87 protein-coding genes and 2 tRNA genes (1 of these 89 only partly in view) are annotated in these 103,195 nt (G+C 44.1%); 63 read left to right on the top strand and 26 right to left on the bottom strand.

From position 1 onward, the window contains the following. The first annotated feature begins 738 nt into the window (after nt 1-738). Nucleotides 739-2,007, top strand: coding sequence for an MFS transporter (locus BHC51_RS09905; protein WP_100115384.1), 1,269 nt, complete (start codon nt 739-741; stop codon nt 2,005-2,007). A gap of 22 nt (nt 2,008-2,029) precedes the next feature. Then, a complete protein-coding gene (locus tag BHC51_RS09900; RefSeq protein ID WP_100153908.1) occupies nt 2,030-2,854 on the top strand; it encodes an amidohydrolase family protein in 825 nt (274 codons plus the stop codon). 676 nt (nt 2,855-3,530) lie between these two features. Here BHC51_RS09900 and BHC51_RS12820 read toward each other — a convergent pair. The 3 genes from BHC51_RS12820 to BHC51_RS09885 form a co-directional block, all read right to left on the bottom strand. Next, complete coding sequence (locus BHC51_RS12820) at nt 3,531-3,677, bottom strand: hypothetical protein (protein ID WP_180296482.1); 147 nt, start codon at nt 3,675-3,677, stop codon at nt 3,531-3,533. Nucleotides 3,678-3,766: 89 nt separating this feature from the next. Beyond that, nucleotides 3,767-4,126 carry a hypothetical protein gene (locus BHC51_RS12485; protein WP_143558829.1) on the bottom strand — a complete coding sequence of 120 codons (360 nt, stop codon included), beginning with the start codon at nt 4,124-4,126 and terminating at the stop codon, nt 3,767-3,769. A gap of 185 nt (nt 4,127-4,311) precedes the next feature. Beyond that, nucleotides 4,312-5,187 (bottom strand): KAP family P-loop NTPase fold protein, encoded by an 876-nt coding sequence (locus BHC51_RS09885; RefSeq protein ID WP_100153905.1) that lies wholly within the window; start codon nt 5,185-5,187, stop codon nt 4,312-4,314. Between the two features lie 111 nt (nt 5,188-5,298). Between BHC51_RS09885 and BHC51_RS12815 the strand changes: the two genes are divergently transcribed. The 14 genes from BHC51_RS12815 (at nt 5,299) to BHC51_RS09825 (ending at nt 25,716) form a co-directional block, all read left to right on the top strand. Beyond that, the gene (locus BHC51_RS12815) at nt 5,299-5,457 is read left to right on the top strand and encodes a hypothetical protein (protein WP_180296481.1); all 159 of its coding nucleotides are present in this window, start codon (nt 5,299-5,301) and stop codon (nt 5,455-5,457) included. 187 nt (nt 5,458-5,644) lie between these two features. Further along, nucleotides 5,645-7,672, top strand: coding sequence for an excinuclease ABC subunit UvrB (uvrB, locus tag BHC51_RS09880; protein WP_100124054.1), 2,028 nt, complete (start codon nt 5,645-5,647; stop codon nt 7,670-7,672). A gap of 83 nt (nt 7,673-7,755) precedes the next feature. After that, entirely contained in the window at nt 7,756-8,211 is a 456-nt protein-coding gene (locus tag BHC51_RS09875) for a hypothetical protein (protein WP_100098968.1), read from the top strand. A 389-nt stretch (nt 8,212-8,600) separates the two neighbouring features. Continuing rightward, the gene (gene mqo, locus BHC51_RS09870) at nt 8,601-10,109 is read left to right on the top strand and encodes a malate dehydrogenase (quinone) (RefSeq protein ID WP_100153904.1); all 1,509 of its coding nucleotides are present in this window, start codon (nt 8,601-8,603) and stop codon (nt 10,107-10,109) included. 1,318 nt (nt 10,110-11,427) lie between these two features. Next, complete coding sequence (locus BHC51_RS09865; RefSeq protein WP_100153903.1) at nt 11,428-12,207, top strand: DUF3304 domain-containing protein; 780 nt, start codon at nt 11,428-11,430, stop codon at nt 12,205-12,207. A gap of 550 nt (nt 12,208-12,757) precedes the next feature. Further along, nucleotides 12,758-13,537 carry a DUF3304 domain-containing protein gene (locus tag BHC51_RS09860; protein ID WP_100153902.1) on the top strand — a complete coding sequence of 260 codons (780 nt, stop codon included), beginning with the start codon at nt 12,758-12,760 and terminating at the stop codon, nt 13,535-13,537. A 445-nt stretch (nt 13,538-13,982) separates the two neighbouring features. Then, on the top strand, nt 13,983-14,756 hold the full coding sequence (locus BHC51_RS09855; protein ID WP_100153901.1) for a DUF3304 domain-containing protein: 774 nt from the start codon (nt 13,983-13,985) through the stop codon (nt 14,754-14,756). A gap of 550 nt (nt 14,757-15,306) precedes the next feature. Continuing rightward, nucleotides 15,307-16,086: a DUF3304 domain-containing protein gene (locus tag BHC51_RS09850; protein ID WP_100153900.1), complete on the top strand. Its 780-nt coding sequence runs from the start codon at nt 15,307-15,309 to the stop codon at nt 16,084-16,086. A 776-nt stretch (nt 16,087-16,862) separates the two neighbouring features. Further along, a complete protein-coding gene (locus BHC51_RS09845; protein ID WP_100153899.1) occupies nt 16,863-17,636 on the top strand; it encodes a DUF3304 domain-containing protein in 774 nt (257 codons plus the stop codon). A 633-nt stretch (nt 17,637-18,269) separates the two neighbouring features. Further along, complete coding sequence (locus tag BHC51_RS09840) at nt 18,270-19,049, top strand: DUF3304 domain-containing protein (protein ID WP_100153898.1); 780 nt, start codon at nt 18,270-18,272, stop codon at nt 19,047-19,049. A gap of 682 nt (nt 19,050-19,731) precedes the next feature. Next, nucleotides 19,732-20,010: a hypothetical protein gene (locus BHC51_RS09835; protein ID WP_100153897.1), complete on the top strand. Its 279-nt coding sequence runs from the start codon at nt 19,732-19,734 to the stop codon at nt 20,008-20,010. 438 nt (nt 20,011-20,448) lie between these two features. After that, nucleotides 20,449-21,225 carry a DUF3304 domain-containing protein gene (locus tag BHC51_RS09830; RefSeq protein ID WP_100153896.1) on the top strand — a complete coding sequence of 259 codons (777 nt, stop codon included), beginning with the start codon at nt 20,449-20,451 and terminating at the stop codon, nt 21,223-21,225. Between the two features lie 110 nt (nt 21,226-21,335). After that, nucleotides 21,336-21,488: a hypothetical protein gene (locus tag BHC51_RS12810; RefSeq protein ID WP_180296480.1), complete on the top strand. Its 153-nt coding sequence runs from the start codon at nt 21,336-21,338 to the stop codon at nt 21,486-21,488. Between the two features lie 73 nt (nt 21,489-21,561). Continuing rightward, a complete protein-coding gene (locus BHC51_RS09825) occupies nt 21,562-25,716 on the top strand; it encodes a T6SS phospholipase effector Tle1-like catalytic domain-containing protein (protein ID WP_100153895.1) in 4,155 nt (1,384 codons plus the stop codon). Nucleotides 25,717-25,740: 24 nt separating this feature from the next. Here the strand turns inward: BHC51_RS09825 and BHC51_RS12805 are convergent, their stop codons facing one another. Further along, on the bottom strand, nt 25,741-25,887 hold the full coding sequence (locus BHC51_RS12805; protein ID WP_180296479.1) for a hypothetical protein: 147 nt from the start codon (nt 25,885-25,887) through the stop codon (nt 25,741-25,743). A gap of 748 nt (nt 25,888-26,635) precedes the next feature. On the opposite strand from BHC51_RS12805, the gene BHC51_RS09810 reads away from it, so the two are divergent. Together BHC51_RS09810 and BHC51_RS09805 are read left to right on the top strand one after the other, a co-directional pair. Further along, on the top strand, nt 26,636-27,409 hold the full coding sequence (locus BHC51_RS09810; protein ID WP_100153892.1) for a DUF3304 domain-containing protein: 774 nt from the start codon (nt 26,636-26,638) through the stop codon (nt 27,407-27,409). Nucleotides 27,410-28,185: 776 nt separating this feature from the next. Further along, the gene (locus BHC51_RS09805; protein ID WP_100153891.1) at nt 28,186-28,965 is read left to right on the top strand and encodes a DUF3304 domain-containing protein; all 780 of its coding nucleotides are present in this window, start codon (nt 28,186-28,188) and stop codon (nt 28,963-28,965) included. A gap of 728 nt (nt 28,966-29,693) precedes the next feature. Here BHC51_RS09805 and BHC51_RS09800 read toward each other — a convergent pair. Together BHC51_RS09800 and BHC51_RS09795 are read right to left on the bottom strand one after the other, a co-directional pair. Then, a complete protein-coding gene (locus BHC51_RS09800) occupies nt 29,694-29,906 on the bottom strand; it encodes a BrnA antitoxin family protein (protein ID WP_100123382.1) in 213 nt (70 codons plus the stop codon). Between the two features lie 793 nt (nt 29,907-30,699). Then, nucleotides 30,700-31,074, bottom strand: a complete 375-nt coding sequence (locus tag BHC51_RS09795; protein ID WP_100153890.1) for a hypothetical protein — start codon at nt 31,072-31,074, stop codon at nt 30,700-30,702. Nucleotides 31,075-31,965: 891 nt separating this feature from the next. Between BHC51_RS09795 and BHC51_RS09790 the strand changes: the two genes are divergently transcribed. The 6 genes from BHC51_RS09790 to BHC51_RS09765 all read left to right on the top strand — a co-directional run bounded on the left by BHC51_RS09790 (nt 31,966) and on the right by BHC51_RS09765 (nt 40,769). Next, complete coding sequence (locus BHC51_RS09790) at nt 31,966-33,129, top strand: type I restriction endonuclease (RefSeq protein ID WP_100123380.1); 1,164 nt, start codon at nt 31,966-31,968, stop codon at nt 33,127-33,129. A 182-nt stretch (nt 33,130-33,311) separates the two neighbouring features. Beyond that, a complete protein-coding gene (locus BHC51_RS09785; RefSeq protein WP_100153889.1) occupies nt 33,312-35,003 on the top strand; it encodes a glutamine--tRNA ligase/YqeY domain fusion protein in 1,692 nt (563 codons plus the stop codon). Nucleotides 35,004-35,128: 125 nt separating this feature from the next. Continuing rightward, nucleotides 35,129-37,285 carry a YccS family putative transporter gene (gene yccS, locus BHC51_RS09780; protein WP_100153888.1) on the top strand — a complete coding sequence of 719 codons (2,157 nt, stop codon included), beginning with the start codon at nt 35,129-35,131 and terminating at the stop codon, nt 37,283-37,285. A 176-nt stretch (nt 37,286-37,461) separates the two neighbouring features. After that, nucleotides 37,462-39,027: a glycine betaine/L-proline transporter ProP gene (gene proP, locus BHC51_RS09775; protein ID WP_100136042.1), complete on the top strand. Its 1,566-nt coding sequence runs from the start codon at nt 37,462-37,464 to the stop codon at nt 39,025-39,027. A gap of 108 nt (nt 39,028-39,135) precedes the next feature. Further along, nucleotides 39,136-40,041 (top strand): hypothetical protein, encoded by a 906-nt coding sequence (locus BHC51_RS09770; RefSeq protein ID WP_100153887.1) that lies wholly within the window; start codon nt 39,136-39,138, stop codon nt 40,039-40,041. A gap of 401 nt (nt 40,042-40,442) precedes the next feature. After that, nucleotides 40,443-40,769 carry a GIY-YIG nuclease family protein gene (locus BHC51_RS09765; protein ID WP_100153886.1) on the top strand — a complete coding sequence of 109 codons (327 nt, stop codon included), beginning with the start codon at nt 40,443-40,445 and terminating at the stop codon, nt 40,767-40,769. 35 nt (nt 40,770-40,804) lie between these two features. On the opposite strand, the gene BHC51_RS09760 is transcribed toward BHC51_RS09765, so the two are convergent. Further along, on the bottom strand, nt 40,805-41,800 hold the full coding sequence (locus BHC51_RS09760; RefSeq protein ID WP_100153885.1) for a L,D-transpeptidase: 996 nt from the start codon (nt 41,798-41,800) through the stop codon (nt 40,805-40,807). A gap of 118 nt (nt 41,801-41,918) precedes the next feature. On the opposite strand from BHC51_RS09760, the gene rlmD reads away from it, so the two are divergent. From rlmD to BHC51_RS09745, 3 genes are all read left to right on the top strand, one after another. Continuing rightward, nucleotides 41,919-43,238 carry a 23S rRNA (uracil(1939)-C(5))-methyltransferase RlmD gene (gene rlmD, locus BHC51_RS09755; protein ID WP_257384802.1) on the top strand — a complete coding sequence of 440 codons (1,320 nt, stop codon included), beginning with the start codon at nt 41,919-41,921 and terminating at the stop codon, nt 43,236-43,238. A 179-nt stretch (nt 43,239-43,417) separates the two neighbouring features. Further along, nucleotides 43,418-43,993 (top strand): YceI family protein, encoded by a 576-nt coding sequence (locus BHC51_RS09750; protein WP_100098980.1) that lies wholly within the window; start codon nt 43,418-43,420, stop codon nt 43,991-43,993. 236 nt (nt 43,994-44,229) lie between these two features. Beyond that, nucleotides 44,230-44,664, top strand: a complete 435-nt coding sequence (locus tag BHC51_RS09745) for a GNAT family N-acetyltransferase (protein WP_180296478.1) — start codon at nt 44,230-44,232, stop codon at nt 44,662-44,664. 129 nt (nt 44,665-44,793) lie between these two features. Here BHC51_RS09745 and BHC51_RS09740 read toward each other — a convergent pair whose 3' ends face one another. From BHC51_RS09740 to BHC51_RS09720, 5 genes are read right to left on the bottom strand one after another with little or no spacing between them, the layout of a single operon-like run. Then, on the bottom strand, nt 44,794-45,555 hold the full coding sequence (locus BHC51_RS09740) for a peptidylprolyl isomerase (RefSeq protein WP_100098982.1): 762 nt from the start codon (nt 45,553-45,555) through the stop codon (nt 44,794-44,796). 50 nt (nt 45,556-45,605) lie between these two features. After that, a complete protein-coding gene (locus BHC51_RS09735; protein WP_100098983.1) occupies nt 45,606-46,475 on the bottom strand; it encodes a SurA N-terminal domain-containing protein in 870 nt (289 codons plus the stop codon). 38 nt (nt 46,476-46,513) lie between these two features. Next, nucleotides 46,514-46,789, bottom strand: coding sequence for a BolA family protein (locus tag BHC51_RS09730; protein WP_100123376.1), 276 nt, complete (start codon nt 46,787-46,789; stop codon nt 46,514-46,516). Further along, a complete protein-coding gene (locus tag BHC51_RS09725) occupies nt 46,782-47,075 on the bottom strand; it encodes a YciI family protein (protein ID WP_100098985.1) in 294 nt (97 codons plus the stop codon). Before BHC51_RS09725 ends, BHC51_RS09730 begins: the two co-directional genes overlap by 8 nt. Then, nucleotides 47,075-47,623, bottom strand: coding sequence for a septation protein A (locus BHC51_RS09720; protein ID WP_100123375.1), 549 nt, complete (start codon nt 47,621-47,623; stop codon nt 47,075-47,077). Before BHC51_RS09720 ends, BHC51_RS09725 begins: the two co-directional genes overlap by 1 nt. 377 nt (nt 47,624-48,000) lie before the next feature. Here BHC51_RS09720 and BHC51_RS09715 point away from each other — a divergent pair, with 377 nt between their 5' ends. From BHC51_RS09715 to accD, 12 genes are all read left to right on the top strand, one after another. Then, nucleotides 48,001-50,364 carry a FimV/HubP family polar landmark protein gene (locus tag BHC51_RS09715; RefSeq protein ID WP_143558827.1) on the top strand — a complete coding sequence of 788 codons (2,364 nt, stop codon included), beginning with the start codon at nt 48,001-48,003 and terminating at the stop codon, nt 50,362-50,364. Between the two features lie 689 nt (nt 50,365-51,053). Beyond that, nucleotides 51,054-52,253 carry a hypothetical protein gene (locus tag BHC51_RS09705; protein ID WP_143558826.1) on the top strand — a complete coding sequence of 400 codons (1,200 nt, stop codon included), beginning with the start codon at nt 51,054-51,056 and terminating at the stop codon, nt 52,251-52,253. Nucleotides 52,254-53,025: 772 nt separating this feature from the next. Further along, entirely contained in the window at nt 53,026-53,877 is an 852-nt protein-coding gene (gene truA / locus BHC51_RS09700) for a tRNA pseudouridine(38-40) synthase TruA (RefSeq protein WP_100153883.1), read from the top strand. Nucleotides 53,878-53,916: 39 nt separating this feature from the next. Beyond that, nucleotides 53,917-54,549 carry a phosphoribosylanthranilate isomerase gene (locus tag BHC51_RS09695; protein ID WP_100098990.1) on the top strand — a complete coding sequence of 211 codons (633 nt, stop codon included), beginning with the start codon at nt 53,917-53,919 and terminating at the stop codon, nt 54,547-54,549. Between the two features lie 307 nt (nt 54,550-54,856). Further along, nucleotides 54,857-55,465: a hypothetical protein gene (locus BHC51_RS09690; protein ID WP_100098991.1), complete on the top strand. Its 609-nt coding sequence runs from the start codon at nt 54,857-54,859 to the stop codon at nt 55,463-55,465. Between the two features lie 788 nt (nt 55,466-56,253). After that, complete coding sequence (locus BHC51_RS09685; protein WP_100153882.1) at nt 56,254-57,465, top strand: hypothetical protein; 1,212 nt, start codon at nt 56,254-56,256, stop codon at nt 57,463-57,465. A gap of 290 nt (nt 57,466-57,755) precedes the next feature. Next, on the top strand, nt 57,756-58,958 hold the full coding sequence (gene trpB / locus BHC51_RS09680; RefSeq protein ID WP_100102719.1) for a tryptophan synthase subunit beta: 1,203 nt from the start codon (nt 57,756-57,758) through the stop codon (nt 58,956-58,958). A gap of 55 nt (nt 58,959-59,013) precedes the next feature. After that, complete coding sequence (locus BHC51_RS09675; protein WP_100153881.1) at nt 59,014-60,192, top strand: MFS transporter; 1,179 nt, start codon at nt 59,014-59,016, stop codon at nt 60,190-60,192. A gap of 88 nt (nt 60,193-60,280) precedes the next feature. Then, on the top strand, nt 60,281-60,556 hold the full coding sequence (locus BHC51_RS09670) for an ACT domain-containing protein (protein WP_100098996.1): 276 nt from the start codon (nt 60,281-60,283) through the stop codon (nt 60,554-60,556). Between the two features lie 9 nt (nt 60,557-60,565). Further along, nucleotides 60,566-61,927 carry a PFL family protein gene (locus tag BHC51_RS09665; RefSeq protein WP_100098997.1) on the top strand — a complete coding sequence of 454 codons (1,362 nt, stop codon included), beginning with the start codon at nt 60,566-60,568 and terminating at the stop codon, nt 61,925-61,927. A 161-nt stretch (nt 61,928-62,088) separates the two neighbouring features. Then, nucleotides 62,089-62,874 (top strand): tryptophan synthase subunit alpha, encoded by a 786-nt coding sequence (trpA, locus tag BHC51_RS09660; RefSeq protein ID WP_100098998.1) that lies wholly within the window; start codon nt 62,089-62,091, stop codon nt 62,872-62,874. A gap of 69 nt (nt 62,875-62,943) precedes the next feature. Next, a complete protein-coding gene (accD, locus tag BHC51_RS09655) occupies nt 62,944-63,816 on the top strand; it encodes an acetyl-CoA carboxylase, carboxyltransferase subunit beta (protein WP_100153922.1) in 873 nt (290 codons plus the stop codon). 213 nt (nt 63,817-64,029) lie between these two features. Here the strand turns inward: accD and BHC51_RS09650 are convergent, their stop codons facing one another. Continuing rightward, nucleotides 64,030-64,377 (bottom strand): DUF488 domain-containing protein, encoded by a 348-nt coding sequence (locus tag BHC51_RS09650; protein WP_100153880.1) that lies wholly within the window; start codon nt 64,375-64,377, stop codon nt 64,030-64,032. A gap of 216 nt (nt 64,378-64,593) precedes the next feature. Further along, entirely contained in the window at nt 64,594-65,448 is an 855-nt protein-coding gene (locus tag BHC51_RS09645; protein ID WP_100123365.1) for a DsbC family protein, read from the bottom strand. 336 nt (nt 65,449-65,784) lie between these two features. Between BHC51_RS09645 and BHC51_RS09640 the strand changes: the two genes are divergently transcribed. Continuing rightward, entirely contained in the window at nt 65,785-66,585 is an 801-nt protein-coding gene (locus BHC51_RS09640; RefSeq protein ID WP_100123364.1) for a 3'-5' exonuclease, read from the top strand. 58 nt (nt 66,586-66,643) lie between these two features. Continuing rightward, nucleotides 66,644-67,507, top strand: coding sequence for a prephenate dehydrogenase (locus BHC51_RS09635; RefSeq protein WP_100099483.1), 864 nt, complete (start codon nt 66,644-66,646; stop codon nt 67,505-67,507). A gap of 1,461 nt (nt 67,508-68,968) precedes the next feature. Here BHC51_RS09635 and BHC51_RS09630 read toward each other — a convergent pair. Continuing rightward, nucleotides 68,969-69,433, bottom strand: a complete 465-nt coding sequence (locus BHC51_RS09630) for an Lrp/AsnC ligand binding domain-containing protein (RefSeq protein WP_100090793.1) — start codon at nt 69,431-69,433, stop codon at nt 68,969-68,971. Between the two features lie 177 nt (nt 69,434-69,610). Between BHC51_RS09630 and BHC51_RS09625 the strand changes: the two genes are divergently transcribed. From BHC51_RS09625 to metG, 10 genes are all read left to right on the top strand, one after another. After that, nucleotides 69,611-70,867, top strand: a complete 1,257-nt coding sequence (locus tag BHC51_RS09625) for a D-amino acid dehydrogenase (protein WP_100099484.1) — start codon at nt 69,611-69,613, stop codon at nt 70,865-70,867. A 178-nt stretch (nt 70,868-71,045) separates the two neighbouring features. Beyond that, a complete protein-coding gene (locus tag BHC51_RS09620; protein ID WP_100135554.1) occupies nt 71,046-71,954 on the top strand; it encodes a hypothetical protein in 909 nt (302 codons plus the stop codon). A gap of 32 nt (nt 71,955-71,986) precedes the next feature. Beyond that, nucleotides 71,987-73,045, top strand: coding sequence for an alanine racemase (alr, locus tag BHC51_RS09615; RefSeq protein ID WP_100153879.1), 1,059 nt, complete (start codon nt 71,987-71,989; stop codon nt 73,043-73,045). Nucleotides 73,046-73,168: 123 nt separating this feature from the next. Then, entirely contained in the window at nt 73,169-74,323 is a 1,155-nt protein-coding gene (dapE, locus tag BHC51_RS09610) for a succinyl-diaminopimelate desuccinylase (RefSeq protein WP_180296484.1), read from the top strand. 10 nt (nt 74,324-74,333) lie between these two features. Continuing rightward, on the top strand, nt 74,334-75,332 hold the full coding sequence (argF, locus tag BHC51_RS09605; protein ID WP_100153878.1) for an ornithine carbamoyltransferase: 999 nt from the start codon (nt 74,334-74,336) through the stop codon (nt 75,330-75,332). A 35-nt stretch (nt 75,333-75,367) separates the two neighbouring features. Beyond that, a complete protein-coding gene (locus BHC51_RS09600; RefSeq protein WP_180296477.1) occupies nt 75,368-76,591 on the top strand; it encodes a multidrug effflux MFS transporter in 1,224 nt (407 codons plus the stop codon). Nucleotides 76,592-76,661: 70 nt separating this feature from the next. Then, on the top strand, nt 76,662-77,738 hold the full coding sequence (pheA, locus tag BHC51_RS09595) for a prephenate dehydratase (protein WP_100153877.1): 1,077 nt from the start codon (nt 76,662-76,664) through the stop codon (nt 77,736-77,738). Between the two features lie 62 nt (nt 77,739-77,800). Next, nucleotides 77,801-78,406 (top strand): LOG family protein, encoded by a 606-nt coding sequence (locus BHC51_RS09590; RefSeq protein WP_100123354.1) that lies wholly within the window; start codon nt 77,801-77,803, stop codon nt 78,404-78,406. Continuing rightward, nucleotides 78,358-78,963, top strand: a complete 606-nt coding sequence (locus BHC51_RS09585; protein WP_143558825.1) for a ubiquinone biosynthesis accessory factor UbiJ — start codon at nt 78,358-78,360, stop codon at nt 78,961-78,963. Before BHC51_RS09590 ends, BHC51_RS09585 begins: the two co-directional genes overlap by 49 nt. Nucleotides 78,964-79,065: 102 nt before the next feature. Continuing rightward, entirely contained in the window at nt 79,066-81,123 is a 2,058-nt protein-coding gene (metG, locus tag BHC51_RS09580) for a methionine--tRNA ligase (RefSeq protein ID WP_100123352.1), read from the top strand. Nucleotides 81,124-81,265: 142 nt separating this feature from the next. Here the strand turns inward: metG and BHC51_RS09575 are convergent, their stop codons facing one another. The 4 genes from BHC51_RS09575 to BHC51_RS09560 all read right to left on the bottom strand — a co-directional run bounded on the left by BHC51_RS09575 (nt 81,266) and on the right by BHC51_RS09560 (nt 84,357). Then, nucleotides 81,266-82,552, bottom strand: a complete 1,287-nt coding sequence (locus BHC51_RS09575; RefSeq protein ID WP_100123351.1) for a dicarboxylate/amino acid:cation symporter — start codon at nt 82,550-82,552, stop codon at nt 81,266-81,268. 344 nt (nt 82,553-82,896) lie between these two features. Next, a tRNA-Pro gene (locus BHC51_RS09570) sits at nt 82,897-82,973 on the bottom strand. Nucleotides 82,974-83,056: 83 nt separating this feature from the next. Continuing rightward, nucleotides 83,057-83,770 (bottom strand): SAM-dependent methyltransferase, encoded by a 714-nt coding sequence (locus tag BHC51_RS09565; protein WP_100153875.1) that lies wholly within the window; start codon nt 83,768-83,770, stop codon nt 83,057-83,059. Then, a complete protein-coding gene (locus BHC51_RS09560) occupies nt 83,767-84,357 on the bottom strand; it encodes a Maf family protein (protein ID WP_100099495.1) in 591 nt (196 codons plus the stop codon). Before BHC51_RS09560 ends, BHC51_RS09565 begins: the two co-directional genes overlap by 4 nt. Before the next feature lie 51 nt (nt 84,358-84,408). On the opposite strand from BHC51_RS09560, the gene BHC51_RS09555 reads away from it, so the two are divergent. From BHC51_RS09555 to fabG, 8 genes are all read left to right on the top strand, one after another. After that, a complete protein-coding gene (locus BHC51_RS09555) occupies nt 84,409-84,912 on the top strand; it encodes a YceD family protein (protein WP_100099496.1) in 504 nt (167 codons plus the stop codon). A gap of 32 nt (nt 84,913-84,944) precedes the next feature. Then, the gene (rpmF, locus tag BHC51_RS09550; RefSeq protein WP_100099497.1) at nt 84,945-85,124 is read left to right on the top strand and encodes a 50S ribosomal protein L32; all 180 of its coding nucleotides are present in this window, start codon (nt 84,945-84,947) and stop codon (nt 85,122-85,124) included. A 167-nt stretch (nt 85,125-85,291) separates the two neighbouring features. Continuing rightward, nucleotides 85,292-85,819: a phosphoribosyltransferase gene (locus BHC51_RS09545; RefSeq protein ID WP_100153874.1), complete on the top strand. Its 528-nt coding sequence runs from the start codon at nt 85,292-85,294 to the stop codon at nt 85,817-85,819. Nucleotides 85,820-85,828: 9 nt separating this feature from the next. Next, a complete protein-coding gene (plsX, locus tag BHC51_RS09540) occupies nt 85,829-86,848 on the top strand; it encodes a phosphate acyltransferase PlsX (protein WP_100099667.1) in 1,020 nt (339 codons plus the stop codon). Between the two features lie 77 nt (nt 86,849-86,925). Next, entirely contained in the window at nt 86,926-87,888 is a 963-nt protein-coding gene (locus BHC51_RS09535; RefSeq protein ID WP_100123350.1) for a beta-ketoacyl-ACP synthase III, read from the top strand. A gap of 24 nt (nt 87,889-87,912) precedes the next feature. After that, nucleotides 87,913-88,776 carry a hypothetical protein gene (locus BHC51_RS09530; protein ID WP_100123349.1) on the top strand — a complete coding sequence of 288 codons (864 nt, stop codon included), beginning with the start codon at nt 87,913-87,915 and terminating at the stop codon, nt 88,774-88,776. Between the two features lie 38 nt (nt 88,777-88,814). Then, nucleotides 88,815-89,759 carry an ACP S-malonyltransferase gene (fabD, locus tag BHC51_RS09525; protein WP_100099501.1) on the top strand — a complete coding sequence of 315 codons (945 nt, stop codon included), beginning with the start codon at nt 88,815-88,817 and terminating at the stop codon, nt 89,757-89,759. 8 nt (nt 89,760-89,767) lie between these two features. Continuing rightward, complete coding sequence (gene fabG, locus BHC51_RS09520) at nt 89,768-90,514, top strand: 3-oxoacyl-ACP reductase FabG (protein ID WP_100099502.1); 747 nt, start codon at nt 89,768-89,770, stop codon at nt 90,512-90,514. A 70-nt stretch (nt 90,515-90,584) separates the two neighbouring features. On the opposite strand, the gene BHC51_RS09515 is transcribed toward fabG, so the two are convergent. Beyond that, the gene (locus tag BHC51_RS09515; RefSeq protein WP_100099503.1) at nt 90,585-91,535 is read right to left on the bottom strand and encodes a CysB family HTH-type transcriptional regulator; all 951 of its coding nucleotides are present in this window, start codon (nt 91,533-91,535) and stop codon (nt 90,585-90,587) included. A 466-nt stretch (nt 91,536-92,001) separates the two neighbouring features. On the opposite strand from BHC51_RS09515, the gene BHC51_RS09505 reads away from it, so the two are divergent. Then, the gene (locus BHC51_RS09505) at nt 92,002-92,736 is read left to right on the top strand and encodes an OmpA family protein (RefSeq protein ID WP_100099504.1); all 735 of its coding nucleotides are present in this window, start codon (nt 92,002-92,004) and stop codon (nt 92,734-92,736) included. Nucleotides 92,737-93,172: 436 nt separating this feature from the next. Further along, entirely contained in the window at nt 93,173-93,955 is a 783-nt protein-coding gene (locus BHC51_RS09500) for a hypothetical protein (RefSeq protein ID WP_143558824.1), read from the top strand. 199 nt (nt 93,956-94,154) lie between these two features. On the opposite strand, the gene BHC51_RS09495 is transcribed toward BHC51_RS09500, so the two are convergent. Further along, nucleotides 94,155-94,832, bottom strand: coding sequence for a phytanoyl-CoA dioxygenase family protein (locus BHC51_RS09495; RefSeq protein WP_180296475.1), 678 nt, complete (start codon nt 94,830-94,832; stop codon nt 94,155-94,157). A gap of 150 nt (nt 94,833-94,982) precedes the next feature. On the opposite strand from BHC51_RS09495, the gene BHC51_RS09490 reads away from it, so the two are divergent. Beyond that, entirely contained in the window at nt 94,983-95,795 is an 813-nt protein-coding gene (locus tag BHC51_RS09490; protein WP_100153873.1) for a hypothetical protein, read from the top strand. Nucleotides 95,796-96,227: 432 nt separating this feature from the next. Here the strand turns inward: BHC51_RS09490 and argG are convergent, their stop codons facing one another. The 3 genes from argG to ychF form a co-directional block, all read right to left on the bottom strand. After that, a complete protein-coding gene (gene argG, locus BHC51_RS09485; protein ID WP_100099508.1) occupies nt 96,228-97,580 on the bottom strand; it encodes an argininosuccinate synthase in 1,353 nt (450 codons plus the stop codon). A gap of 42 nt (nt 97,581-97,622) precedes the next feature. Continuing rightward, a complete protein-coding gene (tyrS, locus tag BHC51_RS09480; RefSeq protein ID WP_100153872.1) occupies nt 97,623-98,888 on the bottom strand; it encodes a tyrosine--tRNA ligase in 1,266 nt (421 codons plus the stop codon). A gap of 519 nt (nt 98,889-99,407) precedes the next feature. Then, nucleotides 99,408-100,499, bottom strand: a complete 1,092-nt coding sequence (gene ychF / locus BHC51_RS09475; RefSeq protein ID WP_100090817.1) for a redox-regulated ATPase YchF — start codon at nt 100,497-100,499, stop codon at nt 99,408-99,410. Nucleotides 100,500-100,760: 261 nt separating this feature from the next. Between ychF and BHC51_RS09470 the strand changes: the two genes are divergently transcribed. Further along, nucleotides 100,761-100,837 (top strand) — tRNA-Met (locus BHC51_RS09470). 366 nt (nt 100,838-101,203) lie between these two features. On the opposite strand, the gene cysE is transcribed toward BHC51_RS09470, so the two are convergent. Further along, complete coding sequence (gene cysE / locus BHC51_RS09465; RefSeq protein WP_100123344.1) at nt 101,204-101,998, bottom strand: serine O-acetyltransferase; 795 nt, start codon at nt 101,996-101,998, stop codon at nt 101,204-101,206. A 30-nt stretch (nt 101,999-102,028) separates the two neighbouring features. Next, a protein-coding gene (gene rng, locus BHC51_RS09460) for a ribonuclease G (protein WP_100099512.1) crosses the window boundary here: on the bottom strand, nt 102,029-103,195 show its 3' portion. The gene runs 330 nt beyond the window's last position; the window shows 1,167 of its 1,497 coding nt (coding positions 331-1,497); its start codon lies off the right edge, out of view; its stop codon occupies nt 102,029-102,031.

Below are 103,195 nucleotides of genomic sequence, written 5' to 3'. Positions count from 1 at the left end.
ATTAAACTTTAATAATAAAAATTAGTCATATTAAGCATATATATAGTAAAATATATAATGCAAAAATTAAATTTATAGGTTTACTTGGATTAATTACATGCAGAAAGGAAAGTGCCCATCTAAAAGGCATATAAATAATAGCCCAATACCGCATTTTATAGCGTCATAGCTTATGCATCTACTTATGTCTGTAGAATTATTAATACTATCTTAATAAATAATACAACCAAAATTGTAGCTTCGTATCAAACATATTTACAACAATGACTAATAAAAAATGTCACAAGCTAGATTATTTAATTCTAAATTAATAACAGTTATAGGCATTTTTAATACACTAGCTAGCCATTATAAAAATTCTAAAGTAAAAGTTGGCACAGAATTCGCTATTCTTATTAGAATTAAATTAAATTTTTTTAATATCAATCGCATTACGCGATAAAGGATGGCCTACAATCATATATTCGCTGTACCTAATTGTTGGTTACTAGCAGTACCATATTTCGTTAAGCCTGTTTTAATTAGTAAATACCATCTTATAGGTAATTAACAATTTATTTTAAACAATAAACGATCAAAGTTTGACCTGTTTGCTTTAGTTCAAATAAACAAATCTTTTTATTGGCTGCAAATGTAGTTAATAGTAAATTAAAGACATAAAGTTATAAAAGACTTTATTGATCTGAAAATTAATTAAAACTATATATTCTCAAAAATAGATAAAGAAAGAGAACCTCTATGTTTACGTGGTATCGGGCAGTATCAAGAAATGAGAAAAAAACTTTTTGGGCATGTTTTAGTGGCTGGGCACTGGATGCCTTGGAAAATCAAATGTTCGGTTTGGTTATACCATCGCTGCTAGCCTATTTTGCCATCAGCAAAGGGCAGGCCGGATTACTTAGTAGTGCCACACTGGTTACCTCCGCCTTAGGAGGCTGGTTTGCCGGAGCACTTTCAGACCGGTATGGGCGCGTAAGAACATTGCAAATTATGATTATATGGTTTGCATTTTTTACATTTCTGGCAGCATTTGTAACCGATTACCACTGGCTGCTGGTATTAAAAGCCTTGCAAGGATTTGGCATTGGTGGAGAATGGGCTGCCGGAGCAGTACTCATGGCAGAAACCATTTCCACCCAGTATCGCGGAAAAGTAATGGCCATAGTGCAGAGTGCTTGGGCAGTAGGATGGGGGCTGGCAGTAATCCTGTTTTCTGTGACTTTCAGTCTGGCTCCGGAAAATATAGCTTGGCGCATAATGTTTGCCGTAGGCTTACTACCATCATTACTGATTTTTTATATACGCCGGCATGTTCAGGAACCAGAAAAACAAAACGAAGAAATACCGAAAACCGAAGATAAGCAACCCATAATCAGCGCACTGTTCGGTATTTTCTCCCCTTCACTGATTCGCACTACATTACTCGGTGGCTTACTGGGACTTGGGGCACATGGCGGCTATCACGCTATTATGTCATGGCTGCCCACCTACCTGAAAGAAGAACGCAACCTTTCAGTGCTCAATTCAAGTGTTTATCTCGCAGTGATTATTTTTGCCTTCTGGTGTGGCTGTATGGCCAGCTCAGTTCTGCTCGATAAAATTGGCAGACGCTTTAATGTTGCCTTATTTGCCATTTGCTGCGTTATCACCGTACGCATTTACCTCTTTGCCCCCTTAAACAACACCCAGATGCTTTTTCTAGGCTTTCCGCTGGGCTTTTTTGCCGCCGGCATACCTTCCAGCCTTGGTGCATTATTTAACGAACTTTATCCACAGCAGTATCGTGGTGCCGGCGTGGGCTTCTGTTATAACTTTGGTCGTATTTTATCCTCAATATTTCCATTTTTAGTAGGGCACATGAGTGCATCAATGTCTCTGGGATCAGCCATTGGTATCGATGCCAGCTGGGCTTACTCAATAGTGGTAATTAGCGTTTTGCTGCTACCAGAAACCAAAGGACGCGATTTAAAACAGATTAATCAGGCTGGACAGATATTTGATAAATAAAAGACTAGGGAAGAGAAATCAAATGAATCAAACGGCAATCGGTAGAATTGACAGCCATGCACATGTGTTCACTTTAGCTTTGCCAATGGTGGCTGGCCGGCGCTATACACCAGCACAAAGTGCGCCACTGGCAAATTATCTGGCTCATCTAGACGGCCTTGGCTGTACTCATGGAGTACTGATTCAGCCGAGCTTTCTGGGTTGTGATAATAGCTTTATGCTAAAGGCCATCGCACAAACCGTACCTCGTCTCAGAGGTGTAGCCTGTGTAGCCACCACAATCACCCTGCCCGAACTCGAAGCCATGGATAGAGCAGGCATCGTGGGCATACGCTTGAATATTATAGACGGCACACAACCTGACCTGCAATCGACCGCGTGGCAAAATCTGTTCGAAAAAATCAAAGCCCTCAACTGGCATGTAGAACTGCACTGCCACAGTAACAAACTTAACCCCGTGATTGCTACACTGCTCAAACACGAAATCCGCGTGGTAGTCGATCACTTTGGTCGGCCATCAGATAGTATACCTACCCGTGATTACGGTTTTCAGCAGCTACTAGAGTGGGGGCGTAGCGGATTAATTTGGTGCAAACTTTCCGCTGTATACCGGATGAATGCCACCACAGCAGAAGACCATAAATTTTTTGCCGCTGCCATACCCTTATTACTCGAAAATCTGGGCAGCCACCGCCTAATGTGGGGCAGCGACTGGCCACATACCCAGTATGAACAACAAATCAACCCAGTATATCTGGCTACCCAACTGAATATACTGCTACAGGATAAACAACTGGCACAAGCCTTATTATGGGATACACCAGCCAAACTGTTCAGATTTATCTAAAATATTGCCTAGCAGAAGTACAGATAACATTGCCTGACAGTGATTACAAAACGTATCGCCATTAATAATCTGCACCATAGGGTAAGCTGAATAGCTAAAGCCGGCAGCCAGCTTGCCGGCACTGCAAAGCGTATCCTGAAAAACTATCGTGCATAAGCAAATACCAGTATCCGGGTAAATAAGCAGACTGCTAATAGCTATAAATTAATAGCCAAAAATTTAGCGTTCAGAATCCCACACCTTGGCGCACAGAATATCGCAGCCGTGATAAAGCAAGTTAGCAACAATATAGCCAAGTAAAGTAAAAAAGAGTGATATCAACAAACCAGCCTGTAAATTTGCAGCTTCAAATACCGCAAACCTGCCTGTACAAAGCATCGCAATAAAGCCTTGTCATTCACTATCAATAATCAGCTCCGCTTCCTTAAACGGCACAGCTAAAGCTTATCTGAATAATGCCCACCAGCAAAAATACCAGCCGCTTAAAAGAAACGCACTCAAACAGGGGGACTGCCATTAACCCAGGAGCCAGCAGTTTAAATTCAATAACGAAACAGCTATTAACAACAGCCTCAAAAGCAGCAAAACCGGCTGCCCGACAGTGCCAATGATGACAATCCGCCTGATTATTCCAGGCATACATCAGAACAGACCCACAAACCGCCTTGCCGGCAGTTTATTGACTGAGATGAACAACGCAGTCAGTTGCAAGTAGTAACCAAATTTCCGATTCTGGGGGTATAAGTGCTACAACCACAAAAAGTAAGGAGTTTTGTGGTGCAGCATGAGTCAAAGCCATCAGCAAATTTTCTGCCGGATTCATGTATCACCAGCCTTTTCCAGCCTGCATACACTCAACTGGCCTATAAAACTATCACGTATCATTTAGATAAATGATATCAGTCAGATAGTTCAGTTAAGCCTGAATGAAGACGAAATTTCAATAGCATTTTTTATTAGTAATAAGTCTCGTATAGTGATTTCAAATCCTTTAACCATATCAAAACTGTCTATTAATTTTTGTTTTTTAACATCATTGAAATTGTATTTCCTAACATAATCGTCAACTGTCTCTTCATAAGAGAATTTTGAAGCTGGTCTGATAACATTTAAAAGCATACATTCTAAAAATTCTAAATAATAAGTATCGTTATCAGTATCATCAGGATAATGTGAATTAATATTTTCTAATACATTAGAAATAAAACTGCTTTTATTATCTCTATTCAGACTTTTATATAAATCTGGAAATTTTAATTTTAGTATATTCAATAAAAATAAAAACGTAACACAGTTATTTTTTAGAATATAAAAGTGAGTTCTGACGGCAATATTAAGAATATTGCAAAAAGCTTCTTGCTCTCTTAGTGTTAAATTATATAAACTAATAATATCTTTTAAAATTCTTATAAGAGGGTAATTGGAAAAAATGTTTCTATTTAAATATTTATCAAGTCCTAATTGTATAGATAAACTAACAATGTAATCAGATTCAACTGGGCTAGGTAGCAGATAATCAAAATCAATAAACCGGCCAGATACCCGTTAACATCCAGTCCCTGCCCATACACAGCCCTGATAGAATGGCCTAGCTGGGTTTTATCCGTAGCCAGTACAAAGACAATATTATCCACATTAAACAGATGTTTGGCTTTTTCCAGTACCTCAATAGCAAAATTAGGGCGGCAGCGATCCAGCTCATCAATAAAAATCACCAGTGGTTTCTTGTCATCATTACCGCAATAGCATTCAGCCAACCGGCTTAATGCCTGTTTGAACTCAAACAGTACCTGTTTAGATTTCTCATATTTTTCAATTTGATCTTTAGCCAAAGAAGCGCCCAGATTGGCAGTAAATTCAGCAATTTTATCTGCTTTAATGCGGCCACCTGAAATCAGGCTTCCAATGGCTGCAACAATCGGTAGCCACTCCTTGAGTGATGCATCCTTAGCCAGATACCCAATTTTATTTTTAAGGGTACTAAAAAGACCTTTGGCTTTTGATTTATTTTCACCAGATAGATTGTCAATCGCTAAACCAATTTCCCCAATCAACGCAATCAGCGCATCATCCGTGTAATCACTTTCCCATGCATTAAAATAAATAGTCGGGATATCCAGATTCTTCAGATATTGCTGCCACATCCTAATAAATGTGGTTTTACCCTGTCCCCAGCCAGCATCAATGCACAGCACAATCGATTGTTCATAGCTGGTAATAAATTGAGTCAGAATTTCAACATTGGCTTTTCTATTTAGCACATCGTTTTTAAACGGATCGGCGGCATCAATTGCCACTGGCTGACATTTCTTCAGTTTGTTGGGTTTACTCATAATCTGCTTATTCCCTCTATACTAAAAACTGTCCGGTAATCTCCGGTCATCCTGTTTCATCTAATTATTGTGCCATTATAATAGCTTATCCATTTAAAATGGCGGTTATACATGGCTGATTACAGAAAATTGGCAGAAAATATACCTATTAGCCAGATTTATAGCATCAACCCAAATACACAAACAGCAGCACCAGTACAAACCAAAAGCCAAAAAAATCAGCCACAGCGCATCATCACGGCACTTATTAACAAACTGATTTGTAATTAAATAAACAAGAAAAGTAAAGTATCGTCACCATCACCAATTTAGCCCCTGATTGCGCTATAAAGCAGACAGCCAGACTTGCTTTTATCCGCAATGGCCTTATGTGTAGCACAAACCGCCTACTGCGGTTTTAACTGTTTAAACCACAGTTATTTTTCTTGGGTTGAATTTATTTTCAGGTTACAAACGTATGAATGTCATTCAGTATCCCGGTAGCGTGTTTAAACTACATCAGCCATTTCCACCCGCCGGCGACCAGCCAGCGGCCATTCAGGGATTACTGGAAGGGCTGGAAGATGGACTGGCCAGCCAAACCCTGCTGGGCGTTACCGGCTCGGGCAAAACCTTTACCATGGCCAACGTCATCGCCCAGAGCGGCCGGCCGGCCATCATCATGGCGCATAACAAAACACTGGCCGCACAGCTATATGCCGAAATGCGCGAATTTTTCCCAGAAAACGCCGTAGAATATTTCGTATCCTACTACGACTACTACCAGCCAGAAGCCTACGTACCCAGCCGCGACCTGTTTATCGAAAAAGACTCAGCCATCAACGAACATATCGAACAGATGCGCCTGAGTGCCACCAAAAGCCTGATGCAGCGGCAGGACGTAGTTATCGTAGCCACCGTATCCGCAATTTACGGTATTGGCGATCCCAACGAATACCACCAGATGATCCTGCACCTCAAAGAAGGGCAGAAAATCGACCAGCGCGACATCATCGCCCGACTAGTAGCCATGCAATACGAACGCGGCGACATCGACTTTGCCCGTGGCTCCTTCCGCGTACGCGGCGATACAATTGACATCTTTCCCGCCGAAAGCTCCGAGCTGGCCTTACGAGTAAGCCTGTTTGACGACGAAGTCGACCGCATGCAGCTGTTTGACCCCATATCCGGCAGCCTGCAACAGCGCGTAGGGCGCTATACCGTATTCCCGTCCAGCCATTACGTTACCCCGCGTGATACCGTCTTACGCGCCTGTGAACACATCAAACAAGAGCTGGGTGAGCGCATCAGATGGTTTACCCACGAAGGGCGGCTGGTAGAAGCCCAGCGCATCGAACAACGCACCCGTTTCGATCTGGAAATGCTGTACGAAATGGGCTTTTGCAAAGGCATTGAAAACTATTCACGCCACTTTTCCGGCAAACCCGAGGGCGAACCACCACCCACCCTGATGGATTACCTGCCCAAAAACGCCCTAATGTTCATCGACGAAAGCCACGTTACCGTCAGCCAGATTGGCGGCATGTACAAAGGCGATGCCTCACGCAAACAAAACCTGGTAGATTATGGCTTCCGCCTGCCATCCGCTCGCGACAACCGCCCATTAAAATTCCATGAATTCGAGCGCGTAATGCCACAAACCATCTTCGTATCCGCCACTCCGGCCAAATACGAAGAAGAACATGCCGGCCAGATAGTCGAACAAGTAGTACGCCCCACCGGCCTTATCGACCCGGAAATCATCATCCGCCCCGTAGCCACACAAGTAGATGACCTACTGTCTGAAATCAACATCCGCCGCCAGAAAGGCGAGCGCGTACTAGTCACCACCCTGACCAAGCGCATGTCCGAACAGCTCACCGACTATTATGCCGAACTTGGCGTAAAAGTACGCTACCTGCACAGCGACATCGACACCGTAGAGCGCGTAGAAATCATACGCGACCTGCGTCTGGGGCTGTTTGACGTACTGGTAGGCATCAACTTACTGCGTGAAGGATTAGATATACCAGAAGTTTCACTCGTAGCCATACTCGATGCCGACAAAGAAGGCTTTCTGCGCAGCCATCGCAGCCTGATACAAACCATCGGCCGCGCCGCACGTAACGTAAACGGCAAAGCCATCCTGTATGCCGACAGAATCACCGACTCCATGAAAGCCGCCATCGACGAAACCGAGCGCCGCCGCGCCCGCCAGATAGCCTTCAATACCGAACACGGCATCGTACCGCAGCAAATCAAAAAACAAGTACGCGACCTCATCGATGGCGTTTATCACGACGAAAACAGCAGCAAAGGCCGTGGCCGAAGCAAACTCAAAGTAGGCGAAATTCACAACGAAGACGATGCCGTTAAAGAAATCGCCAAACTCGAAAAAGCCATGCAGGCTGCCGCGCGCGATTTACAATTTGAAGAAGCTGCCCAGATTCGCGACAAAATCCGCGCCATCAAAGAAAACCTGCTGTTTGGAGCCAGCGACACCTAAACCACCAGCGTAGCTACCCGCAAGCATCTGCCAGAGCATCTTGCCGGTAGCCAGAACAGACCAGCCAACCTAGGACACATACCATGCAGCACCAGCCAGCACACCAGCCATCCGCATTAGCCCGGGTGCTCACAGTTATCCTGCAAACCATCACCAGCATAATCATAGCCAGCGCATTCTACAGCATACTGTTTTACTGTAATGACAGCAGCAGCCTGCATTTCATCCATACCAGCATACACAGCAGCGCCGACATCAAATATACATTACTCATCGAAATGCTGATACTGGTATACACATCTTATGCAGCCTTTATCCCCTCATTACTGGCCGCCATATGTGCCAGCTGCATAATCAACAACCATCCCCGTTATCGCATCACCATCGGCGCAGCCATCGTCGCACTGCTATGCACACTTCTGCAACACTTCCTGTGCAGATGGCCGCTAGACTGGATACCACTGCTACTTATCACACTGGCTGCCGCCCTCAGCGCCCTGTATTTTTCTCGGCCGAAACCACCGGCACAGAAACACTAGTTGTCATATCACAACACCGGCTACTGACCATACAGCCCGCCTCACATCAACACCGCCAGACAAATTATTGTAACCACAGCAATAAATTAAATACTGGCAGAGCCGGTACAATCACCCGCAGTTATCATAAAATAGCATCGTCATGTGGTTGAAAAAACAATTACATTAATAATCAATTAGCTAAATACCATAAAAACATAACATCCCCGTGTAGCCCCCAAATTACTATTGCTGCCGGCAAACAAAAGTGCTTAAATTAAGGTCTGATTATTGTCAATGATTTAAGTCAAAAATACATAAATCACACCAACATTGAATGCTCCTTGTGCGAACTACCACATAAACATTTACTCAGCACAGCCTGAAGAGAAGAGAGAAGAGTTTGCCTTATGAAAAACACCAACAGCGATAGTTCAGCAGACGTAGTACTAATCGGCGCCGGCATAATGAGCGCAACACTGGGGACATTTCTCAAAGAATTACAGCCAGACTGGCAGATCAGCATCTATGAACGTCTTGCCGACGTTGCTACCGAAAGCTCCGATGCATGGAACAACGCCGGCACCGGCCACTCAGCCCTGTGCGAACTCAACTACACACCAGAATTAAAAGACGGCACCATCGAAGTATCCAAAGCCATCAAAATAATCGAACAATTCGAATTGTCCAAACAATTCTGGGCATCACTTGTCGATGCCGGCTTAATTGCCGATCCCGGCGAATTTATCCGCAGCGTACCCCACATGAGCCTGGTATGCGGAGAAGCAGACGTAGCCTTCTTGCGCAAACGTTTCGCAGCACTACAGCAATACCGCCTGTTTCAAGACATGCTCTATAGCGAAGACAAAGAGCAGATTAGCCAGTGGATACCCCTCATGATGCAGGGACGGAACAACCACGAACCCGTTGCCGTCACATGGTCAGACCTTGGCACCGATGTTAACTATGGCGCCTTAAGCCGCATCCTCATTAACAACCTCACCAGCCACGGCTGCCAGCTGCATCTGCAACATGAAATAATCGACCTCAGACAGCAGAACGGCCGCTGGCACCTCCACATCAGAGACCTTACAAACGGCACCCATCAGCAAGTATCAGCCCGCTTCGTCTTTATCGGTGCCGGAGGCGGCTCCCTGCACCTATTACAAAAAAGCCGTATCGAAGTCAGCAAAGGCTATGGCGGCTTTCCCGTATCCGGCCAGTGGCTGGTGTGTAAAAATCCCGACATCGTCAGCCAGCATAACGCCAAAGTTTATGGCAAAGCTTCAGTCGGCGCACCACCCATGAGCGTGCCCCATCTCGACAAACGAGTCATCAACGGCGAAGAAGCCTTACTCTTTGGTCCCTTTGCCGGTTTTACCACCAAATTTCTCAAACGCGGTTCCTTTCAAGACTTATTCAAAACCCTGAACCTTGCCAACATCCGCCCCATGCTCACCGTAGGCGTACACAACTTTGCCCTTGAACATTACCTCATTCAGCAGGTTAGATTAAGCTTTGCCGACCGCATGAAAGAATTGCGTACCTTCTATCCCGAGGCACGCGATCAGGACTGGCATCTGGCCGTTGCCGGCAATCGCGTACAAGTAATCAAAAAAGACCCACAAAAAGGCGGCGTACTGCAATTTGGTACCGAGCTCGTAAAATCCACCGATGGCACACTGGCAGCATTATTAGGCGCCTCCCCCGGAGCCTCCACCTCCGTATCCATCATGCTTGAGCTGCTCGAACACTGCTTTCCCGGCAAAGTTAGCAACGAATGGGCACCAACACTGCACAAATGGATACCCAGCTACGGCCAGAAGCTCGAACACAACCCCGCACTCGTACAACATATTCGCGACTGGACTGCCAAATCCCTTCGTTTACACACCCCGAAGCACACCAATAACCAATAAACACACACATCAATCAGCAACATTGCCACAAATTACCTACCAAATTCCTGCCGAATTTGGTTTTTTTATTTTCGCCACAAATATCACCAACACCAGCCATAAACAACACCAGCCCAGCAAACATAACCCCGTACTACCATATTCACCCAGCACAACATCTTAAAAAATAAACATAAATTTTAAAAATGTAAAAAAACTTGCCATAACTACAAAATCTCTTTATATTAACCCTGTTAAATAACATAGACTTACAAAGTTGTATTTATAACTATAATCCGTAGCACATAACGCCACTGTATCTTCACAGATACAGTGGCGTTATCCTTACAATACATCATTCCCAGCTTCTCTACACCATTTCAACACCATCACCACCACAAAAATCCAGCCCCCCCATAGCCAAACAGCAGCATACCAAAACCACATAAATAAAAAAATATTCCAGAATCATCAAAAACCAAAATAGAGCAACATAATATTAACTAAAGCAAAAAATCAGCATAATAATGCCCTAGCATTAACAGCATTCGTGTAAATATACCAAAATAAACAGCCTTCAAAACCAAAAATACAAAATCACCAATACCAGCAAATAGCAAAACCCACTAGCTACTACAGCCGTACCAGATTCATTACCTGTTTCTAGCGATAAATACGCAATATCCTGCCGCAAAGCAGCCAATTTCCGCAGTAAAATATCCACATCAACACAGCCACAGCATTACAGCTAGCTATTAGCTAAATTTTTGATATAAATCATAAAAACCCGAAACAGCACCGCAATCAGGCAATAAAAGCAAAGGCGAACAGAATTAACCTCAAAGTTAACCACACACTTCCAGCCCCAAATACGCAATATCCTGCCGTAAAGCGGCCGGTTTCCGCAGCAAAATACCTGTATCAATATAGCCAGCAATATAAAATATCCACATCAACACAGCCGCGGCATTACAGCTAGCTATCAGATAAATTTCTGATATAAATCATAAAAATCTGCAACAACCCTGCAATCAGGCAGCAAAGGCAAAGGCGAACATAGTTAACCTCAAAGTTAACCACACACTTCCAGCCCCAAATACGCAATATCCTGCTGCAAAGCAGCCGGTTTCCGCAGCAAAAAATCTGTATCAACATACTCAGCCATATAAAATATCCATATCAACACGGCCGCGGCAGCATAGCCAATAATTGGGTAAAATATTGATATATGTTATGAAAAACCATAACAAAGCGGCAAGCAGGTTGTAATACAAAAGTTAATCAGCCAAACCAGAAACTAACAATCACCCCATTACAAAAACATCATAGCGAGAATTAAATGACTGGGAAAAAAGCAGCTACCACAAGCACAGTTATCCGGCGGGCAATATTTATCCTGTCAGCCGCTGCCATCACCTCATGTAGCAGCTTTGAACCATTTGTAGGTGTAACCTCTGGCAAAAACAAATCCTATGCCGCGCCGGTAGAAGCAGTCGAATACAACTATGAAAATATGGCTGGTGGCAGTATTAATGGTGGCTGTATTCCCGGTACTAATGGCGTGGATGATTACGAAGTAGGTAAAAAACGCTATGGCGGTGGTTCCACCTGTGGCGCTGCCCATCTGCCAGCCAAATGGAAGCCGGGCATGACTGCGCGGATTTACTGGAAAGTCTATCCTTATCCTGGTTGGCATGCTAGGGTATTAAATGTTCCTGGGTTAGTTAGGGATAGAAATGAATTAGCTGCAATTGACCAGTATGATGAAAACTATTCAGCAGAAATTCCTTTACCACCGCCACCAGCATTTGCCGGTGATGATTTTGGCAAAGTAAGAAATATTACCGTCCATTTTCTGGCTTGTAATCAGATTTTTATTGATTATGGTACCAGACAAGAAAATGCACCCGAAATAGTGAAAAAGCAATTTGAACTATTTGCCAAAAGCCAGAAACTCTGCACCCCGCGCCCGTCTATAAAATCGATGGCAGATTACCGGCGTAATAAAGCTAAGCTGGATGCGATTAAAGCAGAGCGGCAAAATATCCCGCAGGTAATCCTGCCTGAATATATTCAGGAATTAGAGCGGCAAGGCAAATTGCCAGTACCAGGTAAATAAACCTAAGCTCATACCCAACACAGCCGCCTACATTTTCGCGGCGGCTGATTCGCCTGTATCAGCAGATATGCTCCCTATAATATAGCTCTGGCTATCAGACTTCAGTCCCAAATACGCAATATCCTGCCGTAAAGCAGCTAGTTTCCGCAGTAAAATATCTATATCAACACAGCCGCGGCATTACAGCTAGCTATTAGCTAAATTTTTGATATAAATCATAAAAATCTGCAACAGCACCGCAATCAGGCAGCAAAGGCAAAGGCGAACAGAGTTAACCTGAAAGTTAACCACTTATTCACAGCCCCAAATACGCAATATCCTGCCGTAAAGCGGTCGGTTTCCGCAGCAAAAAATCTGTATCAACATACTTAGCCATATAAAATACCCATATCAATACAGCCGCGGCAGTATAGCCAATAATTGGGTAAAATATTGATATATGTTATGAAAATCCATAACAAAGTGGCAAGCAGGTTATAAAATAAAAGTTAACCAGCCAAACCAGAAACTAATAATCACCCCATTACAAAAACACCATAGCGAGAATTAAATGACTGGGAAAAAAGCAGCTACCACAAGCACAATTATCCGGCGGGCAATATTTATCCTGTCAGCAGCAGCCATCACCTCATGCAGCAGCTTTGAACCATTTGTAGGTGTAACCTCTGGTAAAAACAAATCCTATGCCGCTCCGGTAGAAGCATTGAATTACACAATTGAGACTGTGCATGATGGCAGCATTAATGGCGGTTGTATCCCTAACACATCAGGGGTAGAAGATAATGAAATAGGTAGGCAACGTTTTGGTGGAGGTTCTACCTGTGGTGCCGCCCATCTGCCAGCCAAATGGAAGCTGGGTATGACTGCGCGAATTTATTGGACAGATCTGCCTTATCCAGATTGGCGACCAAAAGTATTAAATAAGCCCGGATTGGTTTTTGATGAGAATGAATATCAAACCATAATGCAGTATACTGAAAATCATTCAGCGGAAATTCCTTTACCACCGCCGCCAGTATCTATGGGCGATGATTTTGGCAAGGTAAGTAATATCACCGTCCATTTTCTGGCGTGTAATCAGATTTTTATTGATTATGGCACTATGGAAGATGAGTCTCGTGAGGTAGTAAAAAAACAGTTTGCTCTATTTGCTAAAAGCCAGAAACTCTGCACCCCGCGCCCGTCTATAAAATCGATGGCGGATTACCGGCGCAATAAAGCCAGGCTCGATGCGATTAAAGAGGAACGGCAAAATATTCCGCAGGTAATACTGCCTGAGTATATTCAGGAATTAGAGCAGCAAGGCAAATTGCCAGTGCCAGGCAAATAAACCTAAGCCCATGCCCGACACAGCCGCCAGCATTTCCTTGGCGGCTGATTCGACTGTATCAACACAGCCGCGGCATTACAGCTAGCTATTAAATAAATTTTTGATATAAATCATAAAAATCTGCAACAGCACTGCAATCAGGCAGCAAAGGCAAAGGCAAACAGAGTTAACCTAAAAGTTAACCACTTATTCACAGCCCTAAATACGCAATATCCTGCCGCCAAGCAGCCGGTATCCGCAGCAAAATATCTGTATCAACATGCTTAACCATATAATATATCCATATCAATACAGTCGCGGCAGTATAGCCAATAATTGGGTAAAATATTGATATATGTTATGAAAATCCATAACAAAGCGGCAAGCAGGTTGTAAGATAAAAGTTAACTGTCCAGATTCGAGACTAACAAGCACCTCATTACAAAAACACCATAGCGAGAATTAAATGACTGGGAAAAAAGCAGCTATCACCAGCACAATTATCCGGCGGGCAATACTGATACTGTCAGCAGCAGCCATCACCTCATGTAGCAGCTTTGAACCATTTGTAGGCGTAACCTCTGGTAAAAACAAATCCTATGCGGCGCCGGTAGAAGCCCTCGAATACAACTATGAAAATATCTCTGGTGGTTCGATTAATGGTGGCTGTATTCCCAATACACCCGGTGTAGATGATTACGAAGTAGGTAAAAAACGCTATGGTGGTGGCTCCACCTGTGGCGCTGCCCATCTGCCCGCCAGATGGAAGCCGGGCATGACTGTGCGTGTTTATTGGCGGGTTTTACCTTATCCGGGCTGGCATGCCAGAGTATTAAATTTACCGGGAGTTAATTTTGATGAGAATGAGCGAGCAATTATTCAGCAATATAGTGAGAATCATTCAGCAGAAATTCCTTTACCACCACCACCACCATCTGCCGGTGATGATTTTGGCAAAGTAGCAAATATCACTGTCCATTTTCTGGCGTGTAATCAGCTATATATTACTTATGGCACAGTAGAAGAGGGTAAAAATACCCCCATGCATTACAAGCTATTTGCCAAAAGCCAGAAACTCTGTACCCCGCGCCCGTCTATAAAATCGATGGCGGATTACCGGCGCAATAAAGCCAAGCTCGATGCGATTAAAGCAGAGCGGCAAAATATCCCGCAGGTAATCCTGCCTGAGTATATTCAGGAATTAGAGCAGCAAGGTAAATTGCCAGTGCCAGGCAAATAAACCTAAGCCCATGCCCGACACAGCCGCCTACATTTTCGCGGCGGCTGATTCGCCTGTATCAGCAGATATGCTCCCTATAATATAGCTCTGGCTATCAGACTTCAGTCCCAAATACGCAATATCCTGCCGTAAAGCAGCTAGTTTCCGCAGTAAAATATCTATATCAACACAGCCGCGGCATTACAGCTAGCTATTAGCTAAATTTTTGATATAAATCATAAAAATCTGCAACAGCACCGCAATCAGGCAGCAAAGACAAAGGCGAACAGAGTTAACCTGAAAGTTAACCACTTATTCACAGCCCTAAATACGCAATATCCTGCCGCAAAGCAGCCGGTTTCCGCAGTAAAATATCTGTATCAATATAGCCAGCAATATAAAATATCCATATCAATACAGCCGCGGCAGTATAGCTAATAATTGGGTAAAATATTGATATATGTTATGAAAATCCATAACAAAGCGGCAAGCAGGTTGTAAGGCAAAAGTTAACCAGCCAAACCCGAGACTAACAATCACCTTATTACAAAAACACCATAGCGAGAATTAAATGACTGGGAAAAAAGCAGCTACCACAAGCACAATTATCCGGCGGGCAATACTGCTACTGTCAGCCGCCGCCATCACCTCATGTAGCAGCTTTGAACCATTTGTAGGTGTAACTTCTGGTAAAAACAAATCCTATGCGGCACCGGTAGAAGCCCTTGAATACAACTATGAAAATATCTCTGGTGGCAGCATTAATGGTGGCTGTATTCCAAAAACACCGGGTGTGGATGATTATGAAGTGGGTAAAAAACGCTATGGCGGAGGCGGCTCCTGTGGCGCCGCCTATCTGCCAGCCAAATGGAAGCCGGGTATGACTGCGCGTGTTTATTGGAAAGTTTTTCCTTATCCGGGCTGGCGTGCACGAGGCTTAAACTTGCCGGGAGTTGTTATAGATCGTAAAGAATCGGTTATTATTGATCAATATGATGAAAACTATTCAGCAGAAATTCCTTTACCGCCGCCGCCAGCATTTGCCGGTGATGATTTTGGCAAAGTAAGAAATATTACCGTCCATTTTCTGGCGTGTAATCAGATTTTTATTGATTATGGTACCAGACAAGAAAATGCACCCGAAATAGTGAAAAAGCAATTTGAACTATTTGCCAAAAGCCAGAAACTCTGCACCCCGCGCCCCTCTATAAAATCCATGGCAGATTATCGGCGCAATAAGGCCAAGCTGGATGCAATTAAAGCAGAGCGGCAGAATATCCCGCAGGTGATATTACCTGAGTATATTCAGGAATTAGAGCGGCAAGGCAAATTGCCAGTGCCAGGCAAATAAGCCTAAGCCCATACCCAACACAGCCGCCTACATTTTCGCGGCGGCTGATTCGCCTGTATCAGCAGATATGCACCGATAATATAGCTCCGGCTATCAGACTTCAGCCCCAAATACGCAATATCCTGCCGTAAAGCGGTCGGTTTCCGCAGCAAAATACCTGTATCAACACAGCCGCGGCATTACAGCTAGCTATTAAATAAATTTTTGATATAAATCATAAAAATCTGCAACAGCACTGCAATCAGGCAGCAAAGGCAAAGGCGAACAGAATTAACCTCAAAGTTAACCACTTATTCACAGCCCTAAATACGCAATATCCTGCTGCAAAGCAGCCGGTTTCCGCAGCAAAATACCTGTATCAACATGCTTAACCATATAAAATACCCACTTCAACACAGCCGCGGCATTACAGCTAGCTATCAGATAAATTTTTGATATAAATCATAAAAACCTGCAACAACCCTGCAATCAGGCAGCAAAAGCAAAGGCGAACAGAGTTAACCTGAAAGTTAACCACTTATTCACAGCCCCAAATACGCAATATCCTGCTGCAAAGCAGCCGGTATCCGCAGCAAAATATCTGTATCAACATGCTTAACCATATAATATATCCATATCAACACGGCCGCGGCAGTATAGCCAATAATTGGGTAAAATATTGATATATGTTATGAAAATCCATAACAAAGCGGCAAGCAGGTTGTAAGACAAAAGTTAATCAGCCAAACCAGAAACTAACAATCATCCCATTACAAAAACACCATAGCGAGAATTAAATGACTGGGAAAAAAGCAGCTACCACAAGCACAATTATCCGGCGGGCAATATTTATCCTGTCAGCAGCAGCCATCACCTCATGTAGCAGCTTTGAACCATTTGTAGGTGTAATCTCTGGCAAAAACAAATCCTATGCCGCGCCGGTAGAAGCCCTCGAATACAATTATGAAAATATGTCAGGTGGCGGCATTAATGGTGGCTGTATTCCAAAAACACCCGGTGTGGATGATTATGAAGTAGGTAAAAAACGCTATGGTGGCGGTTCTACCTGTGGTGCCGCCCATCTGCCCGCCAGATGGAAGCCGGGCATGACTGCGCGAGTTTATTGGCGGGTTTTACCTTATCCGGGCTGGCATGCCAGAGGCTTAAATGTGCCCGGTATGGTTAGAGATCCTAATGAAGTGAATATTATCAGACAGTATCATGAAAACTATTCAGCGGAGATTCCTTTACCGCCACCACCGCCATCTGCCGGCGATGATTTTGGCAAAGTAAGAAATATCACTGTTCATTTTCTGGCGTGTAATCAGCTATATATTACTTATGGCACAGTAGAGGAGGGTAAAAATACTCCCATGCATTACAAGCTATTTGCCAAAAGCCAGAAACTCTGCACCCCGCGCCCGTCTATAAAATCGATGGCGGATTACCGGCGCAATAAAGCTAAGCTGGATGCGATTAAAGCAGAGCGGCAAAATATCCCGCAGGTAATACTGCCTGAATATATTCAGGAATTAGAGCAGCAAGGTAAATTGCCAGTACCAGGCAAATAAACCTAAGCTCACACCCAACACAGCCGCCTACATTTTCGCGGCGGCTGATTCGCCTGTATCAGCAGATATGCACTTTAGAATAGACTAAATTGCTGCTATACATTATTAAAACCTGCAACAGCACTGCAACCAAGCAGCAAAAGCAAAGGCAGATAGAGTTAACCTCAAAGTTAACCACACACTTCCAGCCCCAAATACGCAATATCCTGCCGTAAAGCGGCCGGTTTCCGCAGCAATATATCTGTATCAACACAGCCGCGGCATTACAGCTAGCTATTAGATAAATTTTTGATATAAATCATAAAAATCTGCAACAGCACTGCAATCAGGCAGTAAAAGCAAAGGCGAACAGAGTTAACTCCAAAGTTAACCACACACTTCCAGCCCTAAATACGCAATATCCTGCTGCAAAGCGACCGGTTTCCGCAGCAAAATATCTGTATCAATATAGCCAGCAATATAAAATATCCATATCAACACAGCCGCGGCAGTATAGCTAATAATTGAGTAAAATATTGATATATGTTATGAAAAACCATAACAAAGCGGCAAGCAGGTTGTAAGACAAAAGTTAACCAGCCAAACCCGAGACTAACAATCACCTCATTACAAAAACACCATAGCGAGAATTAAATGACTGGGAAAAAAGCAGCTACCACAAGCACAATTATCCGGCGGGCAATACTGATACTGTCAGCCGCCGCCATCACCTCATGTAGCAGCTTTGAACCATTTGTGGGTGTAACCTCTGGTAAAAACAAATCCTATGCGGCGCCGGTAGAAGCCCTCGAATACAACTATGAAAATATGTCGGGTGGCGGCATTAATGGCGGCTGTATTCCAAAAACACCGGGTGTGGATGATTATGAGGTAGGTAAAAAACGCTATGGTGGTGGCTCCACCTGTGGCGCTGCCTATCTGCCCGCCAAATGGAAGCTGGGTATGACTGCACGAGTTTATTGGCGGGTTTTACCTTATCCGGGCTGGCATGCCAGAGTATTAAATTTACCGGGAGTTAATTTTGATGAGAATGAGCGAGCAATTATTCAGCAATATAGTGAGAATCATTCAGCAGAAATCCCTTTACCGCCACCACCAGCATTTGCCGGTGATGATTTTGGCAAGGTAAGAAATATCACAGTTCATTTTCTGGCGTGTAATCAGATTTTTATTGATTATGGTACCAGACAAGAAAATGCACCCGAAATAGTGAAAAAGCAATTTGAACTATTTGCCAAAAGCCAGAAACTCTGCACCCCGCGCCCGTCTATAAAATCAATGGCGGATTACCGGCGCAATAAAGCCAAGCTCGATGCAATTAAGGCAGAACGGCAAAATATCCCGCAGGTAATACTGCCTGAATATATTCAGGAATTAGAGCGGCAAGGCAAATTGCCAGTGCCAGGCAAATAAGCCTAAGCCCATGCCCGACACAGCCGCCAGCATTTCCTTGGCGGCTGATTCGCCTGTATCAGCAGATATGCACTTTAGAATAGGCTAAATTGTTGCTATATATTATTAAAACCTGCAACAACCCTGCAATCAGGCAGCAAAAGCAAAGATAGATAGAGTTAACTCCAAAGTTAACCACTTACTTCCAGCCCCAAATACGCAATATCCTGCCGTAAAGCAGCTAGTTTCCGCAGTAAAATATCTATATCAACACAGCCGCGGTATTACAGCTAGCTATTAGCTAAATTTCTGATATAAATCATAAAAACCTGCAACAACCCTGCAATCAGGCAGCAAAAGCAAAGGCGAACAGAGTTAACTCCAAAGTTAACCACTTACTTCCAGCCCCAAATACGCAATATCCTGCCGCAAAGCAGCCAATTTCCGCAGTAAAATACCTGTATCAACACAGCCGCAGCATTACAGCTAGCTATTAGCTAAATTTCTGATATAAATCATAAAAATCTGCAACAGCACTGCAATCAGGCAGCAAAAGCAAAGGCGAACAGAGTTAACCTGAAAGTTAACCACACACTTGCAGCTCCAAATACGCAATATCCTGCTGTAAAGCAGCCGGCATCCGCAGCAAAATATCTGTATCAGCATACTTAGCCATATAAACTACCCATATCAACATAGCCGCTTGTTTTTAATATGGCGGCTAACACCACTATCTAATAGGCAATGGTTTGGCAAAGTAAGTAATATTGGCGTCCATTTTCTGGCATGTAATCAGATATTTATTGATTATGCTGCCAAGCAGGAAAAGGCGCCCGAAATAGTGAAAAAGCAATGTGAACTATTTGCCCCAAGCCAGAAACGCTGCACTCCGCGCCCGTCTGTAACACCCGTGGCAGAGTATCGGCGCTATAAAAACAAGCTGAATGCGATTAACAACAGTATGAAAATAAATATTGCCTGAATATATTCATGAATTGCAGCAGCAAGGTTAACTGCCGGCACTTTTTAAGTAAACTTTTATTTAATTTTATTATTTGCAGCCATAATCAGCTTATATATAGACAGCTTTACCATTAAAACCACAATAAATTTACGCTTGCGCGGCTGTTATCAGACAGGTTTAAGCAATAATATGCCATAAAATAATAATAACATATAACAAAATGCTAAAAATACCAAGCCAGCCATGGGTAGCATCAACATATCAGAAAATATTCTGCGCGCCAGCTTATAATTAAGTAAAATATTGATATATAATCAAAAATCAAGGAATAAGCTATAAGCTTAAGATATAAAAACGCAGCAGTGTTATTACTGGACATTAAAAAATTTAAGTTAACCAGTAAATAGCAATATAAAAATAATCTAATTATTAATATAAGTATAACAGGAGTAAGCCATGTCTGAAAAATTCCCAGCAAGCATATTTAAACTTGTAAAGTTAACTTTACTTTTACTGTTAGCAGTAGCCATTACTTCATGCAGCGGCGGCTTTGAACCATTTGTAGGTGTAACCTCTGGCAAAAACAAATCTTATGCGGCGCCGGTAGAAGCAGTCGAATACAACTATGAAAATATGTCGGGTGGCAGCATTAATGGCGGCTGTATTCCCGGTACTAATGGTGTGGATGATTATGAGGTAGGCAAAAAACGCTATGGCGGTGGCTCCACCTGTGGCGCCGCTCATCTGCCAGCCAAATGGAAGCCGGGCATGACTGCGCGTGTTTATTGGCGGGTTTTACCTTATCCGGGATGGCGGCCAAGAATGTTAAATCTACCAGGGGTTAATTTTGATGAGAAAGAATCCGCAGCTATAAAACAGTATGATGAAAATCATTCAGCAGAAATCCCTTTACCTCCACCACCGCCATCTGCCGGCGATGACTTTGGCAAAGTAGCAAATATCACTGTTCATTTTCTGGCGTGTAATCAGCTATATATTACTTATGGCACAGTAGAGGAGGGTAAAAATACCCCCATGCATTACAAGCTATTTGCCAAAAGCCAGAAACTCTGCACCCCGCGCCCGTCTATAAAATCGATGGCAGATTACCGGCGCAATAAAGCCAAGCTCGATGCGATTAAGGCAGAACGGCAAAATATTCCGCAGGTAATCCTGCCTGAGTATATTCAGGAATTAGAACGGCAAGGTAAATTGCCGGTATCCGCCAAGTAAACTGTTGTTGTATTGCTACCACGGCCGTGCCGCTATTAGTGCGGGCACGGCCGTAATATCTTCTTCAGTGCCTGTATTTTGATATATGTAAATAAAAACTTAAAATTTGTATGAATAATGTTAATATTATCGCTATAATCACTGTATATAAGGCATTGGAATATCAGCCATATCTGGCTGAAGCACCACTGGCAGAAGAGCGATTTCCGCAACTGGCTGTATTTAGAAAAACATTGCCCGATTTTGTTGCTCATACGCCGTAGATAGCCGCAATACCTGTTGCCGGCTGCCCGCAGCCCAGCTTTTTGTATCAATTAGTTGAAGAGGAAGCCCGCCATGGCTGAACATGACGATAATAAACCACAACCAGTATCGCCGGCTGCTGATGCCGCGCCGGCAGCCGCTACACGGCACCAGCACAATAATCCGCATAACCACACCATCAGCCTGGATGGCATTACTGCCGGCCATAAACCAGAGCAGAACGATTATGGTATTTACACTGATGCCGAAGTGGCCGATGCCGCCAATCGCGCTCCGGCACCCAGCCGCAAAAAGCCGGATTCAGCTAAAAAAAAGCCGTCACAGCAGCCCGGCACAACACCACCGCCAGCTATCCCCGATGCGCCCGATATGCCGCCAATCCCAACTTTGGAAAGCCGCATTCAGGAAATGGCCGCGCCATTTATGCCGGCCATTAAGCCGATAGAATTTCAGTGGCCGGGCATACTTAAGCCAGATGAATTTCCCACCGCTGCCGGTGGCCGCCTGCCGGCGTCCATCAACAGCATTCACCACAACCGCAAAGACAACCATTTTATCGACCGCACCAAGGCCAAGCCCTGCCAAAAAGTGCTGAAACTCAGCTTCTTTTTTGATGGCACCAATAACCACGAAAAGGCCGATAGCGTGGTTTCCGGCGCCACTCCGCCCACAGCTGAGCAGCTAGACCCGCTCAAAGATACCGCCGCCCAGCAGGCTAAGCTGATTCAGGCTTATACCTACCCGCGTACCACTAATGTGGCGCGTCTGTTTCATGCCTGTATGGGCGCCGGTGGACTGCCGGGCGATAATAATCGCGATGAGGAAATGATTAAAAATGGCTGGTTTAAGCATTATATTCAGGGCGTGGGCACCCGCTTTGAAGAAATCGGCGATGCCAATCCGGGGATGCTTGGCGAAGCGCTGGCCAGATTTGGCGAGGCGCGCATTAACTGGGGGTTAACCCGTATCTGCGCCAGCCTGGGTATCTGCAAAATATTTAATGAAAAAGAATTGCCGTTAGAAACGGCGCAGAAAATGGTAAAAAGCATGGATTGCCGTGCCGGGCGCAAAGCGCAGCTTGACGGCTTTCTTGATACCTTGCAGCGGCCAGATTCCACCCCCTTGCCGAAAGCGATTAAGCTGTATGTTGTGGGCTTTTCCCGTGGCGCCGCCGAAGCGCGCACCTTTATCAACTGGCTGCTCGATTATCTGCTCGACCGCGATGAAAATGCCGCTGCCCGCGCCCAGTTGGCGCAGTTGCTGGTGCAGCAGGCACAGGAGCGCATCGCGCAGCGGCAGGATAACCGCGCCGCGGCCGAAGCCGCTGCTGAAGCCGCCGCAGCCGCCAAGCAGGAGGATGCACCAGATAAGGATAAGGAACCAGCCGCGGCCGCGCCTGCCAGCCCGGTAAACAGTGCTGCCGATAAGGCCGCCATTCAGCGCGTGCAGGCGCAGGCCGCCGCCATGCGTTCCGCCGCACCCAAAGCATCTAAAGGTAAAGCAGCTACTGCGCCCGCTGGCGAGCAGCCCTATCAGGGCATTGAGCTTAAGCTGCTGGGTATTCCTATCTATATCGAAATGTGCGGCCTGTTTGATACTGTGGCTACCGTGGGCATGTCGCCGCTGGTAGCGATGGTTACCGGCCATTGTGCGTGGGCACACCGCACCATGTCCTTACAGCGCGCCGGCAGCGCCGGCTTTGTTAAAAACTGCTACCAATTTGTTTCCGCTCATGAGCAGCGCAAAAGCTTTTGTGTCGACAGCATCTGCGTTGATGGCGGCTATCCCAAAGGCAATTTTAAGGAATACGTTTATCCGGGGGTGCATTCTGATATTGGCGGTGGCTATCCGCCCGGCGAGCAGTTTAAAAGCAACTACGGTATGGGGCATGTGCTGGCACAGATTACCCTGCATGATATGTATGCGTATTGCTGGCAGCATGGTATGCCTTTGCAGATATCACCTGATCATCCGGCATTAAAAAAAGATATGCAAAAGCATCCGCGCTTTAAGCTGAAGAACTATGAAATTATGAATAGAGAGACAGCTGAGGAATTTGATACTAAGCCGGAAATGGTAAAGCTTTTCAATGCCTGGGTGAAAACACTGGAAACTACGAATATCAGCACCGCGCTGCAAAAACAGATTCATCATTTCACTGCCTACCGTATTCTGCGCTGGGTGCGCTCCGGTATCGGCGGCTATGCGCGCTTTCTGGGCTTGCAGCTTAATGCCGATGGCAGCCTTGGCGAAAAGGAAAATAAAGCCGCCAAAAAAGCCCGCACCAAACTGATCGGGCAGGGGCGCAAAGAGGCCAACGAAGCCGGCAAGAGCAATATACGCACTACCCCGGTGGTAGATAATGATGAAATGTGGCAGCAGGCCGGGCTCGACAATATACCTAAAGCCGAGCGCAGCAAGTTTCTTAACGGCATCATCAATAAAAATTACGTTGCCGGTAACGATGGCTGGGATTTAATCGAAGGCGCCAAAGAATTCAAAGCCGATTACCTGCATGAATTCCATCTGGAAAACATGCTCTCGGCGGGTTTTCTGGTATCCACCATGCTTGCCGGCAGCATGTATATGCTCAATAACGATGATGAAGCGGCTGAATACAAAGATATCCACGATAATGGCGATACCCTGTATTTCGGCACCGAGCCTTCCAAGCTTAAAACGCCGGAGCCAGACACCAGGCCGCTACCTATTCCCCCGCTGGCGAAAACCTTTGTGGCGCAGAAATATCCTGCCGGCGCGCAGGGCGAAGATGGCAAAGAGCGCCAATACCCGTGGGAATTTTCAGCGCAGGAAATCTATGATATGTTGTGCAATGCCGATAAAGGTTCGTTTGTCAGTGGCGCCATGCTTAATATGCTGCGCCAGCGCTATCAGCATGTACGCGGCTTAAACCTTGCGGGAAACGTAGCCAAAGATATCTGGAAACGGCTACAGCAGGCCGATATGCGCGACAGAGTGGTATTGCGGCAAAGGCTGAAAACCCATGCAGAAAAATATTCCGCCACCTATCCGCAGATGGTGGAGATTTTCGACAACCAGATACACGATTCGCGAGCCTGGTTTATGCATGATTCTGTGCTGAGCAGCCGCGAACCTTTCACCAGCTATTTTGCCCATCGCATTGTTTTCAGTGGCGGCTTTTCCAATAAGCCACTCTCGCCCGTGTTGCTGGCGGAGCGCATTGTTGGTATTGCCGGTATTGCCCGCAGCGCCTATCTGGGCGTGAAATACGGCAATCCCGCCTATATCCTGATAGGCCTGAACAATCCCGAGCTTTTTGTTACCGCCGCCGATAAAGCTGCATGGAGCCTGCTCACCAAAGACTATGAAGTATTAGCCATCGACCCCGATACCGGTAAAATCTTGCCCAGCAGCGACAATCTGAAAAAGCTGCGCCAGTTCAGCAAAGACATGCAAACCGCGCTCGAACAGATTAAGAGCGAATATGCCAGGCAGGAGCCATGGACAGACAAGGATTTTGTCAACCAAACGCTTGATCAGGTTATCCAGAACAGCGATGAAACCATCAAAAATCTGAATGAAATCCGTGAGCTGCTGATGGAGCAGCAACGAACACTCAGCCGGTTGAGTGAATCCGGCCCGGAGCTGGCGCAGCAGGCAGATCAGATAGGGGAAATGCTGGATAAGGTAAGCAGCAATCAGCAGCAGTTGCAAGCCGCAGTAGAGCAGGCCAAGGCCGGCACCATCGATAAACAGCAGCTACAGACAGCCTTGCGGCAGGGCATCACCGTGCGTACCGACCCGACAGCCAGCATGCCACAAGTTAGCCTAATGCAGCCGCCCGGCCTGGAAAACATCAGCAAAGACAGTCTGGCCGAGCATCTGCGCCAGCAGATTAGCCAGTATCAGCAAGATATCCGCAGCCGCAGCGAAGCCAGCTCCGCATTGCTGCAAAGCAGTGCGCAAGAGCCACAAACCCTGGCACAGACCTTTTACCACAACAGCAGCGGCGATATCTACGATCAGGCATTAGAACAAATAAACCAGCTTGCCCTGAACCGGCTGGGATTAGGCCATCTGGAAGTCAACCAGTATCTGCCGGAAAAAATTGCCAGCTACAGCCAGCCGCAAATCCGCGGCCTGCTGCAACAGTTGCAAACAGGCAACATCCCGACACAACTACAGTCAGTTTCGCCACAAAAGATTGAATTAATAAAAAAAGTATTGCAAAGCTGGCTGGTTTAGCAGTAAGCTGAATTCAGCGTTACATTAACGCCGACTTCGAATCAACGCCATTGCATCTAGCCGGTGCAGTGGCGTTTTATTTTCTGCGGCAAATAATGATATCTCACCGCCAGCACCCCCCGCACTGCCTGCATAGCCAAATAAGCGATAAACAACACCACAGCCAATCATTGGCTAAATTGCTGCTATACACCATAAAAACCCGCAACATCCCTGCAATCAGGCAGCAAAAGCAAAGGCGAACAGAGTTAACTCCAAAGTTAACCACACACTTACAGCCCCAAATACGCAATATCCTGCCGCCAAGCAGCCGGTTTCCGCAGCAAAATACCTGTATCAACACAGCCGCAGCATTACAGCTAGCTATTAGCTAAATTTTTGATATAAATCATAAAAACCAGCAACAGCACTGCAACCAAGCAGCAAAAGCAAAGGCGAACAGAGTTAACCTGAAAGTTAACCACGCACTTACAGCTCTAAATACGCAATATCCTGCCGCAAAGCGGCCGGTCTCCGCAGTAAAATATCTGTATCAACACAGCCGCGGCATTACAGCTAGCTATTAGCTAAATTTTTGATATAAATCATAAAAATCTGCAACAGCACTGCAATCAGGCAGCAAAAGCACAGGTGAACAGAGTTAACCTGAAAGTTAACCACTTACTTACAGCCCCAAATACGCAATATCCTGCTGCAAAGCGGTCGGTATACGCAGCAATATATCTGTATAAATATAGCCAGCAATATAATATATCCATATCAATACAGCCGCGGCAGTATAGCCAATAATTGGGTAAAATATTGATATATGTTATGAAAATCCATAACAGGGCGGCAAGCAGGTTATAAGACAAAAGTTAACCAGCCAAACCAGAAACTAACAATCACCTTATTACAAAAATACCATAGCGAGAATTAAATGACTGGGAAAAAAGCAGCTACCACAAGCACAGTTATCCGGCGGGCAATATTTATCCTGTCAGCCGCTGCCATCACCTCATGTAGCAGCTTTGAACCATTTGTAGGCGTAACTTCTGGTAAAAACAAATCCTATGCGGCGCCGGTGGAGGCATTAAACTATACTTTTGAAAATATTCATGGTGGTAGTATTAGTGGTGGCTGTATACCTAACACATCAGCTATTAACTTTGAAGATGTAGGTAAAAAACGCTATGGTGGCGGCTCCACCTGCGGTGCTGCCCATCTGCCAGCCAAATGGAAGCCGGGCATGACTGCGCGGATTTATTGGACAGATTTGCCTTATCCAGATTGGCGACCAAAAGTATTAAATAAGCCCGGATTGGTTTTTGATGAGAATGAATATCAAACCATAATGCAATATACTGAAAATCATTCAGCAGAAATCCCTTTACCGCCACCACCACCATCTGCCGGTGATGATTTTGGCAAGGTAAGTAATATTACCGTCCATTTTCTGGCCTGCAATCAGCTATATATTACTTATGGCACAGTAGAGGAGGGTAAAAATACCCCCATGCATTACAAGCTATTTGCCAAAAGCCAGAAACTCTGCACCCCGCGCCCGTCTATAAAATCTATGGCGGATTACCGGCGCAATAAAGCCAGGCTGGATGCAATTAAAGCAGAGCGGCAAAATATCCCGCAGGTGATTCTGCCTGAGTATATTCAGGAATTAGAGCGGCAAGGCAAATTGCCAGTGCCAGGCAAATAAACCTAAGCTCACACCCAACACAGCCGCCTACATTTTCGCGGCGGCTGATTCGCCTGTATCAGCAGATATGCACCGATAATATAGCTCCGGCTATCAGACTTCAGCCCCAAATACTCAATATCCTGCCGTAAAGCAGCTAGTTTCCGCAGTAAAATATCTATATCAACACAGCCACGGCATTACAGCTAGCTATTAGATAAATTTTTGATATAAATCATAAAAATCTGCAACAGCACTGCAACCAAGCAGCAAAAGCAAAGGCAGATAGAGTTAACCTGAAAGTTAACCACACACTTCCAGCCCCAAATACGCAATATCCTGCCGTAAAGCGGCCGGTTTCCGCAGCAAAATACCTGTATCAACGTGCTTAGCTATATAAAATATCTACATCAACACAGCCACAGCATTACAGCTGGCTATTAGATAAATTTTTGATATAAATCATAAAAATCTGCAACAGCACCGCAATCAGGCAGCAAAAGCAAAGGCAGATAGAGTTAACCTGAAAGTTAACCACTTACTTACAGCCCCAAATACGCAATATCCTGCTGCAAAGCAGCCGGTATACGCAGCAAAATATCTGTATCAATATAGCCAGCAATATAAAATACCCATATCAATACAGCCGCGGCAGCATAGCCAATAATTGGGTAAAATATTGATATATGTTATGAAAATCCATAACAAAGCGGCAAGCAGGTTGTAATACAAAAGTTAATCAGCCAAACCAGAAACTAATAATCACCCCATTACAAAAACACCATAGCGAGAATTAAATGACTGGGAAAAAAGCAGCTATCACCAGCACAGTTATCCGGCGGGCAATACTGATACTGTCAGCAGCAGCCATCACCTCATGCAGCAGCTTTGAACCATTTGTAGGCGTAACCTCTGGTAAAAACAAATCTTATGCCGCGCCGGTGGAGGCATTAAACTATACTTTTGAAAATATTCATGGTGGTAGTATTAGTGGTGGCTGTATACCTAACACATCAGCTATTAACTTTGAAGATGTAGGTAAAAAACGCTATGGCGGTGGTTCTACCTGTGGCGCCGCCCATCTGCCAGCCAGATGGAAGCCGGGTATGACTGCGCGGATTTATTGGACAGATTTGCCTTATCCAGATTGGCGACCAAAAGTATTAAATAAGCCCGGATTGGTTTTTGATGAGAATGAATATCAAACCATAATGCAATATACTGAAAATCATTCAGCGGAAATCCCTTTACCGCCACCACCGCCATCTGCCGGTGATGATTTTGGCAAAGTAAGAAATATCACTGTCCATTTTCTGGCTTGTAATCAGATTTTTATTGATTATGGTACCAGACAAGAAAATGCACCCGAAATAGTGAAAAAGCAATTCGAACTATTTGCTAAAAGCCAGAAACTCTGCACCCCGCGCCCGTCTATAAAATCGATGGCGGATTACCGGCGTAATAAAGCCAGGCTGGATGCAATTAAAGCAGAACGGCAAAATATCCCGCAGGTAATCCTGCCTGAGTATATTCAGGAATTAGAGCGGCAAGGTAAATTGCCGGTACCAGGCAAATAAGCCTAAGCCCATACCCAACACAGCCGCCTACATTTTCGCGGCGGCTGATTAGCCTGTATCAGCAGATATGCTCCCTATAATATAGCTCTGGCTATCAGACTTCAGTCCCAAATACGCAATATCCTGCCGTAAAGCAGCTAGTTTCCGCAGTAAAATATCTATATCAACACAGCCGCGGCATTACAGCTAGCTATTAGCTAAATTTTTGATATAAATCATAAAAATCTGCAACAACCCTGCAATCAGGCAGCAAAAGCAAAGGCGAACAGAGTTAACCTGAAAGTTAACCACTTATTCACAGCCACAAATACGCAATATCCTGCCGCCAAGCAGCCGGTATGCGCAGTAAAATATCTGTATCAACACAGCCGCAGATTACAGCTAGCTATTAGCTAAATTTTTGATATAAATCATAAAAAATATGCAACATCCCTGCAATCAGGCAGCAAAAGCAAAGGCGAACAGAGTTAACCTGAAAGTTAACCACACACTTGCAGCCCTAAATACGCAATATCCTGCCGCTAAGCAGCCGGTTTCCGCAGCAATATATCTGTATCAATATAGCCAGCAATATAATATATCCATATCAATACAGCCGCTGCTTATCTGTGTATTAGTGGTAGTGGCATTAAGGGCTTTGCAGTTTGATATATTCGGAATGTTTGCAATAGGCAGTATGATGCACTTTGACATAAGCTGCCCGAAGACAGCTTATGTTACTGAAAAAATTATTTGTTCCATTTTATATCAGGTTTGTATTGATTGGTAACACAATCCTTTAGGAATAAGTTAATCAGTGATTGATAGGGCAAACCTGTTTCTTCGGCCAGTTCTCTAAAATAGTTGAGAATTTCTTGGTCTATACGAATGGTAATTATTTTTTTCAATTGGCTGGCATGAGGATTTGGCTTAGCGTTTTTAAAATCGTCGTCTTTTTTCATGGATATTCCTCATTCTATTTGTGCTTGTGTTTAGTAGCTGCCTGTGCAGAAATAAGAATAAGTACTATCACCGCGTTCACGATGAATAATTACAAAAAATATGTAAGTTTTCGCTTATTCCTAATAATGCAAAGCGGTCTTCACTTGCGGTGTCCTCAGGGGCAAATGTTTAAACGATGCTTATCTGAAAACTCGCTGATGGCTTGTTTACGAAAACGCTTTTTTGATACTTTGATTTTATGTGCTGCAATTGTGGATTTTCTGCGTAAACGTTGGAGCTGGTGTATAAGCTGAAAAGAGCTGGTAGTGGTTTTTTCATTTGCGTTCCTGTTTTAAATCTATTTCCCAAACTGCGCGCTATTAATGGAGTACGGTAATTTGTTAACTTCTGTTTTGTTTTTGGTTATAAAAAGTTAAATAAATCAAAACGGTGAGTGATAACTGTCTGTCCATTTGCAAGCGTCAACTGATTATATAGCTTATTTTATTTTGTAGTTGTAAGTTGATTAAAGCTAACATTTTTTTTCTGTTCTGGTTGCTTTGTTGTCAGGGCTGGCTTTTACTTTGACAGGGGGCATTAGGGCATATTGCCGGCTGTTTGTTGCTTTTGAATATTGGATCGGAAGAGGTATTTCTGTGATGATGGTTTTGCCTTTAGGTGTTGCTGGTTTGTGATAAGTTAGTGGATTTACTGCAACAGTAAATCCGGCGATGTGCGCGATTAAAATAAGGGCAATTGATGTAATTGAAGCGCTAAGCAGATACGGTAAAATTTTGGGTGCGAGTTGATTGGTTATTTGATTGTGTATTTTTCAATCTGGTCTGGTTGATCTCCCCAGCCTGCCCAAATATTTTTAACAGTGATTTTATTTTTCTTTATTGATTTAAATTGCATGACGATAACTTGAGGAGCATTTTCTGCGGTTTTGTTTCTCTCTACCAGCATGACGGTATTGTTACTGAGCCATTTAACGCGTAAAGGCAGGTCAGGTAAGCACTTGGCGCCCTGTTCTGTGTATGTGAACGCATAGAATCCATTGCTTGAAAAAGCCACTCCGGCGCAATTTTCGCCCTTATGGATTAATTTTTTACCAGATATGATTGTTTTATAATCTTTAGCTATTGCTAAAGAGGGTAGAAGTAAAAGAATTATTAGTAGTTTTTTCATGTTACTGATGTCTCGGGCTGGTTAAACATGTAGTTTTGTGTTTTTTATTGCTGCTACGGTATGGCTATTTGCTGTGCCTGACGATGTTTTAACGTCAGGAGTTTGTAATATTAACATGTTTGTTATTGTGAGTATGGGGGATACAGGCAGGCTGGCTGAATCTTTGCTGATTGTTAGTTTATCTGTTGTATAACTCGCTTTTTATTCATTTTTTGCGGAATTCACTGTGGTGTGTTTTCTTGCTGATGATGTTTAATATGTTCGCAAGCTAAATCATTTTCGGAACAGACTCGGTAATAAGCCTGATTTTCAGTTCTTCTGGCTGAAATTTTGTTTTTGCTTTTTGCCGGTATGTATGGGTTTTATGGTGTTTGAGCTGTATTCTGTAATGGAGGTTATATGCTGCCTTCTGCCGGTTTCTGGCGCTCATTGAGTTAAGATGCTGTATGGATATGTTGCCTGTATAACTCTCTTAACCTTTGGCAGTTATACCATAATCTTTTTACTAAATTTTCTTTAGCTGTCGGCTATTTCCCGGTTATATGCACGTTGCCGGTGGTGCTGTTACACACAGCTTTGCCTGTTCTGACGGAGGCGCTGATTCAAGCGGCCTTGTCATATTATTCTGCCCGTCACTATTCTTATCGCTATGTGTTGCTCTGTTTTGTGGCTGGTAACTTTTGTTTATAAAGGTATTGTTTTTATAAGGCTGTATTGGTGTGGGTTAAAGCTGGCTTTCAGGCTGAATCCGTACGAAAGTTTTATGGCATTAATAATGTAGCTTTTTTGATAAAAAGCATGCGAATCAGGTATAAAATTTTGTTTATAAGTATTTTTTATTGATAATATAAATTGTTTAATGGTTATTTAATGTAATTTCGGAGAAACGTAATGAATGCAATATTCAAGGAACGCTTGCTGGCACATGCTGAACATGTAAAGAAAGTAGGTAATGTTTGTACAACAGAAGAAACTACTAAACAAGCGTTGATATTGCCATTACTAGATATTCTGGGATTTTCTGCCTTTGACCCGAATAAGGTACGGGCTGAATATCAGGCTGATTTTCCCGGGGTAAAATCGGGAGAGCGAGTAGATTATGCTTTGTTTTCTCAAGGCACACCGGTAATGTTTATTGAGGCTAAACCTTTTCAGGAAAAGCTTGTAAACCATTGTCCTCAGTTGTCGCGTTATTTTAATGCTGTACAGGAAGTATCGATTTGTGCAATTACAAATGGGCAGGAATGGCGATTTTTTACTGATTTAACTAATAAGAATGTAATGGATGCAGAGCCTTTTCTGACTATTGATGTTACACAGGTTTCTGAAAGTGACATGATGCAGTTGTATAAGTTCCGTCATGACCAGTTTAGGCCAGAAGAACTACGTAATCTTGCTGAAGAAAGTATTTATCTAATGGCTTTCACAGATGCGATTACGGAAAGTCTGAAAGAGGTAGATACAGATTTTGTGCGTTATGTTGCAGGGCGAGCAAATATTCAGAAGCAGTTTAATCAGCGTTTTTTGGAAAGTATTCAGCATATAGTGCGACAGGCGGTACAAAATACAGTTAGTTCAATGGTGGTATCTGGCTTGTCGGCACCGAAAATTATAGAGGAAGTGGTAGCTAATGGGGCGAATAAGGTCGATCCAATGGCACCAATCGTTGACCCTGATAATAATAAGATTGTAACTACTTATGCAGAGCGCCGGTTATTTGATATTGTAAAATCTATTTTGCCAGAGGATGCTGATGTGGTGGCTAAGGATACAGAGACGTATTTCAGTATTCTGTTTGCTGGTAAGGTAAATCGCTGGATTTTACGCTATTTTGATAATAAACAGCGGCCATCAATAGTGTTTCCAAAAGCATTAACTTCAGAAGATGTAAAAAATATTGAAAAATGTGGATTAGAAGTTTCAGGTGAGCAGATTATTATTGATGTGCCTGAGAATATATTACGTCTTGCTGCGCTTGTATTGGACTCATACCAGTTTTGTTCGAATGATGAGAATTTTAAGCGTAAGGCGAGATGTGAGGATAAAAGTAATTAAGTTTTGTAATTGATGGGCTAATCGGTAAGCTGGCTAAAATGGCTTGTTGATGTATGTAGGACAGTCTGTCTCTGATAGATGCAACATTTATCTAAATTTAGGTATAATCTATATCTTTTATTTGTATTTTGGGCTATCTGTTTCGAGGTGGAAATGGGTGTCTGCACATATTCAGAATAATTATGCTTAATAAAGATCAGTTTGCCGATAATCATTTTATACGTTCTATTATTGAGGATGACCTGCAAAGCGGGAAATGCCGGCAGGTAATAACGCGTTTTCCTCCGGAACCAAATGGTTATCTGCATGTTGGCCATGCTAAATCTATCTGTCTGAATTTTGGTCTGGCCTATATTTATGATGGTTTATGTAATCTGCGCTTTGATGATACGAATCCTGAGAAGGAGTCGGATGAGTATGTGCGCTCGATTAAGGAAGATGTGCAGTGGCTGGGTTTCCAGTGGAATGAGGAGCGTTTTGCTTCGGATTATTTTGAGCGCCTGTATGAATATGCGCTGGAGCTGATTAAGGCTGGTAAGGCGTATGTGGATGATCTGGATGCAGAGGAAATGCGCCAGTATCGTGGTACGCTTACGGAGCCGGGCAGAAATAGTCCTTATCGTGAGCGTACGGTTGAGGAAAATCTGGATTTGTTTGCGCGTATGCGTGATGGTGAGTTTCCGGATGGCAGTAAAACGCTGCGGCTGAAAATTGATATGGCGGCGGGCAATATTAATCTGCGCGACCCGGTGATTTATCGTATTCGCCGTGTGCATCATCATCGCACCGGGGATAAGTGGGTGATTTATCCGATGTATGATTATACGCATGCGATTTCGGATGCAATTGAAAATATCACTCATTCGCTGTGTACGCTGGAATTTGAATCTCACCGGCCATTATATGATTGGGTGGTGGAAAATATTAAAATTGCGCATCAGCCGCATCAGTATGAGTTTTCCCGGCTGGAGCTGTTGTATTCGATTACTTCGAAACGCAAGCTCAATCAGCTTGTTGTACAGGATCATGTGTCTGGCTGGGATGATCCGCGTATGCCTACGATTTCGGGTATGCGCCGCCGTGGCTATACGCCGGAGGGGCTGCGCCTGTTTGCTAAGCGGGCAGGTATTTCTAAGAGTGAAAATGTGGTGGACATGAGTGTGCTGGAAGGCGCGATTCGTGAAGACCTGGAAAATGTGGCTCCGCGGATGATTGCGGTGTTGAATCCGATTAAGGTGGAGCTGGTAAATTTTGATGAGGTGTTAACGCAAAGCCGTGTTGCGCCGTTTCATCCGCATCACCCGGAAATGGGCGAGCGCCTGATGCCGTTAACGAAGACGATTTATATTGAAGCAGACGATTTTGCGCTGGATCCTCCTAAGGGCTGGCAGCGTCTGACTCTGGGTGGTGAGGTGCGCCTGCGTTATAGTTATGTGATCAGGTGTGAGGAAGTGGTGCAGGATGCATCTGGCCGGGTGGTGTCGCTGAAGTGTTCGATAGACCATGATACGCTTGCTTCTAAACCGCAGGGGCGCAAGGTGAAAGGGGTAATTCACTGGCTGTCTACTGAGCATGCTGTGTCGGCTACTGTGCGTTTGTATGACCGGCTGTTTACGGTTGAACGCCCGGATGCTGTGCGCGGTGATGATGGGCAGTACCGTGATTTTACTGAGTTTCTGAATCCTGTTTCGGTAACGGAAATTGATGCTCTGGTGGAGCCGGTAGCGAATACGTTGGCAGCGGAAACGCGCTATCAGTTTGAGCGTCTGGGCTATTTTGTTACTGATCGCTATGACCACAGTGCGGAAAATCCGGTATTTAACCGCACGGTAACTTTACGTGATACATGGCAGGCACAGGCAGAGAAGAAGTGATGATGCTTGTGCATGAAGCCGGCCTTTTGTGGCCGGCTTTTTTTTATGCTAAATAATCTGCTGGGTAATCCGGTGGCTTGTTAGAATAAATTACTTTGTGTTTTCTGGTAAATAGAGGCGGTTTGATGGGTGTAATTCCGGTACGTGCTGGTTATCTGGCTAATTTTCCAATGCTGCTGAGTATGGTGCTGGCTGCGTTGTGGGTATGGTATACGGGCAATACGGCAGAATGTACGGCGCTGTTTCTGGGAATTATTGCTGGCGGGCTGGTGGAGCTGGATGATGGTTTTACCGGCCGTTTGCGTAATCTGTTTTTTACGCTGATTCATTTTTCGCTTGCTGCTACGGCAGTGCAGTGGTCATTTGGGCATCCGCTGGCTTTTTCGTTGCTGATGGTATGGGCTGCGTTCAGTATGACGATGATGGGTGCAATTGATGTGCGTTACCGGACAATTGCGTTTGGGACGCTGCTGGTGATGTTGTATACGGTGCTGACTTATTCGCCGCATTTGCCGTGGTATGTCAATCCGCTGATGCTGGTTTGTGGTACGGGATTGTTTGGTGTGTGTACGCTGGTGCTGCATCTGCTGTTTCCAAATCGCCCGGTACAGGATAATCTGGCCGGTGCTTTTGCCAGACTGGCAGATTATATGCTGGTGAAGGCTCAGTTTTTTGATCCTGATGAGGCAGATTTGCTTTCGGAAAAGGAATTGGCGCTGGCAATGAAGAATACGGCGGTAATTGATGGCTTTAATCGCTGCCGCACGGCTCTGTTTTACCGTTTGCGCGGGCAGCACCGCCCGCGTGGTGTTGTTATGTTGCTGCAATATTATCTGTCTGCGCAGAATATTCATGAGCGGATCAGTTCGCGCCATGTGGATTATGCGGCACTGGCGCACAAGATGGCGCATTCGGATCTGATTTATCGGATTCAGCGTTTGATTGTGTTGCAGGCGCAGGCTTGCCGGCAGATGAGTGAGTGTCTGCATGAGAATAAGCCATATGTGTTTAATTTGATGCTTCAGCGTGCTGGTGAGGGGGTGCAGCAGGCAGCAGGGCGCTATTGTGCTGAAAATGGTGCGGATGAGGATACGCCGGGATTGCGGCAGTTGATTGCTAATATTCTGACGATTAATGAGCAATTGCTGTGGCTGGAAAAGGTAAAGGCGGATGGTGCTGAGCGGGAAGCTGGTGATATGCAGATTGCCGAGCAGGATGTTGACCGGATACGCGATATTCTGCCGGCGCTGAGGACGCATTTTACTTTGCAATCGAATGTGATGCGCCATGCCATCCGGCTGGCAATTGTTACGGCTGTGGCTTGTGTGGTGGTTGAGGGCTGCCAGTTAAAGATGGGTTACTGGATTCTGCTTACGGGGGTGATTGTGTGCCAGCCGAATTATTCGGCCACAACTACCCGTCTGAAGCAGCGCATTATGGGTACGCTGACCGGGGTGGTGGTGGGCTCGATATTGCCGTATTTTGTGCCTACGCTGGCCGGCCGGCTGGTGATTGTGGTGGTGAGTACGGTGTTGTTTTTTGCGTTTAGGGTGCGCCGCTACAGTTTTTCTACGTTTTTTATTACGGTGCAGGTATTGGTGGGTTTTGCGATTATTGGTATGGATACGCAGTCGGCAATGTTATCGCGTTTTGTGGATACGATTCTGGGTTCGGTGCTGGCGTGGGGGGCGGTGGCGTATCTGTGGCCGGACTGGCGCTATCTGACGCTGGGGCGGATTGCTAGGCGTGCTTTGTGCTGTGATGCTGCTTATCTGCGGCAGGTGGCACAACAGCTGCTGAACGGGCTATGTGATGATGTGGTTTATCGTACTGCGCGGCGCAATGCGCATGAGCTGGCTGTGATGCTGGGCAATGCGGTTGCGGATATGTCGATGGAGCCTAAGCGTTACGGCCGGCATTTGGTTGAGGGTAAAACTTTGTTACAGCTAAATTATGTGCTGCTTAGCTGTATTTCTGCGCTGGGTGCAATTCGGACTCAGGTGGAGTGTGTGCGGCCGCAGTTGACGCGGGAGCGGGTGCAGCTTTGGTATACGCTTGCTTGTGATTTGGCTGATTTGATGACGCAAGACGCTGATGATTCTGTGCTTAAGGCTGAGTGGGAAAATGCAGGTGAGTTGTTACGGATGAGTAAGCCTCAGCCGGATGATGAGGTGGTGGAAAAGGTGTTGTGGCGGCAGTTGCAGCGAATTTATGTGCAGCTACCGCTATACAGGCAGGCTTTACAGGCTGATGCTCAGGCCAGCAGGATTATGGCACAGTAAGTTGCTGGTTGAACGGTTTAAAAATCTGGCTAGGATAAAATAATGGTAGCGCAATTGACCTTTTCTCGATTATGCTGTTAGTGGTTTTCTTTAAAATTCAAGCATAAAGCAATTTTTTGCTGGATGTGATGATGATGTTAAAGAATCATTTTGATATTAATAATGAGAGGGTTACTATGGCAGCATCTAATGAACAGAATGAGGCTTCTTCTCATACACCGCCGTTGATTCCTACCCAGAATGGTACGCTGGAATTACACGATATTACGATTATTGATCAGAGTAAGCTCAGAAAGGCGATTTCGGCCGCTGCGCTGGGCAATGCTATGGAATGGTTTGATTTTGGTGTGTATGGCTTTGTGGCTTATGCGCTGGGTCAGGTATTTTTTCCGTCTGCTTCTCCTAGTGTGCAGATGATTGCTGCATTGGGTACGTTTTCTGTGCCGTTTCTGGTGCGTCCGCTGGGTGGGGTGTTTTTTGGGATTCTTGGCGATCGTTTCGGCCGGCAGAAGGTGTTATCTACTACGATTATTATTATGGCGCTCAGTACTTTCTGTATCGGGCTGATTCCATCGTATAACAGTATTGGTATCTGGGCGCCGGTACTGTTGTTGCTATGTAAGCTGGCGCAGGGGTTTTCGGTAGGCGGTGAATATACTGGAGCTGCGATTTTTGTGGCGGAATATTCGCCCGACCGTCAGCGCGGTTTTCTGGGTAGTTTTCTGGATTTTGGTTCGATATGTGGCTTTGTTCTGGGTGCCGGGCTGGTGGTATTGCTGCAAAATATTATGGGTTCGGCGCATTTTCTTTCGTGGGGCTGGCGCATTCCGTTTTTTCTGGCTGCACCTTTGGGTTTGTTAGGTTTGTATCTGCGCCACGCGGCTGAGGAAACGCCGGCATTCCAGAAGCATCTGGATATGATGGAAAAAGATGAGCAGGAGGAGGTGAGCAGTCGTCCGCGGGTTTCGTTTAAGGAAATTGTGCAGCGTTTCTGGCGTACGCTGCTGGTTAGTGTGGGGCTGGTATTAACTACTAATATTACTTATTACATGCTGCTGACTTATATGCCCAGCTATCTGTCGCACAATCTGCATTATGGTGAAGATCGTGGTGTGCTGATTATTATTGCGATTATGATTGGTATGATGTTTATGCAGCCGATTATTGGTTTTGTCAGTGATAAGATCGGGCGCAGGCCTTTTGTTATTGGTGGTTCTGTTGCGCTGCTTGTGCTGGCTATTCCTTGTTTTCAGTTGATTACCAGTGGCAAGGTGGGGCTGATTTTTCTTGGTTTGTTTATTCTGGCGCTGATTTTGAATTTTTTTACTGGTGTGATGGCATCTACTTTGCCGGCGTTGTTTCCCACACGTATCCGCTACAGTGCGCTGGCCAGTGCTTTTAATATTGCGATTATTATTGCCGGTTTAACGCCAACTATTGCGGCGGCACTGGTGGATTCTACTAATAATCTGTTTATTCCGGCCTATTATCTGATGGTGGTGGGGGTGATCGGGATTGTGACTGGTATTTTTCTGAAAGAAACCGCCAACCGCCCGTTGCGTGGGGTATCGCCTTCGGCATCTAATAAACAGGAAGCGCGGGAGCTGCTGGCTGAGACGTATGAACACATTGAGCAAAGTGTGGATGATATTGATGCTGCTATTGCCCGCTTGCAGCAGCAGATACTGGATTTGGAAAAACGCAAGCAGCAGTATGTTGATTTGCATCCGAAAATGGAGTGATTAGTTCGGTATAGATAGCTGAATTCTAGCCACTGATGTTAGCCTGTCTGGGTTAAAATTAGTGGCTTTTTTTGAATCTGGTTTGCAATTTTATAGGGGGAAGAAAATATGGATAATCTGGAGTCCAGTTTAAAAGTTATCAAAAATACTTTTGGGTTATTTGGGCTTATAGGTAATGTCCTTGGTACAATTATTGTAATATTTTATTGTTGTACAATAAGATTTTTTCCTGCTGGATTGTCGGTAGGAGATGTATTATTTTGTTTATGCATATTTGCCATATTTGGAGTTTTGTATATTGTTTTTACTGGTATACTATATTTGGCTAATAAATTATTTTTATTATATTTTTTATTCAAGAAGAAAATAAATAAGACATCTGATTATGTTAATTTCTATGAATATCAAAAGAGCTATCTTGGTTTTGCTATATTTGCAAACCTTTTTATTTTGCTTTGCACTTGTTTTGTATGGGTTGAATCAGGTAATTTAATTTCCAGTCTACTGTTTTGTTTAACTACGTATTTAGCAGTTGGGTTTATTAGTTGGTTGGAAACTTCAATTTTTCAATGGGAAGAGAACAAAATACTAAATAAATATGGACTCAGTGAAAAATACGATAAAAAGTTATATAGCTATATTTGGAACATGAAGGTTTCTATAAAGCTCATTTTTAGAACCGGTATATGTATCATACCAATGATTGTTGTTTCTGGTATCTATGTTGGTCTGACTAATATTACCCTTTCTTTAATTGGTGTAAGACAATCTGATGTTACGATCTATGTGGATAAAAATTATCAAGATTTATTTTATAATTCTGAAAAAAAAGACTATTTTGATAAGATAAATTGCTCATCCGCATGTCAATTAGAGCATGTAAATATTCTGATGACGAATATTGGTACGAAAACTAAATTTCAAATTCCGGCTAAAACAATTCATAATACAACTGATAGTCCGATAGAATTTGAAGTGCCTAATGAGGCAATTAAAGGCATTAGGAATAAATAAAATTTTTATAATAATCGGCTTTAAGCAGCAAATTATAAATTCATAATCTAAATTAAGGTGGGAAATGAATCTGGCAGAACTGATGAAACTGTGAAAAGAAGATGCTGGGCTGATGGGATTAGCTGGTGCAGCATATTGATCAGATATGCCGGTACTATTTATCTGTCAGGGCTGTGATTTGGGTTTCCACTATGTCTAATGCAAAATGTTTAATATTTTGGGAATAAATGAAAACACTCATTTGCTGAGTACTATGTAGTATTTTTGTGCTTGATTGCTGCTTCTGGCGGGTAAGTCAGGTATTGCCGCTACGGTTGTGATTTTTCTTTGCAGATGTGGGTAGGCTACTTGGCTGGCCGTTATAATATTATCTGGAGTGTTGAGGCGGGAATGTCTGGGCAATGAAATTGGTTTTATCGGTATCTATTCTGGCTGCGTTGCCGCCTTTGCCGCAGGTAAATGCTGATTGGGCGGTTTATTTGCTGTATTGTGCTAATGGTGCGTTTTATTGTGGAATAACTAACCGGCCGATACGGCGCTGGCAGGCTCATTGTTCGGGAAATGGTGCGCGTTATACGCGTATGTATCCGCCACTTCAGATGCGTCTGGTTTGTGTGGGTATAACTAAAGCCGCAGCAGCACGATGTGAGTATCGGCTAAAGCGGCTTAAGGCAGCAGACAAGGCTGTTTTATGGCAATCGCTGGAAGATTTTTTCTCTCAGGCTTAATTTTTAAGCCCGTTGCACAGCCTGATAATATCGGTTTACATCAGTGTATCAAAATCTGAGTTGGGTGTTGATACGCTGCCTGCTGGTGCAGGCTGCTGACTGGCTGGTCTTGTGTCTGGATGTAGTGGGGTGATGTTCTGTTTGGGTGTGTCATCTGTGTCTTCATCAACTTCAATACTGCTGCTTTCGGGTGCAGTTTCCTGTTGTGGTCTGGTGTTTGTGGCTTTGTTATAGTTTAATTCAACGATTTCTCCTACACCACTCGTCCATTGCAGTGAGCTCAGGTTACCGCTGACTTTGGTTTTGCCTGCATTACAAGTGAGGCAGACTAAGGTATTGGCTGGTTTACTCAGGGCATTGTTTAAGCGCTTCTGATTTATATTGAGCTGGTGTTGTTCTGCCCATGAGCTGATGCTTTGATTTAATAGTTGTTTGTTTAGGCTGCGCTTGTTATAGGGATCGCGGTAAACGGCAATCCAGATGTCGTTTTGTTCATCGGTGTTTACTGAAGCCTGCTGATAAATTACTGCGGCATCTGCACCGCTTTGTACGGCAGCGGCAAAATCCAGTGCATTCGGGCTGCGTAAACGTACACAACCGTGGCTACGCACTCCGGGTACGCTGCTGGGTACGTTGGTACCATGGATACCTAAACCCAGCCGGGGGGCGCCAAGACGGACAAATACTGGACCAAGAGGATTACTGGGGCCGGGCGGTACTGATGTCTGTACTGGTTTGCCGCTTGCAGCCATTTCTTTCTGAATGCTGCGCGGTACGCTCCATGTAGGGTTGGTAACTTTTGCTCCAATTTTGTATTCACCTAATGGTGTTTGTGTGCTCGCTTTACCTACTGTCATTGGATAGGTTTTGATTAATTTTCCATCCTGAAATAGGAATAACCGTAGTTGGGGAATATTCAGGATAACCTGCTGTCCCTGACTGGGTACGGCATAGTCTGGCATTGGTATGGCAGCACAGGCACTTGCAGATATGATGGTAGTAGTCAGTACATAAAATAGTGGTTTCAACATTATTCTGAAAATCCAGTATGGCAATGTGAATATAATCATAACGTAATTTGTTTGCAATGTGAGAAAATAAACATAATTAAGTTTATTTATGGCTATTTTTCTGGCTTGAGGTTACGATTTGGAACAACGGTTTATAGCTCAGATTGTTGATTGGAATCAAGAGGGGCGTGGTGTTGCCCGGGTAGACGGTAAGGCGGTTTTTATTGACGAGGCTTTACCGGGTGAGGTGGTTGAGTGGCAGCCGGTGCGGGTGAAAAAATCTTATTCTGAAGGCAGAATTAGCCGGGTGCTGATGTCTGCTGATGCGCGTGTACAGCCGCCTTGTAAATATTATGTACATTGTGGTGGCTGTAATAGTCAGCATATTGAATTTACGACGCAGGTGGCGCTGAAACAGCGTGCCTGGCTGAATCAGATGCGACGTTTGGGCAAGGTTCTGCCAGATGAGCTGATGCCGCCAATTTATGGTTTGCCCTGGCATTATCGTGAACGTGTACGTTTGCGTGCTGTGTATGAAGATGGCCGGCTGATGCTGGGTTTTCAGGCCAGGCGATCTCATGCAATTGTGGATATTGATGGTTGTCTGGTGTTGCCTGTGGAGTTGTCTGAGGCTTTGAATCCGATTAAGGCTTTATTGCAAAGCTGGCCTGTAGGCTGTGTGCAAGGCATTATGCTGCATCGGGGTAATAAGGTTATTGCGCTTACTTTGCAAGTTTGCGGTGAGGTTAACCAGACAATGCGGAGGCAGGTTGATAGTTTGCTGGTGCGGTTGCAACAGCAAAGTGGTTGTTTGTGGCAGTGGTGGTTGCAGACGGGGCGTACTACGACTTTGCAATCGGCATCGGTGACACCTGTACTGGCTTATGATTTGCCTGAATATCAGCTTGAGATTCCTTATCAGCCTGAAGATTTTACGCAGGTTAATCAGGCTGCCAATGAGCTGATGATACAGCGTGCTATGCAGTGGTTACAGCCACAGGCTGGTGAGCGGATTATTGATTGGTTTTGCGGGCTGGGTAATTTCAGTTTGCCGATTGCCCGGATGCAGGCGGAGGTTGTTGGTGTGGAGGGTATGGAGGCTATGTGCCAGCGTGCCCGCGGTAATGCGCAATACAATGGTCTGGCGCAGTTAGCGCGCTTTCAGCAGGCTGATCTTTTTGCTATGAGTGGGCAGCGTCTGCGTCGGTTCGGATATGCTCATAAGTGGTTGCTTGACCCTCCGCGAGCCGGTGCTCAGGCTTTAATACTGGCTTTAAGTGAACTGGAAGACCGGCAGATGCCAAGCAGGATTGTTTATGTTTCCTGTGATCCGGCCACTCTGGCACGTGATGCCGGCTTGTTGGTGAAGCGTGGCTATTTTTATCGTGCCGGCGGTATTATGAATCTGTTTGCACAAACTGCGCATGTTGAGTCTATGGCGGTATTTGACTGGCGATAGTAGATTATTAGTTATTTGCCACTTAAATAAGCAGGCTTGTTTGGTTGTGAAATATGTATGACTATCTGTGAATTGTTTCTTTTGAGGAAATAATATTTTTACGCTGCGGGATTTTGTTGCATTGGTATTCAAGTTAATATGGTGGCCATCAGATATATATATTTTAGAGGAGTTTAGTTATGAATCGATTAACCGGTATTTTAATGGTAACTTTGCTGGGGATAACTTTGCCTGCTGTGGCTGCGAATTATAAGATTGATCCATTGCATACTAATGCGCGTTTTATGCTCGACCATTTTGCAACTTCCAGTAATGTGGGCGGCTTTTATAATCTGAGTGGTGAACTGCAATATGATGCGGGTGCGAAAACCGGGGCTGTAGATATTACTATTCCGCTCAGTACTCTGGATACCGGACGCAGTGAGTTTAATGAACATCTGCTAAGTAAGGCTTTTTTTAATGCTGATCAATATCCGGCTATGCGCTTTGTGTCTCATAATTGGAATTTTGATAATCATGGTAAGGTTAGAGCCTTACGTGGTCAGTTAACTATGGTTGGACAAACTCATCCGGTTACTTTACGGGCAACTAAGTTTAATTGTTATAAAAGTCCGATGAATCATGCTTATATGTGTGGTGGTGATTTTGAGGCTGTGATTGACCGATCTCAGTGGGGAATTAATGAGTATCTGACAGCTATGCCTGCCAGTAGATATGTTAAGCTGAATATTCAAATTGAGGCTGCCAGACAGTAAGATTAATTGTTTTTTTGCGGATTATCTGTTTTGTAGGCAGATAATCCGTTTTGCTGTTTGGTTTATACTATTTTTGCTGGATATAATGGTATTGATTTGGCTGTTTTTGCAGATATTGTGGTATTGTTTGTAGGTTGATTTGAGTATTTTATATTAATGTATTTTGTGTATTGTGGTTTAGGATGTGGATGTAGCTAATCAGTTTTATGTCGTTAACAAGGAGTGTGGAGGGGTTTATGTGGTGTATCAGGAATTTTAACGAACTTTCGTCACATGATTTTTATCGCATTGCGCGTTTGCGTATTGATACTTTTATAGTAGAACAACAGCGGATTTATCAGGAGCTGGATGATTGGGATTTATTGGCTAAGCATGTTTATTATCAGTGTGACGGGCAGATACTGGCCTATGCGCGTATGTTTCTGGCCGGAGTTCACTTTACTTTCAGCCGGTTTGTGACGCATTCGAGTGTTCGTGGTACGGGGATGGGGGATCAGTTGATTAAGCTGATTCTGCATTATGCACGGAATAATTATGCTGAATATCCAATTAAAATAGAATCAAATCGTCAGGTACTTAAATTTTATCAGCGGCATGGCTTTCAAATACAGGGTGCACCTTATATTTCTGATGGAATACCTTATGTACAGATGTTGTATCAGCCACAATAATAAGGCTATGTAAGGTACATCAGGTTAATAGTGGTGGTTTTTGTGTCTGTAGTTGGTTGACTGGGTGATTTGGTATTGAGCTTAGATAAAAACCGGTACGTTTGTACCGGTTTTGTTGTGCAGCAGATTTTATTCGTTCAGATTAATGCCATTTTTCTGCAATATCTGAGTGATCTGCTCCTGTACTTTTTGCTGTTTGGCTTGTTCACGTAGCTGATCTTTTATCTGATCAAATGCGGGAGCATTAGGTGACTGACGCATACCGGCCAGTTTCAGGAGTATGAAATGCTCGTTAATGGTGATGACATTAGGTGAAATCTGTCCATTTTTCAGTTGTGAAGCTAATTGGGCAAAATCAGGTGGCAACTGCTGTGGAGACATCCAGTTGCTGGCTGGTGCTTCAGGGTTGACCTGTTTGAGCAATGTCTCATATGGCAGACCTTTTTTCAGCTTGGTTAAGCCTTCTTCGGCAGCTTCTTTGCTTGGGAAAACAATTGGCAGTAAGTTGATTTCCTGACTAACCTGTTCATATTGCCGGCGCAAATCGCTGTCTTTTACTTCGATGTTAGCAGTCAGATGCTCTATATACTGGGCAGCATAGAATTGTGCCTGTACGTTTTGCCATGCGGCCTGTGTTTCAGGCTGTTTATCCAGCCCTGCTTTAATGGCTTCGGCTTTTAAGATTTCAGCCGTTTGCAGGCGCACGGTAATTTCTTTTTGAATTTCAGCTTTATCTGGCACAGGAGCACCCGGCTGCTGTGCTTGCATCTGGCGCTCAAACTGTTTGAGCATGATGTTAATACGCTGGCTGTCGATTTGCGGTGCATCGGCAAAAGCGAGTCCTGCGGCCATGATACTTAAGCCAGCCAGCCAGGTTATGCTTTTTTTCATGTTGAGTATTCCTTATTTTCTGTCTTGATTAATCATAGTCAGAATTAAAGTTATTGTTTAATGCTGGCACTCTTGTAAAGTTCGTCAAGGGCGCGGGCCATTGTGGCGTTTTGCATGCGGCGTGACAGCATGGGTTCCATTTCTTTCTGGGTTGGTAGTTTAATGCTGCGCTTGTCGTTTATGTAAAATACGGCGTAAATATTGCCGTTGCCTTGCACTGGTGTTGTGGTGTACTGGCCTTTTTTCAGGTCTTTAATGGCGTTGTAAACCAGTGTGGCATTTTCTTGCAGATCTTTAATAGCAATATAGTCTTTAGGTATACCGCCGCTTTCTCGACCAGCCGGATCGATGGTGTACTCTTTGGCTACTGCAGCAAAGCTTTTTTTCGCTTGTAACTGGGCAATTGCTTTATTGGCTGTGTCTGTATCGCGGGTGAGGATTTCACCCAGTTGTACTTCCTGTGTTCCGCTGTAGTACTTTGCTATATCATTGTAGGCATTGCGTACATCTTCAGGTTTTACCGGGTTATTTTTGACTACGTTGGCCAGATAGGCTTGTGCCAGCAGGTTGTCTTTGAAGAAAGCCCATTCTTCGTTAAAACCGGGTTTTTTATCATCGCCCAGACGTTTGGCTTCTGCTTCAGCTTGGCTCAATGCATTCAGGTATTCAGGATCTTTATCTAGGTTCTGTTTTTTGGCAGCCTGAATCAGTAAGGTGCGGGTCACCAGACGGTTGGTGATGCTTTTGCGTAACTCTGGTGAGTCCTGAATCTTGTTCTGGCTTTCTTTAACCAGTATGTTTACTTGATTGTCAATTTCTTTACTGTCAATTTTGGTTCCATTAACAGTAACTACAGTCTGAGCAGCGGCAATGCCGGTTAATCCGAGCATGATGGCAGCAGCAATTAATGGTTTTTTCATGATTAACTCTCTTTGATTAAGTGGATAGAAATGAATGATTACCTAGTTAAATATTCGCTGTTGGTATATGCCCTGATGCTTAAGGCATGAATGGTATTTGTCCTAAATAAATCTTCAAGTAGCTGATGAACTTTGCGCTGCCGTGCCAGACGTGATAAATCGGTAAAGATATTGCTGACTACCAGCAGGCGATAATGCCCGCCACCGCGATGGCCTGTATGTCCAGCATGTAAATGGCTGTCGTCTATCAATTCTAGATGCAGCGGTGCCAGAGGTTGCAGGCGTGTGCGAATGGCTATTTCAATATCAGTCATTGGGTAAGACTTTTTTAAAAGGGCGAATCAGAATTTCTTCATATACACCGGCTTCAACATAGGGATCTTGTTCTGCCCATGCCTGTGCTTCATCCAGTGAGTCGAAGTCTGCAACTACTAGACTGCCGGAAAAATGGCTGTCATTATCTGGCAGTGGATTGGGGCCGGCCAGAACCAAACGGTTTTGTGCCTGTAGTTCCTGTAAACGTGCCAGATGTCTGGGTCGTGCCTTGATACGTGCTTCGTGACTGTTATCGGTATCAGTAGCCATTAACATAAACAGCATTACAACTCATCCTTGTTGATATTGGTTTTAATATATGGGCTAATGTAAATAGATTGGCCTATGGTAAAAAGAACAATTAGTGTAATACTGCCAAAGAGTTTGTAGTTCACCCAAATTTGTTCGGAAAAGTTTAAGAATACCCATAAGTTAAGTGCGCCTAAACCCAGCAGAAAAATAACCCAGGCATAGGTAAGCTTACGCCAGATTGTTTCTGGCAATGTAATTTCCTTACCGATAGTGCTTTTTAGGGCATTTTTGTTACATATATGCGAACCTAACAGGCCAATAGCCATAAACCAGAATAGTATTGTAGGTTTCCATTTAATAAAGCGTGGATCTTTAAACACAATTGTGGCACCGCCCATTACTACTACCAGTAATAGGCTAATCCACTGCATAGTTTGCAGGCGACGGTATTTAAACAGACACCATGCGGCCTGAATAATGCCTGCAACAATGGCCACTTCAGTGGCAAGGATAATATTTTTGGTTAAAACGTAGGTAGCAAAGAAAAGAATGACTACCAAGAATTCAAATACTGCTTTCATTATTAGGACTGGATATCTGTTTTTCTGGTTTGGATTAATAAGGCGTGAGATAATCACTATGATACCCTGAGTTTTTACACTTGGCACCTGTTAAAGCAAGGTATTAAACAATTTTTAACTATTGTTGTATATTGGTTTCAGGCTTTTTTAGTAATAGTTCGTCTGAAAATATCCACAGATAAGTGCACTTTGAATGCAAAACATGTAAAGGTAACTTGGCATTAAAGTATCGCAAAAGCTATTATAGCGTGAGATAATATAAAAACAGGTTTAGTGAACGTTAAATATCAGTTACATTCTAGAGCACTTGTAGAAATTATCTTATTGAATAGGCACGCGCCTGATGGCAATGGTGCATTACCGGTGAGGGTACGGGATTGAAGAACGCAAATAATTTAAAAATCATCGCACTGTCTTTATGTATGTTAGCCAGTGCACCTGCATGGGCAGGGCTGGGGAGCTTACAAGTTAATTCGGCCTTGGGCGAGCCGTTTTCAGGCAGTGTAGTTGTGACTGGAGATGAAGCCAGAGCTGCTTTACGGAGTCGGCCAGCGGTTTCGGGGGCACCGTTGCAGGTACGCGTAACGGCACAAGGAAAAAATGCTGTGATTCATTTGCGTTCCAGTAAGCCTGTTCGCGATCCAATGCTGTCTTTCAGTCTGAGTGCCGGTAGTCAGGGGCGGCAATATACTGCATTACTTGATCCTCCTGAATACCGTCATGGTTCAGCAGGAGCTGGCAAAGCAGCAAGTAAGACAGCAAACAAGCAGCACAAGCCGGTTCGGTCTGCGAAAGACAAGTCATCTGCTCGGGCTGCTGTGGCACTGCAAAACGGGCTGGCCTCTGATAGTGCAGTGGTGAAATATCATGTAGACAATAATGAAACACTGATGGATGTTGCACGCAAGGTACGACCTCAGGGAATGAGTCTTGAGCAGACTATGCATGCTCTGGTTGTTGCCAATCCGCACGCTTTCCGCAATGGCAATCCAGATCTTATGTATCGTGGTATCAGCCTGAATATTCCATCTACTTCACAACTGCATAAATTATCTAAAGTAAAAATCAAAGCAGTTCAAAAACCGGCAGATGTTGCTCAGAATAATGCGCCGGTATCGGCAGCGCCAGTAGCACAGGGTGCTGCGGAAAATGCTGCGGCACAGAAACAGGCTAAGGCAGATGCCGGTGCTGATAAGGCTGGAAATGCTATCGCTCCTGAAACTGATAAAGCAGCCCAAACTAAGGATGCAGAAGCCAGAACAGAAACTGTACAGGCATCTGCGCCAGTACAAGCATCTGCACCAGTTCAGGCTTCAGCACCTGTTGCATCAGCAGCATCAGTGGTAAATGCTGCTCCGGTACAACCTAAAGTTAATCAGGTACCGCCAACGGTAGAAGAGCCGGCAGAAGAATCTATGCTTCCTGCGTGGTGGCCATATGCGTTGGCAGGTGTGGGTGGTATCCTGTTAATTGCTGCTTTACTCTGGCAAGCGCGTAAAAGACGCAATAATGATGAGTATGACGATGATTATTCATCTGATGATGAAGATGATGATGTGGTATTTGATGCTGAACCGCCTAAGGTTGAGCAATCTGTATCTGTTCCGGCTACACCGGCTAAAGCTGCATCAGCAGCTGCGGTAGCTACGGCAGCTGCTGCCACTAGTGCAGCAGCGGAGGACGATGATTGGTCATGGCTGAATAGTGCCGAATCAGATACACCTGCTAAAGCTGATGCGCCAGCAGGCGATACGAATAAGGTGGCCGCTGTAACTCAACATCCTAAAACTGCACCAGTTGCGGATAAGCAGGAAGAGAATGATACTGACTGGCTGAATTTTAATTTTACGGATGATACTCCTGCCGTGTCGGCAAATACGGCAGTGCCGTCAACTGCTGAGCAGGATAATAGTGACGATTTGTCTTGGCTGGATCAGATTGATGCGACAGAACAGCCGGAAGTCTTGACTTCACATGAATCAGTGGTTGTTGCACCTCAGGAAGAAGTAGCAGGTAATACAGATTTTGAGTGGGTAGTGGCTGAGGAACCGCAGCCGGATGAGTTTAAGGCAGAGGTAAATCAGGATGCTATTCAGGTTGTACCGCAGTCTGAACCAGTTGCTTCAGAAGTTGATGCGCTAAATGATTTGGCTGATTTGCAGTGGGATGAAGATTTCAAGTTTGATAATGAATCTGAACAGAATACTACGCCTGCGGTTGAAGTGCCTTCTGCTGTAGAGCAAACTCCAATGCCACATGAGCAGAATGTATCTGGGGCAGAAGATGATGCAATTTCAACAGATATTAACTGGGAAACATTGGGTATCAGTGATGACGAGTCAATGGCTGAACCTGCTTCCTCGGCGGCTAGCTCTACGCCAGCAGTTGAAGCTGATGCGCATGAAATTCCGTCCATGGACTTTACGTTGGATGATGAGGCTGTATCTTTTGCTACAGATAATGTTGATTCAGCTACTGTTACAGCTCCGACTTCTTCATTTGCTACTGGAAGTGGTGCTCAGGACTGGTTGGAACAATCAGCTGAATCAGAATCAACTGATAAGCCTTTGACTCCGGAGCAACAGGCCGTTCCGCTACAGGCAAAACTGGAACTGGCAAAAATGTATCTTGAAATGGATGATGCGGTTACTGCACGCCAGACCTTGAGAGAGCTGACTGACGAAGCCAATGGTGTGATATTGGCAGAAGCTCAAAATCTGTTGCAGCAGTTGGGTGGCTAGTTTTACATTGATTTTATTTTAGTTGCCAGACGTGAGATGTTTCTGTGTCTGGTTAAGACTGAATCCTGTATTAGGATTCAGTCTTTTTATTTATTCTGAATCTGCGTGTTGTATTTAAATCTTGTTGTCTGGAAATAGAGTTCTCTTTAATAATTTCTGACAGTGATTAAGTCTGATTTTGTGAACTACTTTTGTATTTGATTTAGGTATGACCAGATTTTCTACTTTATTTCAATATTTTAACGTAAATGTAATAGTTGTCATGCATTAAATATGGGTGTGATAAAAAACAGGTAACTGAAAGTTGTTTGCAGATGTTTGGCAGAGGCAGGCAAGATGTCTGGTAATTTCAGGTTATTGTGATATTTCTCATGATGGTTAGTAATATGAATATATGTTTATAGTAGAAATATAATTTCAGGTATTAATTAAAATTTGTATTAGTTTTTGATTAATAATAAAAAATTGGAACCAGTTGTTATGCTGTTTTTTCTCGTTATTCGATATGGCTGTGTGATGTAGCTGGCTGCTTATGTATTTGGTCATTAATGTTACAGGATGATTATGTAATAAAAATATTTTACTGATAAAAATCAGAACAATATTGTGTTTTTTTCCTGTATTATAATTGTTAATATATATTAATTTGATTAAAATGACTACGTTTTTGATGAATATGGGAATGGTATATGCGATTAGTAACTGGTAAAAGAGTGATATGGATGGTGATAGCGCTGGTGCTGTCAGCATGTAGTACAGTGAGTAATAAAGCGCCGGATAAACTGGTTCGGCATGGAATACAGCGTCAGTTTCTTCATGATAATCAGTTTAATTTTAATGGTCAGATTCGATTGTTGGCTGATCAGGATGAGGTAAAAGAACTTGCTGATAAGGTAGATGATCAAGTTTTAAGCCGTAAGATACAGACAATGGATTCTGCATCTTCATCTGGGTCTGTTGGAAAAGAACATGAAGCAAAAATAAATGCTAAGGAAAATAAAGAGTCTTATTGTGCGCATGGTAATTCTACAGAAGATTGTGACTATGAAAATAGGTCGATGAACGGGACTTTAAGCTTTTTTGCAAAAAAAACGACTGTTCCATTTAGCGGAGCAATAGATATTCCTCATGGAAAATTTGAATTAATTCCTGAAGTACGTTATGAGGCATCAAATATATTATTTTCGATCAAGATGCCTATGCAGGTAGATTTTCAAAAAAAAGTGCTGATTACGGATATAAGAGCAATTAGACCTTTTGTTAATGTTATCGGCAGTATATTAATAGGGAAACCGGTCGAAATTTATGAAGAACCATATGTTGTAAAAACATTCCCTGAATGGACAAATAGGTTGCCATTGAAGGAATTAATACATGCTATTCCAAAGGCAATTGACGATGGTTATGCCAGTTATGATAAAAAAGCTTTTGTTTATTTATCGTTAGATGAGGCTGGTAAGAAATTAGGAGCTCGTTATCGAGTTCGACTTAACTCCACTAGAGAGCAAGATCAGATAGCGGCTGTTGCTGTTTTTGATAGCTTATATGAGCTGTTAAAACAATCAGAAAAACGTGATGCAGGTTTGAGTGGTCAAGCTGATAAATCAGAGAACGAAGATTATGCTGCTTTGCAAGAATTATTGGATGAAATTCGTGAGAAACTGGATAAAGTTAAATATGATTCTGCTATAACGGATTTTTACTTCGATGATCATGGTCGTTTACTTGCAATGCATGGAATAAATGGATTCATCATGGATGATCTGAAAATTCGTCGACTACTTGGGAATAAAAAAATGAATAATTCATTCTGGATTTATTTTGATTATAGGTCTCACCCTAAATTTACTCTAGAATCCAGCAGAAAAAATGTTCTATTTCAAAAATAAATAATATCAATTTATTAAAATTTGGTTTTTATTTATTTCTCAATTGAATAAATTCTTGTTCTGGAAATGCCAGTGCTGCTATGTGCTGGCATTTTCTGATTGATATGGCTTTTAGCTTTACGGATGATTTTGTGGTACCACTTGCTTGTAGGCGTGGGTTAGCAATATGAATATAAATTGAGATTATGCATTACAGGTGCGATTTTTAAGTAGGACTGGGCTGGATTAGTTGCCGTAATACTGCAACGAGCCTATGGATTCTTCATCAATGGGTATTATTTTGTTTGTTGTGCCCTTACCGATGATGCTCAGTGAACTGCTTGGTAGGTCAAATTTATTTAAATAGTGCGGGTTTACCATATCGCTGATATGTAAGCCAGTTGCATGTATTACTTCAGATAATGTTCTGTTACGTCATTTAGAATGATATTAATATCTGCAATCGCCATTAGGCTATTTATTTGAATTTCGGAGTTGATGTCAGGTGGCGGAATGAGCCTTTTTGAGGTATTTGGAGTTGTTATTCGATATATCTGTGCTGCGATGGTATTTTTGCAGTCCGTAGAATGTTTTTTTACAAGCGGAAAATGCGCAGGCTTGCGAGAAGTTTTTTGTATTCAATACTGTGTAAGTTAGGATGAAGGGGCGACATGAAACCGGTACGGTGTTAGTGTAAGTTACAGACTGGTTGGTTATGGGCGTGAAAGCAGTTGATGGCTATGCGATAATAATGCATTTTGTTGGTGTGAATTAGTGTGGGTTAGGAAGAATAATGGCTGCTAATGTTGTAGAACACTCGGCGAACAAAGCTGATGGAAATCGACCTGTGCAGCGCTGGGCATTGACACTGGCTTATGATGGTGGTGCATTTCATGGTTGGCAAAAACAGCCGGACGGTTTGTATACTATTCAGTCGGTACTGGAAGATGCTTTAAGCTCTATTGCGGCTGAACCGGTTAATGTTGTTGTGGCCGGGCGCACTGATGCTGGTGTTCATGCTACGGGACAGGTTGTGCATTTTGATACTTATGCGCAGCGTAGTGCGGAGGCCTGGTTACGTGGGACAAATACGGCAATGGATAAGAATATCCGTATTGTGAGAGCGCAGCCGGTAGCAGCTGAATTTCATGCCCGCTTTGATGCCTATGGACGTCGCTACCGCTACATGCTTGAATCTAGCCGGGTGCGTATGCCGCAATTGCGTGGTCGGGTTGGCTGGACGCACTATCCTTTGAACATGGATTTGATGCGTGAAGCCGCTGAGATGCTGATTGGTGAGCATGATTTTTCTAGTTTCCGTTCGAGTGACTGTCAGGCCAAATCGCCGGTAAAAACCTTATATCAGCTACGTCTTGCTGGTAGCCCTGAGTTGATGGCGATTGATTTTCATGGCAGTGCTTTTGTACACAATATGGTACGCAATATTGTGGGTGCTCTGGTATATGTGGGTGCCGGTAAGCTGAGTGTGGCTGGTTTTGCTCAATTGGTAGCAGCGAAAAGCCGGCGTCTGGCACCACCAACGTTTATGCCAGATGGGCTGTATCTTACCGGCGTGGATTACCCGCAACAATGGGGCGTGGCTACGGCCGCTTTGCCTGTATGGTTGTGGCCGTATTTGAATTAATACGGCTTGTAGCTGGCTGATTTTTGAAAAGGGCTGGATATGAAAATTCGAAGCAAGATTTGTGGGATGACGCGGGTTGAAGATGCACTGCTGGCTGCACAGCTGGGCGTAGATGCTATCGGATTAATTTTTTTTGCCGGCAGTAAACGGTATGTTACGGTGGAACAGGCACAGGCAATTGCGCGTGCTGTGCCGCCGTTTGTTACGGTAGTCGGTTTGTTTGTTAATGCCAGTGCAGCCGAGGTACAGAAGGTATTGATGCAGGTGCCATTGGATGTACTGCAATTTCATGGCGATGAGAGTGCTGAATTCTGCCGCCAGTTTCAGCGTCCGTATATTAAGGCGATACGGGTGCGCGATACGGCAGATATTGAAGCTGCTACAGCTATGTATACGGATGCGCGTGCATTGCTATTTGATGCGGCTGTTGCTGGCCAATATGGTGGTACGGGGCAGTCTTTTGACTGGCAGATGTTGCCGCGACAATTGGATCGGCAGTGGATTCTTTCGGGCGGGCTGAATCCGGAAAATATTGTTTCTGCGATCAGACAAAGTCATGCGCAGGCTGTTGATGTAGCCAGTGGGGTGGAGCTGGCTGCCGGAATTAAGGACGGGCAAAAGATGCAGGCGTTGATGGCTGCGATTAATGGTTTCGGGCTGTCTGTGGACTAATATTTGTGCTGTAGCTCCAGAAAATATTTATTATCTTATAAGAATATGCTTATGCTGTTTCTTAAAGCTCTTGTTCAGAATAATTTTAATTAATCGATTTAAAATGCACACCGATTTTATATTTTCTTGATGGTAAATATTTTAATTATGCTGCTTGTTTTATCCTCTGCTCAGCTTGTTGCTGTTACTGATATGAGTGTTATGCTATAAGAGTTATGTATTAATAACAGTTGTGTATATTTTAATTGTTAGTTGGTTAAATTTCACGGTTTTATTATGGGTAGAATGTTAAAAAATAAGGAGAAGAATGAATCTTTCTGAGCATAAAGTTTTTTTACAGATGAAAGCAGATGTGCAGTCAGAAAAGCCGGTAATTGAGTGGCAATCTTGTCCGGTACGATTTTCCAAATTATTTAAATGGACAGGCCAGTGTTTTAGTATTTGGACTGTAATTCTATTTAGTTTGTATTTTATCGCTGAGCTACTTTTTATTTATAGTCTTTCGATTGCAGTATTGTTTATTACAATCATTATTTATGCGATATGGATGCATAATAATAAGAAAACCTGTGCTATAAAGGAATCTCATTTAGTCAGTCTGGATCGTAAAAATAGAACGATTACTGTAAGCAATGGGCAATATCAGATTAGGCAGCACCAGCTTACCGATAATTATTTTATCCGAGTTGAGTGTGCTTTACCTTATGGGTGTAAAGTTTCATCACATAAACCACCACTTTGGCGCAGAGGTAGGCTGGTAATCAAGAATGAAAATCTAAAAACTGCTGAAATCCTGTTTGAGTATTTTTTCTGTGATGATTGCGCTTTGAAACAACTGATTGAGGTGGCAGATATTCTTGCTAAAGAACTGAATCTTATCCGTGCACAGGATTATACTATCAATAAAGTATATTGAGTATTAGTGGTATTTGGCTACGCAGGTTTTGGGCAAGGGAGATGATAATTATACGCAGAGTACAACAGTGCTCAGAACTATCAGGGAAGAGCCGGAGCATGAACAATAATACTGCAATGACAGGGATATGCTGATTTACACGGAAAAGATAATCTGTTTGAGAGGGAAGTAAGGCGCGGTTGTTTGCTGGCTGCAATGTTTGTTATAAATTACTGTATTGGTAACTACTTTTTGTTTGATATCTTTATTGCTGCAACTATGCTGAATGCGGTTTTTGTATTGTTTACTATTGTATTGATAAATTTCAATGTATATCTGGTTTATTCGGTTTTATTCAGTGCGTAAAACGTAGCTGTTCAAAGTAATATTTGAATCTGAGAATCAGTTAATTTGCTGCTACCTGCAATTAGAATGCGAAAAAAGGTAGTGCCGTGGGCGTATTCGGGTATTTAGCGTCATGTTCAGGGAGCGCAAATGTAAGCTTTGGCTGGAGATTTGGGCATCAGGTGTGGCAAAATTTCAGCTAAGCTACTTGTGCTGTTGCAACAATAGTTTTATATAAATAATATAAGTAATTTATGTCTTTATTTTATGGAAATATTCAAATTCTAGTGTTCTCTTGAATTGTGGAAGATGTTATTACGGTTAAAATTAGAAGATTTTAATAATCTTAACTGCATATGTTATTAGGGTGTTGTTTAAAGGCGAATAATAGTTAGATTGCTTTGATACAGAAATTCAATTGTTTAAATTAATTAGTTTTAATACCAGTTAAAGGGAATTTATTGGTGGATTGGAGTAATGTAAAGATAGGGCAGAAACGACAAAGGTTAAATTCGCGACAGATTCTTAAACAGATTCGGGAGGCGCTGAAAAATGATAAATCAATTTTACAATGGCCAGTATATCCTAAACTGAAAGGAAAAAAGGATGATCGGGATATTAGGTATCTATTATGTTTGTGTATGATATTGAGTACTGGTTGTTGGCTTTTTTTACTTATGTCTCTGAAAAAGATTACAGAAAGTGGGTTGACTGCTACAGATTGGATTTCTTGTTGGCTTGTTATTATTAGCTCTGGGTTTCTTATATGTTTTGTATTGTTAAATACTAGAAGCATGTCAATTAAGCTAGCACAATATGTTGTTCTGGATCGGTATCGGAAATTGCTGACGATAGTCACTATCAATGGACATAAAGAACAATATCAGCTGCGAAGCAACTGGAATTTATATGCTTTAAAGGCTCTGGTTTATGGATATTCTGGGACAATCAATCTGTTTTTATCCATACCAGAACGAAATAAACATATTCTTTTATTGGAATATCAAGGGGGCTATTATTCAAAAGACTTACGGGAGATGAATGCTGTAGCGGCGTTATTAGCAAAAGATTTAGGTATTCGATATTTTGACTGTAATGCTAAAGAGATTTTTAATACAATTAATAATGATTTGAAGCATAACAAGAATATTATTGAGTGGCCTGTCTATCCTTTTTTAAAATATAGAATTACTGATAAAGTATTAAAGAGTGATAAAGAAAATTATATTTTCTGGGGATTAGGTTGCGTAACCCTTAGTGCATGGGGTTATTTCGGAAACCATAATTCTAGTGGAGATTTAATTATTATTTTGATTATTCTGGTATTTTCGCTATTATTTCTTTTTCATTGGTATCGATGTAATCAAAGCCAAGGCAGAGTAGCAAAATATATTATTCTTAACAGAGCAGAAAAAAACATAACTATCAGCAATGCTATCAAAGGTGAAACTCGTTATTGTTTATCATCCGATAGTATGCTGACGACTATTAAGAAAGGTAATATTTTAACGGGCAGGTCGGTTAATCTGGTTTTAACTGCAACAAAAGAAAGACAAAAAATTTTGTTGTTTGAGTATTTTTCAATATATGGCAATACCAAAGCTAAGAAGATGGATGATCTGGCCAAAACGCTGGCCAGAGATTTGGGTATCAGATATCGCAAAACCAGTAACTAATTTTTTTAATTATGCATGTTTGTTATAGTGCGTGTATTCAGACTGGATAAATATTGTTTCAACTGTTGCTAATCTGAATTATTCGTGTACTTGAAGCAGATATGGGTAAATCCCCGTTGTCAGTCAACTGTCAGGTTGGCGGTAACTGGGATTTTGTTGTTATTTGGCCGGGTGAAATGGTTTTATTTATTCTGGCTTGAGTATGGATAACAGGATAATGAATTTAAAAAATGTTAATATGGCTGAATAGTTTTACTTTGCGGGTAAATTGTTGCTCAATGGAATGAAATATGGAAAATTATCACTATCCAGATGAACAGGGTTTTTTTGGTGAGCATGGTGGGCTGTTTGTGTCGGAAACGCTGATTACGGCTTTAACTGAATTGAAGCAGGCTTATTATGCAGCGAAGGCTGATCCGGCGTTCTGGGCGCAGTACCATGAGGATTTAAAATATTATGTGGGTCGTCCCAGCCCGGTTTACCATGCCCGTCGCCTGTCTGCCTATTTGGGTGGGGCACAGGTTTATCTGAAGCGGGAAGATTTGAATCATACTGGTGCACATAAGATTAATAATACGATTGGTCAGGCTTTGCTGGCGCAGCGGATGGGTAAAAAGCGGGTGATTGCTGAAACTGGTGCCGGGCAGCATGGTGTGGCTTCGGCTACGGTAGCGGCGCGTTTTGGTATGGAATGCACGGTGTTTATGGGCACGGAAGATATCCGGCGTCAGGCACCGAATGTATACCGGATGAAGCTGCTGGGTGCGCAGGTAGTAGGGGTGGATTCTGGTTCGTGTACTCTGAAAGACGCTATGAATGAAGCTTTGCGTGAGTGGGTGGCGCGGGTAGATGATACTTATTATATTATTGGTACGTCGGCGGGCCCGATGCCATACCCGGAGATGGTGCGCGATTTTCAATGTGTTATTGGCAATGAGGCGAAAGCGCAGATGCAGGAAGCTATTGGCCGGCAGCCCGATGTGGCTGTGGCCTGTGTCGGCGGCGGTTCAAATGCCATAGGTTTGTTTTATCCTTATATTAATGTGCCTGAAACTCGTTTGGTTGGGGTTGAGGCTGGTGGTTTAGGTTTGTCAGGTCAGCAGCATGCGGCTCCTATTAGTTCGAATAGTCCGATGGGCGTATTGCATGGTTTTCGCAGTTATCTGATGCAGGATGAATATGGGCAGGTGGTTTCTACTCATTCTGTGTCTGCCGGTCTGGATTATCCGGGTATCGGTCCAGAGCACAGCTTGCTGCATGATATTGGTCGGGTACAGTATGAGGCAATGGGTGATGAAGCAGCGATGGAGGCTTTTCATTTGCTGTGCCATCAGGAGGGTATTATTCCGGCTTTGGAATCCAGCCATGCGCTGGCTTGGGCAGTAGCCAATGCGCCGAAAATGAGTCGGGATGAGGTAATTCTGGTTAATCTGTCTGGCCGCGGTGATAAGGATATCAATACGGTTGCCCGGCTGGACGGAATCAGTCTGTGATTTACTTGAGCTACTGCGCGTTAGTGAGATCGGATAGTAGGTATTTGTTGGGTTTATGAGTAAGAGTATTAAGCTGTCTTCTGTGCAGATTTTTCTGATGGCTCTGGCCATCGGTCTGGCAGTGGCCAGTAATTATTTTGTATTTCCGCTGATTGAGGTAATGGCACGCTATTTTGGTCTGGATGTTGCCAGCAGCGGGATGCTGATTACGCTGACGCAGTTGGCTTATGCGCTCGGGCTGATTTTTCTGGTGCCGCTGGGCGATTTGCTGGATAACAAAAAGCTGATTGTGTCGCTGTATGCGGTGGTAAGTGTCAGTGCACTGCTGATTGCGCTGGCACCAAGCTTATGGCTGTTTGTTGCTGGCCTGCTGCTGGTAGGGGCTTTTTGTACGGTGGCGCAGATTCTGATGCCGCTGGCTGCTAGTCTGACTGCACCGGAACAACGCGGGCGGGTGATTGGTACGCTGATGAGCGGGCTTTTACTTGGTATTTTGCTGTCACGTACTTTTTCCGGTCTGGTTGCTCACTGGTGGGGCTGGCGCATGGTCTATGTGCTGGGTGCGGCAATGCTTGTGCTGATGACTTTGATTTTGCAGTTGAAATTGCCTTATGTGCAGCGTGAGCGCAGTGCGCTGGGTTACTGGCAGACGCTGGTATCGGTGTGGTCGTTGTTATGGTGTACGCCGTTATTGCGTCAGCGTGGTGTGTTGGGAGCGCTAGATTTCTGCCTGTTTTCGGTGTTGTGGACACCGCTGACGCTGTTGCTGAGTCATGCTCCTTATTATTTCAGTTTAAGTACGATTGGTCTGTTTGGTTTATTTGGTGCACTGGGAATATTTGGTTCGAATGTGGGTGGCTGGGCAGCCGATAAAGGCCGTACTTATGGGATGACGGTGGTTTGTGCGCTGTTGTTTCTATTTAGCTGGGCGTTGCTGTATGCAGGCGGAACGCATTTATGGGCGCTGATTGGTGGTGTGATATTGCTGGATTTTGCTATTCAGGCTTTGCATATCTGTAATCAGTCGCTGATTTATCGTTCAGATCCAGCGCTGAAAGGCCGGATTGCTTCTGGCTATATGAGTATGTATTTTATTGGCGGGGTACTCGGTTCACTTGCTTCTGCTATGGCTTATGCACATTATGGCTGGAATGGGGTGGCGCTGTTGGGTGGTGTGATTGCGCTGCTGATTTTGCTGTGTGCGCTGGTGTTTAAATGTGAACATATGTCTTAGGTGTGTATGGTCGGTTTGGTGTGAACCGGACAAGTGGTTTGTATGGCCTGCTCTGGTTTGTAATTGTTATTGTGAATAGGATTGTTTTATGTCTAATCGTGCTGTGATGACAGTGATTGGTAAAGATCGTATTGGTATTGTTGCTGAGGTGGCCACGCTGCTGGCAGAACATCAGGTTAGTATTATGAATATCAGCCAGCAGTTAATGGATGATTATTTCACTATGATTATTTTGTTGGATACTGAACGATGCACTTTGCCGCGTTTACAGTTTTGTGAGTTGCTGGATAGTGAGGGCGAAAAACGAGGTTTGCACATTCGTGTGCAGGATGAGGCTTTGTTTAATGCTATGCACCGGATTTAGGAGTTGTTGATGTCGTTTTCTATTCAGAATAATGAAATTCTGGAGACTATACATATGGTCTCTGACCAGCATTTCGATGTACGTACGATAACTATTGGCATTGATTTGCATGACTGTATTGATACGGATATTAACCGTTTGAATGAGAAGATTTTTGCTAAGATTACTCGGGTTGGTAAGAATCTTGTGCAGACGGCTACTGAGTTGTCTGCGAGATATGGTGTACCGATTGTGAATCAGCGCATTGCGGTAACTCCGATTGCTCAGATTGGTGCGGCTACTGGGGCAGATTCTTATGTCTCGATTGCGCAGACGCTGGATAAGGCTGCAAAAGCTATTGGTATTTCGTTTATCGGTGGTTTTTCTGCGCTGGTACACAAGGGTATGAGTGCTGCGGATGAGGTGCTGATTCGTTCGATTCCTGAGGCTATGGCCTGTACTGATGTGGTATGCAGTTCGGTGAATATTGGTTCTACCCGTGCCGGTATCAATATGGATGCAGTTCGGCTGATGGGTGAAACTATCCGGCAGACGGCAGCGATAACGCCGGAAGGCTTTGGTTGTGCCAAGCTGGTGGTGTTTTGTAATGCTGTAGAAGATAATCCGTTTATGGCCGGTGCTTTTCATGGTGCAGGTGAGGCGGATTGTGTGATTAATGTCGGGGTATCAGGACCGGGTGTGGTGTGTGCTGCGTTGCAGAATACGCAAGGGCTGTCTTTGACTGAAGTTGCCGAGCTGGTGAAGAAAACTGCTTTCAAGATTACGCGTGTGGGTGAACTGATTGGGCATGAAGCCAGTAAGATGCTGGGTATTCCTTTTGGGATTCTGGATTTGTCTCTGGCGCCGACACCTGCTGTGGGTGACAGTGTTGCTCGGATTCTGGAGGCGATGGGATTGAGTGTCTGCGGAACCCACGGGACAACTGCGGCGCTGGCATTGCTGAACGATGCGGTGAAAAAAGGTGGCATGATGGCTTCCAGTGCTGTGGGAGGGTTGAGTGGCGCGTTTATTCCGGTATCGGAAGATGAAGGTATGATAGCTGCGGTAGAAGCCGGTGTGTTGACGCTGGATAAGCTGGAAGCGATGACTGCTGTGTGTTCGGTAGGGCTGGATATGATTGCTGTGCCGGGAGACACGCCGGCCAGTACGCTGGCTGGTATTATTGCTGATGAAGCGGCTATTGGGCTGATTAACAGTAAAACTACGGCAGTGCGGGTTATTCCGGTTACCGGTAAGGATGTGGGCGATTATGTTGAGTTTGGAGGACTGCTTGGCCGTGCTCCGGTTATGCCAGTGAAATCTGGTTCTTGCGAGGTATTCATCAATCGTGGCGGGCGTGTGCCTGCGCCGGTACAGGCAATGAAAAATTAAGGGTTGTACCGGCTCTGCATGTTATGATGCAGACTATGAGAATCAGCACTGGTAGTGTTGCAGGCAGATACTATGCGTCTGGTCGTAAGGAGAGGCGGTAGTTGGTGTCTGTCTGGTACTGACATGTCACTGCTGTATGCGGGAATGAATAGAGAACGGAAATGAGTAGAATTCAACAGACATTTGAGCAGTTGCATGGTCGTACTGCTCTGGTTTCTTATGTCACATGTGGTGATCCGGATCTGGCAACAACATTACAACTGATGCAGACGCTGGTAGCCAATGGTACGGATATTATTGAGCTGGGCGTGCCTTTTTCTGACCCGATGGCGGATGGTCCGGTTATTCAGGCTGCAGCTGAACGTGCTTTGCGCCAGAATGTGTCTCTGGCAGATGTATTGCAGGTGGTGGCTCAATTCAGGCGGGAGAATCAGACTACGCCTGTGGTACTTATGGGTTATCTGAATCCGGTTTATCGTATGGGCTATGAGCGCTTTGCACAGGCTGCTGCACAATCTGGTGTGGATGGGGTGCTGACGGTGGACTGTCCGGCAGAGGCGATTGATGATTTATATGCCCAGTTGCAGACAAATGGGCTAGACTGTATTTTTCTGATTGCACCAACCACAACTGATGAGCGGATTAAGCTGATTGGCAGCAAGGCCAGTGGTTTTGTTTATTATGTGTCTCTCAAGGGTGTAACTGGTTCATCACAGTTGGATACGGCTGAAGTTTCGCGTAAAATTGATCATTTGCGCCAGTTTATTCAGGTGCCTGTTGGTGTAGGTTTTGGCATTCGTGATGCTGACAGTGCCCGTTGTATCGGGGCGATAGCAGATGCGGTAATCGTTGGCAGCCGCTTTGTGCAGACGATAGCTGAGCATGCCGGCTGTGAGGCTGAAGCTCTGGCACCTGTGGTTTCTGAGCTCAGGCAGGCTCTGGAATAATCTGCGTAGAAGTCCTAATTCTGCATGGCAGCCTGTTACGGGTTGCTGGCAATAACCGGGAATGAAAAAATGAGTTGGTTAGATAAAATCCTACCACCCAAGATTAAAAAAGATCCTGTGGCTAAATCTGCAGGTATCCCTGAGGGGTTGTGGCAGAAATGTCCGTCTTGTGCGGCAACTTTATATGCCACGGATTTGAAGAAAAACATGGAAGTGTGTCCGAAGTGCGGACATCATAATCCGGTTTCGGCACGTGAACGTATCCAGATGATGCTGGATGAGACTAAACAGTATGAAATCAGTGCTGATATTAAGCCGATTGATATTCTGAAATTTCGTGACAGTAAGAAATATACTGACCGTTTGAGTGCAGCACGTAAACTAACACAGGAAGATGATGCGCTGGTGGTGGTACGTGGCACCATGAATGGTATGCCGGTGGTTGTAGCTGCGTTTGAATTCAACTTTATCGGTGGTTCGATGGGGTCGGTTGTAGGTGAACGCTTTGTCCGTGGTGTGCGTGAGGCGGTGAAACATAACTGTGCTTTTATTTGTGTGGCTGCCTCTGGTGGTGCACGCATGCAGGAAGGTCTGAATTCTCTGATGCAGATGGCTAAAACCTGTGCTGCATTACATCTGCTTGCAGATAAATCATTGCCGTTTATTTCAGTATTAACAAATCCAACTATGGGTGGGGTATCTGCCAGCTTTGCCTTTATTGGTGATTTGGTGCTGGCTGAACCGAATGCGTTGATTGGTTTTGCTGGTCCACGGGTAATTGAGCAGACTGTACGTGAGACGTTGCCTGAAGGTTTCCAGCGTGCGGAATTTTTGCTGGATAAAGGGGCAGTTGATCAAATTGTCGACAGGCGTGAATTGAAGGAACGCATTGTGCGCTTAATTGGTTTGCTACGCTCGCAAGCCAGTGCCGATGCAGCCTGATGAGTATTTGTCTGCTGAACTGAATGATTAACTATAAGCGCCCTGAAATATTGTTTCAGGGCGCTTTTGTTTGCCTGACGGGTTGAAATATGTGTGCATTTGGCAGAAATGTAAACTGAGATGTGTTTTTCTGGATGATGTTGTCAGACATACTTTATCAAGCAGTTGTAGCCGGATTTTTGCGGAGTGGGAAGAACGGTATAAATTTTTGCTTTATGTCTGTAATTGCGCCAGTAATATAGGTATGTGGCTGTGTGTAATGTCTTTAGCTGCGGTTAGTAGCCATAATTGTTGGTGCTGCTGATGCTGTTGTTGCAGTGTTTGTAATGCCTGCTGCTGTTGTGGCTGATACAGTTCTTGCTGATAGAGCTGGCAGAATTCGCTGTAGCGACTGGCCGGACTTTGATGCAGCCATTGCCGTAGCTGGCTGGAAGGCGCAACGGTCTTCATCCATTCCACACCGTTTAATCTGGCTTTGCTGATACCACGTGGCCACAGACGGTCAATTAATACGGCCGGTTGCTGGTGTTGGTAAGTGTAAACACGCTGAACGCTATACATGGCTATTGTGCTGAGTTTTTAAAATGATTAATAATAATTTCTGAAGGATATTGTGACAACTGTTATCGCGGCAATGATTGTTGAAAATATGTGCGAATGATGTGAGTGAAGTTGTTGGTGCAGGTTTCGATAAATGCTATTACTGAAAGTAATTACTGCATTGTGAGCAGAATAAAAAAGCAGCCATAACTGGCTGCTTTTTGCTATGAATGCTGGTTATTTTTGGTTTTTGTTCAGTTCCTGCTCTAAGTCGTTTTTACGCATCAGGCCGGAAATGGTCTTACCATTCGGAAATATTATGGTAGGGGTACCAGTAAAGCCCAATTTGTCACCCAGTTTCATGGTTTCAGCAACCGGATTGTTACAATTGGCTACGCTAGCGGGTTCTTTGTTATGACGCATCCAGGCAGTCCAGGCTGTGGTGCGATCTTTCTGACACCATATCTGTACTGATTTATTCTGTGCTTTCGGGTGCAGTTCGGGTACGGGCATCAGGAAAGTATAGACTGTAACGTTATCAATCTGGGCGATTTCTTCTTCAAGCTTTTTACAGAACGGGCAATCAGGATCAGAAAATACAGCCATGATGTGCTGTCCGTTACCGCGAACTTCTTTGATGGCTTTATCCAATGGCAGTTTGTCAAAGTCTACTTTGGACAAGTCACTTAAACGCTGTTCGGTCAGGTTTTTATGGTGTTGCAGATCAAGCAGGTTGCCCAGTATGATGTAATCAGCATTTTCATCGGTATAGATAATCTGATTACCGGTAATTACAACTTCATAAATGCCTTTAAACGGGGTGGTATAAACACTCTGTATGTTTAATTCTGCACCTTTGAGTGTGAATGCTTTCTGCATTTTCTTAGTCAGATTTTCGCTAACTTTTTTACTGGTAGCTGCATCGACAGCCTGACTGATTTCAGTGGCTGTGTTACTGGCCGCAGATGCGTTAATGCCAGAGGCAGCACTGGCAGCGGAGCCGGTATTTTGTACAGGAGTGCCGTTGCAGGATGCGATAAAAGGTATGGCGAGCAGGGGGGCAAGCCATTGCCATAAGAAGGATTTTTTCATATTGAAATGTTTTTTACTCTTAGTTAATGAATAGTTTGAAATTATATGCTGCTATTATGCATAAGCTGTCGATAGCATGAAAGTTATTGTGTGGAAAATGTCGCTATTTTGCTGCTAAACAGTTCTGAAACTAGACGGGTTGAAATCTGTTATCGCCATAGCTGTATTGTATCCTTAGTATATATTGTCTGCTTTTTAAATGCGGTATATTGATTAGTTCTTTAAGTATAAAGCAATTGTGATGTGTGTGTAATGGTGTTTTGCTTGTGAAACGGTTGGCGTGGGTGCTGGCTTCATGCCACAATACTCGTTTGTTAACTAATGTGAATACATGCCATGACTCCGATTTTGGCTTTCGATATTGAAACTGTTCCAGACGTAGCCGGTATTCGTGTGCTCAATCATTTGCCGGCAGAAGTAAGTGATGCTGAGGTGGTGGAATTTGCCTTGCAGCAGCGACGTGCTAAAACTGGTGGTAATGATTTTATGCAGCTGCATTTGCAGCAGGTGGTGGCCATATCATGCTGTATGCGCTGGGGTGCGGATAAGATCCATATTGGTAGTATCGGGACACCTGAGGACAGTGAAGAAACACTGATTGCGCGTTTTTTTGAGTTGATAGAAACTCATACGCCACAGCTGGTAAGCTGGAATGGCGGTGGTTTTGATTTACCGGTATTGCATTATCGTGCCCTGATTTATGGTATCAGTGCTGCGCGTTACTGGGATATGGGGGAGGGAGATTTTGGCGACAGCCGCGATTTTAAATGGAATAATTATATCAGCCGCTATCATGCGCGCCATTGTGATTTGATGGATTTATTATCTTTATATCAGGCACGTGCCTGTGTGCCACTGGATGACATGGCAAAGTTGTGTGGTTTTCCGGGTAAGCTGGGCATGGATGGTAGTAAGGTATGGATGGCTTATCAGCAAGGAGAGCTGGCGCAGATTCGGCATTATTGTGAAACCGATGCGGCCAATACTTATTTAATGTATCTGCGCTTTAATCTGTTGCGTGGATTTCTGAATGCGGATGAGTACGAGCAGGAAATCCGTTGCCTGAAAGCTTATCTGAACGGACAACAGGCACCACACTGGCAGGAATTTCTGGCTGCATGGGGAAGCTCAAGTTGACTGTCAATGTAAATGAACCGGATGTTAGGATGATGGTTTGTGTGGGGTACTTCCTGATATGAGTATGCGCAGGCTGGTGCTGATTGGGGTAGGCCTGATTGGTGGTTCGCTGGCACTGGATTTAAAACGTGCCGGATTGGTAGACAAAGTAGCTGGTATTGATATCGATGCAGATAATCTGACTCGTGCGCTGGAGCGGCGTGTAATCGATTGTGCCTATACGCGGATTGATGCAGAGAGTGTGGCTGATGCTGATATGGTGCTGATTGCGACGCCGGTTAATACATTGCCTCTCGTCTGTCGTGAGCTGGCGCCATATCTGCCTGCACAGTGTATTGTTACCGATGTGGGCAGTACCAAACAGCTGGCACTACAGGCTTTTGCTAGTGAGCTGCCACATCACTATCCACGCTGTGTTGCAGCTCATCCAATTGCCGGTTCCGACCGGCATGGTGCACTGGCGGCACAGTTTGGCTTGTTTGCACAGAAAAAATGCATTGTCTGTGCACATGAACATCAGGATGAAACAGCATTGCAGGCAGTAGTGGCGATGTGGCAGGCAGTACAGGCGCAGATTTATCATCTGGATGTGGCCAGACACGATGCGATTTTTGCAGCAGTGAGTCATTTGCCGCATATGCTGGCTTATGCGTATGTTCACCAGTTGGCAGAAGCAGCGAATGCAGATGAGCTGTTGCAGTTTGCCGGTAGTGGTTTCCGTGATTTTACGCGGATTGCGGCTAGTCATCCGCAGATATGGACAGATATCTGTCTTGCTAATCGTGATGTGCTGAGTGGTCTGCTCCAGCAGCAACAGCAGGAGCTGGTGTATTTGCAGCAATGTTTGCAACAAGGTGATGCGCAGAAGTTGACTGCTTTTTTTGCCAAAGCACAGAAAATACGCGAAGACTGGCAGAATTAGAAAAAAAAGTACTGCAAGGGGTAATTCTGGCAGATAAAGACATTATTATAGCTAAGTTGTGGTTGAATAAAGCATTTTTTGGTGTTTTTGACTGCGCCAGATAGGTGCAGTTAATCAATTTTGCGGCATTTTTAATTAAAATAACTCTATTTTGTAGAAATAATACAAAATATGACTTGCCATGTGTGCGTATTTGATGCATAATTCGCTTCGTTAAATCAGCTCCTAGTTGGTTTAACAGTTTCTCCTCTATTTCTCCTTTGTAGACTTGGCGCACACTTAACCGTGTGCGCATTTTTTTATCTATTTTTCTTTATGTTGTTGGAATATATTTCTGGTCATATCTGATTGCCGTATTTTGGCTATATTTGAGTTATCTGAAAGTAATTCTTTAGCTGATTGTTGCTCAGGTTTGTTTGTATAGTTGAGGCTTTGTTTATGATGATATTTTCTGAAATGAATACTGTCAGGATGAATACCTTACATTAAAACAGGAAATGATTATGTTCTAGTGATGTAATCTGCAATCGGTGGTGGCGCAGCATAATTTAGGAGAATACATATTCTATACGGTGTAGTAACCAGCAACGGCTTTGCAACTGCTGAGGCTGCAATACAGGAGAATGAAAGTTTTTATGCTGATTCTGTTATGTATGGTAGCCGACAGCAGTATTTTCGCGCTTACTGGCGCGGTTGAATCTTAGTTGTAATGTGATAGCCGGCTATAATCATATTTTGTGGCTGCATATGATGTGGCACAGGCTTTGGTTATTCTGAATAGTTTGGGTGAAGAGTAGTAGTCGGATAATTGAAAAGTGGCTGATGATGTGTGCAATATGAAACACGTTGCGCAAGAGATATCAGCGGTTTGTTGATGTTGCAATTCACGCCATTGATGACGATATTTACTCTAAAAACCAGCAGGAAGTATGGTGCTCTGCATCATTTGATTATTTTGTGCGGGCTGAATGCCTGCAATGTATAAATCTGTAGATAATCATATTGAATGGTAGGGTAACAGGGTTTATTGAGCTGATGTTGACGCACTGAAAAATTATTCTCATGCGCTTGTGTCTTTTATTATGCCAGACGCTCAGATCAAATTTTGTTGTGATGCGGCACCTGCATTTGCTACTGGATATACCGGCGCCACTTGGTCGGAATGTGTTTACTTGTTATCTACTGATTGCCATTATTAGTCGTAAATAACAGCTGTAACCTATCTGGTGGGTTAGTACAGCTAAAAAACAGATATTCAGCAGCATTGAGACCGCTATTGAAGCAGTTGGTCAAGACGTAGGTACGACGGCAGGTGGTGACTAAAAAGTTGATTCAGACTCAGCTAGCTACTGTTACGGCAGGGTGTATGCTAGGCCACGCCGGTTTACCTGTTTCTTATCCAAGATAATCAATAAATACAGGCTGTGATTAATCTATACCAGTACTTAATATGACCGGAATTTATTCCAAATGTAACATCTGTTCTTCTTTTACTTCTTCCATTACAACATAACTGCGGCTTTCGGCTGCGGCCGGCAGTTGTAGCAGGATGTTGCCCAACAGGTTGCGGTATGCATGCATATTCGGCAGGCGTACTTTAATCAGGTAATCGTATTCGCCGGATATCAGGTGGCATTCCAGTACTTGCGGAATGGTTAGTACCTCACGTCGGAAATCTTCGAAAATATTGCCGGATTTGGAACGCAGTTTGATTTCCACAAATACCAGCAGACTCTGATTTAAGGCACGCGGGTTCAGGCGTGCATGATAACCGGTAATGATGTTTTCTCGTTCTAGTCGCCGTACTCGTTCGGTGACAGGTGTGGTGGACAATCCTACCTTGTCGGCCAGTTCAGTCATGGTGGTACGGGCATTTTTTTGCAGTAGGGACAGTATCTTCATGTCCACTTTGTCAATATGGTGCATGGTTTATCATGGTATAGATGTGATAATTTATAAAAATACTCCTTTTTTTTGTTTAAATAAAGTGAAATTCACTATCATTCTTTGTTTACACTAGAAAAAGTAACTAAATAAGCTGTTTGAGGGTTTTGCGATTAAACGATTGGAATTATTTCGTTTGATTACTAGGGAGAGAAGGCAATGAAAGTACTGATTATGGGGGCAGGTATTGTTGGAGTAAGTACTGCCTGGTATCTGGCTAAAGCCGGACACGAAGTTACTGTGCTTGAGCGTGCTGATCAGGCCGCGATGGAAACCAGTTTTGCTAATGCTGGCCAGTTATCCTATGGCTATACTACACCATGGGCAGCACCAAATATTCCAGCTAAGGTGTGGAAATGGCTGTTTAAAGAGCATTCTCCTTTACTGATTCGTCCTGATGGCAGTCTCTTTCAGTTGCAATGGCTGTGGCGGATGTATCGGAATTGTAATGAACAGAGCTATGCAACTAATAAAGAACGCATGGTACGTATTTCTGAATATAGCCGCGAGATGTTACAGCAACTTGAAGCTGAAGAGAGCATTAAGTATGAGGGACGCCGGCAGGGTACTTTGCAAATTTTCCGCACGGAAAAAGAGGTTATTGATTCCCGTTCTGATATAGCTGTTCTACAGGAATTCGGCGTGCCGTTGCAGGTGTTGAATAGTGTTGAAGAATGTACGCAGTATGAACCGGCACTGGCACACATGGCCGGAAAGCTGGCTGGTGCACTTTATTTACCTCAGGATGGTACGGGTGACTGTCATTTATTTACTACTCAGCTGGCCGAAAAATGTGCGGCTTTGGGGGTGAAATTTTTGTATCGGCATGCTATTTCGGCAATTCAGCAGGACAAATGTTCGATTAAAGGTGTGCAGGCTAATGGCCAGTGGTTTACTGCCGACCATTATGTCTGTGCTTTAGGCAGTTTCAGCCGCAGTATGCTGAGTAAGCTGGGGATTAATCTGCCGGTTTATCCAGTAAAAGGATATTCACTTACTATTCCGATAATTAATAAGGATAAAGCACCGGTTTCTACGGTTCTTGATGAAACTTATAAGGTGGCGATAACGCGTTTTGATGAACGTATCCGTGTTGGTGGCATGGCTGAGCTGTCTGGCTATCAGATTCACCTGAATCCCAAACGCAAGGCTACGCTGGACCTGGTGGTTAATGATCTGTTTCCGGGCAGTTGTCATACTTCTGAGGCCTTTTTCTGGAGTGGTCTGCGCCCGATGACACCGGATAGTACGCCGATTATTGGTGCCAGCCGTTTTGAAAATCTGTCGCTGAATACTGGTCATGGTACATTGGGCTGGACGATGGGGTTGGGTTCAGGAAAAATTCTGGCGGATTTGATTAGTGGTGTTAAGCCGGAAATTGAAACCAATGATTTATCGCTGGCACGTTATATTTAAGCCAGTAATATCGCTGTAACCTGTATGTTTGTTTGTGTGGCGCCGTTCTTGATTATGCCTTCTCTGGATGCATACAAGAGCTGTATATGGTTTTATTATTAATATATTATTAATTTATCCTGTTTAGTTCCTGCTGCCGAATAAGGCAGGTTATTCTATTGAAGGATAAGGTTTAAATATGGCTAATGATAAGATTCTGTTACTGGAAGTTGCTCCGGCAGGCCGGATTATCGAATTTGATACGGTAACGGCTACGCATCGGATACTGGTGGATGAGTTGTATGATTTTCCCGATGGTATTGCTGTTGACTGGCAGCACCAGCGGCTGTTTTATTCAAGCATGGGGCGGATAAAGGAACCAGAGTCACTTGAATTTTTTCAGGCTGATGGCATGATTGCAGAAGTTTCGCTGGATGGACATCAACGGCACAAGCTGGTGGGCAATGGTTTGTTTGTTACCGGTAAACAGGTGGCTTTTGATGAGGAAAACCAGCAAATTTACTGGTGTGACCGTGAGGGAATGCGCGTCTGCCGTTATGATGTGTTAAGCGGTAGAATGGAGGTGCTGGTACAGACTGGTTTGTACCCGCGTGATGCGCATGACTATTCACGTCATTGTGTTGGCATTGCGCTGGATAAACCACATAATCATTTTTACTGGACTCAGAAGGGGCGACCGAAAGGTGGCGAAGGCCGGATCCTGCGCGCCTGTTTGCAGCCGGATGAGGAGTACGATGCCGCAGTCCGTACAGATATTGTAACCGTACTGGATAATTTGCCCGAACCTATCGATCTGGAAATTGATCATGCGAACCAGATAATGTACTGGACTGACCGTGGTCTTGATGCTGCAGGTGGTAATAGTCTGAATTGTGCCAGTATTGGAGCAGATGGATTGACAAACCATGAGGTGCTGGCAACTGGGTTACAGGAAGGGATTGGTTTGGCTGCGGATTTTGCCAGTTCTGTTATCTATATTACAGACCTAGGTGGTAATTTGTGGCGTTATGATATACGGCAGCGTGGGCCATTGCGTAAACTGGCTCAATTTGGCTCGCTTACTGGGATTGCTTTGCTTAAACAATAAGATTTGGTAACCATGATAACAGGGGAGCAATTATGCGTCCGTTAGTTGCGCATATTCGGTTAAATCACTTACGTGATAATTTTTTGGCCTTAAAACAAATGCACGGCGGTGGCAAGATGTTAGCCGTGGTAAAAGCTAATGCTTATGGACATGGTGCGATACGTTGTGCCAAAGCACTGGCCGATATAGCCGATGGGTTTGCGGTAGCGTGCATCAATGAAGCAGTACAACTGCGGGAGGCTGGCATAAAATCGCCGATTGTAATGCTGGAAGGTGTTTTCGCGGCAGAAGAATACGCGTTGGCAGATCGTTATCAGCTATGGCCGGTAGTGGGTAATTTGTGGCAACTGGAAACCTTGCTCGTTCATGACTGGCAAAAACCGGTAACAGTATGGCTGAAAATGGATTCAGGCATGCACCGTACCGGCTTTTTTCCGCATGATTATGCACCAGCCTATCAGGCACTGGCACAAAGTGACAAGGTAGCCGATGTGGTGAAAATGACCCATTTTGCCTGTGCCGATGAGCCTATGAAAACGATGACAGCTGAACAGATTCACGTTTTTGAGATGGTGTGTGCTGATCTGCCCGGTGAAGTGAGTTTAGCTAATTCGGCAGCAATAATGGCCTATCCGCAAACCCAGTGTGGCTGGGTGCGGGCTGGGCTGGCGCTGTATGGAATTTCACCCATGGGCGGTGCAGATAGCCGCTTTAAGCCGGTGATGCGGCTAGTAAGCAAGGTGTTCGGCGAGCGGGTGTTGCAGATGGGAGAACCGATTGGCTACGGTGCCAGTTTTGTTACCAACCGTTCAACCCGGGTAGGGCTGGTGGCCTGTGGCTACGCCGATGGCTATCCGCGTCGTGCTACGACAGGCACTCCGGTGGCTATCGACGGCGTACGCAGCATGGTTCTGGGACGGGTTTCCATGGATATGATGACAATACAATTGGATGACCACCGGCAGTCACTGGGCAGTGAAGTGGAATTATGGGGCGATGTTGTCAATGTGAATGAGGTGGCAGCAGCAGCAGGAACCATTGCCTATGAATTACTGTGTAATGTTAAAAGAGCAGAAATGGTATATGAATAAGTTACCATGGATCGTCAATTATCAGGTAAATATTTGGCAAGATAGAAAAATTGGTTTATAAAGATGTAATATGTTCTCAGGCAGCCCTTTAAGCTGCCTGAAGTTATTTTTTTTGAGTTTATGATAATGGAAATAGAAACACTGGAACTGGCCAAGGCATTGATAGCACAGCCGTCTATTACACCAGACGATCATGGTTGTCAGTCTCTGCTGATGAGCCGGCTAACGGCGCTGGGTTTTCGCATTGAAAATCTGCGCTTTGGGGAAACCGATAATTTTTATGCAGTTTATGGTCAGCAAGGGCCGCTGGTGTGCTTTGCTGGTCATACTGATGTGGTGCCTGCTGGAGATGAAAGCTGCTGGACTTCGCCACCCTTTACGCCTACAGAACGTGATGGCCGGCTGTATGGTCGTGGTGCTGCCGATATGAAAAGCAGTGTTGCTGCTTTTGTAACTGCCTGTGAACGTTTACTGGCACAACAGCCTGATTTGCCACTTCGCCTGGCTTTGCTGATTACTTCAGATGAAGAAGGGGACGGACATGATGGCACCAAACGCGTGGTTGAAATTCTGAAACAGCGTGGTGAGCATATCGATTACTGTATTGTAGGCGAACCCACTGCCGTTAATACACTGGGAGATATGATAAAAAATGGTCGGCGTGGCTCGTTATCCGGCACATTACGGGTACATGGTCGACAGGGACATGTGGCTTATCCACATCTGGCTGCTAATCCTATTCATTTGGCCGCTGCGGCGCTGGCCGAGTTAACGGCCATGCACTGGGATGATGGTAATGCCTATTTTCCGCCTACCGGATTTCAGATTTCTAATATTCATGCCGGTACAGGTGCTACCAATGTAATTCCGGCCGAGTTAACGGTGCAATTTAATTTCCGTTTTTCGACCGAGTCCAGTGCAGAGGATTTGCGCCAGCGTGTGCATGCCATTCTGGATAAGCATGGTTTACACTATGATTTAGACTGGGCATTATCAGGACAACCTTTTCTGACAGCAGCCGGACGTTTAACTACTGTGGCGCAAACAGCCATTGGCCGTGTATGCGGCATAGATGCTCAGCTATCTACTACGGGTGGTACTTCTGATGGCCGCTTTATTAAGGCCATTACCAGTGAACTGATTGAATTAGGGCCAGTGAATGCAACCATTCATCAGATAGATGAGTGTGTGGATATTGCGGCGATAGCACAGTTATCGGCAATTTATGAAGATATGCTGCAACAGCTTGCCCTGCCTGATTCCTGTCAAACTACATGAGGAGAAAATAATGAGCATTGTAAGCCAGAAACATTTTTTAAAGCTGTTGGACTATACGCCAGCAGAAATCCAGACGTTACTTGATTTAGCTGCCAGATTGAAAACCGAGAAGAAAAACGGTGCAGAGCAGCCATGTCTGACGGGTAAGAATATTGTCCTTATTTTTGAAAAAACTTCCACTCGTACCCGTTGTGCCTTTGAGGTAGCCGCTCATGATCAGGGGGCACATGTGACTTATCTGGATAGTAGTGGCAGCCAGATTGGTCATAAGGAGAGTATTCGCGATACTGCGCGCGTTCTCGGGCGCATGTATGACGCCATTGAGTATCGTGGTTTTGGTCAGGAGATTGTTGAGCAGTTGGCTGAATATGCAGGGGTTCCGGTGATCAATGGTTTAACTAATGAATATCATCCTACACAGATGCTGGCTGATTTGCTTACCATGAAAGAAAATAGTAGGAAACCTTTAAGCCAGATTGCCTATGCTTATGTGGGCGATGCACGCTACAACATGGGTAATTCTTTGCTGGTAGCCGGTGCGAAAATGGGTATGGATGTGCGCATTGGCGCCCCACGTGCTTTCTGGCCGGATGATAATCTGGTAGTACAATGTCGTGAGATTGCCAGACAGACAGGCGCGCGGATTACCTTAACCGAAGAAGCAGCCACAGCGGTTAATGAAGCTGATTTTATCCATACGGACGTCTGGGTATCGATGGGAGAAGCAAAAGAAATCTGGAAAGAACGTATTAAGCAGCTCAGGCCGTATCGGGTTGATGCTCAGCTGCTTGCAGCCAGTCACAATCCTGATGTGAAATTCATGCACTGTCTGCCGGCGATTCACAATCGTGATACTGAAGTAGGGCAATGGCTGTTTGATGAATTTGCTCTGGACGGTGCTGAAGTGAGTGAAGAAGTATTTGAAAGTGCCGCTTCTATAGTATTTGAGCAGGCAGAAAACCGTATGCATACCATTAAATCCGTGTTGGTAGCATTACTGAATACCTGAACGGATTTAGCCTGTTGTCAATGGAGAGAATGGTTATGAAAGTTTCCCCCAATCAGTTATTGATTAATCCGCATCATCTGGCATTGCTATTAGCGGTGATGGTGGCCATTATGCCATTTTCTACAGATATCTATCTGTCTTCTGTGCCGGAAATGGCTACTTCCTTACATGCACCGATTTATCAGATTGAACGTAGTCTATCCAGTTTTATGTTTGGCGTAGCGCTTGGACAATTGCTTGGGGGGGCAATATCCGATATTAAGGGGCGCAAAGTTATGGCGATGATTGGTCTGAGTGTTTATCTGCTCTCAGCTATTGCTATTGTCTTCATCGATTCGGCCGGTGAACTGCTGTTCTGGCGCTGGATTCAGGCTATGGGTGGCGGCATGGCAACTGTCACTGTAGGTGCTACGGTACGTGACTTTTTTCAAGGAAATGAAGCAGCCAAAATGTTCGCCACCATAGGCATTATTACTCTGGCTGCTCCGCTGGCTGCTCCGATGCTGGGTACGGCGCTGGCTGCATTGAATGGTTGGCGTATTATCTTTATTTTTCTAGTCGTGTACGCTCTGATAGTGCTGGTATGTGTGTGGCGGTTTATGCCGCAGGTTAAAATGGACTTTCAACCATTGGACAGCCGGGTTTTTCACAAGATAAAACAGAATTTTTCGGTGGTTTTTCATGAGCGCGAAGCGCTTGGATTTATGTTTTTTCAAACTGCTGCTTTTGCGGCCATGTTTGTCTTTTTGACTGAATCCTCATTTGTTTACATGAATACTTATGGTCTGAGCCCTCATCAGTATTCATGGGCTTTTGGTGCCAATATTATTACCATGATGCTGTTTAACAGGATAACTGCTTATCGGCTGCGTACTACACCGGCACGAAATATTTTACTCAGTGGTGTATTTTTGCAGCTGGGTTGTAATTTATTATTGACCATTATAGCGTGGAGTATGGAACGACCACCATTTTTCATGCTATTGGCATTAATTATGTTTTCTATTGGTTCACAGGGTTTGATTGGTTCTAATACACAGGCATGTTTCATGAGCTATTTTCGTAAAATAGGAGGCAGTGCCAATGCTGTGCTAGGTACAATGCAGTTTCTGGTTGCCGCCTTGGTGGGCTGGCTGACTACGCTGCTACATAATGGTTCGATACATGTGATGCCGACGATGATGCTGATTTCCACCAGTTGCGGCGCCATTTTATTATGGACTTTGTCACGTACTGCATGGGAGAAAAAACATCAATAATTCTGGGCAGCCGTGGCAGGCTGCCTTTTTCATGTCTTTCTTGAATTAACTATTAATAACACTACTAATTATGTCTGATAACGATAAACTCAAACCACATCGCGATGCTATAGACCAGATTGACAGCAAAATTTTACAGTTATTAAATCAGCGTGCAGGACATGCTCAGGCCATTGGTACGTTAAAAGGAGAGGGAATAATATACCGCCCTGAACGCGAAGCAGCGGTTTTACGCCGGATACAAGAACAGAATCCGGGGCCATTGTCCGGTCAGGCGGTTGCCCGTTTACAACGGGCGATTATGAGTGAATGTCTGGCACTGGAACGACCATTAACTGTGGCTTATCTTGGCCCTCAGGGTACATTTACCGAACAGGCTGCCATTAAACATTTTGGTCAGGCAGCACAGACGTATCCGTGTGCTTCAATAGATGAAGGCTTTCGTCTGGTAGAATCACAGCAGGCTGATTATGTGGTTACCCCTATCGAAAACTCTACTGAAGGCTCAATAGGGCGTAGTCTCGATTTATTGGTAACCACACCATTAAAAGCCTGTGGTGAAGTCAATTTGCGCATTCATCATCAATTGCTGCGTGCTGTTGCATCTGATCAGGGCATTAATAAAGTGTATGCGCATGCACAGGCATTGGCGCAGTGCCGTAACTGGCTGGATAAAAATTTGTCTGAGCAGGTGGTACGGATTGCGGTGGCCAGTAATGCAGAAGCAGCACGGCTGGCAGCTGCTGATAGCAATGCAGTGGCAATTGCCTCACTGCTGGCAGCCGATCATTACCACCTACAGATATTGGCACAGGATATCGAAGACGAACCCAACAATACCACGCGCTTTCTGGTGCTCGGGCGCAATGTCACCACAAGCAGCGGCAGGGATAAAACTACACTGATTGTGGCTGCACCCAACAAGGCTGGTGCTGTACATGATTTGCTCCAGCCTTTTGCTGACCATCATGTATCCATGACTAAGCTCGAAAGTCGCCCCAGCCGTGGTGGTTTATGGGAATATGTATTCTTTATCGATATTGAAGGCCATCAACAGGACACAGCAGTAGCGGCCGCACTAGCTGCCTTGCAGCAGCGTTCGGTATTCTTGAAATTGATTGGTTCTTATCCGCAGGCTGTGATTTAAGCGTAAAACAAATATTTACTTAAAATAGGCGCAAATCGCCTTTGGCATGGAGAAAAACAAGTATGAAAAATATCGTTGTATATTGTGGTTCCAATCTGGGACAGAATAAAGCCTATTTCGATGCTGCACAGCTGCTGGGAAAGGAAATGGCTCAACAGGGGTATCGTCTGGTTTATGGAGGTGGCAATATCGGTCTGATGGGCACAATTGCTTCGGCAGTACTGGAACATGGTGGTGAAGCCATTGGCGTGATTCCGAGTTTTCTGAAAAATATGGAAGGTGCACATCCAAGGCTGACTAAATTGTATGAAACGGCCAATATGACCGAGCGCAAAAACAAAATGATTGAACTGGCTGATGGTTTTATTGCTATGCCCGGCGGTTTGGGCACTTATGAAGAATTGTTTGAGGTATTATCACAGGCACAGCTTAAGCTGCACCCTCATCCGGTAGGGATTCTGAATGTAGCCGGCTTTTTTGATCCGTTAATTCAGATGTTGCAAAATACTGTGGCAGCTGGTTTCATGCCACCAGAAAACATGGATTTACTCTGCTGTGCCACCATGCCGGCAGAAATCTTGGAGCAAATGCGCCACTGGCAGCCACGGGATGCGGTGAAATGGGTTACTCCGCAATGGGCGCAGCAGATCAGAGAAACGCTATGTTAACTCTGGCGGTGCTTAATCACCTTATCCAGCAGAATGTAGAGCTTAAAGCACGCTGGCAGCAGCACCAGCAGCGGGTTGTTGCACTGGTGCTGCCCATGCTGACACTCAAAGGCCGCATTGATGCACAGGGTTTCTGGCAGGAAAATTCAGTCGAAGCAGACACCACAATTACTATTGCCTCAACTGCACTAAGTAAAATGCTCACTGGTATACAGCCGGGTGTGGGTGATGTACAAATTAGTGGTGACCGTGCACTGGGTATGGCCATTCTGCCGCTTATACAGGCATTACAGTATGATTGGCGTGATGATCTTGCTAGGCTGCTTGGAGATGCTGTTGGCGGAAAAGTGGCACTGGAACTGGAAAATCTCTATCAGCATGGTCGTGCAATCAGTCACAGTATTGCTGCACAGGTTTCTGACTATGTGCGCGAAAGCGATGCAGCTGTGGTGGGACAGCTTCAATTGCAGCAGTTTGCCGGACAGGTAGAGACATTGCGCGATGACACTGCACGTCTGGCAGCCCGCATTGTCCGCTTGCAGCAGAAACTTAATTAAATTCGGTGCATTGTCCGAATAGCATATAAGCCGTTACTGTAGTAGCGAAAGGCTCTGGTATAATTTCAGTAATTTTTACTGGATTTCAACAATACATCAATCATGACACAACAACGCAAAATACTGGTCACTTCTGCCTTACCCTATGCGAACGGGAACATTCATCTGGGACATATGGTTGAACATATTCAGACTGATATCTGGGTGCGTTTTCAGAAAGCACGCGGACATGAATGCTACTACGTCTGTGCTGATGACACGCATGGTACCCCGGTAATGCTGGCGGCACAAAAGCAAGGACTAACGCCGGAAGAAATGATTACCAGAGTACGCCAGGACCATCTGGCAGATTTTACTGGTTTCGGTATTGGTTATGATAACTATTACAGTACCCACTCTCCTGAAAATGAAGCTTTATCCCGCAGTATCTATCTGGCTTTAAAAGCCAATGGAAAAATTGAGAGCCGTACCATTGAGCAATTGTTTGACCCAGAAAAAAAACTGTTTTTGCCTGACCGTTTTGTTAAAGGGGAATGCCCGAAATGCCATGCACAGGATCAGTATGGTGATAATTGTGAAGTATGCGGTACTACTTACAGTCCAACCGAGTTGATTAATCCGTATTCTGCTATTTCCGGCGCTACTCCGGTGTTGAAAGAATCAGAACATTTCTTCTTTAAACTAGGGGAGTGCGCTGATTATCTGAAGCAGTGGACTGCCGGCAGTACCCAACTGGCTAATGGTCGCCAGCAGTCGCATTTGCAGGCCGAAGCTCTGAATAAAATGAATGAGTGGCTTCAGGATGATAACCTGAGCGACTGGGATATCAGCCGTGATGCACCTTATTTCGGTTTTGAAATTCCTGATGCGCCCGGTAAGTATTTTTATGTCTGGTTAGATGCACCTATTGGCTACATGGCTTCATTTAAAAATCTGTGTGAGCGCATCGGAGTGGATTTTGAACAGTGGTTTCGCGCTGATACCGATACCGAAATGTATCATTTTATTGGTAAGGATATACTGTACTTTCATGCACTGTTCTGGCCGGCAACCTTGCAATATGCAAACCTGCGTGCGCCAACAGGCATATTTGCTCATGGCTTTCTTACTGTAGATGGGCAGAAAATGTCCAAATCTCGTGGTACATTCATTACAGCACGCTCTTATCTGGAACAGCGTTTGAATCCAGAATGGCTGCGTTATTATTTTGCGGCCAAACTTAATAGCAAAATTGAAGACCTTGATTTAAATCTGAACGATTTTATCGCCCGCGTTAACAGTGATTTGGTCGGTAAATACGTGAATATTGCTGCACGTGCTGCCGGATTTATCAGCAAGCGTTTTCAGGGTAAATTGACTGATGTCAGCAACAGTGAGCTGTTGCCACAATTACAGGCACAAAGCGAATCCATTGCAACCAGCTTTGAAGCGCGGGAATATGCGCGTGCCTTGCGTGAAATTATGGCACTGGCCGATGTGGTGAATGAATATGTAGACGCTAACAAACCATGGGAGCTGGCGCGACTGGAAGGTCAGGAAGCACGGTTGCAGCAGGTATGCAGCGAGCTGATTAATGCTTTCCGTATTCTTACTGTCTATCTGTCGCCAGTATTGCCGCAGCTGGCTACTGAAGCAGCAGCATTCCTGAATGTGGCGTCACTAAGCTGGACTGATAGCACGACTTTACTGCCGGCAGGACATAGTATTAATGCCTATCAACACTTGATGCAGCGGGTAGAACAAAAGCAGATTGATGATTTGGTTGCAGCTAATCGCCAGAATATCCAGCCAACGTCAACAGTTGCTACTGTTACTCATGAGCCTGTAGCTGCTACTGCTTCATTTGACGATTTCATGAAAATCGATATGCGTGTGGCCAGAGTGCTGACATGTGAAAAAGTTGAAGGTAGCAGCAAATTACTCAGATTTCAGGTTGATCTTGGCTTTGAACAGCGTACGATATTCTCAGGTATTGCCGCCAGCTATCCTGAGCCGGAAAAACTGGTTGGACGCATGGTAATCGTGGTGGCTAATTTTGCGCCGCGTAAAATGGCCAAATTTGGTATGTCTGAGGGCATGATTACTTCGGCTGCCGGTAATGGCAAACTATTCTTATTGGATGTAGATAGTGGTGCTGAGCCGGGTATGAAAGTCGGCTGATTATTCATTCTCAAAAAAACAGACCAGTTAATATTAACTGGTCTGTTTTTTTTATCTAAAAAGTGATGAGATTGTTAATCTCATCACCTGTGATATGGCAGCTAAATTTCTGTAAGCAGAATCTTATACCTAAATGAAATGATTATTTCAACACTTCATGCAAGCGCTCTGAATCCAGGCCTTTTTCCCAGCGTGCAACAACAATAGTAGCACAGGCATTGCCAACCAGATTGGTCAAGGCGCGGCATTCAGACATAAAGCGGTCAATACCCAGAATCAGCGCCATCCCTTCTACCGGTACAGACGGTACAACGGATAAGGTGGCAGCCAGTGTGATAAAGCCGGCGCCGGTTACCCCTGCTGCACCTTTAGAACTGAGCATGGCAACCAGCAGTAACAATATCTGCTGTTGCAGTGTCAGATCAATGTTACAAGCCTGCGCAATAAACAGTGCGGCCAGAGTCATGTAAATATTCGTACCATCCAGATTGAAGGAATAACCAGTAGGTACAACCAACCCAACAATTGATTTTTTGCAACCAGCATTTTCCATTTTCTGCATCAGCGTAGGCAGGGCGGCTTCAGATGAGCTTGTGCCCAGTACCAGTAACAGTTCTTCCTTAATGTACTTCACCAGCCTGATAATAGAAAAACCGTTATAACGTGCTACTGCACCCAGCACAATCAGAATAAACAGTACTGAAGAAATATAGAAAGTTAGAATCAGGTAGAGCAGATTACCAATAGAGTCAATACCGTATTTACCAATGGTAAAGGCCATGGCACCAAATGCGCCTACCGGTGCCGCGCGCATCAGAATGGATACCATTTTGAAAACCGGTGCAGACAAATCATGAAAGATATTGATCAGTGGACGGGCTTTTTCACCAATCATTGCCAGAGACACACCAAACAGAATAGCAATAAACAGGGTTTGCAGGATATTGCCATTGGTAAGCGGACTCATTGCAGTAGTCGGAATGATGTCCATCAAAAAACCGGTCAGACTGGATTCATGTGATTTCTGCACATATTCATGAACCTTGGCACTTTGCAGGGTACTCGGGTCGATATTCAAACCATGTCCCGGCTGGGCAATATTGGCCACAAGCAGACCAATAACCAGTGCCAGAGTAGAGAAGGTGAGAAAATAAACCATAGCTTTGCCGGCTACACGTCCCATGGTTTTCATATTGGTCATCTCAGCGATACCGGTTACCACGGTGAGGAAAATAACCGGGGAGATGATCATTTTTACCAGTTTGATGAAAGCATCACCCAAAGGTTTCATGCTTTCGCCAACACTGGGGAAAAAGTTACCAAGTAAAATACCAATAATAATGGCGATAATTACCTGTACATATAGAATCTGATACCACCGCTGTTTTTTTGGTGGTGGATTCATTTCCTCAATTTCGAGTGGTAACATGTTAATCTCTCAAGGATTTGTGTTTAAGGACTACTGGGTTTTAAAGTTATTATGAGCAAATATGAAACATAATTCGCTGATTATAAAGCCTACATAACTTAACAGAAAAGCATTATTAATTACTGAATGACAACCATGTGTTCAAGAGTTGTATAATATAAAGGATTTTTTTATAAAAAAATAATTTTGGCAAAGATTTAATTACATTTACGCTGATTTGTTTTTTTCTGCAAAGTATAAATATTACTCTTTTATTGTAACAATAAAATCATTTGACATAAATTGCCTTGATTGTAAAAAACCGTCTGCTCATGTTGAACAGACGGTTTTAAATATATGGTCTATGGTCGGAGTGAAAGGATTCGAACCTTCGACCCCCTCGTCCCGAACGAGGTGCGCTACCGGGCTGCGCTACACTCCGAAAGAAGTTGTGCATTATAGGCAGTGATGTGTACCTTGACAAGAGCAGGGCAAAAGTTATTTCCAAAAAATGTCATAAGGGTATCAGCCGGCATGCAGAATAAACAAGCAGGGTCTTTTTCTCAGCGGCGGCAGTGTCTTCATGCCTCTCCAAGTTGCGACATTCTGGCTGATAATAGTTTGTGTAGGCATGGTTAAATCAGCGGCAATACACAAGCGGGTTTGCGGATGCAGACTGGCAATCGCATCTGCCAGTAAAGCATCATTGCGGTAAGGCGTTTCAATGAAAAGCTGGGTTTCGTTTTCCTGTCGTGAACGGTTTTCCAGTGCACGCAGACGTTCTGTACGTGCGGTTTTCTCCGCAGGCAGGTAGCCTTTAAAGGCAAAACACTGTCCATTGGCGCCAGAGGCCATCAGCGCCAGCATGATGCTGGAAGGGCCAACCAGTGGCATAACGGTAAAACCGGCCTGATGTGCCAGTGCCACTAGCTGTGCTCCTGGGTCGGCTACTGCCGGACAGCCCGCTTCACTGAGTAAGCCCATACTACGACCAGCCTGTAAGGGTTGTAATAATGCAGCGATATCACGTTCGGCTGTATGTTCATTCAATGTGCGCAGATTTAATTCACGAATCGGCGTGTGTACGCCAAATGCTTTTAAATGGGCACGTGCCGTTTTTTCGGCTTCAACAACAAAATCGGTCAGGTTAACAATATATTCCCGTTCATGCGCAAGCAGGCAGGGTGTGTCTGCCGTTCCTAATGGTGCAGGAATCAGATAGAGTACGGGGCTGCTCATAAAATATTTACTCCTTCAGCCAAGAAAAAGTCCACCAGACGGAAAACTGGTAAACCAATCAGCGCATGCGGGTCTGTGCTGTCAATATGCTTAATCAGTAGTGCACCCAGTCCCTCACTTTTGGCGGCACCGGCACAATGTATTGCATCAGGCTCCAGTGTTAGATAATGATTAATCTGGGCATCTGTTAGAGTACGCATCATAACGCGCGTTTCATCAACGTGCTGGTGCAGACGGTTTTCAGCAACATTCAGTACAGTCAATGCACTGTAAAATACCACTTCCTGACCACTTAAATAGTGTAACATCTGTTGTGCTTTTGCCACGGTTAGCGGCTTACCTAATTGCTGTTCGCAACACCAAGCTACCTGATCGCAGCCTATAATCAAAGCATCCGGGTAATGACTGGCCAGGGAATATGCTTTACCACTGGCCAGACGCAAGGCAGTCTGCGGTGCGGTTTCAGCGGGTAGCGGTGTTTCATCAAAATCAGGGCTAACCGCCTCAAAAGGGATGTGCAATTGCTGAAGCTGCTGTTGGCGAAAACGCGAACTGGAAGCCAAAATCAGCTTTTTCTCAATCGGCATAAGTGCGAACTCATTGACATTATAAAGGTTAAATTATATCATCCGCCGTTTATGTTAGACCCTATTTTGATTGATACAGCCACGTTCACACGTGAACAACAGCAACGCGGCGGTCAATTGCAGCTTCAGGCGCTTGACCGGCGGGTTTGGTCACATGAACTTTTGGCGCAACGCGAAGGCATTATCCAGTATAAAGTCAGCGGTGGTATTGACCGCTGGCAGCGTCCTTTTATCGATATCAGTATAGAGGGCGAATTGCAGCTGGTGTGTCAGCGCTGTTTACAGGCAGTTTCCTGGGCGCTGAATGATCAGTCGCATGTGGTGCTGTTTACCAGCGAACAATTGCTGGACGAGGCCATGGCCGCTGATGAATCACTTGAAGGCGCAGTATGGAGTGCAGAATATAATCTTACTGCACTGCTGGAAGACCAGATTTTAATGGCGATTCCGGTTGCTCCGCGCCATGAAGATTGTGATCACACTCTGGCAACCCAAACCAATCAAGACTCTGGCAATCCTTTTGCCAGATTGGCAGGACTGAAAAGCGGCCACTAACGAATTAACTTAAATTACCCAGGAGCTTTAACATGGCAGTACAACAAAACAAAAAATCCCCTTCAAAACGTGGTATGCACCGTTCACATGACGGTCTGACCGCTGTACAGGTTTCTACTGACACCAATACTGGTGAAGTACATCTGCGTCACCACATTTCTCCAAACGGTATGTACCGTGGACGCAAGGTGATCAAAGTTAAAGGTGAATAATTCACACCTGTGATTATTCAATGCGTATGAAAGCCAGACATTGCATCAGCAATCACTGGCTTTTTTGTATCCACTGTCAGCAGGATGACTCATCCTGATCAGATATTATATTTCCACTTTTCCAGCAGCCATCAGTGGTCTGCTCTTTATATTGACCCGGGTTTCCCATGAAAAAAATCTGGTATAACTACGAAGATATACATCGTGCCATCAAAGAGTTGGCAGAAAAAATCCAGAAATCAGGACATTCATTTGATGCAATGATTGCTATCGGTGGCGGTGGATTTATTCCGGCTCGTATATTGCGTAGTTTTCTGAATATTCCTGTATATACTGTTACTTTGTCTTATTATGATATCAACGACCGTCCGACTGACTGTCCACAGAAAATCCAGTGGACTAATGGTTTTGATGAAAAAATGAAAGACAAGAAACTGCTGATTGTTGACGAGGTGGACGATAGTCGGGCCACACTCGAATACTGTATTCGCGAATTGCAGCACGAAGGTTTCCAGCAGTTAGGAGTTGCCGTATTGCACGAGAAACGTAAACCCAAAAAAGGGGTGCTGCCTGCAGATTTACCTTTCTATAGTGCAATACAAGTTGATGACTGGTGGATTAATTATCCTTGGGATGCACTTGATATTGATGAGCACTATGAAAGTGTTGCAGCCCAAACTACACCTGAGGCATGACATATGACCTTGAAAACCATCGCAGTTGATGCAATGGGGGGCGATTTTGGACTGGATGTAACCATTCCGGGAGCGCTGACATTTTTACAGCAGCAACCAGATGCAGCACTGATTCTTGTTGGTGATGAGACTAAAATCAGAACTGCATTAACCAAAGCCAATGCCTCCATGGAACGGATTACCATCTGTGCGGCCAGTGAAGTGGTAGGCATGGATGAAGAACCAACATCAGCACTCAAGAATAAAAAAGATTCTTCAATGCGTGTGGCTATCAACCAGATAAAGGAAGGTCAGGCACAGGCTGCTGTATCGGCCGGTAATACTGGTGCTCTGATGGCTACCGCACGCTTTGTGTTGAAAACCATTACCGGTATTGACCGTCCAGCCATTGCTAAGTTTTTACCCGGTCGAAATAATCATGTAACACTGGTACTTGATCTTGGTGCTAATGTTGATTGCAGTAGTACTCAGCTTTTACAGTTTGCTATTGCTGGCAGCCAACAGGTGGCGGCTTTATCGCCTGAAAATATCCGCCCGCGGGTAGGGTTGCTCAATGTGGGCACCGAAGATATCAAAGGTAATGCAGTTACCAAGGAAGCCCATCAGCTTTTACGGCGCAGTGATCTGAATTTTATCGGTAATGTTGAAGGTAATGCTATTTTTACCGCCGAAGTTGATGTACTCGTAGTTGATGGTTTTACTGGCAATGCCATGCTGAAAAGTATTGAGGGTGCTGTCAAATTCGTTGGTACAGTTGTTAAAGAAGAGTTTACCCGCAGCTGGTTTAATAAACTGGCTGCTTTAATTGCGTTACCAACATTAAAAGGCTTTAAACGGCGTCTGGACCCACGACGTTTCAATGGTGCTATCTTTCTTGGCCTGCGTGGTGTGGTAGTCAAAAGCCATGGCGGCACCGATGCTACGGGTTTCTGCTTTGCATTGCAGGAGGCTTATAAGGCCATCAAGGCAGATTCAATCACGAAAATTCAGGCTGGTGTGGCACAGCAACTGGCTGCACTGGAAGAATAAATCACCCTGTTACAAAGGCAGACAAGTTAAATGACTTTGTTTAAAATGAGGCCTTTGTCGTAAATAAAGACTATGCCATGCTAAATGCTCATATTCTAGGCACAGGCAGTTATCTGCCTGCACGCCGTATGTCCAATGATGACCTGAGCAAAATCGTAGATACCTCTGATGAGTGGATTGCCACGCGCACCGGTATCAAAGCGCGCCATATTGCTGCTGAAACTGAACAGACTAGTGATCTGGCTGTTGCTGCGGCACAGGCCGCACTGACTGATGCTGCTATAGCTGCAGAAGACATCGATCTGATTATTGTCGCTACATCAACACCAGACATGACTTTCCCTGCTACTGCCTGTATTGTACAGAACAAACTTGGTATTTCCGGTTGTCCGGCATTTGATGTTCAGGCAGTCTGTGCCGGATTCATGTATGCAGTAGCTACGGCTAATGCCTATATTAAAAGCGGTATGGCGAGCAGAGCACTGGTTATTGGTGCCGAAACTTTCAGCCGTCTGTTAGATTGGAATGACCGGCGTACCTGTGTGTTGTTTGGCGATGGTGCCGGTGCCATAATTCTGGGAGCCTCCGAACAAGAGGGTGGTATTATTAAAACCAGATTACGGGCAGATGGCAGCTATAGCCATATCCTGCAAACACCGGGAAAAATTGCTGCCGGTGCCATTGAAGGGTCGCCCTATCTTTATATGGATGGTCAGGCAGTATATAAATTTGCTGTCAAGGCACTGGCTAATATTGCTAAAGAAGTTATTGAAGAATCTGGTTTGCAGCCAGTCGATATAGACTGGATTATTCCACATCAGGCCAATCTACGTATTATCGAATCCACTGCCCGCCATCTAGGCGTACCGATGGAAAAAGTAATTGTTACACTGGCAGAACAAGGAAATACTTCTGCTGCTTCTATCCCATTGGCTCTGGATGAAGGAATTAAAACTGGCCGCATTCAGCGTGGCCAAACTTTATTGCTCGAAGGTATTGGTGGTGGCTTTGCCTGGGGTGCAATTACCCTGAAATACTAATATTGTTCTTATCAGAGTCAGATTATGCTACCTCAATCTGCTTTAGCCAGTATGTATCCGGTTATCATGTCACCCAGTCATGATGGCCGTTACTTTGGTAATTATGTGCAGTCATTGCTGGCTTTAGTGGCCGAGCATACTAGTGCTGGTTTTCCAATACAGGTATTCATGCATCAGGGTGAAAGTCTGATTACCAGAGCGCGCAATAATTGTGTAGCTGAGTTTCTGGCGCATCCTGAATGGACACATTTGTGCTGGATTGATACTGATATCGGTTTTTCATCAGAAGCATTTCAGCGTTTACTACTGGCTGATCGCGATATTGTTGCCGGTGTATATCCGCTCAAGCGTGAATCATGGCCGGCTGAAGGTATTGATGCGCATATGACCCAGCAGCAGTTCAATGCTACTTATACCCGCTATACCATCAACATCAGTCGGACAGATGCCAATAATGAAGTACATGTACAAGTTGATGATGAAGGATTTATCGAGCTTCCAGAGGCGCCAACCGGTTTCATGGTTATTAAGCGTCAGGTCTTTACCCGTCTGATGGAAGCTTATCCTGAACTTCAATATCAGCCCGATTCACTTGGGGTTGCCGATCAGGGCTATCATTATCGTTTTTATGACTGTTTAATCGATCCGGTAACTAAACGTTATTTGTCTGAGGATTTTAGTTTTTGCCGTTTATGGAATCTGCTGGGCGGTAAAGTTTATATTGATGCGCGCTCGAATCTAACTCATATGGGTAATAAAATCTATCAGGGGCCATTTGCCCAGTCACTGGAAGTCAATCTGGCCTATGCAATAGGCGCTCCAACTGGTGCCAGAATGTTTCTGCACTACAATCAGCCCTTACAGGCAGATCAGCCTCCATCAAAATAATCATCTGGACGTTAGTTCTATTCAAATCAAGGAAGACTATGAGTATTGCTTTTTTCTTTCCCGGTCAGGGGTCACAAAGTCTCAATATGATGGCTGGTTTCAACGATATGGCCGTTGTTAAAGAAACATTCAAACAAGCCTCGTCAGCGCTTGATCAGGATTTATGGGCACTGATGAATGGTGAGGATAGTACTGCCCTGAACGAAACTGTTAATACCCAGCCATTAATGTTGACTGCTGGCATTGCTAGCTGGCGTGTTTATCAGCAACTGAACGGCCAGATGCCGGTGGTGCTGGCAGGGCATAGTCTGGGTGAATACACTGCTCTGGTAGCTGCCGGTAGCCTGGCCTTTAATGATGCTGTTAAACTGGTTCGTCTGCGTGCCCAGCTGATGCAGGAAGCTGTACCGGCCGGTCAGGGTGCGATGGCAGCAATACTTGGACTGGATGATGATAGTGTGCGTCAGGTTTGTTTGCAGGCAGAAAACGAATTGTCTGGTACAGTTGCCGAAGCAGTAAACTATAATTCACCCGGTCAGATTGTGATAGCTGGAAATACTGAAGCTATTGCCCGTGCCTGTGAATTGGCTAAAGCAGCTGGTGCCAAACGCGCCCTGCCTTTACCCGTATCCGTCCCTTCTCACTGTTGCCTGATGAAACCGGCTGCTGCCAAACTGGAGGTAGCTCTGGCACAGATTAATGTTGCAACACCGCAGATTCCAGTATTACATAATGTAGATGTTGCTATGCATTCAGAGTCGGAAACGATTAAACAGGCACTGGTACAGCAGCTGTATTCACCTGTACGCTGGACAGAAACAGTGAGCAAGCTGGTGGCAGAAGGTATTACTGAGTTTGCTGAGTGTGGTCCAGGTAAAGTGCTGGCTGGGCTGGCCAAGCGGATTGATAAAAGTGCCAGTTGTGCTGCGTTAACTAGTGTGGAAACCATAGAAAGTTTTATTGCTGCGCATTCTGCCAGCTAAAGGAAAGAATTATGAATCAGGATTTAACAGGTAAGATCGCTCTGGTAACTGGTGCAACTCGAGGAATTGGTGCGGCTATTGCCCGGTTTCTAGCAGAAAAAGGAGCTAAGGTAATCGGTACGGCAACTTCTGCTAACGGAGTAACTAGTATTAATCAGGCACTGGCTGATGTTGGCGGTGAAGGGCGGGAGTTACGCATTGCTGAAGAAAACAGTATTGAAAATCTGATTGCGGATATTGAAAGTAATATCGGAAATATTGCAATCCTGGTAAATAATGCTGGTATTACCCGTGATAACTTACTGATGCGCATGAAAGAAGCGGAGTGGGATGAAATCATGCAAATCAACTTGAAATCCGCCTTTCGTGCTAGCAAAGCGGTAACACGCAGCATGATGAAAGCACGCTGGGGTCGAATTATCAATGTAACTTCCGTAATTGGCTTTACTGGTAATGCTGGACAGACTAATTATGCCGCTGCTAAGGCCGGACTGGTTGGATTCAGCAAATCAATGGCGCGCGAAGTAGGTTCACGTGGTATTACTGTAAACTGTGTTGCACCTGGGTTTATTGAAACCGATATGACACAGGCTTTGCCACAGGAGCAACGTGATTTCTTTGCAGCACAAACCGCATTGAATCATTTTGGTACTGTGGAAGATGTGGCCGCAGCTGTATTGTTTCTGGCCAGCGAAGAGGCTCGTTATATCACGGGGCAAACATTGCACGTTAACGGTGGAATGCTGATGCCCTGATATCGATTTAAAATACTTGCATAGCCATTTTGTATAATATGTACAAAATGGCTATAGTATAAATAAATAGCTAAATTGAAAAATCTTCTTCGAAAGAAGAATATAGTGCAGACTCAATCTGGGCACGGGTTAGTCTTGGAGCGAATAATGCCAGAAATTCATAGCCAAAACCACGCAGATAAACATCCTGTCTAAGTATTATCTGTGAAAACGAAGGTTCAAATAAATGTTCTGCGCTAATCAGTTGTAAACCCTGATCCTGCTTTGGGTCAAAAGCCATACTGGCCAGTAGTCCAATCCCCAATTCTTGTTTTACATAAGTCTTTATGACATCTGTATCCGCTGAAGCTAGCACCACTCTGGGTAAACTGCAACCTTCCTGAGCAAAAGCACGGGCGATTTTGGATTGTTCACTAAAAGCAATATCATAGGAAATAAGTGGATAAGCAGCAATGTCCTCTAGCCGTAACGGTCGGTTCAGGCTCAGGAGTGGATGATTATCGGGAACAATAACACTGCGATTCCATGCTTCACAGCTCAGTTTACGCAATTCAGGGTGTTCAATCTCTATTTCCATACCAATGGCAAAGTCTACTTCTCCATCTAATACCATGTGGCTGATGGCTTTAGGGCTGGCTGTATGAATGCTTAACTGAACCTGAGGATAGCGTTCAATAAAAGCAGATACAACTTCCGGTAAACGATAACGCGCCAGTGTATGAGTAGTAGCAATAGTCAGAGAACCAATATTCTGGTCGGCAAATTCTGTGCCAATGCGCTTGATATTCTGTACCTCACGTAAAACACGTTCAGCAGTTTCCAGTACAATTTTGCCCGGTGCCGTAACTGCAACCATACGTTTGCCGTGGCGGATAAACAGTGGCACCCCTAATTCTTCTTCCAGCATGCGAATCTGCTTGGAAATACCCGGCTGTGAAGTAAACAGCACTTCCGCTGCTTCCGAGACATTCAGATTCTGACGATAAACTTCAACTGCATAGCGTAACTGTTGCAGCTTCATATTGCTTCAGCCCCTTTAAGTTTGGAGTTGATTTATTGTCGCTCAAATACAACAAAAAAGCTTCTTTATCTGCATCATAACGCAATTTACCCGTTCTGACATGAGATACTTTTACTTGAAGCTGAACAAATTTACAAGCTAATCAGCCCGCTGCGAGCGATCAGGCTAATAGAAGCTTGCGTGTTGTTTTAAAGCAACTTAATTAAGGTGAACGCGTGAATTTAGTTGTAAATAAGTGACACAAAGCTATTTTTTAGGCATGATGCACAGTTAGGAAGCGGGTCGTCTAGCAGCTTCGCCTTGGTAGTTTGCATATTGACAGTTTATGCTGCGGTTTTTTATAGTATAGACCTGATTTACCAAGCTACCCGCCCGGTTTGAGCGGCCTGTAAATGGTATTTGTGTTTTGATCAGGCGAATTTCAGGCTGAATCAACACATAACAAATTTTTTGATGAGGGAATAACATGACCAAACAGCTAAAATTGAGCGCATTGATCGTTGCTATGGCTGCTTCAACTGCCGCTTTTGCCAATGGTGTTGTACCGGGTGCCGACTGGACCGGTGAACCTGCTGGTGCTTACAATGGCTATACTACTAGTTCTGCTCCTGAAAAAGGAACTGGTGAAATTCTTGTCACCCGTGAAAATGGTGCTGATGGTACACCTGAATGTGTGAAAAACCGTTTTAACAAAGATAATGAACCTACTCTGGGTAATAACTGTGGTCACCCAGTAGTAGTTGCTCAGGCTGCTCCTCAAGCGCCTAAATTTGTTGATGAAACTGTGTCTTTATCTGCTAACTTCCTGTTTGGCTTTGATAAATACACCTTGCGTCCAGAAGCAATCGATACTCTGAATCAATTAGCTGCCCGTCTGGCTGACAGCAGCGTACAAACTGTACGTGTTGAAGGTCATACCGACTTTAAAGGTTCTGAAGCTTATAACCAGACTCTGTCTGATCATCGTGCTCATGCTGTTGCTGAATATCTGGTTTCTAAAGGTGTTCCTGCTGAGAAAATCTCTGCTGTTGGCTTGGGTAAATCTGAAGCACGCATGACCGAATCTTGTCAGGCTGAAGTTGCTAAACTGGGCAAAAAAGTTTCAGCTGCTAAGAAACGTGCTGCTTTGATTGAATGTATCGCACCTGATCGCCGTGTAGACGTTAAAATCCGCACTATGGTAGCTAAAAAAGTTAGATAATCTTCTACTTTATTGATATAAAAAAACCCTGCTTAGAGCAGGGTTTTTTTATATCAATGAAATTCTGGCAGCTTCAGAGTACTTCTTGTTAATATTAATGCTATTAATACAAATGGTAATTTGTTTTAGCCGTTAACTATCTCCGATATTCAATATGTTATTGTTGTATTTTGATTATTTGCTTAATTATAATAGTTAATATATGTTATTATAAGAAGATTAATTGTTTTTAAGTGTAAATATAATATTGTTATGTTTTAATTTTTTACTGAGAATTTTTAAAACTGCTTTCGGTATATGCAATTATTAATCAAGTAAACACAAGAATGTTGATTAAATTCTTATCTATTGTTTTTCAAAAGAAATCAAGCTCTGAATAATGATAAATTTTTATAAAACTCAATTTAATATCGTTTCAATGATGAAACATTCAAGATTGCTGTTTTTAATTTTATGCTGTTATTTATGTGTTGCCTGTACTGCCCAGTTTCATCGAGTTCCTGATACTACCGGAGAGAAAAAACATGTTGTCGTAAAATTTCAGCGACAAAATACTGCTCCGCAAACGGGTGTAGTATTGGTTAAACCAATGGACTTACAAGGCGGTGATATTTTATTTTCTGCTGAATCCAATCTTAATTCACGCATTTTACGGTTGTTTGGTAATACATCGGTCAGCCATGCATTTCTGTATCTGGGAGATGGTGAAATTGCCGAGGCTGTTGGCAGTGGCGTGCATATTATGTCACTGGCAGAAAGCATTGATGAAAGCCAGCTACTAGCGGTTTACCGTCATCCGCATTTAAATAATTTACATGCTGAAAAAATTCGGGAATTTGCCATGGCTGAGGCTGGGGGAAAATACAATTATCTGGGTATCCTTAAGCAGACCCCTTATACTTTTACCCGTAAAGTATGCGAATTACCAGTAATTCCGCGCGCTTTTCGCCATCTGTGTCTGAATACAATGGCATTAGTACAGGTGACACCTTTCTCTTCTGATCGCTATTTCTGCTCGCAACTGGTAGTGGCCGCCTATGATTATGCCGGATTACCTTTAACTAAAACACCGGCAGAATGGGTTGCACCTGGTGATTTATTGCATATGCGTGACGATGATATTCCTTCTGTGGTGCCAGTTTATCCATTACAATATGTTGGTCATTTGCGCTGTAAAACATCCTTATGGCAACGCAGTTGTACTTTGGCAGATATCTGAATATTTCATTTAATTCAGTAAGCGTATTTCAGGAAAATGATTATCAATAATCTGGTTAAATAGGATCATTTTTTTCACTGAGGTAGACTCAGGAAATCCTTTATTTGACCTGAAAAGATATTAATTCAACTATAAATCGTCAACTATATCTGGTTCATGGGCACGATTATCTCTGGTTGCCGAATGTTAACTGGTAAATTCAGATACAGAATTGAAAGGGAATAATTTCAGCCAGTGCCGCAGGTGCATACAGAAAGTGTAATACCCGTCTGCCATTTGTCTGGATAGCTTTAGAAGATGAGTGCACAATAAGCGGACGCATAATAACCGCACCACCTTTGGATAAAATACATTCCAGCTCTCCTTGTTGATCACGGAGCTGCCGCAGTTCTGATTCAGCAATTCTGCCGTGCTGATGTGTACCCGCAACCACTTTGAGCGGACCATGCTCATGCAAGCAGTCGTCTACGTGTAATCTTACTGCCACAAGTTGCTGCGTATATTGAACGGGTGGCTGTACAAATAATATATTCTGTTTGTGAGACCAGCCTGTAAAACGTTTGTCAGAGAACCGGTGTCTGACTGCTATACTTAAATCCTGATGTAGCGGTACCAGCCAGTTTTTATCTGCTGACTTTTTGAATAAGGTGCATTGAATTGCCACCGGTTTTTCCGGAAGCAGAGCAGTTAGCAGCACGTTATTTTTTAAATTGTTGGCAAGTAACTGGCACCATGGCAGTGTAAGTAATTCACGGCTGCCAGCAGTAGTTAAATTAACCTGTTCTAGCTGTTGTTCTATTTCTGTTAGTTGCTGTGGTGTAATTAATGCATTAATTACAATATAGCCATTTTGTTCGAAATAATCTTTTGTGTACATGTACATTTTATAAAATTTTATTTGAATCAATGATAAAATAATTTACTCTCAAAATAAATATCTATCAGTAATTACATTATATATAGAGTGAAAATTAAATACTCTCGGCTAGAAATTAATATTTGTTTTCTGAAATAATTAAGTGAAAATATGGCAGTGATTAATTTATATGCTCTTTTAAAGATTGAGCTATCGGCTACTGACGATGAAATCCGTTCTGCATTAAAAAAAGCCGCAGATGAACAGCTTTTAGAGTGGGAAAAATGGCAAACCTGCCGCAAAGTATTGCTTAATCCTGATTTACGGGCGAGATACAATGCTAAACTGCTTGCAGAAAATCCACAATTGGGGCAGAAGGTAATTCCGTTATCACTTAAACCTGCTGAAGCCAGAATAAAGAAGTGTGAAGAAAGCAGAGTGTATAACGAACAAGATTATCAGCCAATATACTCATTTACAATAAAAATTCCTTTTCTGGCCTTAAAAAGGAAGCTAACACCGATGTTTAATCCTGATACGTATGAATTTAAAATAGCATATACAGGGTTTTCCATTGTGCCTTTATTTATTCTTTTCTTCACTCCATTATTGGTTAAAGATGTGCGAGGTTCAGTTTACTGGTTTATCTTGTATCTAATCATTTCCTGTCTTGGTGATCTAATTGATTCTCCGATATTGGGAATACTGCTATATATTGCGCTTATGTGTTTTTGTTACTGTAATCAGTATACAAAGTATTTGCTTAAACAAGGATTTAAATTTTGTGGCACACAGAAACAAAATAGTCGCGCCGCCAAAATTTTAAAAATGGAACTAAATTCAGCTAACACAGTCAATAATGTCAAAGTCAACCAAATTAAGGTTGGGTTTTTTGAAAATCTGTTTAGGTTATTTGTTTTATTCCCAATAGCCATAATTTTACTTACTATAGGTAAAAATTTGGTTAGATTCTTTTTGGGTTGAGAAGTAACTGTTCTGGTCAGAAATACTACAAGAATACAGTGGGTGAAAAAGTATTCAGGACGATGTTGAAGAAATTAAAATTCCAAGCAGTATAAATATACCTTAATATGGCACCATAAAAAGTTTGCTGGCTAGATAGAAATTATTCCCGATAAGAGGACGGTAGCAGAGTAAACTTATATTTTGGAAAAAATAATTGTGAGGAGCACAGTTCATATTATGCCAAAGTGGAAGGTAGTATTGCTGAAAGCATCGATACTGCTGCCAGACGATTATTAGGCATATGCAAATTCTGGTTTGGCTGGTGCAATGAGAGATCCGTTGTGTGTTTCGAGTGAATGATTTAATATTTATTTGTAGTGGCAAATTATATTATATTTAAAAAAACTGGATGGCAAATAGGCACCATCCAGTTTTTTTAAATTAAAGATTTTATAAAATATCTTGTTTATCTGCTAATTGAGGTAATGATACATCCTTATTCACTGATAACAACCCACTCTGGGTATAAATACCCAGTTTATTACGGGTATCGATAATATCCAGATTGCGCATAGTGAGCTGGCCTATACGATCGGCAGGAGAAAAGGCAGCATTGTTGACTTTTTCCATGCTTAGCCGATCTGGCTGGTAGGTCAGGTTTGGTGATTCGGTATTGAGGATAGAGTAATCGTTACCGCGACGTAATTCCAGTGTTACTTCACCAGTAATGGCTTTGGCTACCCAGCGCTGTGCAGTTTCCCGCAACATGAGTGCCTGTGAATCAAACCAGCGTCCCTGATACAGCAATCTGCCCAGGCGCAAGCCATTGATGCGGTATTGTTCGATTGTATCCTCATTATGAATACCGGTAAGCAGACGCTCATAGGCGATATGCAATAGTGCCATAGCTGGGGCTTCATAAATACCGCGTGATTTGGCCTCAATGATACGATTTTCAATCTGGTCGGTCATGCCCAGGCCATGGCGGCCACCAATACGGTTGGCTTCCAGAATCAATGCTACCGGATCATTGTATTCAATCCCATTTAAAGCTACTGGTACGCCTTCTGCAAAACGTACGCGTACTTCTTCTGCTTTAATGCTTACTTGCTCATTCCAGAAAGCAACCCCCATGATTGGCTGTACGATTTTCATGCTGCTATTGAGCATTTCCAGATCTTTGGCTTCATGAGTTGCACCAAGCATATTGGAGTCGGTTGAGTAGGCTTTTTCTACAGACATTTTATAGTTGAAGCCCTGAGCAATCAGGAATTCAGACATTTCATGCCGTCCACCCAGCTCATCAATAAATTGCTGATCAAGCCATGGTTTGTAAATGCGCAAAGCCGAATTGGTTAACAGGCCATAGCGGTAAAAGCGTTCAATGTCATTGCCTTTATAGGTTGAACCGTCGCCCCAGATATGTACATCATCCTCCTTCATCGCGGCCACCAGCATAGTACCAGTAACAGCACGACCTAGTGGTGTAGTATTGAAATATGGCATGCCACCAGTGTGCACATGGAAGGCGCCGCTTTGAATTGCTGCGATACCTTCATGTGCCAGCTGAGTACGGCAATCAATCAGACGGGCTTTTTCTGCACCGTATTCCAATGCTTTTTGAGGAATGGCATTGTAATCATCTTCATCCGGCTGACCTAGATTGGCAGTATAGGCGTAGGGTAATGCACCTTTCAGTTTCATCCACAGCAGTGCTGTTGAAGTATCCAGTCCGCCGGAAAAAGCAATGCCAACTTTTTCGCCCACAGGCAGGTGTTGCAAGATGGTAGTGTGATTACTCATATTGACTCTCCTTTGAGGTGTATATTATAGAAATTGAAAAGATTATTGCCATACCAGTAAGGCATGATTACGTTTGCCGCGACGCACGATGGTATATCGGCCGAAACGTTTGTCATGGTCGCTGAATATGTAGTCAGCACTGTCAATTTTCTGTCCGTTAACCATGACTGCACCCTGACTGATAAAGCCGCGTGCTTCATTGTTGGATTTGGCCAGTGCCGCTGTAGTTAATGCCTGTACGATGTTAGTGGATTCGGTCATAGGAAAAGCGGGTAGTCCGTCCAGAGATAATTGCTGGAAATCGCTTTCAGTAAGGGCACTCTGATCTTCAGCAAACAGGCTGGCAGAAATGCGCTGTGCAGCCGCCAGTGCTTCTTCACCATGAATCAGCTTAGTCATTTCTTCAGCCAGAATACGCTGTGCTTGCGGCTTGGTGCCACTGGCCTGATCATGTGCTTCGATAGCATCTATATCGGTAACGCTGAGGAAGGTAAAGTATTTGAGGAATTTGTATACATCGGCATCAGCAACTTTTAACCAGAACTGATAGAACTGATAAGGGGAGGTCTTCTCTGCACTTAGCCACACTGCGCCGCCTTCGGTTTTACCAAATTTGGTGCCATCGGCTTTGGTTACCAATGGCAAGGTTAAGCCATATACGGTAGCCTGATGCAGGCGGCGGGACAGGTCAATGCCACCGGTGATATTGCCCCATTGGTCTGAACCTCCGATTTGCAATACGGCACCGTGACGGCGATACAGTTCGGCAAAATCATAACCTTGAAGCAGAGCATAAGCGAATTCAGTAAAGGAAATACCCACATCATCACGGCTTAAACGCTGTTTTACAGATTCTTTATTCAGCATGGCGTTCACTGAGAAGTGCTTGCCGATGTCGCGCAGAAAATCAAGACAGTTCATGTTGCCGAACCAGTCGTAGTTATTAGCCATAATGGCAGCGTTTTCACCACTAAAGCTAAGAAATGGCTGTAATTGGGCACGTATTTTGGCTACCCATTGCTGTACTGTTTCCAGTGTATTGAGTGAGCGTTCCTGTGCCTTGAAACTGGGGTCACCAATCATGCCGGTGGCACCACCTACGAGGGCAATTGGAGTATGTCCGGCCAGCTGAAAACGACGCAATACCAGAATAGGTAATAAATGTCCGATATGTAGGCTGTCAGCAGTGGGATCAAAACCGCAATAAAGGGTGATTTTCTGTTCGTTTAATAAGGTATCAAGAGCCTGAGCATCGGTGGTTTGGGCAATCAGGCCACGTTGCTGTAAATCGTGAACAACACTGGTCATAGTAAGATTTTATACTTTCAAATTAAATTAAAATGGCGTGAAACTGGATTACGCTGGTTTCTGGCTGCATAAAAAACACAATAGCCAATATCATAATGTGTTTTGGCTGATTCTGGCCAGTTAGCCTGTTTCCAGTTAGGTAATTAATAATGATGCATTATTTTACACGATTTGTTTATTACTGCATTTTTGGTTGCAAAAAACTGATACATCATGAGTTTGGCTGTAACAAGAAAAGGTTTGTCTGCTTTTGCCAGTATTCAGGCTGTTCATATGTGTATTTTTATTTTTAATGCATTATTTTTTAAAATCAATAATTAAGCTAATCATGTATGGTGTGTGCGCTGCTGTTCTGTCATACAGAAACAGGAAAATCTGTGTCTGACTGAAATCAGGGCAGTTTAATTTTTGCTATCTGATGTGTAGGTTTTCAGCTTATGCAACTAAATGATGTGAGCTGAAACGCATAAAAAAGCAACAGCCTTAGCCCGGCTGTTGCTGGCTAATTATTGCTATCGGTTAAACGTTAAACAAGAAGTGGATAACATCGCCGTCGTTAACCACATATTCTTTGCCTTCGGCTCGCATTTTACCGGCTTCTTTGGCTTTGGTTTCGCCGCCACAGGCAATGAAATCGGCGTAGGCAATTACCTGTGCGCGGATAAAGCCACGTTCAAAATCGGTATGTATTACTCCCGCAGCCTGCGGCGCGGTATCGCCTTTATGGATGGTCCATGCTCTGACTTCCTGTACACCGGCAGTGAAATAGGTTTGCAGGCCAAGTAGATCGTAACCGGCACGAATCAGGCGATTTAATCCCGGCTCTTTTAACCCCATTTCTGCTAAAAATTCTGCTTTATCTGCTTCATCCAGATCCGCAATCTCACTTTCCATCGCAGCGCACAGGGCAACAACAGGCGCATTTTCCTGTGCAGCCAGTTGTTGCAGGCGTTGCAGATGAGGGTTGTTATCGAAGCCATTTTCAGCAACGTTGGCAACATACATAGCAGGTTTAACAGTCAGCAGGCATAAGGGTTTAATCAGTGCCAGTTCGTCCTGATCCAGACCTGCTGCGCGAATTGGTTTGCCCTCCAGCAGATGTTGCTGTAAGCGTTCCAAAATAGCCACCAGTTTTTGTGCTTCCTTGTCACCGGATTTGGCTCGTTTACTTTCACGTACAATGGTTTTTTCCACACTGGCTAAATCTGCCAGAGCCAGCTCGGTGCCAATCACTTCAATATCGGAAATCGGATCTACTTTGCCGGCAACATGGACGATATTGTCGTCATCAAAACAGCGTACTACATTAACGATGGCATCTGTTTCTCGGATATTAGCGAGAAACTGGTTACCTAGACCTTCACCTTTGCTGGCACCCGCTACCAAGCCAGCGATATCGACAAATTCAACTATGGCTGGCTGAGTTCGTTTTGGGTTAACAATTTTGGCTAGTTCAGCCATGCGTTCATCTGGCACTTCGACAATGCCGACATTCGGCTCGATAGTACAGAAAGGATAATTGGCAGCTTCAATGCCTGACTGGGTTAGGGCGTTAAACAGGGTAGATTTGCCCACATTGGGTAAACCCACAATGCCACATTTCAAACTCATGATATTCCTTGGAAATAGGCGATATATAAAAATGGCTGAATTGTATCATAAAGCATAGTGATACCTGTGCTGAACCAGCGAAGTATTGTGTAGTTTGCCGAAAATGTGAATTTATACAGTTTACTTCATCGATAAAATTAAATTAGGGTTGGTGAAATTAAATTATTTTTTAAAACAATAATATGATTATTTTTTGCTTAATTGGTGCTTGCATATGCGAAAAAATATCGTATAATTGCGTCTCTCTTGAAAACGAGATACGGCGAATTAGCTCAGTCGGTTAGAGCAGAGGAATCATAATCCTTGTGTCCGGGGTTCGAATCCCTGATTCGCCACCACATAAATCGCAAATTCTGATTAGAATTTGCGTTTTTTTATGCCTTTCTTTATGATTTTGGGGTATTTTCTGTTTAATCAATTAGTCAGCTATTATTCTAAAGCCATTGATTAAACATAAGGATAGCTAATGTGGTGTTCAATCTGGATTAAATTCAGTTCAGATAGTCAGTGTTATTAGTCAATAAGTTATTAATCATAATTGAATATAGGTGATTTATTTAGATTGGCTGGTTGCATTAATCTGTAGGCAAACTTTAGTGTGATTTATAAAATATTCGCCACACCGGAGAGAGATTTATGCCTGCATTTTCCGGCTAATAGTTGGGAGTATCTGTATTTTGAAAGTGTTTGAACAATCTATACTTCTAAATACGTTGATCCATTTCCTGTGCCGGACTTTCGTGTTTATCTGTTTTGCTAATAACCCGAGCTGGTACACCCACTACCGTAGAATATTCTGGAACATCACTAACCACTACGCTACCGGCTCCCACTTTGGCACAGGTATGTACCCGAATGTTACCTAATACGGAAGCATTAGCACCAATCATAACCCCGTCACTGATTTTCGGGTGTCGGTCTCCACTCTGTTTGCCGGAACCTCCCAGAGTGACTCCGTGCAGCAGAGAAATATTGTTGCCCAGTACTGCCGTTTCGCCAATGACTACTCCGGTACCATGATCAATCATGATGCCATATCCCATTGAGGCAGCAGGGTGAATATCAACCCCTAATACTTCTGAAGCACGGTTTTGCAGGAAATAGGCCAGAGTAGGACGATTCTGCTGCCACAGCCAATGATTAATCCGATGAGTCTGTATAGCATGGAACCCTTTGTAATACAGTAATGGTAGGCAGTAAGTATCACACGCCGGATCACGTTCATAGTAGGCAACTATATCTGCCAGCGCAGCGTGAATAATTGCCGGATCTTGATGTAGTGCCTCCAGATAAATCTCAAATAATGCCCGCGCATCCATTACTGCACTGGACATTTTGGTAGACAGGTGAAAGGCAAGCATACGGGCAAAGTCTTTATGGCGTAATACGCTCAGATGCAGAAAGCTGGCCAGTATTGGTTCGTTACGTACCGCATTTTCAGTTTCATGGCGAATGGTTTGCCACAGGTTTTCTGCTTGAGTAGCATCAGGTAAGTTCATATGTCCAGTTTCTCTTTTGCCGAATAAAATTTATAAAAGAACAATATCATATTGTTCCTGATTGTAGGTAGCTTCTACTGTCAGAGCAATCGGTTTACCGATAAATTTACTTAACATATGTAGAGAGTTAGCTTCTTCATCCAGAAATAAATCAATAACACTTGGTGAAGCGAGTATGCGAAATTCACGTACATCTGGACGGTGTGATTCACGCACGATTTCACGCTGAATCTCATAGCATATGGTTTGCGCGGTTTTCAGACGACCCCGTCCCTGACAGGTTGGGCAGGATTCGCACAGGATTTGCGAGAGGTTTTCGCGTGTGCGTTTACGTGTTAGCTCGACCAGTCCCAGACTGGTGAAGCCGTTAAGGGTTACACGTGTGCGGTCGTAAGCCAGTGCTTGTGCCAGTTCAGTCAGAATTTCTTCTTGGTGTGCTGCGTTGGCCATATCAATAAAATCAATAATAATGATGCCACCCAGATTGCGTAAGCGCAGCTCACGTGCAATCACATGGCATGCTTCCAGATTGGTTTTAAAGATGGTTTCTTCAAAGTTGCGCGCACCTACGAACCCACCAGTATTGACATCGATGGTGGTCATAGCTTCTGTCGGTTCTATAATAATGTAACCACCAAAGTCCAGATTTACTCGTGGCTGAAGGGATTGGGTGATTCTGGTTTCGATATTGTGTTCTTCAAATAGCGGGCAGTCTTTCTGGAATAATTGCAGTTTATCCAATACGCCCTGCGAGTAGTTCATGGCAAATTCACGCATGCTTTCATAATTGGCTGATGAATCTACGATGATATGGTCAATATTGTCACTGTACATGTCACGCAATACGCGCAGACTCAAAGGTAAATCTTGATACAGTAGTGTTTCCGGCGGGCTGATCTTGGATAACTGTTGAATATGTTGCCATCGTTTTGTTAAATAGTTGATGTCAGACTGTAATTCTTCATCCGTCGCATTTTCTGCACTGGTGCGGATAATATAGCCATGACCTGCATCAGCTGGTAATAGCTTTTCCAGTCGTTCACGTAATTGGTTGCGTTCCTCTTCATCTTCAATACGTTGTGAAATACCAATATGGTTATCCTGTGGCAGATGTACCAGAAAGCGGCCTGCCAGTGATATCTGTGTAGACAGACGCGCTCCCTTGGTGTTGATCGGGTCTTTAACCACCTGTACAAC

Origin of the sequence: Snodgrassella alvi (assembly GCF_002777745.1) — a bacterium.
Classification (GTDB): domain Bacteria; phylum Pseudomonadota; class Gammaproteobacteria; order Burkholderiales; family Neisseriaceae; genus Snodgrassella; species Snodgrassella alvi_D.
The sequence above is the reverse complement of the archived record's forward strand: the minus strand, read 5'-3'. Positions and strand labels throughout refer to the sequence as shown.

Coding starts and splice junctions, on each gene's coding strand:
- BHC51_RS09905 (WP_100115384.1), top strand. CDS start 739: ATGTTTACGTGGTATCGGGCAGTATCAAGAAATGAGAAAAAAACTTTT.
- BHC51_RS09900 (WP_100153908.1), top strand. CDS start 2,030: ATGAATCAAACGGCAATCGGTAGAATTGACAGCCATGCACATGTGTTC.
- BHC51_RS12820 (WP_180296482.1), bottom strand. CDS start 3,677: ATGAATCCGGCAGAAAATTTGCTGATGGCTTTGACTCATGCTGCACCA.
- BHC51_RS09885 (WP_100153905.1), bottom strand. CDS start 5,187: ATGAGTAAACCCAACAAACTGAAGAAATGTCAGCCAGTGGCAATTGAT.
- BHC51_RS12815 (WP_180296481.1), top strand. CDS start 5,299: ATGGCTGATTACAGAAAATTGGCAGAAAATATACCTATTAGCCAGATT.
- uvrB (WP_100124054.1), top strand. CDS start 5,645: ATGAATGTCATTCAGTATCCCGGTAGCGTGTTTAAACTACATCAGCCA.
- BHC51_RS09875 (WP_100098968.1), top strand. CDS start 7,756: ATGCAGCACCAGCCAGCACACCAGCCATCCGCATTAGCCCGGGTGCTC.
- mqo (WP_100153904.1), top strand. CDS start 8,601: ATGAAAAACACCAACAGCGATAGTTCAGCAGACGTAGTACTAATCGGC.
- BHC51_RS09865 (WP_100153903.1), top strand. CDS start 11,428: ATGACTGGGAAAAAAGCAGCTACCACAAGCACAGTTATCCGGCGGGCA.
- BHC51_RS09860 (WP_100153902.1), top strand. CDS start 12,758: ATGACTGGGAAAAAAGCAGCTACCACAAGCACAATTATCCGGCGGGCA.
- BHC51_RS09855 (WP_100153901.1), top strand. CDS start 13,983: ATGACTGGGAAAAAAGCAGCTATCACCAGCACAATTATCCGGCGGGCA.
- BHC51_RS09850 (WP_100153900.1), top strand. CDS start 15,307: ATGACTGGGAAAAAAGCAGCTACCACAAGCACAATTATCCGGCGGGCA.
- BHC51_RS09845 (WP_100153899.1), top strand. CDS start 16,863: ATGACTGGGAAAAAAGCAGCTACCACAAGCACAATTATCCGGCGGGCA.
- BHC51_RS09840 (WP_100153898.1), top strand. CDS start 18,270: ATGACTGGGAAAAAAGCAGCTACCACAAGCACAATTATCCGGCGGGCA.
- BHC51_RS09830 (WP_100153896.1), top strand. CDS start 20,449: ATGTCTGAAAAATTCCCAGCAAGCATATTTAAACTTGTAAAGTTAACT.
- BHC51_RS12810 (WP_180296480.1), top strand. CDS start 21,336: ATGAATAATGTTAATATTATCGCTATAATCACTGTATATAAGGCATTG.
- BHC51_RS09825 (WP_100153895.1), top strand. CDS start 21,562: ATGGCTGAACATGACGATAATAAACCACAACCAGTATCGCCGGCTGCT.
- BHC51_RS12805 (WP_180296479.1), bottom strand. CDS start 25,887: ATGATTGGCTGTGGTGTTGTTTATCGCTTATTTGGCTATGCAGGCAGT.
- BHC51_RS09810 (WP_100153892.1), top strand. CDS start 26,636: ATGACTGGGAAAAAAGCAGCTACCACAAGCACAGTTATCCGGCGGGCA.
- BHC51_RS09805 (WP_100153891.1), top strand. CDS start 28,186: ATGACTGGGAAAAAAGCAGCTATCACCAGCACAGTTATCCGGCGGGCA.
- BHC51_RS09800 (WP_100123382.1), bottom strand. CDS start 29,906: ATGAAAAAAGACGACGATTTTAAAAACGCTAAGCCAAATCCTCATGCC.
- BHC51_RS09795 (WP_100153890.1), bottom strand. CDS start 31,074: ATGAAAAAACTACTAATAATTCTTTTACTTCTACCCTCTTTAGCAATA.
- BHC51_RS09790 (WP_100123380.1), top strand. CDS start 31,966: ATGAATGCAATATTCAAGGAACGCTTGCTGGCACATGCTGAACATGTA.
- BHC51_RS09785 (WP_100153889.1), top strand. CDS start 33,312: ATGCTTAATAAAGATCAGTTTGCCGATAATCATTTTATACGTTCTATT.
- yccS (WP_100153888.1), top strand. CDS start 35,129: ATGGGTGTAATTCCGGTACGTGCTGGTTATCTGGCTAATTTTCCAATG.
- proP (WP_100136042.1), top strand. CDS start 37,462: ATGGCAGCATCTAATGAACAGAATGAGGCTTCTTCTCATACACCGCCG.
- BHC51_RS09770 (WP_100153887.1), top strand. CDS start 39,136: ATGGATAATCTGGAGTCCAGTTTAAAAGTTATCAAAAATACTTTTGGG.
- BHC51_RS09765 (WP_100153886.1), top strand. CDS start 40,443: ATGAAATTGGTTTTATCGGTATCTATTCTGGCTGCGTTGCCGCCTTTG.
- BHC51_RS09760 (WP_100153885.1), bottom strand. CDS start 41,800: ATGTTGAAACCACTATTTTATGTACTGACTACTACCATCATATCTGCA.
- BHC51_RS09750 (WP_100098980.1), top strand. CDS start 43,418: ATGAATCGATTAACCGGTATTTTAATGGTAACTTTGCTGGGGATAACT.
- BHC51_RS09745 (WP_180296478.1), top strand. CDS start 44,230: ATGTGGTGTATCAGGAATTTTAACGAACTTTCGTCACATGATTTTTAT.
- BHC51_RS09740 (WP_100098982.1), bottom strand. CDS start 45,555: ATGAAAAAAAGCATAACCTGGCTGGCTGGCTTAAGTATCATGGCCGCA.
- BHC51_RS09735 (WP_100098983.1), bottom strand. CDS start 46,475: ATGAAAAAACCATTAATTGCTGCTGCCATCATGCTCGGATTAACCGGC.
- BHC51_RS09730 (WP_100123376.1), bottom strand. CDS start 46,789: ATGACTGATATTGAAATAGCCATTCGCACACGCCTGCAACCTCTGGCA.
- BHC51_RS09725 (WP_100098985.1), bottom strand. CDS start 47,075: ATGCTGTTTATGTTAATGGCTACTGATACCGATAACAGTCACGAAGCA.
- BHC51_RS09720 (WP_100123375.1), bottom strand. CDS start 47,623: ATGAAAGCAGTATTTGAATTCTTGGTAGTCATTCTTTTCTTTGCTACC.
- BHC51_RS09705 (WP_143558826.1), top strand. CDS start 51,054: ATGCGATTAGTAACTGGTAAAAGAGTGATATGGATGGTGATAGCGCTG.
- truA (WP_100153883.1), top strand. CDS start 53,026: ATGGCTGCTAATGTTGTAGAACACTCGGCGAACAAAGCTGATGGAAAT.
- BHC51_RS09695 (WP_100098990.1), top strand. CDS start 53,917: ATGAAAATTCGAAGCAAGATTTGTGGGATGACGCGGGTTGAAGATGCA.
- BHC51_RS09690 (WP_100098991.1), top strand. CDS start 54,857: ATGAATCTTTCTGAGCATAAAGTTTTTTTACAGATGAAAGCAGATGTG.
- trpB (WP_100102719.1), top strand. CDS start 57,756: ATGGAAAATTATCACTATCCAGATGAACAGGGTTTTTTTGGTGAGCAT.
- BHC51_RS09675 (WP_100153881.1), top strand. CDS start 59,014: ATGAGTAAGAGTATTAAGCTGTCTTCTGTGCAGATTTTTCTGATGGCT.
- BHC51_RS09670 (WP_100098996.1), top strand. CDS start 60,281: ATGTCTAATCGTGCTGTGATGACAGTGATTGGTAAAGATCGTATTGGT.
- BHC51_RS09665 (WP_100098997.1), top strand. CDS start 60,566: ATGTCGTTTTCTATTCAGAATAATGAAATTCTGGAGACTATACATATG.
- trpA (WP_100098998.1), top strand. CDS start 62,089: ATGAGTAGAATTCAACAGACATTTGAGCAGTTGCATGGTCGTACTGCT.
- accD (WP_100153922.1), top strand. CDS start 62,944: ATGAGTTGGTTAGATAAAATCCTACCACCCAAGATTAAAAAAGATCCT.
- BHC51_RS09650 (WP_100153880.1), bottom strand. CDS start 64,377: ATGTATAGCGTTCAGCGTGTTTACACTTACCAACACCAGCAACCGGCC.
- BHC51_RS09645 (WP_100123365.1), bottom strand. CDS start 65,448: ATGAAAAAATCCTTCTTATGGCAATGGCTTGCCCCCCTGCTCGCCATA.
- BHC51_RS09640 (WP_100123364.1), top strand. CDS start 65,785: ATGACTCCGATTTTGGCTTTCGATATTGAAACTGTTCCAGACGTAGCC.
- BHC51_RS09635 (WP_100099483.1), top strand. CDS start 66,644: ATGAGTATGCGCAGGCTGGTGCTGATTGGGGTAGGCCTGATTGGTGGT.
- BHC51_RS09630 (WP_100090793.1), bottom strand. CDS start 69,433: ATGCACCATATTGACAAAGTGGACATGAAGATACTGTCCCTACTGCAA.
- BHC51_RS09625 (WP_100099484.1), top strand. CDS start 69,611: ATGAAAGTACTGATTATGGGGGCAGGTATTGTTGGAGTAAGTACTGCC.
- BHC51_RS09620 (WP_100135554.1), top strand. CDS start 71,046: ATGGCTAATGATAAGATTCTGTTACTGGAAGTTGCTCCGGCAGGCCGG.
- alr (WP_100153879.1), top strand. CDS start 71,987: ATGCGTCCGTTAGTTGCGCATATTCGGTTAAATCACTTACGTGATAAT.
- argF (WP_100153878.1), top strand. CDS start 74,334: ATGAGCATTGTAAGCCAGAAACATTTTTTAAAGCTGTTGGACTATACG.
- BHC51_RS09600 (WP_180296477.1), top strand. CDS start 75,368: ATGAAAGTTTCCCCCAATCAGTTATTGATTAATCCGCATCATCTGGCA.
- pheA (WP_100153877.1), top strand. CDS start 76,662: ATGTCTGATAACGATAAACTCAAACCACATCGCGATGCTATAGACCAG.
- BHC51_RS09590 (WP_100123354.1), top strand. CDS start 77,801: ATGAAAAATATCGTTGTATATTGTGGTTCCAATCTGGGACAGAATAAA.
- BHC51_RS09585 (WP_143558825.1), top strand. CDS start 78,358: ATGGGTTACTCCGCAATGGGCGCAGCAGATCAGAGAAACGCTATGTTA.
- metG (WP_100123352.1), top strand. CDS start 79,066: ATGACACAACAACGCAAAATACTGGTCACTTCTGCCTTACCCTATGCG.
- BHC51_RS09575 (WP_100123351.1), bottom strand. CDS start 82,552: ATGTTACCACTCGAAATTGAGGAAATGAATCCACCACCAAAAAAACAG.
- BHC51_RS09565 (WP_100153875.1), bottom strand. CDS start 83,770: ATGAGCAGCCCCGTACTCTATCTGATTCCTGCACCATTAGGAACGGCA.
- BHC51_RS09560 (WP_100099495.1), bottom strand. CDS start 84,357: ATGCCGATTGAGAAAAAGCTGATTTTGGCTTCCAGTTCGCGTTTTCGC.
- BHC51_RS09555 (WP_100099496.1), top strand. CDS start 84,409: ATGTTAGACCCTATTTTGATTGATACAGCCACGTTCACACGTGAACAA.
- rpmF (WP_100099497.1), top strand. CDS start 84,945: ATGGCAGTACAACAAAACAAAAAATCCCCTTCAAAACGTGGTATGCAC.
- BHC51_RS09545 (WP_100153874.1), top strand. CDS start 85,292: ATGAAAAAAATCTGGTATAACTACGAAGATATACATCGTGCCATCAAA.
- BHC51_RS09535 (WP_100123350.1), top strand. CDS start 86,926: ATGCTAAATGCTCATATTCTAGGCACAGGCAGTTATCTGCCTGCACGC.
- BHC51_RS09530 (WP_100123349.1), top strand. CDS start 87,913: ATGCTACCTCAATCTGCTTTAGCCAGTATGTATCCGGTTATCATGTCA.
- fabD (WP_100099501.1), top strand. CDS start 88,815: ATGAGTATTGCTTTTTTCTTTCCCGGTCAGGGGTCACAAAGTCTCAAT.
- BHC51_RS09515 (WP_100099503.1), bottom strand. CDS start 91,535: ATGAAGCTGCAACAGTTACGCTATGCAGTTGAAGTTTATCGTCAGAAT.
- BHC51_RS09505 (WP_100099504.1), top strand. CDS start 92,002: ATGACCAAACAGCTAAAATTGAGCGCATTGATCGTTGCTATGGCTGCT.
- BHC51_RS09495 (WP_180296475.1), bottom strand. CDS start 94,832: ATGTACACAAAAGATTATTTCGAACAAAATGGCTATATTGTAATTAAT.
- BHC51_RS09490 (WP_100153873.1), top strand. CDS start 94,983: ATGGCAGTGATTAATTTATATGCTCTTTTAAAGATTGAGCTATCGGCT.
- argG (WP_100099508.1), bottom strand. CDS start 97,580: ATGAGTAATCACACTACCATCTTGCAACACCTGCCTGTGGGCGAAAAA.
- tyrS (WP_100153872.1), bottom strand. CDS start 98,888: ATGACCAGTGTTGTTCACGATTTACAGCAACGTGGCCTGATTGCCCAA.
- ychF (WP_100090817.1), bottom strand. CDS start 100,499: ATGAGTTTGAAATGTGGCATTGTGGGTTTACCCAATGTGGGCAAATCT.
- cysE (WP_100123344.1), bottom strand. CDS start 101,998: ATGAACTTACCTGATGCTACTCAAGCAGAAAACCTGTGGCAAACCATT.